Annotated in this window: 126 protein-coding genes, 1 rRNA gene, 1 pseudogene and 1 riboswitch (2 of these 129 running past the window's edge); of the genes and pseudogenes, 31 read left to right on the top strand and 97 right to left on the bottom strand. The window is 38.0% G+C overall.

The window, feature by feature from the left end; all coding sequences use genetic code 11:
- The 13 genes from IGJ04_RS09880 to pth form a co-directional block, all read right to left on the bottom strand.
- A 16S ribosomal RNA gene (locus tag IGJ04_RS09880) occupies positions 1-358 on the bottom strand (it extends 1,203 nt beyond the left edge of the window).
- A gap of 641 nt (positions 359-999) precedes the next feature.
- A complete protein-coding gene (gene lysS, locus IGJ04_RS09875) occupies positions 1,000-2,496 on the bottom strand; it encodes a lysine--tRNA ligase (protein WP_002359372.1) in 1,497 nt (498 codons plus the stop codon).
- 93 nt (positions 2,497-2,589) lie between these two features.
- A complete protein-coding gene (gene dusB / locus IGJ04_RS09870) occupies positions 2,590-3,588 on the bottom strand; it encodes a tRNA dihydrouridine synthase DusB (RefSeq protein WP_010707989.1) in 999 nt (332 codons plus the stop codon).
- Between the two features lie 11 nt (positions 3,589-3,599).
- Positions 3,600-4,496: an Hsp33 family molecular chaperone HslO gene (hslO, locus tag IGJ04_RS09865; protein WP_002359370.1), complete on the bottom strand. Its 897-nt coding sequence runs from the start codon at positions 4,494-4,496 to the stop codon at positions 3,600-3,602.
- Between the two features lie 161 nt (positions 4,497-4,657).
- On the bottom strand, positions 4,658-6,814 hold the full coding sequence (ftsH, locus tag IGJ04_RS09860) for an ATP-dependent zinc metalloprotease FtsH (protein ID WP_002363441.1): 2,157 nt from the start codon (positions 6,812-6,814) through the stop codon (positions 4,658-4,660).
- 93 nt (positions 6,815-6,907) lie between these two features.
- Complete coding sequence (gene hpt, locus IGJ04_RS09855; protein ID WP_002356260.1) at positions 6,908-7,453, bottom strand: hypoxanthine phosphoribosyltransferase; 546 nt, start codon at positions 7,451-7,453, stop codon at positions 6,908-6,910.
- Between the two features lie 18 nt (positions 7,454-7,471).
- A complete protein-coding gene (gene tilS, locus IGJ04_RS09850; protein ID WP_202334735.1) occupies positions 7,472-8,860 on the bottom strand; it encodes a tRNA lysidine(34) synthetase TilS in 1,389 nt (462 codons plus the stop codon).
- An 85-nt stretch (positions 8,861-8,945) separates the two neighbouring features.
- Positions 8,946-9,425 (bottom strand): S1 domain-containing RNA-binding protein, encoded by a 480-nt coding sequence (locus IGJ04_RS09845; RefSeq protein WP_002356258.1) that lies wholly within the window; start codon positions 9,423-9,425, stop codon positions 8,946-8,948.
- 44 nt (positions 9,426-9,469) lie between these two features.
- Entirely contained in the window at positions 9,470-9,949 is a 480-nt protein-coding gene (locus IGJ04_RS09840; RefSeq protein ID WP_002356257.1) for an FtsB family cell division protein, read from the bottom strand.
- A gap of 254 nt (positions 9,950-10,203) precedes the next feature.
- The gene (locus IGJ04_RS09835; RefSeq protein WP_002356255.1) at positions 10,204-10,467 is read right to left on the bottom strand and encodes an RNA-binding S4 domain-containing protein; all 264 of its coding nucleotides are present in this window, start codon (positions 10,465-10,467) and stop codon (positions 10,204-10,206) included.
- A gap of 14 nt (positions 10,468-10,481) precedes the next feature.
- On the bottom strand, positions 10,482-12,071 hold the full coding sequence (locus IGJ04_RS09830; RefSeq protein ID WP_438840171.1) for a putative polysaccharide biosynthesis protein: 1,590 nt from the start codon (positions 12,069-12,071) through the stop codon (positions 10,482-10,484).
- A 15-nt stretch (positions 12,072-12,086) separates the two neighbouring features.
- Positions 12,087-15,626, bottom strand: a complete 3,540-nt coding sequence (mfd, locus tag IGJ04_RS09825) for a transcription-repair coupling factor (RefSeq protein ID WP_002388750.1) — start codon at positions 15,624-15,626, stop codon at positions 12,087-12,089.
- Positions 15,627-15,645: 19 nt separating this feature from the next.
- Positions 15,646-16,212 carry an aminoacyl-tRNA hydrolase gene (gene pth / locus IGJ04_RS09820; protein WP_002361556.1) on the bottom strand — a complete coding sequence of 189 codons (567 nt, stop codon included), beginning with the start codon at positions 16,210-16,212 and terminating at the stop codon, positions 15,646-15,648.
- Between the two features lie 336 nt (positions 16,213-16,548).
- Between pth and IGJ04_RS09815 the strand changes: the two genes are divergently transcribed.
- On the top strand, positions 16,549-17,532 hold the full coding sequence (locus IGJ04_RS09815) for an L-lactate dehydrogenase (protein ID WP_002356251.1): 984 nt from the start codon (positions 16,549-16,551) through the stop codon (positions 17,530-17,532).
- Between the two features lie 226 nt (positions 17,533-17,758).
- On the opposite strand, the gene IGJ04_RS09810 is transcribed toward IGJ04_RS09815, so the two are convergent.
- The 5 genes from IGJ04_RS09810 to IGJ04_RS09790 form a co-directional block, all read right to left on the bottom strand.
- A complete protein-coding gene (locus IGJ04_RS09810; RefSeq protein ID WP_438840170.1) occupies positions 17,759-19,249 on the bottom strand; it encodes an aldehyde dehydrogenase family protein in 1,491 nt (496 codons plus the stop codon).
- 277 nt (positions 19,250-19,526) lie between these two features.
- Positions 19,527-21,038, bottom strand: coding sequence for a glucosaminidase domain-containing protein (locus tag IGJ04_RS09805; RefSeq protein WP_016617854.1), 1,512 nt, complete (start codon positions 21,036-21,038; stop codon positions 19,527-19,529).
- Between the two features lie 228 nt (positions 21,039-21,266).
- A complete protein-coding gene (locus tag IGJ04_RS09800) occupies positions 21,267-21,779 on the bottom strand; it encodes a transcription repressor NadR (protein ID WP_002356248.1) in 513 nt (170 codons plus the stop codon).
- A 10-nt stretch (positions 21,780-21,789) separates the two neighbouring features.
- The gene (locus IGJ04_RS09795) at positions 21,790-22,635 is read right to left on the bottom strand and encodes a chorismate mutase (protein ID WP_002363448.1); all 846 of its coding nucleotides are present in this window, start codon (positions 22,633-22,635) and stop codon (positions 21,790-21,792) included.
- Between the two features lie 4 nt (positions 22,636-22,639).
- A complete protein-coding gene (locus IGJ04_RS09790) occupies positions 22,640-23,353 on the bottom strand; it encodes an NAD-dependent protein deacylase (protein WP_002408256.1) in 714 nt (237 codons plus the stop codon).
- 172 nt (positions 23,354-23,525) lie between these two features.
- On the opposite strand from IGJ04_RS09790, the gene IGJ04_RS09785 reads away from it, so the two are divergent.
- The 3 genes from IGJ04_RS09785 (at position 23,526) to IGJ04_RS09775 (ending at position 26,716) form a co-directional block, all read left to right on the top strand.
- Positions 23,526-23,822, top strand: coding sequence for a hypothetical protein (locus tag IGJ04_RS09785; protein WP_002356244.1), 297 nt, complete (start codon positions 23,526-23,528; stop codon positions 23,820-23,822).
- 189 nt (positions 23,823-24,011) lie between these two features.
- Positions 24,012-24,186, top strand: a riboswitch (Lysine riboswitch).
- 194 nt (positions 24,187-24,380) lie between these two features.
- Positions 24,381-25,964, top strand: a complete 1,584-nt coding sequence (locus tag IGJ04_RS09780) for an ABC transporter substrate-binding protein/permease (protein ID WP_002381368.1) — start codon at positions 24,381-24,383, stop codon at positions 25,962-25,964.
- A gap of 11 nt (positions 25,965-25,975) precedes the next feature.
- Positions 25,976-26,716, top strand: a complete 741-nt coding sequence (locus IGJ04_RS09775) for an amino acid ABC transporter ATP-binding protein (protein ID WP_438840169.1) — start codon at positions 25,976-25,978, stop codon at positions 26,714-26,716.
- Between the two features lie 44 nt (positions 26,717-26,760).
- Here the strand turns inward: IGJ04_RS09775 and IGJ04_RS09770 are convergent, their stop codons facing one another.
- Positions 26,761-27,345, bottom strand: coding sequence for a TIGR00730 family Rossman fold protein (locus IGJ04_RS09770; RefSeq protein ID WP_065535902.1), 585 nt, complete (start codon positions 27,343-27,345; stop codon positions 26,761-26,763).
- Positions 27,346-27,517: 172 nt separating this feature from the next.
- Here IGJ04_RS09770 and IGJ04_RS09765 point away from each other — a divergent pair, with 172 nt between their 5' ends.
- The 3 genes from IGJ04_RS09765 to IGJ04_RS09755 all read left to right on the top strand — a co-directional run bounded on the left by IGJ04_RS09765 (position 27,518) and on the right by IGJ04_RS09755 (position 29,899).
- The gene (locus tag IGJ04_RS09765) at positions 27,518-28,009 is read left to right on the top strand and encodes a GNAT family N-acetyltransferase (RefSeq protein WP_438840168.1); all 492 of its coding nucleotides are present in this window, start codon (positions 27,518-27,520) and stop codon (positions 28,007-28,009) included.
- Between the two features lie 90 nt (positions 28,010-28,099).
- The gene (brnQ, locus tag IGJ04_RS09760; protein ID WP_002356239.1) at positions 28,100-29,455 is read left to right on the top strand and encodes a branched-chain amino acid transport system II carrier protein; all 1,356 of its coding nucleotides are present in this window, start codon (positions 28,100-28,102) and stop codon (positions 29,453-29,455) included.
- A gap of 132 nt (positions 29,456-29,587) precedes the next feature.
- Positions 29,588-29,899 carry a heavy metal-binding domain-containing protein gene (locus IGJ04_RS09755; RefSeq protein WP_002381365.1) on the top strand — a complete coding sequence of 104 codons (312 nt, stop codon included), beginning with the start codon at positions 29,588-29,590 and terminating at the stop codon, positions 29,897-29,899.
- Between the two features lie 50 nt (positions 29,900-29,949).
- On the opposite strand, the gene truA is transcribed toward IGJ04_RS09755, so the two are convergent.
- From truA to rpsL, 42 genes are all read right to left on the bottom strand, one after another.
- Positions 29,950-30,699 carry a tRNA pseudouridine(38-40) synthase TruA gene (gene truA / locus IGJ04_RS09750; RefSeq protein WP_002356237.1) on the bottom strand — a complete coding sequence of 250 codons (750 nt, stop codon included), beginning with the start codon at positions 30,697-30,699 and terminating at the stop codon, positions 29,950-29,952.
- Between the two features lie 18 nt (positions 30,700-30,717).
- Entirely contained in the window at positions 30,718-31,515 is a 798-nt protein-coding gene (locus IGJ04_RS09745) for an energy-coupling factor transporter transmembrane component T family protein (protein ID WP_002373841.1), read from the bottom strand.
- The gene (locus tag IGJ04_RS09740; RefSeq protein ID WP_002381364.1) at positions 31,512-32,381 is read right to left on the bottom strand and encodes an energy-coupling factor ABC transporter ATP-binding protein; all 870 of its coding nucleotides are present in this window, start codon (positions 32,379-32,381) and stop codon (positions 31,512-31,514) included. The genes IGJ04_RS09745 and IGJ04_RS09740 overlap by 4 nt, the downstream gene beginning before the upstream one ends.
- Entirely contained in the window at positions 32,357-33,196 is an 840-nt protein-coding gene (locus tag IGJ04_RS09735; protein WP_002359354.1) for an energy-coupling factor ABC transporter ATP-binding protein, read from the bottom strand. Before IGJ04_RS09735 ends, IGJ04_RS09740 begins: the two co-directional genes overlap by 25 nt.
- A 201-nt stretch (positions 33,197-33,397) precedes the next feature.
- Positions 33,398-34,573, bottom strand: a complete 1,176-nt coding sequence (locus tag IGJ04_RS09730; protein ID WP_010713618.1) for a M20 family metallopeptidase — start codon at positions 34,571-34,573, stop codon at positions 33,398-33,400.
- 15 nt (positions 34,574-34,588) lie between these two features.
- Positions 34,589-35,788 carry a DUF819 family protein gene (locus tag IGJ04_RS09725; RefSeq protein WP_085406508.1) on the bottom strand — a complete coding sequence of 400 codons (1,200 nt, stop codon included), beginning with the start codon at positions 35,786-35,788 and terminating at the stop codon, positions 34,589-34,591.
- A gap of 16 nt (positions 35,789-35,804) precedes the next feature.
- Positions 35,805-36,017, bottom strand: a complete 213-nt coding sequence (locus IGJ04_RS09720) for a hypothetical protein (RefSeq protein WP_002411018.1) — start codon at positions 36,015-36,017, stop codon at positions 35,805-35,807.
- 45 nt (positions 36,018-36,062) lie between these two features.
- The gene (gene rplQ / locus IGJ04_RS09715; protein WP_002356228.1) at positions 36,063-36,446 is read right to left on the bottom strand and encodes a 50S ribosomal protein L17; all 384 of its coding nucleotides are present in this window, start codon (positions 36,444-36,446) and stop codon (positions 36,063-36,065) included.
- Positions 36,447-36,519: 73 nt separating this feature from the next.
- Positions 36,520-37,458 (bottom strand): DNA-directed RNA polymerase subunit alpha, encoded by a 939-nt coding sequence (locus IGJ04_RS09710; RefSeq protein WP_002356227.1) that lies wholly within the window; start codon positions 37,456-37,458, stop codon positions 36,520-36,522.
- 80 nt (positions 37,459-37,538) lie between these two features.
- Positions 37,539-37,928 (bottom strand): 30S ribosomal protein S11, encoded by a 390-nt coding sequence (gene rpsK / locus IGJ04_RS09705; RefSeq protein ID WP_002356226.1) that lies wholly within the window; start codon positions 37,926-37,928, stop codon positions 37,539-37,541.
- Positions 37,929-37,955: 27 nt separating this feature from the next.
- Positions 37,956-38,321, bottom strand: coding sequence for a 30S ribosomal protein S13 (gene rpsM, locus IGJ04_RS09700; RefSeq protein WP_002356225.1), 366 nt, complete (start codon positions 38,319-38,321; stop codon positions 37,956-37,958).
- 19 nt (positions 38,322-38,340) lie between these two features.
- Positions 38,341-38,457, bottom strand: a complete 117-nt coding sequence (gene rpmJ, locus IGJ04_RS09695; protein WP_002288710.1) for a 50S ribosomal protein L36 — start codon at positions 38,455-38,457, stop codon at positions 38,341-38,343.
- Between the two features lie 32 nt (positions 38,458-38,489).
- Complete coding sequence (infA, locus tag IGJ04_RS09690) at positions 38,490-38,708, bottom strand: translation initiation factor IF-1 (protein WP_002356224.1); 219 nt, start codon at positions 38,706-38,708, stop codon at positions 38,490-38,492.
- A gap of 210 nt (positions 38,709-38,918) precedes the next feature.
- Positions 38,919-39,569 carry an adenylate kinase gene (locus tag IGJ04_RS09685; RefSeq protein ID WP_002356223.1) on the bottom strand — a complete coding sequence of 217 codons (651 nt, stop codon included), beginning with the start codon at positions 39,567-39,569 and terminating at the stop codon, positions 38,919-38,921.
- Between the two features lie 86 nt (positions 39,570-39,655).
- Positions 39,656-40,954 (bottom strand): preprotein translocase subunit SecY, encoded by a 1,299-nt coding sequence (gene secY, locus IGJ04_RS09680; RefSeq protein WP_002359350.1) that lies wholly within the window; start codon positions 40,952-40,954, stop codon positions 39,656-39,658.
- Entirely contained in the window at positions 40,955-41,395 is a 441-nt protein-coding gene (gene rplO / locus IGJ04_RS09675) for a 50S ribosomal protein L15 (protein WP_002356221.1), read from the bottom strand.
- Between the two features lie 47 nt (positions 41,396-41,442).
- Positions 41,443-41,622 (bottom strand): 50S ribosomal protein L30, encoded by a 180-nt coding sequence (gene rpmD, locus IGJ04_RS09670; protein WP_002356220.1) that lies wholly within the window; start codon positions 41,620-41,622, stop codon positions 41,443-41,445.
- 14 nt (positions 41,623-41,636) lie between these two features.
- Positions 41,637-42,137 carry a 30S ribosomal protein S5 gene (rpsE, locus tag IGJ04_RS09665; RefSeq protein WP_002356219.1) on the bottom strand — a complete coding sequence of 167 codons (501 nt, stop codon included), beginning with the start codon at positions 42,135-42,137 and terminating at the stop codon, positions 41,637-41,639.
- 20 nt (positions 42,138-42,157) lie between these two features.
- On the bottom strand, positions 42,158-42,514 hold the full coding sequence (gene rplR / locus IGJ04_RS09660; RefSeq protein ID WP_002356218.1) for a 50S ribosomal protein L18: 357 nt from the start codon (positions 42,512-42,514) through the stop codon (positions 42,158-42,160).
- A gap of 160 nt (positions 42,515-42,674) precedes the next feature.
- On the bottom strand, positions 42,675-43,211 hold the full coding sequence (gene rplF / locus IGJ04_RS09655) for a 50S ribosomal protein L6 (RefSeq protein ID WP_002356217.1): 537 nt from the start codon (positions 43,209-43,211) through the stop codon (positions 42,675-42,677).
- Positions 43,212-43,242: 31 nt separating this feature from the next.
- Positions 43,243-43,641: a 30S ribosomal protein S8 gene (gene rpsH / locus IGJ04_RS09650; RefSeq protein WP_002356215.1), complete on the bottom strand. Its 399-nt coding sequence runs from the start codon at positions 43,639-43,641 to the stop codon at positions 43,243-43,245.
- 35 nt (positions 43,642-43,676) lie between these two features.
- A complete protein-coding gene (locus IGJ04_RS09645; protein ID WP_002356214.1) occupies positions 43,677-43,862 on the bottom strand; it encodes a type Z 30S ribosomal protein S14 in 186 nt (61 codons plus the stop codon).
- Between the two features lie 18 nt (positions 43,863-43,880).
- Positions 43,881-44,420, bottom strand: coding sequence for a 50S ribosomal protein L5 (gene rplE, locus IGJ04_RS09640; protein WP_002356213.1), 540 nt, complete (start codon positions 44,418-44,420; stop codon positions 43,881-43,883).
- A 25-nt stretch (positions 44,421-44,445) separates the two neighbouring features.
- On the bottom strand, positions 44,446-44,757 hold the full coding sequence (gene rplX / locus IGJ04_RS09635) for a 50S ribosomal protein L24 (protein WP_002356212.1): 312 nt from the start codon (positions 44,755-44,757) through the stop codon (positions 44,446-44,448).
- Positions 44,758-44,792: 35 nt separating this feature from the next.
- The gene (gene rplN / locus IGJ04_RS09630; RefSeq protein ID WP_002356211.1) at positions 44,793-45,161 is read right to left on the bottom strand and encodes a 50S ribosomal protein L14; all 369 of its coding nucleotides are present in this window, start codon (positions 45,159-45,161) and stop codon (positions 44,793-44,795) included.
- 57 nt (positions 45,162-45,218) lie between these two features.
- Positions 45,219-45,485 (bottom strand): 30S ribosomal protein S17, encoded by a 267-nt coding sequence (rpsQ, locus tag IGJ04_RS09625; protein WP_002359348.1) that lies wholly within the window; start codon positions 45,483-45,485, stop codon positions 45,219-45,221.
- Positions 45,486-45,508: 23 nt separating this feature from the next.
- Entirely contained in the window at positions 45,509-45,697 is a 189-nt protein-coding gene (rpmC, locus tag IGJ04_RS09620) for a 50S ribosomal protein L29 (RefSeq protein ID WP_002383858.1), read from the bottom strand.
- Positions 45,687-46,121, bottom strand: a complete 435-nt coding sequence (rplP, locus tag IGJ04_RS09615; protein WP_002356208.1) for a 50S ribosomal protein L16 — start codon at positions 46,119-46,121, stop codon at positions 45,687-45,689. Before rplP ends, rpmC begins: the two co-directional genes overlap by 11 nt.
- A 2-nt stretch (positions 46,122-46,123) precedes the next feature.
- A complete protein-coding gene (gene rpsC, locus IGJ04_RS09610; RefSeq protein WP_002356207.1) occupies positions 46,124-46,780 on the bottom strand; it encodes a 30S ribosomal protein S3 in 657 nt (218 codons plus the stop codon).
- A 66-nt stretch (positions 46,781-46,846) separates the two neighbouring features.
- Complete coding sequence (gene rplV / locus IGJ04_RS09605; RefSeq protein ID WP_002356206.1) at positions 46,847-47,194, bottom strand: 50S ribosomal protein L22; 348 nt, start codon at positions 47,192-47,194, stop codon at positions 46,847-46,849.
- Between the two features lie 21 nt (positions 47,195-47,215).
- Positions 47,216-47,494, bottom strand: coding sequence for a 30S ribosomal protein S19 (gene rpsS / locus IGJ04_RS09600; protein WP_002356205.1), 279 nt, complete (start codon positions 47,492-47,494; stop codon positions 47,216-47,218).
- 42 nt (positions 47,495-47,536) lie between these two features.
- A complete protein-coding gene (gene rplB / locus IGJ04_RS09595; protein ID WP_002356204.1) occupies positions 47,537-48,367 on the bottom strand; it encodes a 50S ribosomal protein L2 in 831 nt (276 codons plus the stop codon).
- 39 nt (positions 48,368-48,406) lie between these two features.
- Entirely contained in the window at positions 48,407-48,697 is a 291-nt protein-coding gene (locus tag IGJ04_RS09590) for a 50S ribosomal protein L23 (protein ID WP_002356203.1), read from the bottom strand.
- Positions 48,697-49,320, bottom strand: coding sequence for a 50S ribosomal protein L4 (rplD, locus tag IGJ04_RS09585; protein ID WP_002356200.1), 624 nt, complete (start codon positions 49,318-49,320; stop codon positions 48,697-48,699). The genes IGJ04_RS09590 and rplD overlap by 1 nt, the downstream gene beginning before the upstream one ends.
- Before the next feature lie 25 nt (positions 49,321-49,345).
- Positions 49,346-49,975, bottom strand: coding sequence for a 50S ribosomal protein L3 (gene rplC / locus IGJ04_RS09580; protein WP_438840167.1), 630 nt, complete (start codon positions 49,973-49,975; stop codon positions 49,346-49,348).
- Positions 49,976-49,996: 21 nt separating this feature from the next.
- Positions 49,997-50,305: a 30S ribosomal protein S10 gene (rpsJ, locus tag IGJ04_RS09575; RefSeq protein ID WP_002389727.1), complete on the bottom strand. Its 309-nt coding sequence runs from the start codon at positions 50,303-50,305 to the stop codon at positions 49,997-49,999.
- Positions 50,306-50,653: 348 nt separating this feature from the next.
- A complete protein-coding gene (locus tag IGJ04_RS09570) occupies positions 50,654-51,820 on the bottom strand; it encodes an SAM-dependent methyltransferase (RefSeq protein WP_002389616.1) in 1,167 nt (388 codons plus the stop codon).
- Positions 51,821-52,091: 271 nt separating this feature from the next.
- Positions 52,092-52,916 carry a bifunctional hydroxymethylpyrimidine kinase/phosphomethylpyrimidine kinase gene (gene thiD / locus IGJ04_RS09565; RefSeq protein ID WP_002368563.1) on the bottom strand — a complete coding sequence of 275 codons (825 nt, stop codon included), beginning with the start codon at positions 52,914-52,916 and terminating at the stop codon, positions 52,092-52,094.
- A 181-nt stretch (positions 52,917-53,097) separates the two neighbouring features.
- Positions 53,098-54,285: an elongation factor Tu gene (gene tuf / locus IGJ04_RS09560; RefSeq protein ID WP_002356194.1), complete on the bottom strand. Its 1,188-nt coding sequence runs from the start codon at positions 54,283-54,285 to the stop codon at positions 53,098-53,100.
- Between the two features lie 150 nt (positions 54,286-54,435).
- A complete protein-coding gene (gene fusA / locus IGJ04_RS09555) occupies positions 54,436-56,517 on the bottom strand; it encodes an elongation factor G (protein ID WP_002356192.1) in 2,082 nt (693 codons plus the stop codon).
- 83 nt (positions 56,518-56,600) lie between these two features.
- Positions 56,601-57,071 (bottom strand): 30S ribosomal protein S7, encoded by a 471-nt coding sequence (gene rpsG, locus IGJ04_RS09550; RefSeq protein WP_002356191.1) that lies wholly within the window; start codon positions 57,069-57,071, stop codon positions 56,601-56,603.
- A 55-nt stretch (positions 57,072-57,126) separates the two neighbouring features.
- Positions 57,127-57,540, bottom strand: a complete 414-nt coding sequence (gene rpsL / locus IGJ04_RS09545; protein ID WP_002356190.1) for a 30S ribosomal protein S12 — start codon at positions 57,538-57,540, stop codon at positions 57,127-57,129.
- Between the two features lie 344 nt (positions 57,541-57,884).
- Here rpsL and rpiA point away from each other — a divergent pair, with 344 nt between their 5' ends.
- The 3 genes from rpiA to gpmA all read left to right on the top strand — a co-directional run bounded on the left by rpiA (position 57,885) and on the right by gpmA (position 60,043).
- Positions 57,885-58,565, top strand: coding sequence for a ribose-5-phosphate isomerase RpiA (rpiA, locus tag IGJ04_RS09540; RefSeq protein ID WP_202452758.1), 681 nt, complete (start codon positions 57,885-57,887; stop codon positions 58,563-58,565).
- Between the two features lie 41 nt (positions 58,566-58,606).
- On the top strand, positions 58,607-59,182 hold the full coding sequence (locus IGJ04_RS09535; RefSeq protein WP_002356188.1) for a recombinase family protein: 576 nt from the start codon (positions 58,607-58,609) through the stop codon (positions 59,180-59,182).
- Positions 59,183-59,356: 174 nt separating this feature from the next.
- The gene (gene gpmA, locus IGJ04_RS09530) at positions 59,357-60,043 is read left to right on the top strand and encodes a 2,3-diphosphoglycerate-dependent phosphoglycerate mutase (protein ID WP_002359343.1); all 687 of its coding nucleotides are present in this window, start codon (positions 59,357-59,359) and stop codon (positions 60,041-60,043) included.
- A gap of 56 nt (positions 60,044-60,099) precedes the next feature.
- Here the strand turns inward: gpmA and IGJ04_RS09525 are convergent, their stop codons facing one another.
- The 4 genes from IGJ04_RS09525 to IGJ04_RS09510 all read right to left on the bottom strand — a co-directional run bounded on the left by IGJ04_RS09525 (position 60,100) and on the right by IGJ04_RS09510 (position 64,230).
- Positions 60,100-61,287: an iron-containing alcohol dehydrogenase gene (locus IGJ04_RS09525; protein ID WP_002356186.1), complete on the bottom strand. Its 1,188-nt coding sequence runs from the start codon at positions 61,285-61,287 to the stop codon at positions 60,100-60,102.
- 128 nt (positions 61,288-61,415) lie between these two features.
- On the bottom strand, positions 61,416-62,420 hold the full coding sequence (locus tag IGJ04_RS09520; protein ID WP_002373824.1) for a FecCD family ABC transporter permease: 1,005 nt from the start codon (positions 62,418-62,420) through the stop codon (positions 61,416-61,418).
- Positions 62,417-63,427 (bottom strand): FecCD family ABC transporter permease, encoded by a 1,011-nt coding sequence (locus IGJ04_RS09515; protein ID WP_002373822.1) that lies wholly within the window; start codon positions 63,425-63,427, stop codon positions 62,417-62,419. Before IGJ04_RS09515 ends, IGJ04_RS09520 begins: the two co-directional genes overlap by 4 nt.
- Complete coding sequence (locus IGJ04_RS09510; protein ID WP_002373821.1) at positions 63,424-64,230, bottom strand: ABC transporter ATP-binding protein; 807 nt, start codon at positions 64,228-64,230, stop codon at positions 63,424-63,426. The genes IGJ04_RS09515 and IGJ04_RS09510 overlap by 4 nt, the downstream gene beginning before the upstream one ends.
- Before the next feature lie 229 nt (positions 64,231-64,459).
- Between IGJ04_RS09510 and IGJ04_RS09505 the strand changes: the two genes are divergently transcribed.
- On the top strand, positions 64,460-65,398 hold the full coding sequence (locus IGJ04_RS09505; protein WP_002373819.1) for an iron-hydroxamate ABC transporter substrate-binding protein: 939 nt from the start codon (positions 64,460-64,462) through the stop codon (positions 65,396-65,398).
- Positions 65,399-65,439: 41 nt separating this feature from the next.
- On the opposite strand, the gene deoD is transcribed toward IGJ04_RS09505, so the two are convergent.
- The 13 genes from deoD to IGJ04_RS09440 form a co-directional block, all read right to left on the bottom strand.
- Entirely contained in the window at positions 65,440-66,147 is a 708-nt protein-coding gene (deoD, locus tag IGJ04_RS09500; RefSeq protein ID WP_002359338.1) for a purine-nucleoside phosphorylase, read from the bottom strand.
- 17 nt (positions 66,148-66,164) lie between these two features.
- Positions 66,165-66,983 carry a purine-nucleoside phosphorylase gene (locus IGJ04_RS09495; RefSeq protein WP_002356180.1) on the bottom strand — a complete coding sequence of 273 codons (819 nt, stop codon included), beginning with the start codon at positions 66,981-66,983 and terminating at the stop codon, positions 66,165-66,167.
- A 16-nt stretch (positions 66,984-66,999) separates the two neighbouring features.
- A complete protein-coding gene (deoB, locus tag IGJ04_RS09490) occupies positions 67,000-68,166 on the bottom strand; it encodes a phosphopentomutase (RefSeq protein WP_002373817.1) in 1,167 nt (388 codons plus the stop codon).
- Between the two features lie 301 nt (positions 68,167-68,467).
- Entirely contained in the window at positions 68,468-69,061 is a 594-nt protein-coding gene (locus tag IGJ04_RS09485; RefSeq protein WP_002367631.1) for a TMEM175 family protein, read from the bottom strand.
- A 275-nt stretch (positions 69,062-69,336) separates the two neighbouring features.
- Positions 69,337-70,290: an ABC transporter permease gene (locus IGJ04_RS09480; RefSeq protein WP_002356172.1), complete on the bottom strand. Its 954-nt coding sequence runs from the start codon at positions 70,288-70,290 to the stop codon at positions 69,337-69,339.
- A complete protein-coding gene (locus IGJ04_RS09475) occupies positions 70,290-71,423 on the bottom strand; it encodes an ABC transporter permease (protein ID WP_002356171.1) in 1,134 nt (377 codons plus the stop codon). Before IGJ04_RS09475 ends, IGJ04_RS09480 begins: the two co-directional genes overlap by 1 nt.
- Positions 71,416-72,984 (bottom strand): ABC transporter ATP-binding protein, encoded by a 1,569-nt coding sequence (locus IGJ04_RS09470; RefSeq protein WP_002381361.1) that lies wholly within the window; start codon positions 72,982-72,984, stop codon positions 71,416-71,418. The genes IGJ04_RS09475 and IGJ04_RS09470 overlap by 8 nt, the downstream gene beginning before the upstream one ends.
- A 205-nt stretch (positions 72,985-73,189) precedes the next feature.
- Complete coding sequence (locus tag IGJ04_RS09465; protein ID WP_002356169.1) at positions 73,190-74,275, bottom strand: BMP family lipoprotein; 1,086 nt, start codon at positions 74,273-74,275, stop codon at positions 73,190-73,192.
- 53 nt (positions 74,276-74,328) lie between these two features.
- On the bottom strand, positions 74,329-75,402 hold the full coding sequence (locus tag IGJ04_RS09460) for a BMP family lipoprotein (protein ID WP_142963959.1): 1,074 nt from the start codon (positions 75,400-75,402) through the stop codon (positions 74,329-74,331).
- A 50-nt stretch (positions 75,403-75,452) separates the two neighbouring features.
- Entirely contained in the window at positions 75,453-75,962 is a 510-nt protein-coding gene (locus tag IGJ04_RS09455; protein ID WP_167591371.1) for a cytidine deaminase, read from the bottom strand.
- Positions 75,931-76,593 carry a deoxyribose-phosphate aldolase gene (deoC, locus tag IGJ04_RS09450; RefSeq protein ID WP_010707972.1) on the bottom strand — a complete coding sequence of 221 codons (663 nt, stop codon included), beginning with the start codon at positions 76,591-76,593 and terminating at the stop codon, positions 75,931-75,933. Before deoC ends, IGJ04_RS09455 begins: the two co-directional genes overlap by 32 nt.
- Before the next feature lie 27 nt (positions 76,594-76,620).
- Positions 76,621-77,922: a pyrimidine-nucleoside phosphorylase gene (locus IGJ04_RS09445; RefSeq protein WP_438840166.1), complete on the bottom strand. Its 1,302-nt coding sequence runs from the start codon at positions 77,920-77,922 to the stop codon at positions 76,621-76,623.
- A 140-nt stretch (positions 77,923-78,062) separates the two neighbouring features.
- Positions 78,063-79,070 carry a substrate-binding domain-containing protein gene (locus IGJ04_RS09440; RefSeq protein ID WP_002356164.1) on the bottom strand — a complete coding sequence of 336 codons (1,008 nt, stop codon included), beginning with the start codon at positions 79,068-79,070 and terminating at the stop codon, positions 78,063-78,065.
- A gap of 141 nt (positions 79,071-79,211) precedes the next feature.
- Here IGJ04_RS09440 and add point away from each other — a divergent pair, with 141 nt between their 5' ends.
- On the top strand, positions 79,212-80,243 hold the full coding sequence (gene add / locus IGJ04_RS09435) for an adenosine deaminase (RefSeq protein WP_002356163.1): 1,032 nt from the start codon (positions 79,212-79,214) through the stop codon (positions 80,241-80,243).
- Positions 80,244-80,275: 32 nt separating this feature from the next.
- On the opposite strand, the gene IGJ04_RS09430 is transcribed toward add, so the two are convergent.
- On the bottom strand, positions 80,276-80,884 hold the full coding sequence (locus IGJ04_RS09430; RefSeq protein WP_002356162.1) for a class I SAM-dependent methyltransferase: 609 nt from the start codon (positions 80,882-80,884) through the stop codon (positions 80,276-80,278).
- Positions 80,885-80,898: 14 nt separating this feature from the next.
- Entirely contained in the window at positions 80,899-81,486 is a 588-nt protein-coding gene (locus IGJ04_RS09425; protein WP_002356161.1) for an SGNH/GDSL hydrolase family protein, read from the bottom strand.
- 154 nt (positions 81,487-81,640) lie between these two features.
- Between IGJ04_RS09425 and coaA the strand changes: the two genes are divergently transcribed.
- From coaA to istB, 6 genes and pseudogenes are all read left to right on the top strand, one after another.
- Positions 81,641-82,564 (top strand): type I pantothenate kinase, encoded by a 924-nt coding sequence (gene coaA / locus IGJ04_RS09420; protein WP_002361524.1) that lies wholly within the window; start codon positions 81,641-81,643, stop codon positions 82,562-82,564.
- A gap of 311 nt (positions 82,565-82,875) precedes the next feature.
- Complete coding sequence (gene guaA, locus IGJ04_RS09415; protein ID WP_002356158.1) at positions 82,876-84,438, top strand: glutamine-hydrolyzing GMP synthase; 1,563 nt, start codon at positions 82,876-82,878, stop codon at positions 84,436-84,438.
- A 328-nt stretch (positions 84,439-84,766) separates the two neighbouring features.
- Positions 84,767-85,798 carry an IS21 family transposase gene (gene istA, locus IGJ04_RS09410; protein WP_438840165.1) on the top strand — a complete coding sequence of 344 codons (1,032 nt, stop codon included), beginning with the start codon at positions 84,767-84,769 and terminating at the stop codon, positions 85,796-85,798.
- Positions 85,756-85,845: pseudogene (locus IGJ04_RS09405) on the top strand (Mu transposase domain-containing protein); the annotation flags it as partial. The gene istA and the pseudogene IGJ04_RS09405, both read left to right, overlap by 43 nt.
- A gap of 15 nt (positions 85,846-85,860) precedes the next feature.
- Positions 85,861-86,220: a hypothetical protein gene (locus tag IGJ04_RS09400; protein ID WP_438840164.1), complete on the top strand. Its 360-nt coding sequence runs from the start codon at positions 85,861-85,863 to the stop codon at positions 86,218-86,220.
- A complete protein-coding gene (istB, locus tag IGJ04_RS09395; RefSeq protein WP_438840163.1) occupies positions 86,220-86,957 on the top strand; it encodes an IS21-like element helper ATPase IstB in 738 nt (245 codons plus the stop codon). The genes IGJ04_RS09400 and istB overlap by 1 nt, the downstream gene beginning before the upstream one ends.
- A 138-nt stretch (positions 86,958-87,095) precedes the next feature.
- Here the strand turns inward: istB and esaA are convergent, their stop codons facing one another.
- From esaA to IGJ04_RS09320, 15 genes are read right to left on the bottom strand one after another with little or no spacing between them, the layout of a single operon-like run.
- On the bottom strand, positions 87,096-89,909 hold the full coding sequence (gene esaA, locus IGJ04_RS09390) for a type VII secretion protein EsaA (RefSeq protein WP_438840162.1): 2,814 nt from the start codon (positions 89,907-89,909) through the stop codon (positions 87,096-87,098).
- A gap of 29 nt (positions 89,910-89,938) precedes the next feature.
- Positions 89,939-90,244 carry a DUF4176 domain-containing protein gene (locus tag IGJ04_RS09385; protein ID WP_438840161.1) on the bottom strand — a complete coding sequence of 102 codons (306 nt, stop codon included), beginning with the start codon at positions 90,242-90,244 and terminating at the stop codon, positions 89,939-89,941.
- A gap of 1 nt (position 90,245) precedes the next feature.
- On the bottom strand, positions 90,246-90,944 hold the full coding sequence (locus tag IGJ04_RS09380; RefSeq protein WP_438840160.1) for a hypothetical protein: 699 nt from the start codon (positions 90,942-90,944) through the stop codon (positions 90,246-90,248).
- A complete protein-coding gene (locus IGJ04_RS09375) occupies positions 90,926-91,528 on the bottom strand; it encodes a hypothetical protein (RefSeq protein WP_438840159.1) in 603 nt (200 codons plus the stop codon). Before IGJ04_RS09375 ends, IGJ04_RS09380 begins: the two co-directional genes overlap by 19 nt.
- 25 nt (positions 91,529-91,553) lie before the next feature.
- Positions 91,554-91,859 (bottom strand): DUF4176 domain-containing protein, encoded by a 306-nt coding sequence (locus IGJ04_RS09370; RefSeq protein WP_438840158.1) that lies wholly within the window; start codon positions 91,857-91,859, stop codon positions 91,554-91,556.
- 2 nt (positions 91,860-91,861) lie between these two features.
- Entirely contained in the window at positions 91,862-92,512 is a 651-nt protein-coding gene (locus IGJ04_RS09365) for a hypothetical protein (RefSeq protein ID WP_438840157.1), read from the bottom strand.
- Complete coding sequence (locus tag IGJ04_RS09360; RefSeq protein ID WP_438840156.1) at positions 92,506-93,801, bottom strand: T7SS effector LXG polymorphic toxin; 1,296 nt, start codon at positions 93,799-93,801, stop codon at positions 92,506-92,508. The genes IGJ04_RS09365 and IGJ04_RS09360 overlap by 7 nt, the downstream gene beginning before the upstream one ends.
- Complete coding sequence (locus tag IGJ04_RS09355) at positions 93,792-94,148, bottom strand: hypothetical protein (protein WP_438840155.1); 357 nt, start codon at positions 94,146-94,148, stop codon at positions 93,792-93,794. The genes IGJ04_RS09360 and IGJ04_RS09355 overlap by 10 nt, the downstream gene beginning before the upstream one ends.
- A complete protein-coding gene (locus IGJ04_RS09350; RefSeq protein WP_438840154.1) occupies positions 94,148-94,432 on the bottom strand; it encodes a hypothetical protein in 285 nt (94 codons plus the stop codon). Before IGJ04_RS09350 ends, IGJ04_RS09355 begins: the two co-directional genes overlap by 1 nt.
- A complete protein-coding gene (locus IGJ04_RS09345) occupies positions 94,422-94,898 on the bottom strand; it encodes a DUF4176 domain-containing protein (RefSeq protein WP_438840153.1) in 477 nt (158 codons plus the stop codon). The genes IGJ04_RS09350 and IGJ04_RS09345 overlap by 11 nt, the downstream gene beginning before the upstream one ends.
- A gap of 4 nt (positions 94,899-94,902) precedes the next feature.
- Complete coding sequence (essC, locus tag IGJ04_RS09340; protein WP_438840152.1) at positions 94,903-99,348, bottom strand: type VII secretion protein EssC; 4,446 nt, start codon at positions 99,346-99,348, stop codon at positions 94,903-94,905.
- Positions 99,349-99,352: 4 nt separating this feature from the next.
- A complete protein-coding gene (gene essB / locus IGJ04_RS09335) occupies positions 99,353-100,462 on the bottom strand; it encodes a type VII secretion protein EssB (RefSeq protein ID WP_438840151.1) in 1,110 nt (369 codons plus the stop codon).
- 4 nt (positions 100,463-100,466) lie between these two features.
- Positions 100,467-100,706, bottom strand: a complete 240-nt coding sequence (locus tag IGJ04_RS09330) for a type VII secretion protein, YukD family (RefSeq protein ID WP_425136624.1) — start codon at positions 100,704-100,706, stop codon at positions 100,467-100,469.
- Positions 100,703-101,212 carry a type VII secretion protein EssA gene (essA, locus tag IGJ04_RS09325; RefSeq protein WP_438840150.1) on the bottom strand — a complete coding sequence of 170 codons (510 nt, stop codon included), beginning with the start codon at positions 101,210-101,212 and terminating at the stop codon, positions 100,703-100,705. Before essA ends, IGJ04_RS09330 begins: the two co-directional genes overlap by 4 nt.
- Entirely contained in the window at positions 101,190-101,483 is a 294-nt protein-coding gene (locus IGJ04_RS09320; protein ID WP_242327080.1) for a WXG100 family type VII secretion target, read from the bottom strand. Before IGJ04_RS09320 ends, essA begins: the two co-directional genes overlap by 23 nt.
- A gap of 679 nt (positions 101,484-102,162) precedes the next feature.
- Between IGJ04_RS09320 and IGJ04_RS09315 the strand changes: the two genes are divergently transcribed.
- The 12 genes from IGJ04_RS09315 (at position 102,163) to IGJ04_RS09260 (ending at position 112,337) form a co-directional block, all read left to right on the top strand.
- Positions 102,163-103,548, top strand: a complete 1,386-nt coding sequence (locus IGJ04_RS09315) for a helix-turn-helix domain-containing protein (RefSeq protein WP_438840149.1) — start codon at positions 102,163-102,165, stop codon at positions 103,546-103,548.
- 260 nt (positions 103,549-103,808) lie between these two features.
- A complete protein-coding gene (locus IGJ04_RS09310; RefSeq protein ID WP_033596623.1) occupies positions 103,809-104,126 on the top strand; it encodes a hypothetical protein in 318 nt (105 codons plus the stop codon).
- On the top strand, positions 104,126-105,196 hold the full coding sequence (locus IGJ04_RS09305; protein ID WP_438840148.1) for a cell division protein FtsK: 1,071 nt from the start codon (positions 104,126-104,128) through the stop codon (positions 105,194-105,196). Before IGJ04_RS09310 ends, IGJ04_RS09305 begins: the two co-directional genes overlap by 1 nt.
- A 6-nt stretch (positions 105,197-105,202) precedes the next feature.
- Entirely contained in the window at positions 105,203-105,829 is a 627-nt protein-coding gene (locus IGJ04_RS09300) for a hypothetical protein (protein ID WP_438840147.1), read from the top strand.
- A 3-nt stretch (positions 105,830-105,832) separates the two neighbouring features.
- Complete coding sequence (locus IGJ04_RS09295; RefSeq protein ID WP_438840146.1) at positions 105,833-106,024, top strand: hypothetical protein; 192 nt, start codon at positions 105,833-105,835, stop codon at positions 106,022-106,024.
- A gap of 77 nt (positions 106,025-106,101) precedes the next feature.
- Entirely contained in the window at positions 106,102-107,307 is a 1,206-nt protein-coding gene (locus IGJ04_RS09290) for a Rep family protein (protein ID WP_438840145.1), read from the top strand.
- Positions 107,300-107,521: a DUF3173 domain-containing protein gene (locus tag IGJ04_RS09285; protein ID WP_289853838.1), complete on the top strand. Its 222-nt coding sequence runs from the start codon at positions 107,300-107,302 to the stop codon at positions 107,519-107,521. Before IGJ04_RS09290 ends, IGJ04_RS09285 begins: the two co-directional genes overlap by 8 nt.
- Positions 107,514-108,716: a tyrosine-type recombinase/integrase gene (locus IGJ04_RS09280; protein WP_438840144.1), complete on the top strand. Its 1,203-nt coding sequence runs from the start codon at positions 107,514-107,516 to the stop codon at positions 108,714-108,716. Before IGJ04_RS09285 ends, IGJ04_RS09280 begins: the two co-directional genes overlap by 8 nt.
- A 221-nt stretch (positions 108,717-108,937) precedes the next feature.
- The gene (locus IGJ04_RS09275; RefSeq protein ID WP_174084206.1) at positions 108,938-109,267 is read left to right on the top strand and encodes a hypothetical protein; all 330 of its coding nucleotides are present in this window, start codon (positions 108,938-108,940) and stop codon (positions 109,265-109,267) included.
- Positions 109,268-109,369: 102 nt separating this feature from the next.
- A complete protein-coding gene (locus IGJ04_RS09270) occupies positions 109,370-111,238 on the top strand; it encodes a C39 family peptidase (protein ID WP_438840143.1) in 1,869 nt (622 codons plus the stop codon).
- 9 nt (positions 111,239-111,247) lie between these two features.
- Complete coding sequence (locus IGJ04_RS09265; RefSeq protein ID WP_002367622.1) at positions 111,248-111,625, top strand: hypothetical protein; 378 nt, start codon at positions 111,248-111,250, stop codon at positions 111,623-111,625.
- Positions 111,626-111,791: 166 nt separating this feature from the next.
- Entirely contained in the window at positions 111,792-112,337 is a 546-nt protein-coding gene (locus tag IGJ04_RS09260) for an ATP:cob(I)alamin adenosyltransferase (protein WP_002385445.1), read from the top strand.
- A gap of 47 nt (positions 112,338-112,384) precedes the next feature.
- Here the strand turns inward: IGJ04_RS09260 and IGJ04_RS09255 are convergent, their stop codons facing one another.
- Together IGJ04_RS09255 and IGJ04_RS09250 are read right to left on the bottom strand one after the other, a co-directional pair.
- Positions 112,385-113,173: a PhzF family phenazine biosynthesis protein gene (locus IGJ04_RS09255; RefSeq protein WP_057086574.1), complete on the bottom strand. Its 789-nt coding sequence runs from the start codon at positions 113,171-113,173 to the stop codon at positions 112,385-112,387.
- A 1-nt stretch (position 113,174) separates the two neighbouring features.
- Positions 113,175-114,140 (bottom strand): ornithine cyclodeaminase family protein, encoded by a 966-nt coding sequence (locus tag IGJ04_RS09250; protein ID WP_142961137.1) that lies wholly within the window; start codon positions 114,138-114,140, stop codon positions 113,175-113,177.
- Between the two features lie 97 nt (positions 114,141-114,237).
- Here IGJ04_RS09250 and IGJ04_RS09245 point away from each other — a divergent pair, with 97 nt between their 5' ends.
- Positions 114,238-115,343, top strand: the 5' portion of a protein-coding gene (locus IGJ04_RS09245; RefSeq protein WP_438840142.1) for a PLP-dependent aminotransferase family protein. 307 nt of this gene lie beyond the right edge of the window; the window shows 1,106 of its 1,413 coding nt (coding positions 1-1,106); the start codon lies at positions 114,238-114,240; the stop codon falls past the right edge of the window.

Here is a 115,343-nt window from a genome sequence, read left to right as displayed (position 1 = left end):
AGTCTGGGCCGTGTCTCAGTCCCAGTGTGGCCGATCACCCTCTCAGGTCGGCTATGCATCGTGGCCTTGGTGAGCCGTTACCTCACCAACTAGCTAATGCACCGCGGGTCCATCCATCAGCGACACCCGAAAGCGCCTTTCACTCTTATGCCATGCGGCATAAACTGTTATGCGGTATTAGCACCTGTTTCCAAGTGTTATCCCCCTCTGATGGGTAGGTTACCCACGTGTTACTCACCCGTCCGCCACTCCTCTTTCCAATTGAGTGCAAGCACTCGGGAGGAAAGAAGCGTTCGACTTGCATGTATTAGGCACGCCGCCAGCGTTCGTCCTGAGCCAGGATCAAACTCTCATAATAAAAGTTAGAACAATCTTGCGATTGTTAAGCTCAATTTGTTTGCTAGCATATTGCTTGCTTGTTAAAAATGTTTGTTGTCTTGAATTGAATCAAGACGCCCTACACATTTGGTTCGTCTATTCTTTGTTCAGTTTTCAAAGGTCTACGTTACCTCGCAGCAACTTTTATATCATAACAAACTTCCGTTTGAATGTCAAGAACTTTTTTGAAAAAGTTTTTTAAGTTGTTTCGCTCGGTTGTTGTCGTCTGTTGTGACAACTTCTATATCTTATCATCTCGTTTGTTATTTGTCAACAACTTTTTTTGTTGTTTTTTCAAACTTTTTTCGAGAGATTTGAAATCAAGAATTGTTATTTAATTATTGATTTCTGAATCGCTCAGCTGTGTGACTCGCCTTGCGACATGTAATAATATACCAAGATTTCAAGCATTGGTCAATCATTATTTTCACTTTTTTTAAACTTTTTTTCAATACCGATTGTTCTTTCTTATTCGATTAGATAAAGTTCGTTTTTTTATCAGATTACCCATTCTTTTTATTACTCATCTTCGATTTTTTTAGAAAAAAAGAATTGGTTTCAATTGTTTTTTATTTAATTTTTTGCGAATACAAAAAAAAGATGCCCTTAAGGCATCTTTTTTTATCTCATTGTTGGGAATAATAATACATCACGAATTGATTGAGCATCGGTTAATAACATAACTAGTCGATCAATCCCAATACCTAATCCTCCGGTTGGTGGCAAGCCATATTCTAAGGCTTCGATGAAATCTTCATCTACTCCGTGTGCTTCATCATTTCCTTGTTCCCGTTCTTTTTCTTGTTCTTCAAAACGTTCACGTTGGTCAATTGGATCATTTAATTCTGTAAATGCATTAGCAAACTCTTTTCCGATAATAAATAGTTCAAAGCGGTCAGTGAAACGACCATCTTCTGGATTTTTCTTCGCTAATGGTGAAACAGCGACTGGGTGACCATAAATAAATGTTGGTTGTTGCAATGTATCTTCTACAAATGTTTCGAAAAATTCATTAATGATATGACCGACTGTCATGGCATCTGTAATTTCAACATTATGTTCTTTAGCCAACGCACGGGCTTCTTCTATCGTCATCTCTTGCCAAAAATCTACGCCCGTTTGTTCTTTGACCGCATCTACCATGTGTAGACGTTTGAAAGGACTGCCTAAATCAACCGCTTGACCATCGTACGTGATATCAGTAGTTCCTAAGACTTTTTCCGCAGCATTACGAATAATTCCCTCTGTTAAATCCATCACATCTTGATAATCAGTATAAGCAGTATAAGCTTCTAGCATTGTAAATTCTGGGTTATGAGTGGTATCGATCCCTTCATTACGGAAGACACGACCAATTTCATAGACTTTTTCCATGCCACCGACAATTAAACGTTTTAAATGTAACTCTAGGGCAATGCGTAAGTATAAGTCCATATCTAATGCATTATGGTGTGTGATAAACGGACGAGCAGCAGCTCCTCCTGCTTCGTTATGCAAGACAGGCGTTTCTACTTCGACATAGCCATTGCCATCTAGATAACGACGGATTTCGCTAATAATTTGACTGCGTTTCATGAAACGATCAAAGCTTTCTTTGTTACTGATTAAATCCAAATAGCGTTGACGATAACGTTGTTCCACATTCGTTAATCCATGGTATTTATCTGGCAATGGACGCAAAGCTTTAGTTAATAACGTAATTGTTTGAGCTTTAACAGTAACTTCCCCCGTATTGGTTTTCATTACTTGACCTGTCACACCAAAGAAGTCGCCTAAGTCAGCATGTTTAAATAGTTCATAGGCTTCGTCTCCAACTTGGTCCTTCCGAACATAAATTTGAATTTGGCCTTCACGGTCTTGCAAATGGGCGAAACCAGCTTTTCCTTTACCACGTTTTGTCATCATACGTCCAGCAACGCTGACTTCTGTATTCATTTCACTAAGTTCTTCTTTTGTATGATTATCATATTGTTCATGAAGTTCTGCTGAATTATGAGTGCGATCGAAACGTTTACCGAAAGGATCAATCCCTTCTTCACGTAAAGCTTCCATTTTTTCGCGGCGCACGAGCATTTGATCATTTAAATCCTCTAAATGCGCTTGTTGTTCTTCTGCCACTGTTGTTCCTCCATTCTTGATTTTAACCTATCCTAATAATGCCACAGTAATTCGAAAAAAAGCAAGCCGAATTTTACTTTCGGCTTGAATTTTTTATTCTTCTATAGTAGTTACAACAACTTTGGAAATCTTCTCTACAAAGGCATCAAGTAAATCGACAACTGCTTGTTGTGTTTCAACTTGGTTAATCGCAACTTTTACTTTGGCCGCTCGCGAGATTCCTTTTAGATAGTAAGAAGCATGTTGGCGAAACTCACGGACCGCAATTTTTTCACCTTTTAAATCCACTAATCGTTGTAAATGAACTTTTGCAATATTGATTTTTTCAGCTGGTGAAGGCTCAGGCATCAATTCGCCCGTTTCCAAGTATTCTTTCGTCCGTTGAATCATCCAAGGATTGCCCAAAGCAGCTCGACCAATCATCACACCATCCGCTCCAACATATTCTAACATGCGTTTAGCATCTTCAGGCGTTTTGACATCGCCATTTCCCATAAAAGGAATGGTTAAATGCTTTTTCACTTCCTTTAAAACGTCCCAGTTGGCTGTCCCTTCGTACATTTGGACACGTGTCCGACCATGCATAGCAATTGCCGAAGCGCCTGCTTGTTCGGCAGCCAAAGCGTTGTCTACAGCATATAGATGATCTTCATCCCAGCCTGTTCGCATTTTTACAGTGACAGGCAAAGAAACTGCCGAAGAGACTGCGTGAACCATCTCATGCACTTTATTCGGATCCAGCAACCATTTCGCACCAGCTTCAGCTTTAATTATTTTATTGACAGGGCAACCCATGTTAATATCAATAATCGCCGCTTGCGTATTTTCTTCAACAAACTTAGCAGCTTCCACTAATGTTTCTTTATCTCCACCAAAAATTTGTACACTTAAAGGATATTCTCGCTCATCAATATATAGCATTTCTAAGGTTTTTTTGTTCCTTAATTTAATTCCTTTGTCACTAATCATTTCACAAACGACTAATCCTGCGCCAAATTCTTTTACAGTCACACGAAAAGCGGCGTTACTAATACCCGCCATCGGAGCTACGACAACACGGTTGGGGATTTCAACGTCTCCAATTTTCCACATAGTCTTTCCTCCTACTTTTGTTTCGTATTGCGAATCGCTTCATCGCGAAGTTCAATTAATTCTTCTTCACTATAGTGATATTTATTGTTACAGAATTGACAAACTGCTTCTGCTCCATGATCTTCATCAATCATCGCATTTAATTCATCGATCCCAACAGCAATCAAAGCGGTCGCAAATTTTTCTTTAGAACAGTCACATTTAAATTGTACAGGCATTTTTTCTAAAATTTCTACTTCGTCTTCTCCCAATAAGCGATACAAGACTTGTTCAGGTGTTTCTCCATTTTCTAGTAATTGTGAAATTGGTGGCACTTCCGCTAGACGCTGTTCAATAAAATCAATGGTACTTTCATCGGCACCTGGCATTACTTGAATCATAAAACCACCGGCTGCTTTCACCGATTCATCCGTGTCCACCAATACACCTAAACCGATAGCTGAGGGAACTTGTTCAGAGACCGCCATAAAATATGTAAAGTCTTCACCGATTTCACCAGAAACAATAGGTGTTTGTCCAGAAAAGGTTTCTTTTAATCCTAAATCTTTAATGACTGTGAAAATTCCTTCGTTACCGACAGCGCCACGTACATCAATTTTACCTGTTGCATTCAACTTTAAGCTGACATGTGGATTTTTAATGTAGCCTTTTGTTTCTCCACGGCCATTACTATCGACAATAATAGCGCCAGCTGGGCCATTTCCTTGTACTTTTACAGTTAATTTATCGTCACCTTTTAAAGTCGCTCCTAGTAAAAGGGCTCCAATCAATGTGCGCCCTAACGCTGCGGTAGAAGAACTCCATGTATCATGTCTTCTTTGCGCTTCACTAACAGTTTCAGTGGCACTGATGGCATATGCTCGAATTGAACCTTTATAACAAAGGGCTTTTACTAAATAATCTTCCATTCTTTTTCCTCTTCTCTTGGTGCTTTTTTGTCCATTAGTCAGATAATACTAGGAATCAGGTGTTTTTTCAACCAAATAATCTTCCTTCTATAGAATATCTTAATATTATAGAAGGTGCAGTATTCGTCAACTCGACAAATACTGCACCTTCTACTAATTGGTTATTTATAACGATCTTCGTAGTTATTGCGATCATATTCAGAATTGGAATCTGAATCTTTTTTCTCTTCAGATTGGACTTCTTTTTCTGTTTGTTCGCTTTCTACTTTGACTTCTTCTGCTTCATCATGTAATTCTTTTTTCGCTTCTTCAAAGTCTTGTTTTTCTTCAACTTGTTTTTGCGCTTCTTTTTCTTCTAAAGCACGTTTTGCTTCTTCGAATGTTTGCGCTTCTTTTTCACTAGGGTAGTCGCTGTCAGCACCTTCAGGCATTTTACCTGTTTCAAATAATGATTTGATTGCTTTTGCATCTAATGTTTCATATTCTAATAGTTTTTCAGCGATTAGTTTATGTTGTTCACGGTGCGCTTCGATAATTTCATGCGCTTTTGTATGAGCATCCATTAAGATACGACGAACTTCCTGATCGATTTCAAACGCCACTTGTTCTGAGTAAGCTTTTGTTTGACCATAATCACGACCGACAAAGACTTGATGGTTTCCTTCATATTGAACAGGTCCTAACTTGTCGCTCATTCCATATTCCGTTACCATGCTACGGGCAATCCCTGTTGCTTGTTCAAAGTCATTTGAAGCCCCTGTTGATTGAACGCCAAAGATAATTTCTTCTGCTGTACGTCCACCAAGTAAGCCAACGATTTGTTCAAACATATCTTCTTTAGTCATTAAGAATTGATCTTCTTTTGGTAAAGCAATCATATAACCGCCTGCGCGACCACGAGGGATAATCGTTACTTTGTGGACAACACGAGCACGGCTTAAGACTAAACCAACAATTGTGTGTCCTGCTTCATGGTAAGCCACCATTTCGCGTTCTTTCTTATTAATCACGCGATCTTTTTTAGCTGGACCAGCAATTACGCGGTCTTCGGCTTCATCCACATCAGAAGCATCAATTTTTTTCTTGTTACGACGAGCGGCAACTAAGGCTGCTTCGTTTAAGACATTTTCTAAATCAGCACCAGCAAAACCTGGTGTTTGTTGTGCAACAACTTTCAAATCAACGTCATCAGCTAACGGTTTGTTTTTCGCATGAACACGTAAAATCGCTTCACGACCTTTGACATCTGGACGTCCTACCAAGATTTGGCGGTCAAAACGACCTGGACGTAACAACGCTGGGTCTAACACGTCTGAACGGTTCGTTGCAGCAATTACGATAACTCCTTCATTGCCATCAAAACCATCCATCTCAACTAATAATTGGTTAAGGGTTTGTTCACGTTCGTCGTGTCCGCCACCCATACCAGCACCACGTTGACGACCAACTGCATCGATTTCATCGATAAAGATAATCGCAGGCGCGTTTTTCTTCGCTGTTTCAAATAAATCCCGGACACGGCTAGCACCGACCCCGACAAACATTTCAACGAAATCTGAACCTGAGATTGAGTAAAATGGCACACCTGCTTCACCTGCTACGGCTTTAGCAAGTAACGTTTTACCAGTCCCTGGAGGTCCTTCTAATAGTACGCCCGCAGGAATCCGTGCGCCTAATTCAGCGAAACGACGTGGATCTTTTAAGAATTCCACTACTTCAACTAATTCTTGTTTTTCTTCTTCCGCACCAGCTACATCTGAGAAGCGGACACGGTTAGCTTTTTTATCGGCTTCTTTGGCTTTGGATTTACCGAAGTTCATCACACGGCCACCGCCGCCACCGCCACCGCCTTGTTGGCTCATCATCATGTAGAAGAAGAAGAAAATAATCACTAATGGTAAGAAACTAAACAACAGTGACAACCAAGCACCACTTGTTGATTGTTCTTTGACAACTAGCTTCACCTTGTTATTTTGTGCCGCATCTTGAATGCCAGCTAAGGTTGTATCACTAGGTAAAACGGTTGTTGTGAAGCCTTTTGACGACGCTTGCGTTGAGCCCCACAATGACAGACCACCTGTGTCTTTCACTTCTTGTTTTTCTTTATACTGACCTTCAATCCGGTAAACCCCATTGGTTGGTTGAATGGTCATGTCTTTGACTTTTCCGTCTTCCAATTGTTGTTGGAAGGTTGAGTAATCGATGTCTGGCGATTGTTGGTTGTTATTTCCAAAAATGAAATAGACAACCATGACCATGGCAAGTACTACTAAGACGTAGTATAAACCATTTTTCATGCCATTATTCTTTTTGTTCATGCCTGTCCTCCTTATGCTCATCATTACAATTCATGTTATTCTTTTATCAATCCTGACCTTTACATTGTAACACAATTAATTCCTTGATAGATATTAATTTGATTCGTAAACTTCAGGTTTTAAAACGCCAATATAAGGCAAGTTGCGGTACGTTTCTGCATAGTCTAATCCGTAACCGACCACAAACTCATTGGGCACATCAAACCCTACGTAGTCAGCTTTAATGTCTACTACACGGCCTTCTGGTTTATCTAATAAGGTAACAATTTTCACAGATGCAGCTTTACGGTATCTAAACAAATCTACTAAATACGCTAATGTACGACCACTATCGATGATATCTTCTACGATTAAAATATGTCTACCTTCGACATTTGTGTCCAAGTCTTTGACAATTTTTACTTCGCCTGAAGAAACTGTCGCGTTGCCGTAGCTAGATACATCCATAAAGTCCAATTCTAAATAAGTATTGATTTCACGAGTCAAATCAGCCATAAATGGTACTGCACCTTTTAAAATACCGACCACTAAAGGATTTTTCCCTTGATATTCTTCTGTCAGTTGCTTGCCAAGCTCTGCAGACTTCGCAAGAATTTCTTCTTTGGAGATTAGGACTTTCTCAATATCTTTTTCTATCATAGTGCGCTCCTTTCAGCATTACTCCTTTGTCTTAAAAAGGAGTCTGTAGTGTATTTTATCAGTTTCTAAAGGAATACTCAAATAGGAATTTGCAAATTTTGGTACCCAAATGATTTCCTCTTGCTCATCCGTAATGACCCAAGCACTCTCTCTCGCTTCATTTGGCACTTTTTGATCAATAAAAACTCTGCTTAATTTTTTCGTAAACCCTGGTTTTAATGTAATCCGATCACCACTTTGGCGATGACGAACGGTCAAAGGTGTGGCTGTTGTCAACGGGATTGCTAACAACTGACCCGTCCATTGATTAATCTCTTCAGGAAGAGGAAACGGTTTGTCTGTCGCAATTAATCCTAGCCACTCGGTTTCCGATAAATAAATCCCCGCACCAGGTACTAATAAATGTGTAACTTCTTCTCGCAGTGCAGCCTGTTTTTGTTCTAAGCATAGCCAATCATAACTTTTAGCTAGTTGCCATTGGTGTTCTAACATAACCGAGCCTTGCGGTTGCCGTTCATCATTCAAAACTTTTAAAATTTGTGTCATCTGGCGTTGGTTTAACGAAACCCCTAATGGCACTAATGTTTTTTGGAAAAACGCGGTTAAAAAGAAGTGCTGGTACGCAGGCGTTTCTTTTAATAATCTCTTCAAAGGAATGCGCCAGCCTTGTTTGGTTGGTTCTACGGCTTCAGATAATTGAGGCTCAATTTGTTCTTGAATAAATTCTTGGGCAAAACGTTGTTCATTACTAAAAGAAGCAATCTGATCTAAGAATTGCGGATTTTCCTGCTTTAATAGCGGCAAAACCTGATTACGGAGTCGATTTCTCAAATATTCATTGGTTTGGTTCGTTTCGTCCTCAAAATAAACGAATGCTTGGCGCTGTGCAAATTGATACAATTCTTCTTTTGGATAAATAAGTAACGGACGAATCAATTCCCCTGTCGCAAAAGGACGTCTCTCTTTAATGCCCGCGGAATGGGAAAAATTAGTTCCTCGAATCAGCTTCATTAAAATCGTTTCCGCTTGATCGTCTAGATGATGTGCCGTCATTAAGACCGCCGCACCTTCAATTTCCATGACTTCTTTAAAAAATTCATAACGAAATGTGCGCGCTTTTGCTTCTAAATTCCGTTGCTTTTCAGGGTCTTCCCAACGTGTTTCATAATACGTCAGCTCTCGCTGCTGACAATAGGTAGCGAGATATTGCGCTTCCTGTGCCGACGCTTCTCGCAATTGATGATTGACGTGTGCAACAACCAATTGTAATTGTTCTTTTTCTGCCACCTGTTCCATTAACGTCAAAAGGGCCATGGAGTCTACACCACCAGAAACGGCGACCACGATTGTTTGATGCGGTTGCCAAAATCCTTGTTCTTTTCCTCGTTTATAAAACTGCCAAAACATTGTTCGCCCTTCTTTCTTCCTTAGAATAAAAGAGGAACCGAGAAATAACCCATTCGTTATCCCCAGTCCCCCTATTTGTTTGTGCTTAGCCGCGACGTCCGCCACGTCCGCCACGTTTGCCTTCAGTATTACGTTTTAATGAAGATAAACGGTCATCACTATCTTTCAAGAAAGAGCTCATCAATGAGTCAAAATCTTGTTTATTGTTATTGTTATTTGCTTGTGGTTTATTGAAAGGCTTTTTGCCCCCTGCGCGTGGATTACGGTCACGATTCTCATAATTGTTTTCACGACGTTGAAATTCACGTTTTGGTTGTTGCCCTTCTGCTGGCTCTTGCGCTTTACGGATCGATAAGCCAATTTTGCCGTCGTCACCAACTGAGGTTACTTTCACTGTTACTTCGTCACCTACTGTTAATACATCATGAATATCTTTAACGAATCCATTAGACACTTCACTGATGTGTACTAACCCAGTTTTTCCTTCTCCTAAATCAATAAATGCACCAAAGTTAGTAATCCCTGACACTTTTCCTGGCAATTTAGCTCCTACTTCGATTGACATAAAAAAATTGTTCCTCCTATTTTTTCCCTAATTATAATTGCAGTTTATTCAGCTGAAGACTTAGTTGTTTCAGTTGAAGACTGTGATTGACTATTTTTTTCTGAACTGCTCTTGCTTTCTTCCGCTCCAGAAGTCTGTGTTTTTTTCATTTGTTCTGGTGTGGGATAAATCTGTTCGCCTTCTTTTGAGAGAAGGAAACGGCTACGTGCTAATTTTGCCACATAATCATCATCTTTTAACAAAGCAACGTCTTTTTTTAGATCCTTGACCTTCTTATCAACTGCTACGGATTCAGCAATTGCATCTGCTCGTTCTTGTTTGAAAGCACCTAAGCGATGATAATCTTTCATCAATTGGATGCCAGAAAAAGCAAAAATAATGAAGGCCACGAGAAAAATCGCTGCCAAGCGTCTGCGTCTAAAAATCAATTGTTTCTGTTGTTTTTGGAATTCGACATACTGTTCTTTCGTGTAGTCATTTTCCAATGCCGCAACTTTCTTCGAGTTTTTTTCATTCTTTCCCATCGTCTCGCTCCACTCGCTTTGGATTGTCCGTTTTATTATACCAACATCTAAGAACCTTGTCTAATGTTAATTTCAGAGAAGTTAAAGAAAATCAAGCTTTTTTCTAAAATATTCTTTGCTTTTGAAATAACAGCGGTTGATTTATTAATTTTTTTCAAAAGCGGCGCGTCTGTTTCATTAAAACGCTGAAAGGATGAAGCGCTTGGAATATTCATCTTTTCAATGAACTTGCCAAGCGCTCCATCCTCACCTGTTTATTCTTCAGAGACACGTGTTTCTGATTTTATTTCATACATTTTTGTGGCATCTTCTTTTTTCGTAGAGTCATTCAGTTGCAGGACTTCTACTTCTAAAATTCTGTTCCCAAATTGAATTTTGACAAGGTCACCAATCTTCACAGTACTAGAAGATTTGGCTAAGACTCCGTTGATTTGAATCCGGCCTTTATCAGCGACTTCTTTGGCAACTGTTCTTCTTTTAATAATGCGAGAAACTTTTAAAAATTTATCTAACCGCATCACATTCACCTCTTTTATTTTTTTTGTCTCATCCGTAAAATTTTTGCGCCATACGGTAAACTTAACCATTCACGTATCGTAAATAATTCTAACTTAATGATGGTGCTAATAAAAACTGTACCACCCACTGCAACACCTAAAACTGTAACGAAAAACGCTTGTCTTCGGTGATGCACACCTTGGAACAAGATGGAGATAATTCCTTGATAGACCAGTAATGACAGCATCATGATTGCTAAACTAAGCAACAGTTTTTTCAAAAAGTTTCGTTCTCGAACAAAACAATTAATCGCTGCATCCGATTGTCGGACTAAAACGAATAGCGTCGCTAGTAACCCAAGAATAGTAGACCAACTAGCACCTAATGTTCCCCAACGAATGGTGAAAAAGCCCGTTGTCAGTAACTTCACTAATAAGCCCACACCAGCTGCCACTAAAGGACCTTTAAAACGATTGCGACTTTGTTCAATACTTTGGTAGGCCTGAATAATGGCCATAAAAGCGATGGATAAAACATACACCCCTAAAACATCGTTGCCTTTATAATCTTTAAAAAGCGTAAAGTTCATGTACGGCAATAACATCATCAGACCAATCGAAGCCGCCGATGCCAAGGTTGTGGTAAGACGCAAAAAGATTTTTGCAACTTGTAAAAATTGTTGACGGTCTTTTTTCATAAAATATTTTGTCAAACCTGGTAAAAAGGTTGAGCTTAAAGCTAAAGCAATTACCAATCCTAATTGAACTAGTGGTTGTCCTCTATCATAGACCCCTTTGTCCACTTTCGCAGCTAAATCAGAGAGCCCGAAAAGCATGAGGGCATTTTTTACTTTAAAGGAATCAATTAATTGAAATAGAATCAGAAAAGCACTATATAAAGAGACCAAACCACCCTCAATCATTAAACGTTTAAATAGTCCTGTGGTTTGAGGCATAATCTTCCATTGATGCAAGTATTCCGTACTTCCACTAAGAATTTTTCGATTGTAGTACCATAAGACAAGTACCGCTAAGATACCGCCAGCCAACGCACCACTCATGGCCACCGTCCCCGTTTGGTAAATGGAGCCACCAAAGTAATGATAGGACAACGCAGCTACTAGAATAACCCCGACACGCACAAACTGTTCCATCACCTGTGAAATACCACTAGGCACCATCAACAAATGACCTTGAAAATTCCCACGATAGAAAGAAAGAATTGGAACGAGTAAAAAGGTAAAGGAAACAACTTCCATTAATGGTTGGAGTGCAGCATCCCCCATACTAATAGCAATTTCTTGACTACCAAAGAAAAAGAAGGCCCAACAAGCAATCGCTAACCATAACACATAGGGATATAGTTGGCGCAACACTTGTTTTTGACTCCGAATATCTGGTTGTTCAGCAACAATTTTGGAAATAAATTGCGGTAAACCTGACAATGCTAATGTCATCGCAATCCCATAGATTGGATAAACTTGCTGATACACGTAAAATCCTTCATCCCCTACAAAGTTCTGAAAAGGAACGCGATAAAACGCACTCAACACTTTTGCAATGAAGGAAGCAATGGTTAACACAACGGCACCTTGCATCATTCGCTGCATTTCTTTTTGTGCCATCTTCTAGGCCTCCTTTTAAAGGGAATCCGTTTCTTGCGAATGTTTGTATTTTTCTTGTCGCAATGCGGTTGTAAAAGTAGCAATTTCTTGAATCCAAACAGCTTCTTTACAATCTTTCGGCAACTTCAAGGAAATAGTCATTTGTTCTTTCTCAACTGCTAGATCCGCTTTTAAGCTGGTTGCCGATAACGCTTCAAACAACTGCTCCACAGAGTATGTTTTTGTGCCAATTTTACTTAACACAAACTTGACTTTTTGGTCGCGTTTACGAATACTTTCTAACAAGGCACGGTCGCCATCCATTTTGATACGGCCAGTGGTTAATAAATGCGCCACTTCGTCAGGATACTCTCCAAAGCGGTCTAACAAGTCCGCTTCTAATTCTTCGTACATATCCATATTTTCTAATTGACGAATCCGTTTATAAATTTCAATTTTTTGTCGTTCGTCTGTAATGTACGTTCCTGGAATATAAGCATCAATGCCCAAATCAATTTCAACAGACGTTTTTTGGTCTTGGATATTTTTTCCTTGTTTACGAGCAACTGCCTCAGATAACATCTGTGAGTACATATCAAACCCAACCGAATCAATGAAGCCATGTTGTTGGGCACCAAGAAGGTTTCCGGCCCCTCGAATGGAAAGGTCACGCATCGCAATTTTGAACCCAGAACCTAATTCCGTAAAGTCTTTAATTGCTTCTAAACGTTTCTCACTAACTTCGTTTAGGATTTTTTGCTGTTCGTACATAAAATAAGCATAGGCCACTCGATTGCTACGCCCCACACGACCACGTAATTGATACAACGTAGATAAGCCCATATAGTCCGCATTTTCTACAAACAAGGTATTAGCATTAGGAATATCTACTCCTGTTTCAATAATTGTTGTAGTGACTAATATATCATATTGTCCTTCAATAAAATCAAACAAAGTATTCTCCAGTTGTACTTCTGTCATTTGACCATGTGCATACGCAATTCTTGCATCTGGAACTAGCGCTTGTAACTCTTCAACTTTTCGTTCAATCGTATCTACTCGATTGTATAAATAAAAGACTTGACCATCTCGAGCCATTTCTCGCTCAATCGCTTCCCGAATCGCCCCAGGATTATTTTCCATGACATACGTTTGGATCGGATAACGATTCTCTGGTGGGGTTTCGATGACAGATAAATCACGGACACCTAACATCGACATATGAAGGGTCCTTGGGATTGGCGTTGCTGTTAACGTCAAGACATCCACTTGTGAACGCAATTGTTTTAGTCGTTCTTTATGTTTCACTCCAAACCGTTGTTCCTCATCAATAATCAACAAGCCTAAATCACTAAAATTAATATCTTGCGACAATAAACGATGGGTACCAATCACAATATCTACTTGGCCATGTTTAATTTTTTCAATTGTTTCATTTTGCTGTTTTTTCGTGCGGAAACGACTTAATAAACCAATTTCTACAGGAAAGCCCTCAAACCGCTCTTGAATCGTTTCGTAATGTTGTTGCGCTAAAATAGTTGTTGGCACTAAAAAGGCAACCTGTTTATTGTTGCTAACAGCTTTGAAAGCCGCTCGTAAAGCCACTTCTGTTTTACCAAACCCTACATCGCCAACTAACAAACGATCCATTGGTCGAGATTTTTCCATGTCGTGTTTAATTTCGGCAGCACTACGTAATTGATCATCTGTTTCAGAATACGGAAAAGCCTCTTCAAATTCTTTTTGATACGCATCATCTGGCGGAAAAGCATAGCCTTTTTCCGATTCTCTTGTCGCATAAAGTAAGATTAAATCATCCGCGATATCTTCAATTTTTGAAGCAACTTTTCGTTTAGTTTTCGTCCATTCACTGCCGCCTAGCTTGTTAATTTTCGGCGTTTTAGACTCGGAAGCAACGAACTTTTGAATCAAGTTCAATTGTGTTACTGGAATAAATAACTTGTCATCATTTTGGTACAAGATAGTCATGTAATCTTGATGGACCCCATCAACTTCTAAGGTTTCCATACCAATATATTTACCAATCCCGTGATTCGCATGAACGACATAATCGCCCGTTTTTAAGTCGCTATAACTTTTCAAACGTTCCGCATTAGAAATTGTTTGACGACGTGCCCGTTTTTTGGTCGTTGTATGAAAAATTTCTTTTTCCGTAATCGCCACGAGCTTGTTTTTAGGTAATTCAAACCCTGTTTGTAATGCCCCTTGGACAATTTGGACATGCCCATCTAACAACTGATCCCAATTGCTTACTACGCTAGGTATGTCAAAGTCCTGAAATAGCTCTTCGACTTTTTGAATCCGTTCTTTCGTAGGAACAAAAACAACGACCGTTTGGTTTTGCTTTTGCCAACGGTCCACTTCCGCTTTTAGCAACGGCATTTGACCGAAGAATTGTTGCATTGAACGATATTGGAAATTATGGACTTCTTGGAAACGAAGATTCCCCATCCCTTTTTGAAAAAGTGAAAAGAAGGTCGTATTTCGTGCAGTTTTTCGCAATTGATCATGAAAGTCTACACCAAAAGTTTGTTCAGAAAACACGCGCATTTCTTCAATTTTCAGGGTTTGCCATTCCGCTTCCTCTCTAGCGATTTCTCGCTCCGTTTCCATCATACGAGAATAATCATCCACAAAAAGCAAACTATTTTCTGGTAAATAATCTAACAGCGTAGTTTTTTGTTGGTACAGAAAATCTGTATAATAGTGAGCATTTTCTGTAGGAATCCCTTGTTCCCAAGAAGACAGCAACTGACCAAAATATTCTTCTAAAAAATCGGTCTCCGTTTGATCTTTAGCTGTCGCTAAACGTTTTTCTAGAGCATCTTGTAACCTCGTCATGCCATGATTCATATCTGCCTTTGAGAATACTAAATCAGTCATTGGTGAAATCGTTACTTCTTCAAGATTTTCTAATGAACGTTGGGTATCTGCTTCAAAATAACGGATTGAGTCAATTTCAACATCAAACAGTTCCACCCGAACAGGGTATTCGGCATTTAGCGGATAGACATCAACAATGCTTCCGCGAATACTAAATTCGCCGGGCTTTCCGACCATCGATTGGCGTTCATAGCCCATTAACACTAAGCGTTGCGCGAGGATTTCAGGTTCTACTTCTGTCCCGATTTCCCAATGAAGTTGCGCATTTTGCCACGTTTCTTTCGTTGGCAAATATTTTCGTAGTCCAGCTACTGGCACGACCACGATTCCTGCATTCGCTGTCATCAGGAAATTTAACGCACTCACTCGATCTGCGCGCGCTTCTGGTGAAGAAAAGGCCATTTCGGCGGATAACACTTCATCTACTGGAAATAGATGAACTTGTTCTGAAGGTAAAATATTTAAAAAATCATCTACTAATTGATTGGCATAGTATAGGTTTGGGACCGCAATAACAATTTTTTGATGCGTCTTTTGTAAAGCGCCTGCCATCAGTAATGTTTTAGCAGAGCCTGATAACCCAGTAATTAGTTGGCGCGTTCCTGTTGTCATTAGTTGACTGCGCCATGATTTAGCAATTTCTGTTTGGCTAATTCGTTCGATAATATTCAAACAAGGGCCCTCCTTTCTGCTATTTTCCATTAAATTGATTCATTGTTTCAACAAACGTATGTCCTTCGCATGCATATAAAGCGGCATCGGCTGCTTTTTTTACAGCAAGTAACATCTCTTCGTGTGTTTCTTTGGGAAAAGTACTTAGTACATGGTGGATAACTGTATCATTTTTTGAGGGCCGACCAATGCCAATTTTAATTCTAGGAAAGACATTTGTGCCTAAATGGGCAATCAGACTTTTTATCCCATTGTGGCCGCCAGCACTACCTTTTTGCCGTAAACGAATTTTACCGACCTCTAAGTCTAAGTCATCATAAATAACAATCAAGTCTTCCTCATCTACCCCAAAGTAGGTCAACAACGGACCAACAGAGCGACCTGATTCATTCATAAATGTTAATGGTTTCACTAACAATACTTTCTCAGTCCCTATAAAAAACTCTGCAATATCTGCTTCAAAATTACTATTATTAAACGAAACATTTTGCCGATACGCAATTTCATCTAGCGTAATAAAGCCAATGTTGTGTTTTGTTTCTTTGTATTTACTACCGGGATTTCCCAGTCCTACGATTACTTTCATCTTTCATTCTCCTTGGATTATAAGCTTGCCAACACAAAATGGCTGGGAAGCGTATGCGCTACCCAGTTTTATTCATTATACCATAGAAATAAAAAAACTCGCAGTCTTTGAAGATTAAGAAAGATGTAAAAAAAATTTTTTAGAAATTTAAATATGCATAAGATAGTGAAATTACGCACATGTAAGAGCTACCATTTTGAAACAGGTCTGAAAACTGTATCATTTTTACAATCAAAGTTCGTGACATTTTTTACAAACCATGTTACTATCACTTTAGCAACAGGAAATAAAAACTCGTTGCTCACGAAAAAGAATGTAGAGGAAGGAATGGTACACATGACTGCAGCCGCAGGGAATAAAGATCACCAAAAAGTAATTTTAGTCGGGGACGGTGCCGTAGGTTCTAGCTATGCCTTTGCTTTAGTAACTCAGAATATTGCTCAAGAAGTTGGGATTATTGATATTAATGTACCAAAAACTGAAGGAGACGCGTTGGACTTATCTCACGCATTAGCATTTACTTCTCCTAAAAAAATCTATGCTGCTACTTATGACGATTGCCATGATGCAGACTTAGTTGTCTTAACAGCTGGTGCGCCTCAAAAACCAGGCGAAACTCGTTTAGACTTAGTTCATAAAAACTTGAAAATTAATAAAGAAATCGTTACAACAATTGTTGATTCTGGTTTCAACGGTATCTTCTTAGTTGCCGCAAACCCAGTTGATATTTTGACTTATTCAACTTGGAAATTCTCTGGCTTCCCGAAAGAACGAGTAATCGGTTCAGGAACTTCACTAGATTCTGCTCGTTTCCGTCAAGCAATTGCCGAATTAGTTGACGTTGATGCACGAAATGTCCATGCCTACATCTTAGGTGAACACGGAGATACAGAATTCCCAGTTTGGTCACATGCAAATGTCGCTGGCTTACAAATTTACGAATGGGTGAAAAATAATCCTGACGTCGATGAAGAAGCAATGGTTAATTTATTCTTCAACGTACGCGACGCTGCTTACACAATCATCGAGAAAAAAGGAGCTACTTTCTATGGAATCGCGGTGGCACTAGCGCGTATCACTAAAGCTATCCTAAACGATGAAAACTCTGTGTTACCATTATCTGTTTATTTAGAAGGTGAATATGGTCAAAACGATATTTATATCGGTGCACCAGCGATCATCAACCGCCAAGGAGTTAAACAAGTCATTGAAATTCCATTAACAGATGCTGAACAAGAAAAAATGGAAGCTTCTGCTTCTGCATTAAAAGAAGTTATTGAAACAGCTTTTGCTAAATTTGAAGCAGAAGAAGCAAAATAACTCCTTCTATAATAGTCGAAAATTGAAAATAACCAAGAGTGACCACTATTGTTACTCCGCTTTAAAGCCTGGTACAAAAATCCAAAGTGATTTTTGCACCAGGCTTTACTTTTAATCTGTTTTACTTTACTCATCACTCAACTTTTTAAAAAAATTATTGTTTTGTTTAGCTCGAAAAATAACAATAACCAAAAATAAGTTTGTTATCTAAAATTCACTACACTACTTAATACAGCCCATCTGCTTCTTCTTTTGTCACAATGTAAATATTTTTCATTTGCGTATAAGCATCTAGCATTGATTTATGCGTTTCTCGACCAATTCCTGATTTTTTATAACCGCCAAATGGCGCGCCCGCAGGCAATTGATTGTATGTGTTGACCCACATCCGACCTGTCCGTACACCACGAGCAACCCGTAATGCCACATTGATATCTTTAGAAAAGACGGCACCACCTAGACCATATTCAGAATCATTAGCTAAACGAATGACTTCTTCTTCCGTTTCAAATTTAATCACTGTTGCAACAGGACCAAAGATTTCTTCTTGGGCCACGCACATTGTATTCGTGCCATTCGCTAATAACGTAGGTGCTAAAAATGCCCCCTTGTCTAGCCCATTTTCTGTTAAACGTTGCCCACCAGTAATCAGTGTAGCTCCTTCCTTCACACCAATTTCGACATATTTTAAAATTTCTTCCAATTGATGCTCATTGATCTGAGCGCCCATTTCAACATCTTTTTCCCACGGGAAACCAACGTTCACTTGTTCAAATTTTTCCTTTAAAGCTTCTACAAATTGATCATAAATACCTGACTGAACGAACACACGAGACCCAGCACAACAAACTTGCCCTTGGTTGAATAAAATTCCTAACTGCACACCTTCTAATGCTCGTTCCCAATTGGCATCTTCAAAAATAATGTTGGCTGATTTTCCACCAAGTTCTAAAGTGGCTGGAATTAGGCGGTCGGCCGCGGCTTTAGCGACAGTGTACCCCACCTCTGTTGAGCCTGTAAAAGCTAGCTTATCAAAACCTGGATGTGCCAACATATAATTTCCTGAATCAGAACCACGACCGGTGATTAAATTCACTACTCCTTTCGGCAAGACTTGATCAAAAATCTTAAACAATTCCAACAGACTTAATGATGTGCTCGAGGATGGATGAATCACAACCGTATTACCTGCTGCCAACGCTGGCGCTAATTTCCAAGCGCCCATTAATAAGGGGAAATTCCACGGAATAATTTGACCCACAACACCAATGGGTTCTTTCACAACAATGGATAACGTATCCTTATCAAATTCTTTGACAGACCCTTCTTCTCCACGAATCACACTAGCAAAATACCGAAAATGGTCTGCACTGGCAGGGACATCAATTGATTGCGTTTCCCGAAGCGGTTTTCCATTATCTAAAGTCTCCACCATAGCCAAATGTTCTTGATTTTCTTCAATCAAATCAGCAATTTTCAATAAAAGATTGCTTCTTGTTACAACATCAACATCTTTCCATGTCTGAAACGCTTCTTGGGCTGCTTCTACAGCTCGATCCACATCTGCATTTGTGGCATCTACAAATTCTGCTAATTTTTCACCATTACTAGGATTGTAACTAGCAATCATTTTGTTACCACTACCTGTTGTCCACTCTCCATTAATATACAATTGATAGCTACTGGCAACTACTTGATTTATTTCTTTTTTACTCATTTACCCACCTCTTTTTTTATTTTTGTATCCGCTTACAATTATAAGACATCTTCCACCTAAAAGTAAATGATTCTACCTAAAAAAAATATAGCTCTCAGCGACTGTTGCTAACTCATCCCGACCTGAAGCCTCCTGGCAATAACTGAATGTATTAAACTTTATTGGAGAGAACTTTTGCCACAAAAAAAAGCTAGCACTGAAGAATTAAAATTGCTTCTTCAGTGCTAGCTTTGATTTTTCCAACTCATTCGTTCTTATTGACAAAGAGCTGATTTTTTTATTTATCTTTTGGAACGATATAGTTCATTAAATGTGTTTCATCGGCTGAGATTGTACGTGTCGAAACAACGTTTAATCCCTTCACGTTCATTTCAGAAATTAAGATGCTACCATCTTTAAAGACTTTTTCCACAAATGCGACATGACCATAAGTATTGTCTGCGCCTAAAACGCCAGCTGGGAAGGAAACCGCTGCGCCTGCTTTTGGTGTACGACTTACTTTGTACCCGCGTGCACGACCTGTTTCGCCCCAATCTTGACCATTCCCCATTGTTAAGTCCACACGTTTACCTAATTGCGTAATACGGTTGTAGACATATTGTGTACAGTTGCCCCAAGCATAACTATTAAAGGTGTCATAGTTTTTGCCATTATAGGCTGGGAAATTTGATTCCATTGGTTCAACGGTTGCTTTTTCTTTATCATAATAAGTTAAATCGTATGTTTTAATTAACGCATTTAATTTCTTATGGTAATCTTTGTCCGTTGCGTATTTTCCTGTTAGGAAACGTGTCGCTTCTTTGTATGATTTGGCTTCCGTTTTCCAGACACCATGATAGAAATCTTTATTGGAATCTAAACCATTTTTCAATAATTTCGCATAATCTTCCATTGATTCTTTATACGTTGGATATTGACGGAATTTTGCTTCTACTGTGTATAGGTTACCGAAACCATTGTCTTCATAGGTAATAAAAGAAACAGATTGACCTTTGTAATCGCCTTTAATACCAAACAAATTGTAGTTTGGTTTCTGGCTTAATTTACTATTGCCGCTGCCACTTTCTAAAATTGCTTGAGCAATCATCACACTAGCATATAAGTTTTTGTCCTTGGCCACTTTCCGAGCAGATTCACCGATTTCTTGAATAAACTCTTCTGTCTTCTTCGTTTTGCTGACCGTAAACGTCTCATCGTCTTCCACTAACCCAACCGTTTCATTTGTAACCGGTGGGACTATTTCGGGCTGCGGTGTTGACGCTGCTGGTTGTTCTACTGGCTTTTCAGCTGGCGCTGTTGGTGTCACTGGTTTCGCCGGCTGTTTTGATTCAGAAGTACTCGTGCCAGGTTTTGGCTGTTCTTTAGAAGAACTTGGTGTAGTCGTCGGCGTGGTACTTGATTCAGTTGTACTTGTTGACGTAGAATCTGTGGTTGACTCTGTTGCACTCGTTGAGGTGGAGTCAGTAGTCGATTCTGTCGTACTTGTGGATGTTGAATCCGTTGTGGAATCTGTCGTTTCGGTTCCTGACGTTTCCGTGGACTCCGTGGTTGCAGATTCACTTGATTCGGTTGAACTTTCTGTTTCAGTTGTTGATTCTTCTGTCGCTTCTGTTGTTTCACTAGTCGCTGTCGTTTCAGTGGCTTCAGCAGTTGTTGCTTCTGCGGTTGTTTCTGCAACAGAACTATTTTCAGCTACCAAGTTATTACCTTCTGCAAATGCACCTACTGGCATTGATGAACCTAAAAGTAATAAGGTAGAGAACAGGGCAAATTGTTTTTTCATACTCATTCTCCTTTTTTATTTTTCTCCATTTATTTTTATGTACCAACATATATAATTGACATAGTTATTGTTTAAATGGCTCCTTTTTTAATAGTATACTGTTTCATAAAAAATTTCTAGCAAAAAGTTAAAAAAATAGAAGAAAATTCACAAATTCTTCTATCTTTTTTTGGTAATTTTCTAAGAAAAAAAAGAAAGGGCTTGAACAAACATCAATGTCCTCTCTTTTTCTCGTTATCCTTCAAACAAAATACTTTTTTTTCGAAGTGCCTCTTTGATTTCTTGGAAAGTTTCTTCGTCTGCACAGCGAATAGTATGCAGATGGACGCCTCCTGTTAAAACTGATAGTAATGTAGCATGCTCTTTTTGATACTTGTCCATAAATTTATCAATATCTTTCTCTGATTGAATGCGCAAACTGCCAATTAATTCCCCATAAAGCGGATGTGCAATACTCACATCTACCACTTCTCCACCTTTGGCAACAATGACTGACAATTCTTCTCTCGTTTGTTCAGGTGTATGTTGACAAGCAATTTTCCGTTCAATTCCTTCTAAAGGTTGTTCCAACATATACCCTCGAGCTGTTGCGACAATTTCGACCCCTGTCGCCCGTAATAGAGCGACATCTCCTACAATAATTTGTCTGCTGACATCAAAAGCTTTTGCAAAACGAGTGGCACTAATTGGCTTTTCGGTCTCTCTTAATCTTTTAACAATCTCTCTTCTTCTGATTTCTCCATCCACGACCTTCGCCTCACTCTCCTAAATGTTTTTCTTGGAAACGTTTAGAGGCGTCCATAATTCCCTGGAAAGTCTCAGATAATGTTTCTTCATACTCGGCATTTTCAACATGATTCAGAATAGTTTCTAATACTTGTTGTTCTCTTTCAGAATCAAAAACCGCATGACCTGCTTTCTTTTTCACTGCAGCAATCTCTGCGACGACGTCCATCCGCTGTTCTAATAAACGGACCAGTTCCTTATCGATTTGGTTAATCTTTGCTCGTTGTTGTTCTAAAGAAGTTGTTGGAGCGTCATCTTCAGTCAATTCTTTAATTATCCGTGCTGGATTACCTGCGATCACACAGTTTTCTGGGAACGATTTGGTCACAACAGCACCTGCTGCCACCACTACATTATCGCCTAATGTTACGCCAGGAAGGACAATCGCTCCACCGCCAATCCAAACATTGTTGCCAATGATAATTCGTTTCCCTGATTCCATTCCGCTATTACGCTTGGCTGCTTGTAATGGATGCTCGGCTGTATAAAGTTGCACATTGGGTCCAAACATACAATTATCGCCAATTTCGATTGGACAAACATCTAAAAAAACGTTATTAAAATTGGCATAGAAATTTTTTCCCACAGAAATGTTGTAGCCATAATCAAATTGAATCATCGGTTCGATGTACGTCCCGACACCCACTTTTCCAAACGTTTCTTCTATTAATTGACGACGAATATATGTGTCTGGTTGTTGGTTAATTAACGCCATTTGTTCACGGGCTTTTTTGCGATCAGCCACTAATTCAGGATCTGAGGCAAAATATAGTGCACCTGCGATCATTTTTTCTTTTTCTGATTTAAATTCTTCCATTCCGTTACTCCTTTATCGTTAATTCTGCAAATATCGTTTCGGCTTTCGCTTCTAAAAAATAATAAGGTTGTTGTAAAAATAGCGGCGTTTGATTAATGGCTAAAATAGCTGCCGTTGGTTGTTTATAATGAATCAAATCGCAAAATGGATGCACTTGAAAACTCGTGCCGACAATCACGATTAAGTCGGCAGAAGCAACGGCCTGAATGGCTTTTTCGATTGCCTCTTCGGATAATCCTTCTTCATACAAAGTAATAGCTGGACGGATTTGTCCATGACAGTCTGCGTGCCGATCACTAAGTAAATAGTCTTGCCAAGGAACCGTTGTACCACAAGTTTGGCAATAACATTCATATAAATTACCGTGAAAGTCCACCACTTCTTGGCTACCTGCTTTTCGATGAAGCCCATCAATATTTTGTGAAACAATTTTTCCCCGTTTCATTTGCTCTAATTGTGCCATTTTCTGGTGAATGATATTAGGTTGTGCGTCTGGATGATAGAGCGTTTTAACGAATTGATAAAACTTTTCTGGCTCTGTTTTTAAGCAAGTCCGGCTCAATAAGTATTCCGGTTGCTGGATTCCTTGATAGACACCTTTTAAGGAACGATAATCTGGCACACCTGAGGCTGTCGAGATACCCGCACCTGTTAAAAATGTGATTTTTTGTTGGGTTGCCAACCAATGAATTGCCTCGGCTTGCGTGATATCTTGCATATCGATTCAGCTCCTAATCTTCTATATTATAACGTATTTTAACATTAGCACCAAAAGTTTTTCCACTTTTTGAAAACTTCTTACCTATATATTGATTTATCTTGAAAGAGTTTGTGACAAATTTCTCAACTCGTGGTAAAATATGCATGAGTAAAAGTGAGGTGAAACAACAATGGTCGCATTTATTATTTATTGGGCTGCAATTATTGCCTGCATCGCTTGGGGCGTTTTAAGCATTTGGTTCTCTGTTTTTTATCTTTCTCGTAAAGAAAACGGAAATCTTTGGGCTTTTGCGTTCTTCAACGTTATCGCTATTATCGCCTTAGCAATTGTTTTATTAGTTTACAAAACTTGGGATTTCGGTATCTTAACTTACTCAAGTCTAATTTATACAATTTTAGCTTCTTTAGGTGTATTGACTGTTCTTCAAGCTATTTTAGGTCGTGAACCAAAAGCTGTCAAAGCTTAAGTAAAAAGCAACTGTTCCTTTAGGAATGGTTGCTTTTTTCGTATTAGTTTCTATTTCGTAGGGAAAATGTTACGCTAATTTCATGGTGTTTGTGTCCTCTTGATAAATTCCTTTGCTGGAACATATTGACTTTCTTCTGGATTTATCCTAAAATTAATAACTGAATTTAATAACTGAATAGTGCCTCAAAAAAGAGGTAGAGGTCGCGATTTTTATTACGCTTGTGGAGTGAGAGGACACTGGGAAGCAAGTTTAGGATCAATCGCCGAAATGCATAACGGAGCCTCTTCTGTTGTGTGTTGGGACGTAAGTTAAGAGCTTGCGGACTGTCTTAGTAGTGATGCTAAGTTGTGCTATGTTTCGTTGAGGAATTTTTTTCGACATTACCTAGCAACCTTACATCTGTTTGGTTGTTTTTTTGTATTCAAAAATAGGTTGTGACAGAAGTATTCTCCTTTAAAAAGACAGAATCGCTTTTGCTCAGCTGATTATCAAAGCTTGTTGATTGAAAAAAGACAAAACGATCAATCAGACAAGAAATTTAAAGGAGAGAAAAAGATGAACAAAAAAGTTTTTTCATTCAGTCTACTACTTGTCACGCTATTTTCGTTACTTGGCATGACAACCAACGCTTCGGCGGAGGAAAATGGTGAATTTCGTGTCGGCATGGAAGCTGGCTACGCCCCTTTTAACTGGTCACAGAAAAATGACGCACATGGCGCAGTGCCTATTCAAGGCAACTCTTATGCAGGCGGCTATGATGTTCAAATTTCTAAAAAAATTGCCGATGGTTTAGGTCGTAAATTAGTAATCGTCCAAACCAAATGGGATGGCTTGGCACCCGCCTTACAATCTGGAAAAATTGATGCCATTATCGCCGGAATGAGCCCAACCGCTGAACGAAAAAAAGAAATTGCTTTTACAAACCCTTATTATGAATCACAATTTGTCGTAATTGTAAAAAAAGATGGCAAATACGCTAATGCAAAAAGCTTGAAAGATTTAGCTGATGCTAAAATTACAGCTCAACTAAATACATTCCACTACGGATTAATTGATCAAATTCCAAATGTCAATAAACAGCAAGCAATGGATAACTTTTCAGCTATGCGAACAGCACTTGCTTCTGGCATGATTGATGGGTATGTTAGTGAACGCCCTGAAGGCATAACAGCAACTAGTGTCAATAAAGAATTAAAAATGTTAGAATTTCCAAAAGAAAATGGCTTTGATGCTAGCGCTGAAGACTCACAAGTAGCAGTCGGCATGCGTAAAGGCGATCCTGACATTGAAAAAGTAAACAAAATTTTAGCAGGTATTTCTCAAGATGAACGGACAAAAATTATGGACCAAGCAATCAAGGATCAACCTGCAGCAACAGATAGTGATGAACAAAAAACAGGACTTATTAACGATTTCAAAAATATTTGGAATCAATATGGCGACATGTTTTTACGTGGTGCTGGTTTAACGCTATTTATCGCGTTAATTGGGACAGTTGTCGGAACAACCCTTGGTTTACTAATTGGTGTCTTCCGTACAATTCCAGATTCTGAAAACCCAGTCGCTCGTTTCTTCCAAAAATTAGGAAATTTAATTCTTTCTATTTATATTGAAGTTTTCCGTGGTACACCAATGATGGTTCAAGCAATGGTTATTTTCTATGGTTTAGCTCTAGCTTTTGGCATCTCTTTAGACCGAACAGTGGCCGCATTATTTATCGTTTCTGTGAATACTGGTGCCTATATGTCTGAAATTGTTCGCGGAGGTATTTTCGCAGTAGATAAAGGACAATTCGAGGCAGCACAAGCGATCGGGATGACCCATGGACAAACAATGCGTAAAGTCGTTATTCCCCAAGTATTACGTAATATTTTACCTGCAACAGGGAATGAATTTGTCATTAATATCAAAGATACGGCCGTGTTAAGTGTTATCGGTGTTGCAGATTTATTCTTCCAAGGGAATGCTGCTTCTGGCGCAAACTTCCAGTTCTTCCAAACCTTTACAATTGTCGGCATCATGTACTTGGTAATGACTTTTGTGATCACACGAATCTTACGTGTTGTGGAACGTAAAATGGATGGCCCTTCTGCTTACGTTAAAGTAGAAGAATTAACTGAAGAAGGAAAAGAAAGCTAGGAGGCAAACAGATGAGTGCAATTATTGAAATTGAACATTTACGAAAAAGCTTTGGCGAAAACGAAGTATTAAAAGATATCAATATGAACGTCAACAAAGGAAAAGTTGTCACCATTATCGGTTCTTCTGGTTCTGGTAAATCAACGTTACTACGTTGTATTAATTTGTTAGAAAAACCAACAGATGGCAAAATCATCTATAATGGTAAAAATGTTTTAGAACGTGGTTATAGTTTGCCCAAATATCGGACCCATTTAGGCATGGTTTTCCAATCATTCAATTTATTTAATAACATGAATGTCTTAGAAAACTGTACTTCTGGTCAGATGACTGTCCTAAAAAGAAACAAAGAAGAAGCCAAAAAAATTGCCTTAGAAAATTTAGAAAAAGTTGGCATGGCTCGTTTTATTGATGCCAAACCTGCTCAATTATCTGGTGGACAAAAGCAACGGGTAGCCATTGCTCGAGCATTATCAATGGATCCAGATGTTTTACTTTTCGATGAACCAACTTCTGCATTGGATCCTGAAATGGTTGGCGAAGTGCTAAAAACGATGAAAAATCTTGCCCATACAGGGCTAACAATGGTGATTGTAACACATGAAATGGAATTTGCGCGGGACGTATCCGATCGTGTTATTTTCATGGATAAAGGTGTCATTGCCGAAGAAGGGACCGCTGAAGATATTTTTGTCCATCCAAAAGAAGCTCGGACAAAAGAGTTCTTACATCGGATTTTAACGAAAAACTAGTAAAAAAGAGGCAGTCATTCTGGTTAGAGTGACTGCCTCTTTTGTTATTTTTTGTATTGACGAATCATTGGCGGTTCATAGGAATCAATAAATGCACCAATTTCTTCTAAGGAATCTGAAATGAAAATTTTAGCTCGATCCGCTTCTGTTAAGAAACTAGTTTCTACCATTTTATCAAAAAAGGCAGCTAATAAGTCATAGTAACCATTCACATTGTATAAAATACACGGATTCATATGTTCACCGACTCGGCCCCAAGAGATCACCTCGCTAATTTCTTCGAGTGTGCCGGGACCACCGGGTAAAGCTAAATACACATCTGCCAATTCAATCATTTTTTTCTTACGCGCATGCATATCACTGACTGTATGCATCTTTGTAATGCCATTATGTGCAATCTCCCGCTCCATAAAAAAAGTGGGCATGACACCAATTACCTCTCCACCTTCTGCTAAAAGCGTGTCAGCCACCGTACCCATTAGACCAACATTGCCACCGCCATAAACTAGATCATAGTGATTTTCTTTCATCCAAGCGGCTAACGCTACTGCAGCTTGCTGATAGATTGGCTCATTTCCCAGACTGGCGCCACAATATACTGCCATTTTTTTCACAAACATACCCTCCATTTAGATAGATTCTTTTTTACCATCTATCCTCTGGTAGCTATGGTAGCATATTTTGATTTTCTCGAAAAGGTGCAGCCACTTTTTTTTCGTTTTAAAAGTATTTGAATTTTCAGACAATAAATGCTATAGTCTTTTTATATTTTAAAATTTCAGAAAAAGGAGCCCTATTATCTTGTCTACCTCACTCACTATTCGCTTAGTTGCCGAAGTAGATTGGCCCGCATTACATGCCTTGGACCAAATCATTTGGACAAAAAAGAATACCCCTGCCGAGATACAACCACTCTCGCTTGCGGCATATCAAGAAAAAATGAAAGATGAAACGATTTTTGTTGCCATCAGCGAACAACAACTCGCTGGATTTATTGAAGTCCATCCGCCCACTTCGTTAGCAGCTCATCAAAAGCAATGGCTACTAAGTATTGGCGTTTCGCCAGATTTCCAAGGCCAAGGGATTGGTGGTACTTTGTTGTCGTATGTCAAAGATATGGCTCAGATAAGCGGGATTCATAAGCTGAGTTTGCGAGTAATGGCTACCAATCAAGAAGCCATTCGATTCTATGAAAAACATGATTTTGTGCAGGAAGCACATTTTAAAGAAGAATTTTATATAAATGGACACTATTGTGATGATTATCAGTATGCTTATTTCATAGAAAAATAAGAAAACCAATGTTTTCTATAAAAACTGGTTGCTCTCTGTTTCTTCTTCTGTTATTTTAAATAATAAGACAATATTAAGGAGTGTGAATCTATGCAAAAAAAGTTAGTTTGGCGTGATTATCTATACGTTGGTTCAATGTTATTCGGTTTGTTTTTCGGTGCTGGAAATTTAATTTTCCCTGTACATATGGGACAAGAAGCGGGGGCTTCCGTCTTTTTAGCAAACTTGGGCTTCTTAGCCACTGGAATTGGCTTACCTTTTCTTGGTGTCATTGCTATGGGTGTTTCTAAAAGTTCAGGTGTTTTTGACTTAGCTTCTCGGATTAATCGTCGTTATGCTCTTATTTTTACCTTACTATTATATTTAACGATTGGTCCTTTCTTTGCTTTACCAAGGTTAGCAACTACTTCTTTTGAGATTGGTCTTGCACCATTTGTTCCTAAAGACTTGCAATGGCTGGTTCTTGCTGGCTTTTCCGCATTATTTTTCTTAGCTGTTTGGCTCTTCTCTAGAAAGCCAAGTAAAATCTTAGATTATGTGGGTAAATTTTTAAATCCGTTATTTTTAGCATTGCTAGGAATTTTGATTGTTTTAGCCTTTGTAAAACCATTAGGTCATGTGGCCAGTGCCGCTGTTGGTGAAAATTATATTTCAAGTCCTTTCTTTAAAGGATTTACAGAAGGTTATAATACGTTGGATGCTTTAGCTTCATTAGCTTTTGGGATTGTTGTCGTTTCCACTTTACGAAATATGGGCGTCGAAAAACCAGGAGATATCGCTAAAGGAATGATTAAATCAGGTGCTTTCAGTGTTGTATTGATGGGGATTATCTATACCTTACTTGCTTATATGGGAACAATGAGTATCGGGGCTTTTCCAATCAGTGAAAACGGCGGGATTGCCTTAGCCCAAATTGCCAATTACTATTTAGGCCTACCAGGGAGTATTTTACTGGCTTTTATCGTAGTTCTTGCTTGTTTAAAAACCGGTATCGGCTTAAGTACAGCCTTTTCTGAGACTTTTGAAGAAATGTTTCCGAAAGTTTCCTATCAAAAATTCTTGGCAATTGTTGTTATTTTACCAGCTATTTTTGCAAATGTCGGCTTAACCAACATCATTCAATTTGCCGTTCCAGTCTTGATGTTCCTTTATCCATTGGCGATTACTTTAATGCTTTTGGTAATCATCAGTCCTATTTTCAAACATCGACGGGAAGTCTATCAAGCAACGACCTATATCACATTGATTGCTGCTGTTTTAGATGCATTAAATAGTTCCCCCGCCTTTATCAAAGATACGGCGTTTGTAACAACGCTTTTAGAAAAAGCCGGCCAATACTTACCATTGTTCACTATTGGCATGGGCTGGGTCGTTCCAGCAACGGTTGCTTTTCTAATTAGTTGGGTTTGGGTCATGATTTCTAAAAAAGATCCTATTCTTGATTAATTCTTACCAAAACGACACTAGAAAAAATGCGGAAGCGCATCTTTTCTAGTGTCGTTTTTATGTATATTCGTTGTACCAAACTCTTGACTATGGTAAATTGAAGTTACCAACAAGTACTGGAGGAAATTGCCCATGTTAGTTACAACAACCGAGAGAATTAGCGGTCAAGAATATGAAATTATTGGAGAAGTTTTCGGGTTAACCACACGTTCTAAAAATATGTTTAAAGATTTAGGTGCTGGACTAAAAAGCGTAGTTGGCGGTGAAATCAAAGGTTACACTGATATGCAACGAGAAGCACGCGACCAAGCAATCGAACGTTTAAAAGCAGAAGCCTCTAAATTAGGTGCAGATGCCGTTGTGATGATGCGTTTTGATTCTGGCACAATTGGCACAGACATGCAATCTGTCGTGGCTTACGGAACAGCTGTTAAATACATCTAAATTTTGCAACTAAAAAGACGTAGACCTTTTCTTGTAAGGTCTACGTCTTTTTAGTTTTCATATTTCACTTCTGCTAAATACAATCCTTCTGGATGAGCAGTCGGACCTGCTAAATTTCGATCTTTGGCTGCGATAATTGCTGGAATCGCGGTTGGTTCCAGCCGCCCATTGCCGATTTTCAATAGCGTACCAACTAAAATCCGAATCATTTTGTACAAGAAACCATCGCCCCGAAAAGTGAATGTTAATTCATCCCCCGTTTCATTGACATGAACACTGGCTTCATGAATAGTTCGGACTTTATCTTCTACTGAACTTCCTGAGGCACAGAAAGAGGTAAAATCATGGGTACCTAATAAATCAGGTAAAGCTTGTTGGATTTTTTCGAGATCAATGGGATACGGAAAATAACTGGCATAAAAACGTCGAAATGGACTTCGCGGTTTGCCAATATCCACTTTAAATTGATAGGTTTTTTCGATCACGTGATAACGTGCATGAAAGTCTTCTGAAACACGTTCCACGCTTCGCACAGCAATGTCTTCTGGTGTTTGTGTATCTAACGCAAAGCGCATTTTTTCCAACGGACGTTCCTGCGGATAATCAAAGTGAATCACTTGGCCCATTGCATGAACACCTGCATCTGTTCGTCCTGAACCAAAAACCGTCACGGAGTGTCCGTTATTCATGCGTGCTAACGTTTTTTCTATTTCTTCTTGAACGGTACGCTCATTAGGCTGCTTTTGAAAGCCATGAAAATGAGTGCCATCATAGGCAATGATTGCTTTATAGCGGGGCATAATTTTTCTTCACCTTTTCTAAGTTCTTAATACAAATAAGCCAATGGTTAACAAGACAAAGCCAAACATTACTATTGTATCTCGTAGGTGCCAATGAAGAATGCGGTATTTTGTCCGTCCTTCACCGCCTTGATAACCTCTTGCTTCCATGGCAGTCGCTAAGTCTTCCGCACGATTAAAACTACTTACGAAAAGCGGAATCAAAAGTGGAACAATAGCTTTCATTTTTTGAAGTAAGTTTCCTTCACCAAAATCAACACCACGGGCACGTTGGGCATTCATAATCTTTTCCGTTTCATCCATTAATGTTGGGACAAAACGTAAGGCAATTGATAACATCAATGAAACTTCATGAACTGGAAATTTCACCACACGAAGTGGGCGTAACAAATATTCAATCGCATCTGATAACTCTAATGGTGCCGTCGTTAAAGTTAATAACGTTGACATGAAAATAATTAAAACAAAACGACAGAAAATAAATAGCCCATTCGTCACACCAAACTGGGTAATGGAAATAATTCCCCACTGAAAGTACACCTCTCCCCCTTGTGTAAACAAGGTTTGAAGAGCCACAGTAAACAGAATTAGCCATAATAATGGCCGAACACCGCGGATAAAGAAGCGGGCGCTGATTTTTGATAATGAAATAGCAAAAGCAGTAAAGGCTGCTATTAAAACATAACTCTGCCAATTATTTGCTAAAAAGATAATTCCAATAAAATAAAAACTAGCTAATAATTTTGCACGCGGATCTAAACGATGGATAAAAGAATCGCCTGGAATATAACGCCCAAAAATCAATTTATTCATCATTTTGCCTCACCTGCTTCCTGCATTTTTTTCAGAAGCTGATCGGCTAATTGATCGGCCGTTAATGGTAATTGCTCAAAAGAAAAGCCTTTTGCCACTAATTTTTCAGCAAATTCGGCTGCAGTTGGCACGCCTAATTGTTTTTCTTTCAACCATTGTGTCTCTTGAAACACTTCTTGTGGTGCTCCCGCTCGGACGATTTGTCCTTTTTCTAAAACAATCACATGATCTGCGTAATTAGCCACATCATCCATCAAATGTGTCACTAAAACGATGGTCATATTATGTTCCTTATGCAGACGACTAAACATCTCCATCATTTCTTTACGACCCTTAGGATCCAAACCAGCAGTCGGTTCGTCTAATACTAAAACTTCTGGTTCCATCGCTAGCACACCAGCAATTGCAACACGGCGCATTTGACCACCTGATAACTCAAACGGAGAATGTTGTAAGTATTTTTCATCTAAGCCGACTAAATCAAGCATTTTCTTAGCTAATTTTTTCGCTTCTTCGTCTGAAACACCAAAGTTTTTCGGTCCGAAAGCGATGTCTCGCTCCACTGTTTCTTCAAACAATTGTGCTTCTGGAAATTGAAAAACGATCCCAACTTTTTTACGAATTGGTTTTAAATTCTTATTATCAGTTTCTGGCGTAATTACACGCTCTCCAATTGTCACTTGGCCTTTAGTTGGTTTCACCAAAGCATTTAAATGTTGTAATAGCGTTGATTTGCCACTGCCAGTATGTCCGACAATCGCTGTATAAGAGCCGTCTTGAATCGTTAAATTAATATCGAATAATGCCCGTTGCTCAAAAGGAGTATTGGGTTGGTAAGTAAAATCTACTTGTTTAAAACGGATGTCCATAACCAATCCACCATCCCTTCTTCTGTTAAATAATTCGTTGGCACAACAACGCCACGCTCTTTCAAAGCTACTTTTAATTTTTCAGGAAACGGTAAATCCAAGCCCATTTCAACAAGCGCTTCTCCTGCAGAAAAAATCTTTTCTGGTGTTCCTTCGTTTGTCAATTGTCCTTGGCGCATCACTAAAATACGATTCGCATTAGCCGCTTCATCAATATCGTGGGTAATAGAAATAACTGTTAAATTGCTTTCTTCTTTAATCTTTTGAATGGTAGCAATTACTTCTGCACGACCTTCTGGATCTAACATACTTGTCGCTTCGTCTAAAATAATAATATCTGGTCGCAAAGCAACCACACCAGCGATAGCTACTCGTTGTTTTTGGCCGCCAGATAGCCGAGCAGGTTCTCGCTTGGCAAAATCTAACATACGAACCCGTTCTAATGCATCGTGAACACGTTCGACCATTTCATCACGCGGAATACCTTGATTTTCTAAACCAAAAGCCACATCGTCTTCGACTGTTGAACCGACAAATTGGTTATCTGGATTTTGAAAAACCATTCCTACCATACGCCGGATATCCCAGACGTTTGCTTCATTTAATTCTTTGCCGCCAACTTTGATAGTCCCAGCAGCTGGCAGTAACAGCCCATTGATCGTTTTGGCTAACGTTGATTTACCAGAACCATTATGGCCAATAATAGCGACCCATTCGCCTTGTTGAATGGAAAAAGACACATCTTTTAAAGCGGGAGAAGCATCTTCTGGTTGATAATTAAATTGGATATTATTTAGTTCAATGATTGGTTGCATCGCGTACTCCCTCAATCTATTTATTCTTTCTAACACTACCAAAAAAGTAGCGTTTTTTCAATCATCTGTTCTGATTCTTCACACTATTTTTTATTATACCAAAAGAACGGTCATTATGGGAGCTCTTATCTGTCTTGACAGGTCTATTTTTCATAAAAATAACTTCTTGTTCTCATAAAACAAGAAGTTACTGATTTTCTTTTAAAAATGTGTCTTCAAATATTCAAACGCATATTGGGCATATAACTCAGCACCCATTGCCATCGCATCTTCATCAATATTGAAACGACCATGGTGATGTGCCCATTCCGTATCTTTCTCCGGATTACCACTTCCCACTAAGGCAAAACAACCAGAAGCATGTTCAGTATAATAACTGAAGTCTTCGCCACCGGTTGTCGGCTCTTCTTGTCTTAAGGCCGCTTCACCAAAATTTTCCTTAATTAGTGTTTGAGCAAACAAGGCATCTTGCTCATCATTAATCACTGGCAACGTTCCATATTGATAATCTAACGAAGCCGTCCCACCGTAAATAGCGGCTGTTTGTTCCGCATAGCGTTGTAGCGCCTGTTCTACTCGCTTACGCGTTGCTACACTAAAGCAACGAACCGTTCCTTCTAAACGTGCATTCTCAGCAATCACATTAAAACGGGTCCCCACATCCATCCGTCCAATCGTGACAACTACTGGATCTAAAGGATCTGTCTCCCGAGAAACAATCGTTTGCAGATTCATCACGAAAGAAGAAGCTATGACTGCCGCATCAATACAAGCGTTTGGCATGGCACCATGGCCACCACGGCCTTTAAAATCAACAGAAAAAATATCTGCGGATGCGAAACTTGAGCCCACTCGACACGAAGCGGTTCCTACAGGCATTTGTGACCAGATATGTAAGCCAAATACATCATCAACACCGGTCATTGCGCCTTGCGCAACCATTGCTTTAGCACCTTGCGCATTTTCTTCAGATGGTTGAAAAATTAACCTTACTGTTCCCTGAAGTTCTTCTTGGATTTCTTTTAATACTTTAGCTGCTGTTACTAACATCGCGGTATGGGAATCATGCCCACATGCATGCATCTTGCCAGCTTCTAAAGATTTATAAGCTAAATCTTCATTTAATTCCTGTACAGGTAAGGCATCCATATCCGCCCGCAGCGCAACCACTCGGCCTGGTTTGCCGCCCACAATTTCAGCAATTAAACCCGTCGGTTCTGTTTTGCGATAAGTAATTCCTAATTGATCAAGAACTGCCGCGACTTTTTCTGTCGTTCGAAATTCTTCAAATTGTAATTCTGGATGTTGGTGTAAATCCCGTCGAAAAGCAATCATTTCTTGTGCATGCTGCATGATTAGTGCTTTGATTTTTTTCATACTTACGCCCCGTTTCTACAAACTTAATAAAATACTTGAAAAAACACCCGCTAAAATAACCGAAACAATGGTGACTGTTACGAAACCTGCCACTAACATCGGTGGCATTAAATGGCTCGTTAAAGCCGCCTGTTCTTGTTCATCTTCTGTCAATGATTGAATCACTTCATTAGTAATAATATAATCGGCTGGAAAGCCATATAAAGCTGTCAACGAAACAGCGAATGCCATCTCTTTACTCACACCTAATACACGACCAACAATTGCTGAAAAGATGTACATCCCGATAACACCAATCACAATAATCCCAATCATTGGTAAAAATAAATCCATCAACATTTCAGGTGTGGCTTGCTTTAAGCCATCAAAGACAAAAAGCATTAACCCTAAAATCGCAAAACCAAAGCTATTTGCTTTCTGTAATGGTTGCTTTTCTAAAAAGCCTAAAGACGTTGCAATCACGCCAAAACATAAACACAGCACAAAAGGACTAATCGTCACAAACGGTGCCGTCCACACAGAAACATAATAAGCAAGTGTGGCAACTAAGGCTAAACGTAAAATTCGTGAATAATCTGTATGATATCGTTTGGGTACTTTTTCAAATAGTTTAGGCACATCTGGTTCTGCTCCTGTTTCTTGCCCCTCTTGTTCATGAACCGGCTGCCATGTCCCTGCTCGATATTCTTGAAGCTTCCGCTTTCCTTCTTTTTTTAGAACAATTGAAGTTAAGGGATAACCTGCAAACCCTTGAATGACATAAATTAAAATTGCCAAAACCGAAAGTGAGGCTAAACCAGCTGATTGAGCCGCTTCTGACATTACTAATGAAGAAACTAAACCTCCTACTAACGGCGGGATTGCAACTAAAACTGTTTTTAAGTCAAAAACAAAAGTCCCTACAGCTAACAACAAGGCAATAATGCCCAGAATACCTGACAAAGCAATCACAATCGTTTTCCATTGATTAACCAATTCTTTAACAGAGAGCAGAGTACCCATATTAGTAATCAACAGATACATTAATAAAGTGGCAACCACTGTAGGAATCCCTGCCACTTCCACAATATTTTGTGGAAAAATAGTCCAATAACCAAGAATAAATAAAACACCACAAACAAAAACGGATGGAATCCAAGCTTTTGTTTTGATAGAAACTACATCACCAATGTATAAAATAACCATCAGCAACGAAAAAGCAAACATTTGCGACATATAATTCCCCCTTCTACTAACTCAGATGTTTAATTATCTGAAAATTCCAATTAATAACCAGTATAACAAACCGGAAAAGCTTCTGCAATGCTTTTAAGAAACAAAAAAGCTTTGAGAAAACAGCGTTTTCCCAAAGCAAAAAAAAATCACCTTTATATGATGAGTGCTCCCCTGCTAAAGCCATCTTTAACAGGGAAAGCAGAGCTAGACTCGGAGTCGCCTCCAACATCATAACACTCTAAAAGAAACATCTATAAAGTGATCGGTTTATTAATTATTTAACAAATTCGATAACTACCATTGGTGCTGCATCGCCGCGTCTTGGTTCTGTCTTCAAGATACGAGTGTAACCACCTTGGCGTTCCGCGAAACGAGGTCCTAAATCGTTAAATAGCTTTTGTAAAGCTGATTCAACAACGATAGACTCATCTTCTTCACGAACACTAGCAACTTCATTACGAACGAAAGTAGCTGCTTGACGACGTGCATGAAGATCTCCACGTTTACCTAAAGTAATCATTTTTTCTACAGTTGAACGTACTTCTTTCGCACGAGCTTCAGTAGTTACGATGCGTTCGTTGATGATTAAATCAGTTGTAATATCACGTAGCATAGCTTTACGTTGGCTTGATGTGCGTCCTAATTTACGGTAACTCACGTTGGGTTCCCTCCTTCGTTTCTGTTCTCACGAGCCACTGCTGTTAAGCAGGACTGGAAACTTCGTAAAAGTCTTAATCGTCCTTACGTAATCCTAATCCTAGATCATGCAATTTAAGTTTTACTTCTTCAAGAGATTTACGACCTAAATTACGTACTTTGATCATTTCTGGTTCAGATTTGTTTGTAAGTTCTTGTACAGTATTAATGCCTGCACGTTTTAAACAGTTATATGAACGAACTGATAAATCAAGTTCTTCAATCGTCATTTCTAGCATTTTCTCTTTTTGAGTTTCTTCTTTTTCCACCATGATTTCAGCGTTTTTCGCTTCGTCAGTAAGGTTTACAAAGATATCTAAATGCTCAGTCATGATTTTCGCAGCTAAACTTAGTGCTTCTTGAGGAATGATTGAACCATCTGTCCATATTTCCATTGTTAATTTGTCGAAATCATCACGACGACCAACACGTGTATTTTCTACTTGGTAGTTAACACGACGAACGGGTGTGTAGATGGAATCAACTGGAAGTACACCGATTGGCATATCTTCTTTTTTGTTTTCGTCTGCTTGAACATAGCCACGACCAGGTTTCACTGTTAAGCGAGCATGGAAAGTAGCTCCTTCAGCAACACTACAGATAACTAAATCTTTATTTAGGATCTCAACATCACTGTCCACGATAATATCGCCGGCAGTCACGGTAGCGGGTCCTGTAATATCGATCTCAAGGGTTTTCTCTTCTTCAGCATATAATTTCAATGCTAAGCCTTTAATATTCAAAATAATTTGTGTTACGTCTTCTCGTACACCTGGAATGGTTGAGAATTCGTGTAAAACACCATCGATTTGAATATTCGTAATTGCAGCTCCTGGTAAAGAAGACAATAAAATACGACGTAGAGAGTTACCTAAAGTAGTTCCGTAACCGCGTTCTAATGGTTCAACGACGAACTTACCATAATCTCTATTTTCATCAATTTTTTCGATTCTTGGTTTTTCAAATTCAATCATTCTTATCTATACCCCTTTCAAAACGAAAAGTGTCTTGTTCAATGACGTTCCTAATTCAAACTCAGAATGAGTGGCGCTCATTAAACACGACGGCGTTTTGGAGGGCGGCATCCATTATGAGGAACTGGAGTCACGTCACGAATTGCAGTCACTTCTAAACCTGTTGCTTGTAATGAACGAATTGCTGCTTCACGTCCAGAACCAGGTCCTTTAACTGTTACGTCTACAGTTTTAAGTCCATGTTCCATTGCCACTTTAGTTGCGGCTTCTGCAGCCATTTGAGCGGCAAAAGGAGTTGATTTTTTGCTTCCTTTAAAGCCTAATGATCCTGCTGATGACCATGCTAATGCATTACCATGTGTATCAGTAATCATTACGATTGTATTGTTGAATGTAGAATGGATATGTGCTACACCTGATTCTATATTCTTTTTGACACGGCGTTTACGACTAACTTTTTTTGCTGCCATGAAGTTCTAACCTCCTTCACTTAGGAATTATTTTTTCTTGCCTGCTACTGTTTTAGTAGGGCCTTTACGAGTACGTGCATTATTTTTCGTGTTTTGTCCACGAGTTGGTAATCCACGACGGTGACGGATTCCACGGTATGAACCGATTTCCATCAAGCGTTTGATGTTTAAGTTCACTTCACGACGAAGATCCCCTTCAACTTTTAACTTATCAATTTCCGCACGAATCGCATCTGTTTGTTCGTTTGTTAAATCACGTACACGAACATCTTCAGATACGCCAACGTTTGCTAAAACTTTTTTAGCTGTAGTGTTACCAATACCATAAATGTAAGTAAGAGAAACTACTACACGTTTGTCACGAGGGATGTCTACTCCTGCAATACGAGCCATTATTCGTTACACCTCCTAATTATCCTTGACGTTGTTTATGTTTTGGATTTGCTGGGCAAATAACCATAACACGTCCTTTACGGCGAATTACTTTACAATGTTCACACATTGGTTTTACTGATGGTCTTACTTTCATGATAATACCTCCTGTGGTTTTACGGAGTACAATTATTTAAAGCGATAAGTAATACGGCCACGCGTTAAATCATACGGTGATAATTCAACTGTTACTTTGTCACCAGGTAAGATACGGATGTAGTGCATACGGATTTTACCTGAAACAGTAGCAAGAACTTGGTGTCCATTTTCTAGTTCGACTTTAAACATTGCATTCGGCAAAGTTTCGACGACTGTACCTTCGACTTCAATCATATCTTCTTTTGCCACGCACAGTACCTCCTTGTACTTGTTTCGCGTTTTCACACGATAAAACGGCGGAAACTCCAGCTCCCACCTAGAAATTCTCAACTAACTTCGTTATTCATTTTGATGTCACAAAACTGTAGAAGTCGGACTGATATATTCTACCATATTTAGTTATGTTTTGGCAAGAGAAACTGAATACAACAACAGGGTTAAACTGCGGGCAATTGGAAATTAGTTTTCGTCAATGATTTTTTTCACATCAGAAAAAACAGTATCGATTTCGCGATTGCCATCGATTGTATGCATCAAGCCTTGTTCTTTATAGAAAGCTAAGATTGGTGCGCTACTTTCAATGTTGACTGCCAAACGATTTTTAACCGTTTCGGGCTTATCATCTTCTCTTTGGTAGAATTCATGTCCGCCACAGCGATCACAAGTGCCTTCAACTTTTGGCGGGTTGAATAATTTATGATACGTTGCGCCACATGTGCGACAGATGAATCGTCCAGCTAAACGCTCGATTAATACATCTTCTTCTACATGGATGTCAATGACAGCATCAATTTTTTTGTTTAATTCTTTAAGCATTGTATCTAATGCTTTTGCTTGATCCAGTGTACGTGGGAAACCATCTAATAGGAATCCTTTGTCTGTGTCTGGTTCAGCAAGGCGTTCTTTAACAATTCCGTTTGTTACTTCGTCAGGAACCAGTTCACCTTTATCGATATAAGATTTCGCTTCTAGGCCCAAGGCAGTTTCATTTTTCATTGCTGCACGGAACATATCTCCAGTAGAAATATGTGGAATGCCATACGTATCAATGATTTTTTCTGCTTGGGTGCCTTTACCTGCTCCAGGTAATCCCATTAAAATGAGGTTCATATATTCTCCTCCTAATTTTAAAGACCGGCTTATGAAGCTAGCCATATGTGAGAATGGTGCTGAGGTAAAACCTCAACACTCGATTCTTACTTATTGATAAAGCCGACATATTGACGTTTCATCATTAATCCTTCTAATTGTTTCGTTGTTTCTAATGCAACCCCGATAACGATTAGTAAACTTGTTCCACCTAAACCGATTGATTGAGGTAAGTTCCAAACCATTTGCGCAATGATTGGAAGTAAAGCAACAAGTCCTAGGAAAATTGAGCCGACAACACTTAATCTCATTAACACGCCAGATACATATTCTTCTGTACCTTTACCTGGTCGCACGCTTGGAATGTAGCTTCCTTGTTTTTGTAAGTTTTCCGCTAATTTCTCAGGGTTTACTTGAACAAATGCATAGAAGAACGTAAACGCAACGATTAGGACAGTATAGATGATTGCCCCTGGAACTGTGTTATAACTGAAGATTTTTGTCATAATGTCATACCAATTTTCACCAGCGAATTTTGATGAGAAAGCTTGTAAAATGGCATTTGGTGTTGCAATTAACGAGCTGGCAAAGATAACTGGAATAACCCCAGCAGCATTTACTTTTAACGGTAAATAACTACTTGTTGGTGCACCAGAAACACGTTTTGTATATTGGATTGGAATCTTACGTTCTGCTTGTTGGAAGAACGTTACGACTGTAACAATCACCAAAATAGCAATAACTAAGATTGCAATGAAAATAACAGATTGCCAAATACGAGAAGACTCGATATTGACGAAGTAATCTTCATAGATTTCTTTGACTGCTCCTGGCAAACGAGAAATAATCCCGGCAAAGATAATCATTGAAACACCATTTCCGATTCCTTTTTCTGTAATTTGTTCACCCATCCAAGTCACAAACATCGTCCCAGCAGTTAAAATAACTGCAATCATCACAAAGGTACCTAAGGTTGGATTGTTGACAATCCCAGTTTGACTTAAGCTATTAAAACCAGCAGTGATCCCCATTGACTGAGCCACACCCAAGACAATCGTTAGATATCTTGTAGCTTGATTTAATTTCTTACGCCCAACTTCCCCTTGTTTTGACCATTCTACAAATCTAGGTACAATATCCATTTGCAATAGTTGAATAATAATAGAGGCTGTAATGTATGGCGAAACCCCCATCGAGAAGATAGAGAAGTTTTGCATGGCACTACCACTCACCATATTCAACATATTCAAAAAGGGTAAGCTACTTAAATCAGACAATCCCTTTGCATTCACCCCGGGCACAGTAATGTGCGCACCTAGGCGAAATACAAACAAGATTAAAACTGTAAATAAGATTTTTGATCTAATGTCTTTGACTTTAAAGGCGTTCTTTAATAGCTTGAACAATTAGATCACCTCGATTGAACCACCAGCAGCTTCGATAGCTTCTTGTGCTGATTTCGAGAATTTAGCTGCTTTCACAGTTAATTTTTTCGTTAACTCACCATCTGCAAGAACTTTGATTCCCGCTTTTTCGTTTTTAACGATTCCTGCTTCTTTTAGGACAACAGGAGTTACTTCTGTTCCATCTTCAAAACGGTTTAAAGTATCTAAGTTCACAACAGCGTAATCTTTACGATTGATGTTTGTAAACCCACGTTTTGGTAAACGACGGAATAATGGAGTTTGACCCCCTTCAAATCCTAAACGAACACCACCGCCTGAACGGGCTTTTTGCCCTTTTTGTCCACGGCCAGCTGTTTTACCATTACCAGATGAAGTACCACGTCCAACACGGTTACGTACTTGGCGTGAGCCCTCAGCAGGTTTTAATTCATGAAGTTTCATAGGTTTGGCACCTCCTTAAGCAATCTTCTATTACAAATCTATAAATCTTAAACTTCTTCTACGTCCACTAAATGTGAAATAGTGTTAACCATACCTTTGATTGCTTCATTGGCAGGTTTTGTAACAGTACTATTCACTTTACCTAAACCTAACGCTTTAACTGTAGCACGTTGGTTTTGAGGACGTCCGATAACACTGCGTTTTAAAGTAATTTTTAATTCAGCCATTATTTTTGTCCTCCTTAACCGATAATTTCTTCTACAGATTTACCGCGAAGTGCTGCCACTTCTTCGGCACGTTTTAATTGTTTTAGACCTTCAACAGTTGCGCGAACAACGTTAATAGGTGTGTTTGAACCTAGTGATTTAGATGTAATATCTGCTACACCAGCTAATTCCAATACGGCACGAACTGGTCCACCAGCAGCTACCCCAGAACCTTCTACTGCAGGTTTCATAAGGATACGGCCGCCACCGAATACGCCAATTACTTCGTGCGGGATAGTAGAACCAACCATAGGCACTTCAACTAAGTTTTTCTTCGCGTCTTCGATTGCTTTACGGATAGCTTCAGGTACTTCTTGTGCTTTACCAGTACCGAAACCAACGTGTCCGTTTTTGTCACCGACAACAACTAAAGCTGCGAAACGTAAACGACGTCCACCTTTAACAACTTTTGTTACACGGTTGATCGCTACAACGCGGTCTTCTAATTCCAAATGTTTTGGATCAATATAAACCATGAATGGTGTTCCTCCTTCTCCTAAAATTCTAGTCCATTTTCACGAGCAGCTTCAGCTAAAGCTTGCACGCGGCCATGGTAAAGGTATCCACCACGGTCGAAGACTACTTTTTTGATGCCTTTTTCAGCGGCACGTTCAGCAACTAGTTTACCAACAGCTGCAGCTGTTTCTGTTTTTGTTCCACCTGAAATTTCTTTATCCAAGGCAGAGGCACTTGCTAGCGTCACACCCGCTACGTCATCAATGACTTGCGCGTAGATGTTTTTGTTAGAACGGAAAATGTTCAAGCGTGGGCACTCAGCAGTACCAGAGATTTTGTTACGTACACGACGATGTCTCTTTTGACGTGTTTTGTTTTTATCTGGTTTTGTAATCACAATTTTCACCTCTTTGATTTAATGTTTACTACTAATATTTCAAGCAGTCAGCAGATTACGGAAAAGAGAAGCTGGCAGACAAGACAAAAGCATTTTATTGGAAAAATCCCATAAAATGACAGTTGCTTGTTGTTGACTTCTGTTTTCTACACAGCTGTTATTATTTACCAGTTTTACCTTCTTTACGGCGTACAAATTCACCAACATAGCGAATCCCTTTGCCTTTATAAGGTTCTGGAGGACGAACGCCACGGATGTTAGCAGCTAATTCACCAACAACTTCTTTGTTGATGCCTTTAACGATAACTTGTGTGTTCGCAGGTACTTCAAATGTTACGCCTTCTGGTGCTGTCATTTCGACAGGATGAGAATAACCAACGTTTAAAGTTAATTTGTTGCCTTGTACTTGGGCACGGTATCCGACCCCGATAAGTTCAAGTGCTTTTTGGAAACCTTCAGAAACACCAACAACCATGTTGTTGAAGTTTGCACGAGTTGTTCCGTGGATTGTTTTCATTTCTTTTGAATCGTTTGGACGAGTGAATGTCACTTCGTTTCCTTCGATGTTCATTTTGATATCAGAAGAAAATTCGCGTGTTAATTCACCTTTAGGTCCTTTAACTGTAATGTTGTTTCCGTCTTGCTTGATTTCAACACCAGCAGGAAGAACAACAACTTTATTACCAATACGGCTCACTTAGAGACACCTCCTTGTGTATTTTTTAGAATTACCATACGTAGGCGATTACTTCGCCGCCGATATTTTTCGCTCTAGCTTCTTTGTCAGTAATTACACCCTCTGATGTAGAGATGATTGCAATTCCTAGACCGTTTAATACTTTTGGTACTTCGTCAGCTTTTACGTATGCACGTAAACCTGGTTTAGAAATACGTTTTAAGTTTGTGATAACACGTTCTTCGTTTTTACCATATTTTAGGAAAACACGGATTACGCCTTGTTTGTCATCTTCGATGTATTCTACGTCGCGGATAAATCCTTCACGTTTCAGGATTTCTGCGATATCACGTTTGATTTTTGAAGCAGGTACTTCTAAAGTTTCATGTTTAACCATGTTCGCATTACGAATGCGAGTTAGAAAATCTGCAATTGGATCTGTCATGACCATTGAACTATTTACCTCCTTTATGCGAGTTTACTTGTTTACCAGCTAGCTTTCTTCACGCCGGGAATTTGACCTTTATAGGCAAGTTCGCGGAAGCAAATACGGCAAAGATGAAATTTACGATAAACTGAATGTGGACGTCCACAACGTTCACAACGAGTATAAGCTTGTGTTGAATGTTTAGCAGGACGTTTGTTTTTAGCAATCATTGATTTTTTAGCCACGTAGTTCGCCTCCTTATATTATTTTTGGAATGGCATACCTAATTGTGCCAACAATTCGCGAGACTCTTCGTCAGTGTTCGCTGTTGTAACAATTACGATGTCCATACCGCGTACTTTATCTACTAAATCATAATCAACTTCTGGGAAGATTAATTGTTCTTTAATACCTAAAGTATAGTTACCACGACCATCGAAAGCTTTTTTGCTGACACCGTGGAAGTCACGTACACGAGGTAAAGAAACTGTTACTAATTTATCTAAAAATTCGTACATTCTTTCGCCGCGTAGCGTTACTTTCGCACCGATTGGCATTCCTTCACGTAAACGGAATCCAGCGATAGATTTTTTAGCTTTTGTGATAAGTGGTTTTTGACCAGTGATTAATGCTAATTCTTCAACAGCTTTGTCTAAGTTTTTAGCATTTGATACTGCATCACCCACACCCATGTTGATAACGATTTTATCAACTTTAGGTGTTTGCATAACTGAGCTGTAATTAAATTTTTCCACCAATGATGGTGTTACTTCTTTAATATATTTTTCTTTCAGGCGGTTCATTCAGTAAGCCCTCCTTCCGCAATTTTTATTTATCTAAAACTTCACCTGTTTTTTTAGAAACGCGGACTTTTTTGCCGTCGACTTCTTTAAACGCAACTTTAGTAGCTTCTCCGTTTGAAGGATCAATCACCATTACATTAGAAACATGAATTGGCGCTTCCACTTCAAGGATTCCACCTTGTGGGGCTGCTTGGTTTGGTTTTTGGTGTTTTTTAACGACGTTGACACCTTCAACGATAACTTTATCTTGTTTAGGAAACGCTGCTAAGACAACGCCTTCTTTGTTTTTATCTTTACCAGTGATAACTTTTACTTTATCGCCTTTTTTAACAAACATTACTGTTTCGCACCTCCTTTAACGTGGGCTCGAGATTATAATACTTCTGGTGCTAGAGAAACGATCTTCATGAAGTTGTTTTCACGTAATTCACGTGCAACTGGTCCGAAGATACGTGTTCCGCGTGGGCTTTTATCGTCACGGATAATTACCGCAGCATTTTCATCAAATTTGATGTAAGAACCGTCAGCACGACGAGCGCCAGATTTTGTACGAACGATAACGGCTTTAACTACTTCACCTTTTTTAACAACCCCACCTGGCGTTGCTTGTTTGACAGTAGCAACAATAACGTCACCGATGTTAGCAGTTTTACGACCAGATCCGCCTAGGACTTTGATCGTTAAAATTTCACGTGCGCCAGAATTGTCAGCGACTCTTAAACGACTTTCTTGTTGGATCACGATGTGTATCCCCCTTTCAGATTTTGTGCTTCAATCTATTAGGAAATTCTCGTTTTATTAGATAATAACTGCTTCTTCGACTACCTCTAGTAAACGGAAACGTTTTGTAGCTGATAATGGACGAGTTTCCATGATTTTTACGATGTCTCCAACTTTCGCTGTGTTGTTTTCATCATGCGCTTTATATTTTTTAGAATATTTCATACGTTTGCCATAGATAGGGTGGTTTTTCTTTGTTTCAACGACAACTGTGATTGTTTTATCCATTTTGTCTGATACCACACGACCTTGGTAAACTTTACGTTGATTTCTTTCTTCAGTCATACGCGTTTGGCCTCCTTCCACTATTAGTTAGCTTGTTCACGCAATACTGTTTTGATGCGTGCAATCGATTGACGTACTTCTTTAATACGTGCAGTGTTTTCTAATTGACCTGTTGCTAATTGGAATCTTAAGTTGAACAATTCTTCTTTTAATTGTTTTTCTTTATCTAGCATTTCGGCAGTGGTTAATTCTCTGATTTCTTTAACCTTCATTCGATTCACCACCCATTTCCTCACGTTTTACGATCTTAGTTTTTACCGGCAATTTGTGAGATGCAAGACGAAGAGCTTCACGAGCTACTTCTTCAGGAACGCCTGCGATTTCAAACATGATTTTACCACGTTTAACTGGTGATACCCAGCCTTCTGGTGCCCCTTTACCTTTACCCATACGTACGCCGATAGCTTTACTTGTGTAAGACTTGTGAGGGAAAATTTTAATCCATACTTTCCCGCCACGTTTCATGTAACGAGTCATTGCAATACGGGCTGCTTCGATTTGACGGTTAGTAATCCAGTGAGATTCAGTTGCTTGTAAACCCCATTCACCAAATGCTACTTCTTTTCCGCCTTTAGCTTCACCGCGCATTTTTCCGCGGAATTCACGACGGTGTTTTACACGTTTAGGTACTAACATGATTATTTCCCTCCTTTCTCAGTGTTTTTTTTCGTTGGAAGAATTTCTCCACGATAGATCCACACTTTAACTCCTAGTTTTCCGTAAGTAGTGTCCGCTTCTTCCCATGCGTAATCAATGTCCGCACGTAATGTGTGAAGTGGTACAGTTCCTTCAGAGTATCCTTCTGAACGAGCGATATCCGCACCGTTTAGACGACCTGATACTTGAGTTTTGATTCCTTTAGCACCAGCACGCATTGCGCGTTGGATAGCTTGTTTTTGAGCACGACGGAAAGCAACACGGTTTTCTAATTGACGTGCAATTCCTTCGCCTACTAATTTTGCATCTAAATCTGGTTTTTTGATTTCAACGATGTTGATGTGAACTCGTTTGCCAGTTAATTTATTTAATTCTTTTCTTAGGTTTTCGACTTCAGATCCGCCTTTACCGATAACCATACCTGGTTTAGCTGTGTGAATTGAAATGTTAACACGGTTTGCAGCGCGTTCGATTTCAATTGTAGATACAGCAGCATCAGCAAGTTTTGTTGCGATAAATTTACGGATTCTTAAATCTTCGTGTAAGAATTCAGCATACTCTTTTTCAGCATACCATTTCGCATCCCAGTCGCGGATGATGCCTACACGCATTCCAATTGGATGTACTTTTTGACCCACTGATTGTCCCTCCTCTTAAATGTTTAAGCTCTGTTTTCATAAAGAAAACAGCCTATTTCATGAGACTTATTTCTCTGTTACAACTACTGTGATGTGACTAGTACGTTTGTTGATTGGTGAAGCTGAACCTTTTGCACGAGGACGGAAACGTTTCATTGTTGGTCCTTCGTTAACAAATGCTTCAGATACGACTAAGCTTTCAACGTCTAAGTCAAAGTTGTTTTCTGCGTTAGCAACTGCTGACATTAAAACTTTTTCAATGATTCCAGCAGACTTGTTCGGTGTGAATTTCAAGATTGAAATTGCATCCGCAACGCTTTTCCCTCTGATAAGATCGATTACTAAACGTGCTTTACGAGGTGAAGTGCGAACTGTTTTTGCAGTTGCTTTAGCTGATGTAATTTGTTCTGACATTTGCATATCCTCCCCTCAAAATTAGCGTTTAGTTTTTTTATCGTCAGCAACGTGGCCACGATAAGTTCTAGTTGGTGCAAATTCACCTAATTTATGTCCTACCATGTCTTCTTGAATGTAAACAGGGACATGTTTCCGTCCATCATATACAGCGATTGTGAAACCTACGAATGATGGAAAAATTGTAGAGCGGCGAGACCAAGTTTTAATTACTTTTTTCTTTTCGGCACCTTGTTGTGCTTCGACCTTTTTCATCAAATGATCATCGACGAAAGGTCCTTTTTTTAAACTACGACCCATGGTGAACCTCCTCTCAAAATGTACGACACATGGTCAAAAAAATTATTTAGTACGACGACGAACGATAAGTTTGTCTGATTTAGCTTTTTTATTACGTGTTTTGTATCCAATTGCTGGTTGACCCCATGGAGATACTGGCGCTTTACGTCCAATTGGTGTTTTACCTTCACCACCACCGTGTGGGTGATCGTTAGGGTTCATTACGCTACCACGAACAGTTGGGCGTTTACGCATCCAACGAGAGCGGCCAGCTTTACCAATGTTGATTAATTCGTGTTGTTCGTTACCAACTGAACCGATTGTTGCACGGCAAGTTGCTAAGATCATACGAACTTCGCCAGAGTTTAAGCGGATTAATACGTATTTGCCTTCTTTACCAAGTACTTGCGCGCTTGTTCCAGCTGAACGGATTAATTGTCCACCTTTACCAGGTTTCATTTCAATGTTGTGGATAACTGTACCAACTGGAATGTTTTCCAATGGTAATGCGTTACCTACTTTAATATCTGCTTCTGGACCAGATACTAGGCGCATGCCTACTTCTAATCCTTTTGGTGCTAAGATGTATGCCTTAACCCCGTCTTCGTAATGAACTAACGCGATGTTAGCAGAACGGTTTGGATCGTACTCGATCGTTTTAACAACCGCTGCGACGTTATCTTTATTACGTTTGAAGTCAATCACACGGTATTGACGTTTGTGACCGCCACCTTGGTGACGAACCGTAATGCGACCGTTGTTGTTACGACCGGCATTGTTTTTTAATGGCTGTAACAATGATTTTTCTGGTGTTGAAGTTGTGATTTCAGCGAAATCAGAACTTGTCATGTTACGACGGCCATTTGTGGTAGGTTTGTACTTTTTAATCGCCACGTCTTATTTCCCTCCTACGTTGATATTGTTCAGGACTGCTTATTCAGCAGCTTCGAATAATTGAATTTCTTTTGAATCTTCAGTTAATGTAACGATCGCTTTGCGACGTTTTTTTGTATAACCTGCATATTTACCCATGCGTTTGAATTTTGGACGCACGTTTAAGATGTTTACGTTTGCTACTTTAACATCGAATGCTGATTCAACAGCTTGTTTTACTAAAGTTTTGTTTGCGCGAGTGTCCACTTCGAAAGTATATTTCTTTTCGTCCATAGCTAACATGGATTTTTCAGTGATCACTGGGCGTTTGATTACGTCTAGTAATTCCATTATGCAAGCACCTCCTCAATTTGAGTAAGAGCTGTTTGTGTTGCCAAGACTTTGTTAGCTGACACAACATCTAACACACTAACGTTATCAGAAGTTACTACAGAAACGTTTGGTAAGTTACGAGCTGATAAAGCTGCAAAGTCGTTACCATTTTCTAAAACAACTAATACTTTAGTATCGATAGACAAGTTAGCAAGAACTTGTTTGAATTCTTTTGTTTTTGGTGCATCGAAGCTTAAACCTTCTACTGCTACCAAGTTATTTTCAGCAACTTTGTCTGATAATACAGACTTCATTGCTAAGCGACGAACTTTTTTAGGAAGTTTGTAGCTGTATGAACGCGGTGTTGGTCCAAAGACTACGCCACCTCCACGCCATTGTGGTGAACGGATTGAACCTTGACGAGCACGACCAGTTCCTTTTTGACGCCATGGTTTGCGGCCACCGCCACGAACAGCGCTACGGTTTTTAACTGCGTGTGTTCCTTGTCTTAATGAAGCACGTTGCATGATGATTGCATCATAGACAACACTTTCATTAGGTTCGATTCCGAAGATTTCTTCATTTAAAGTGATTTCACCGTTTTGAGTTCCATCTTGTTTGAATAATGCTACATTCGGCATTCCTTAGTTCCTCCTTTCCCTACACTTATTTAGCTTTCACAGCTGATTTGATTGTGATTAAAGATTTTTTCGCTCCAGGAATGTTTCCTTTGATTAAGATAACATTTCTTTCTACGTCCACTTTAACAACTTCAAGGTTTTGAATTGTTACGCGGTCGCCACCCATACGGCCGGCTAGTCGTTTATTTTTAAATACACGGTTAGGCGCTACTGGACCCATTGACCCAGGACGACGGTGATAACGAGAACCATGAGACATAGGTCCGCGGCTTTGGCCGTGACGTTTGATTGCCCCTTGGAATCCTTTACCTTTCGTAGTACCTGTAACATCAACAACGTCTCCTGCTTGGAAAACATCTACTTTGATTTCTTTACCTACTTCATATTCTCCTAGCTCAACATTCTTGAATTCTTTAATGAAGCGCTTAGGAGCCGTGTTTGCTTTTGCAACATGACCTTTCGCAGGTTTGTTTGATAAAACTTCACGTTTGTCTTGGTAACCAACTTGGATAGCTTCGTATCCGTCAGTTTCAACAGTTTTTACTTGTAAAACTACGTTTGGCGTAGCTTCAACTACTGTTACTGAAATTAATTCACCAGACTCAGTAAAGATTTGTGTCATTCCCACTTTTTTCCCTAAGATTCCTTTGGTCATGAGTACACCTCCATCTTAATTTTATAGTTTGATTTCAATATTAACACCAGACGGTAAGTCAAGCTTCATTAGAGCGTCAACTGTTTTTGGTGTTGGGTTCACAATGTCAATTAGACGTTTGTGAGTACGCATTTCGAATTGTTCGCGAGAATCTTTGTATTTATGAGTCGCACGAATAACTGTGTAAAGTGAGCGTTCTGTTGGTAATGGAATCGGACCTGATACGTCAGCTCCAGTTCTTTTTGCTGTTTCCACAATTTTATCCGCTGATTGATCTAAAATACGGTGTTCATACGCTTTTAAACGGATACGAATTTTTTGTTTTGCCATCTTGTTCCCTCCTTCGCCTATTTTAAAAGTAGACATAGCTCCACGAAAATTTATCCGGCATGCTCGTTCATGGCAAAGCGTCCGAGCGTGTCGCAACCTCTCGCTTCACAGCCGGCAAATCAAATCGTTGATCTACCAATGCTTTTTACACTCCTGTAAACAGCACCTTTTTGATTATACTATGAAAGGATAGTGTTAGCAAGGATTTTCTGCGTTTTTTTGAAAGAATTTTTTCTTGTTTTGAAAAGCATTTGTTTTGTTTTTCAATTCTTTTCATTCTATTTTTATAAAAAAAGAATTTGAGATTCCTTTTTTACCAGAATCTCAAATTCTCTCTTTTTTATTCTATTAACCAATCCGGCGCATTGGAATATCATTGTTATCTGGATGAACCAATAAATATTGAATAACATCAATATTGCTTGCTTGGAATGAGGCTGCACATGCTTGCAAATATAAGTCCCACATTCGATAGAAGCGCTCACCTTTTTCGTCAACAATTTCTGTTTCTATATTATGGAAGTTTTTTGTCCAATGTTCCAACGTCAATTGATAATCTCTGCGCAAACTTTCCAAGTCAATCACTTGCAAGTCGTTTTCTGTCATATGGCCGACTAGCTCAGTGACACCAGGAATATAGCCACCTGGGAAAATATAACGATTAATCCAAGCATTTTTAGCCCCACCTTGTTGGCGACTGATCCCATGAATCAACGCCGTACCTTTAGGCGCTAAGTTTCGTTGAACGACGTCAAAATATTCATGTAGATTTTCCGCACCGACATGTTCAAACATCCCAACACTCGTAATATGGTCAAAAGACTCTCCTTTTAAATCACGATAATCCATCAATTTGACAGTCATTCGATCTTGTAGACCTTCTTTTTCTATAATATGGCGAATATGATGAAATTGCTCTTCACTTAATGTAATCCCAGTTGCTTTGGCTCCATATTCTTTCACCGCAGTTAAAATTAACGTGCCCCAGCCGCAGCCAATATCCAGTAAAGTGTCGCCCTCTTTGATAAACAATTTATCTAAAATATGATGCACTTTATTCACTTGCGCTTGTTCTAATGTATCTTCAGGCGTTTTAAAATAAGCACATGAATACGTCATTGTTTGGTCAAGCCATTTTTTGTAAAAATCATTTCCTAGATCGTAATGGCTGTGAATATCCTCTTGCGAGCGTTTTTTTGAATGACTTTCTTTAGGAAGCCATTTAATAAATTTAGCATTGTGTAAAAAGCTATCCTTTTGGTTATACACATCATAAATCAGTGCTTGGATATCGCCTTCGATTTCAATTTTGCGATCCATGTAGGCTTCCCCTAAAGTTAACGAAGCGTTATTCAGTAAATCCTTCACAGGAATTTTTTCATTGAATACAATTTTAAAAACCGGATCCCCCGACCCTTGCCCATACTCTTTGACGGTACCATCCCAGTATGTGACTTGTGTCTTTTTTGAAAAAGACCATTTAAACAGTTGACTGTACGTTTCTTTTTCTAACATTGCATTCCCTCCATTAAATACCATTTGAAGCCAAAACAAAAAGAAGTCGCTTTCCGGTAGTTCGTCAAAACAAACACCACAGTCCGTTCTAAACTGAAGCACAGAAAAGTTAACACCCCTTCTATGTTCCGCTTCTTTTTTTGCAATTACAGTTCTATTCTACTCCTCTTTTAAAAATTTGAACATTCTTTTAACGTAATACCTACTATTGTTATTCTTTATCACAAAAAAACTAGAGCCAGTCCTTGACAGACTCCTCTAGTTCTAAATATTATTCTTTCTTACGCATCCGTTGTTCCGCATGAGTGTATGCGCCATGCCACACGTGCCCCACATAAGGATTAACTTGAATACCGTGTTTAATCGCCGCCGCTACAAATTTTTTTGCTAAAGTTACTGCTTCTAACACCGAATAACCTTTCGCCAAGCCAGCTGTGATTGCCGCTGAAAAAGTACAACCTGCACCATGATTATAATCAGTAGGATATAATTCATTTTCCAAAAGATGCGCGGTGTGACCATCGTAAAACAAGTCCAGTGCTTTTTCACCAGCTAAGCGATGTCCCCCTTTAACCACGACATGTTTGGCTCCCATTTGTACAATTCGTTTTGCCGCTTCTTCCATCTCCGCCACGGAAGAAATTTCGCCTAAACCAGATAAGATGCCCGCTTCAATTAAATTAGGCGTGGCAACTAATGCTAATGGCAGTAAATCGTTTTTTAGGCCTTCCACACTTTTGGGTTGCAGAATTTGTGCCGTTCCCTTACAAGCAATGACTGGGTCAATCACGACTTTTTGAATTTTTTCTTGTTTAATGTACTTACTAGCCATTTTAATATTTTGTTCATTACCCATCATCCCTGTTTTCAAAGCCGCGACTGGACCGCCTGCAAAAACCGAAATCAATTGTTTTTCTAAGAGCGTTTCTGGCAATTCAGTTACTTCATGCGACCAGCCTGTCGTAGGATCCATCGTCACAATCGAGGTTAAACTTGAAAACCCAAAAACTCCATACTCTTCAAATGTTTTTAAATCTGCTTGAATCCCTGCCCCTCCAGTTGAATCGGAGCCTGCAATCGTCAATACTTTTTCCATTAAATCACCTAACCTTTTTCTCCAAGTATACGGAAGAAACAAGACTGCTAAAACAGCCAATTGGCTTATTTTTTAGCCAGCCAATTTCTAAACAAAAAAAAGACCAGAGAATAAATTCTCTGGTCTTACGTCCGAATACCCCAGTTTTTTACGCTGGTTAAAGCTATAGTTAAAAAGTTAATTATTTAACGATTTCAGTAACAACGCCTGAACCTACAGTACGTCCGCCTTCACGAATAGAGAAACGAGTTCCGTCTTCGATAGCGATTGGGTGAATTAATTCAACGTCCATAGCAACGTTATCACCAGGCATTACCATTTCAGTACCTTCTGGCAATTCTACAACACCAGTAACGTCTGTTGTACGGAAGTAGAATTGAGGACGGTAGTTAGTGAAGAATGGAGTGTGACGTCCGCCTTCTTCTTTTGATAATACGTATACTTCAGCTTTGAATTTTGTGTGTGGAGTGATTGTAGCTGGTTTAGCTAATACTTGTCCACGTTCGATATCTTCACGTGCTACACCACGTAATAAAGCACCGATGTTGTCGCCTGCTTCAGCGTAGTCTAATAATTTACGGAACATTTCAACACCTGTAACAGTTGTTTTAGATGTTTCGTCTTTAATACCAACGATTTCAACTTCGTCACCAACGCGAACTTCACCACGTTCAACACGGCCTGTAGCAACAGTACCACGTCCAGTGATTGAGAATACGTCTTCGACTGGCATCATGAATGGTTTGTCAGTATCACGTTCTGGAGTTGGGATATATTCGTCAACTGCAGCCATTAATTCTAAGATTTTTTCTTCATAAGACTCGTCGCCTTCTAAAGCTTTCAAAGCAGAACCTGCGATAACTGGAACATCATCGCCTGGGAAATCGTATTCTGATAATAAGTCACGAACTTCCATTTCTACTAATTCTAATAATTCTTCGTCATCAACCATATCCATTTTGTTTAAGAATACAACGATGTATGGCACACCAACGTTACGTGATAATAAGATATGTTCACGTGTTTGAGGCATAGGACCATCAGCAGCAGAAACTACTAAGATAGCTCCGTCCATTTGAGCAGCACCAGTGATCATGTTTTTAACGTAGTCCGCGTGTCCTGGGCAGTCAACGTGTGCATAGTGACGAGTTTCAGTTTCATATTCAATATGAGAAGTGTTGATTGTGATTCCACGTTCTTTTTCTTCTGGAGCGTTATCGATAGAATCGTAGCTTTGTGCTTCCCCGCCACCGTGTTTTGATAATACAGTAGCAATTGCAGCTGTTAATGTAGTTTTACCATGGTCAACGTGTCCGATAGTACCAATGTTAACATGGGATTTAGAACGGTCAAATTTTTCTTTTGCCATTTTGAATGTTCCTCCTAAAAATATAAATTTTATTGTTTGTTTTATATGTGATAGACGTTACTAAAAATCGTCTGATCATCATAAGCTATTTTACACGAAATCTTGAAAAAAGGATAGTTCTAAAAACAAACCTTTTATTCTCAAGGAAAATTATGCGTTGCCGCCGTTTTTCTTGATGATTTCTTCTTGAACAGACTTAGGTACGTCTTCATAGTGGTCAAATACCATCATAAATGTACCGCGTCCTTGTGTTGCTGAACGTAATGTTGTAGCATAACCAAACATTTCAGCTAAAGGTACCATCGCATTAACGATTTGAGAGTTACCGTGTGCTTCCATACCTTCAACACGTCCACGACGACTTGTTACGTGTCCCATGATATCACCTAAGTAATCTTCAGGAACAGTAATTGTAACTTTCATCATTGGTTCTAAAATAACTGGGTTTGCATTTTTAGCCGCAGCTTTCAATGCCATAGAAGCAGCTACACGGAAGGCCGTTTCATTTGAATCGACATCGTGGTATGAACCATCGTAAAGTTTTGCTTTGATATCAACTAATGGATAACCAGCAAGAACACCGTTGTTCATAGAGTCTTCTAACCCTTTTTCAACTGCTGGGATGTATTCACGAGGAACCACACCACCGACAATTGCGTTTTCAAACTCGAAGCCTTTACCTTCTTCATTTGGTGTAAATTCAACCCATACGTGACCGTATTGTCCTTTACCACCAGACTGACGAACGAATTTACCTTCTGCTTTAGTCGCAGCACGGAATGTTTCGCGGTAAGATACTTGAGGAGCACCTACGTTAGCTTCAACTTTGAATTCACGTTTCATACGGTCTACTAAAACGTCTAAGTGCAATTCACCCATACCAGAGATAACTGTTTCACCAGTTTCAACGTTTGTTTCAACGCGGAATGATGGATCTTCTTCAGCAAGTTTTTGTAGAGCCACGCCCATTTTATCTTGGTCAGCTTTTGATTTAGGTTCAACAGCGACTTGGATAACTGGATCAGGGAATTCAATAGATTCAAGAATAACTGGTGCATCTAATGCACATAATGTATCACCAGTTGTTGTGTCTTTCAGACCAACAGCAGCAGCGATATCACCAGAGTACACTTTGTCAATTTCTTGACGAGTGTTGGCGTGCATTTGTAGGATACGACCGATACGTTCTTTTTTGCCTTTTGAAGCGTTCAATACGTATGAACCACTTTCAAGGACACCAGAATAAACACGGAAGAAAGTTAAACGACCTACGAATGGGTCAGTCATAACTTTAAATGCTAATGAAGCGAAAGGTGCTTCGTCATCAGCTGGACGAGTTGTTTCTTCGTCTGTTTTAGTATCGATCCCTTTGATAGCATCGATATCTAATGGAGATGGTAAGTAATCAAGAACAGCGTCCAACATTAATTGAACCCCTTTATTCTTGAATGCTGAACCAGCTAATACAGGGAAGAACTCAACGTTGATTGTTGCTTGACGGATACCAGCGACTAATTCTTCTTCAGTGATTTCTTCACCTTCAAGATATTTCATCATTAAGTCTTCGTCAGTTTCAGCAACAGCTTCAACTAATTTTTCGCGCCATTCTTGCGCTTTTTCTAAATAATCTTCAGGAATATCAGTTTCTTGAATATCTGTTCCCAAATCATTTGTGTAGATTTCAGCTTTCATTTTAATCAAGTCAATGATTCCAGTGAAGTCTTCTTCAGCTCCGATTGGAATTTGAATTGGATGAGCGTTTGCTTGTAAACGATCATGTAATGATTCTACTGAATAGAAGAAGTCCGCACCGATTTTATCCATTTTGTTACAGAATACAATACGAGGAACTTTATATTCAGTCGCTTGACGCCAAACAGTTTCTGTTTGAGGTTCTACACCTGATTGAGAGTCAAGAACTGTTACCGCACCATCTAATACGCGTAGAGAACGTTGTACTTCAATTGTGAAGTCCACGTGTCCTGGAGTATCGATGATATTTACACGGTAGCCTTTCCACTGTGCAGTTGTCGCAGCGGATGTAATCGTGATACCACGTTCTTGTTCTTGTTCCATCCAGTCCATTTGTGAAGCACCTTCATGGGTTTCACCGATTTTATGGATTTTACCAGTGTAGTACAAGATACGCTCAGTTGTTGTTGTTTTACCAGCATCAACGTGGGCCATGATACCAATGTTACGAGTTTTTTCAAGTGAAAATTCTCTTGCCATTTTGTATGTTTACTCCTCTCTTTATTTAAATCGATTGTAAATTGACTTTCTGCTGCCACTTTACGCGACAGACAGAGAGGATCTTACCAACGATAATGAGCAAATGCGCGGTTTGCGTCTGCCATTTTGTGTGTGTCTTCGCGTTTTTTAACAGAAGCGCCAGTGTTGTTAGCAGCATCCATGATTTCTTTCGCTAGACGTTCTTCCATTGTGTGTTCACCACGTAGACGTGCGTAGTTAACTACCCAACGTAAACCTAAAGTTGTACGACGTTCTGGACGAACTTCAACTGGTACTTGGTAGTTAGAACCCCCAACACGACGTGCTTTAACTTCAAGAACAGGCATAACGTTTTTCATTGCTTGTTCAAAAACTTCCAATGGATCGTTACCTGTAGATTCTTTGATGATATCAAATGAATTATAGATAATGTTAGCAGCAATCCCGCGTTTACCGTCAACCATTACACGGTTGATTAAGCGAGTTACTAATTTTGAGTTATAAATTGGATCTGGTAAAACATCACGTTTTGCAACAGGACCTTTACGAGGCATCCGTAACTCCTCCTTCCGAAATATGATTTTTCAAGTTGTTATTGTCTTATTATAATTAAGCTTTAGGACGTTTTGTACCGTATTTAGAGCGGCTTTGTTTACGGTCGTTAACACCGGCAGTATCAAGCGCACCACGAACGATATGGTAACGTACCCCTGGTAAGTCTTTTACACGTCCACCACGTAATAATACCACGCTGTGTTCTTGTAAGTTGTGACCGATACCTGGGATATAAGCTGTAACTTCGATTAAGTTTGACAAACGAACACGGGCATATTTACGTAAAGCTGAGTTCGGTTTTTTAGGTGTCATCGTACCCACACGTGTACAAACTCCACGTTTTTGCGGAGAGTTAACGTTTGTTTGAGTTTTCTTAAAACTGTTATATCCTTTGTTTAAGGCTGGTGAATCAGATTTTTCTACTTTAGATTTACGAGGTTTACGTACTAATTGGTTAATTGTAGGCATTCCTTGTTCTCCTCCTTCCTTACTTCGCTTCTAGTTCCACACATCCAGGTGGTTCTTTTTTCGCGATAAAAAATAATGCAATCTCTGCACTCTTTATCAAATATGCTTTGATAGACAGTCAGCACGTCCCTATAAGGAACCTGTAGATAAAGCACCTTTGTTAGGATACCACGATAAGTATCAGCTGTCAACCCTCTTCTTTCGCCTTTCGAAAAAAAGCTTTTCCTTCTATTTAAACGCACTTTTCCTTTAAAAATTTTTATGACTTTTTCAAAAACTTTCTATCTTTTTTAGTTAATTAACGGTACAATATCTTTGACTATTGAAGGGGGCGGAAAACAGCGATGAATCTGAAACAAATGGTAGGAATCGAAGCTGCAAAATATGTAGAAGACGGCATGATTGTCGGTTTGGGTACTGGCTCAACAGCAAAATTTATGGTAGACGAAATTGGTCGTCGCGTAAAAGAAGAAGGATTGTCAATCGTAGGGGTTACTACTTCAAAAGAAACAGAGAAACAAGCCTTGGCCTTGGGCATTCCTTTAAAAAGTATTGATGAGGTTCCGTATGTAGATCTTACGATTGATGGCGCCGATGAAATCAGCGCTGATTTTCAAGGAATCAAAGGCGGTGGCGCTGCCTTACTTTTTGAAAAAATTGTGGCCACTTATTCAAAGAAATGTATTTGGATTGTGGATAAATCAAAAATGGTGGACGATTTAGGGGCTTTCCCACTTCCAGTTGAGGTTGTTCCTTATGGCAGCCGCCAACTAGTGCATTTATTTGAAGAAAAAGGCTATCACCCAACACTTCGTTTAAACGCTACTGGCGAAACATTAATAACAGATGGAGGCCACCATATCATCGATTTGCATTTAGAAAAAATTACAGATCCAGAAGCTTTGGGTTCTTATTTAGACAACTTGGTTGGCGTCGTTGAACACGGCTTATTTTTAAATATGGTTTCTATGGTAATCGTCGGTTATGAAGATGGACCGAAAACCTTACATGTTCCCGCACGTTAAGAATGTGTGAAAAAAGATTATTTATATAGGAAGGATAATATATGAAACGAATTGGTTATGCACGCACAACTATTATTGAAGACGATTTAAAAAATCAACTAACCACTCTCCAATCGTTTGGTTGTGATGATATTTTCCAAGAGACATTTGATCCTCAAGCGGAGATCAGTGTCTTAGACGAAGTCGAAAAACTTCTTTCTGCTGGGGATACACTTATTGTTTGTAAATTGCACCATTTAGGTAAAACAACCCGCCAATTAACAGACTTTATGAAAATGTTAAAGGAAAAACAAGTTGATTTTGTCAGCATTTCAGAAGGAATTGATACTCACCTTCCAACAGGTGAAGCCTATTTCCAATTAATGGAGAGCTTATCTGCGATGGAATGTGCACTAATTAAAGAACGAACACTCGTCGGGCTCCACAAAGCTCGTGAAAACGGAAAAGTAGGTGGACGTCCAAAAATTGATGGACGCACCGTCCGCAAAATCCGTGCATTATATTATGAAAACAAAGAAACAATCCAATTTATTTCTAATAAATGCGGCGTTTCGGTGGGCACTTGTTATAAATACATCAATTTACCTGAGACAGATGTCGAGCGGCTGTATTCCTAAGAATAAAAAAGAAGTCCTTCAGATGGGGCTTCTTTTTTGATTCGATTTCACTCTAATTTTTCAGCAACTTTCACGTTTTTTTACTATTTTCCATTGGAAATCTTGCGCAAAACGGTGTACAATAAACGTGGAAATCTTATTTTCAGAAAACTAAACTCAAAGGAGAGCTTATACATGCCAAAATTAGTTTTTTCTCGTCATGGACTTAGCGAATGGAATGCCTTAAACCAATTTACTGGATGGGCTGACGTAGATTTAGCACCTGAAGGTGTTGAAGAAGCAAAAGAAGGCGGCCGTAAAATTAAAGAAGCAGGCATCGAATTCGACGTTGCTTATACTTCTGTTTTAACTCGTGCCATCAAAACTTGTAACTATTTACTAGAATACTCAGATCAATTATGGGTACCTCAAATCAAATCTTGGCGCTTAAACGAACGTCACTATGGTAAATTACAAGGACTAAACAAAAAAGAAACTGCTGAAAAATACGGAGACGAACAAGTCCACATCTGGCGTCGTTCTTACGATACTCTTCCTCCATTAATGGAAGCAACAGATGAAGGTTCTGCAGCAAACGACCGTCGTTATGCAATGTTAGACCAACGCGATATTCCTGGTGGCGAAAACTTGAAAGTTACTTTGGAACGTGCATTACCATTCTGGCAAGATGAAATTGCGCCAGCTTTAAAAGACAACAAAACTGTCTTAGTAGCGGCTCATGGTAATTCATTACGTGCTTTAGCTAAACACATCGAAGGCATTTCTGATGAAGATATTATGGATCTTGAAATCCCAACAGGTAAACCATTAGTTTATGAATTAAACGATGATTTAACTGTGAAAGAAAAATACTACTTATAAGAACCTGTTTCTTATTAACAAAAGCGGTTTGCCAAGGCAAACCGCTTTTTTATGGATTAAATAAATTGACTTTCGGTTAAACAATCTTTATAAATCGCTACTATATCCGCTGCATCCAATGGCACATAAGCCTTTTCGGCAATTGCACTATGGTCCACAGCTTGTTGTGCCATTTCTTCAAATTTATCTGCTTCGATGCCAACTTCTGGTAATGTCATTGGAATGCCACAAGCCACAAAGTAATCATATAATGCTTGAATACCTTTTTTCGCTGCTACTTCCTCTTCTTGTTCGACTATTCCCCAAACATTTCGAGCAAATTGCGCAAACTTGCCTACGGTTTGTTCAGACAAAACGTAATTCATCCAACGAGGCGTTAAAATTGCTAAGCCAATCCCATGCGTAATGTCATAAAACGCACTTAATTCATGTTCCATTGGGTGACAAGACCAAACACCTTGTTTGCCGCGCCCTGTTAAACCATTTAAGGCTAAACTGCTTGCCCACATTAAATTAGCACGTGCATCATAATCTTCTGGATTTTCTAAAGCAATAGGACAATTTTTGATAACCGTTCGCATTAAGCCTTCTGACACAAAATCTTGGACGTCCGTGCCTGTCGAAATACTAAAATAGTTTTCAATCAAATGACTGAAAATATCCGCTGAGCCAGCTGCTGTTTGATTTTGAGGAACCGTAAAAGTATTCGTTGGATCCAAGAACGAAACTTTTGGAATCATATTCGGACCACCAAAGCCTAATTTTTGATTGGTTTCTAAGTTAGAAATGACAGCACCTGCGTTCATTTCACTACCTGTCGCTGCTAAAGTCAAGATGGTCACGATTGGTAAAGCAGGACCTGTATACCCTTTTCTGGCTGCAATGACTGTCCAGATATCTTCTTCCGAATAAAAGCCCGCAGCTATTGCTTTGGAACAGTCAATGGTTGAACCACCGCCAACTGCTAAAATAACATCGACTTGGTTTTCTTTACACAACTCAATTCCTTTTCTAACGGTTTCAATGCGCGGGTTTGGTTCGACACCGCTCAACTCAATCAATGTATGCCCGTTTTTTTGGGCCAAATCAGTAATTTGTTGGTACAAGCCATTACGTTTGATACTACCGCCACCATAAACAAGTAAGACATTTTTGCCAAATTGATCTAACACAGCAGGTAATTCGTCTAAACGATCTTTCCCAAAACGGATGTCTGTTGGTACATAAAAATTAAAGTTTTCCATTCTTTCATCCTCCATTCAATGCTCTTACGCATTTATCATACTATTTTTTCAAAAATCCGCCAATCAAAAAGCCGAGCAAATGACAGTTGCTTTCACAACGACCAATTGACCCAGCTTTTGATTCTTTTTTATAACGAATCGCTTGTTTTGATTAACAAATAAAGAAAATAAGGCGCACCGATGATCGCAACAATAATCCCTGCAGGCATTTCTCCATTGCCAGGCAATAGCCGACCAATCGTATCACTAACCAATAAAAGTAAACTCCCAAACAACGCCGCCAATGGCAATACCTGTTTTTGTTGCGTAAAACCACATTTGCGAGCAATATGTGGCGCAAGTAAACCTAAAAAATTAATTCCCCCTGTAACGGAAATCGCTGATGCCGCCAACATCACCGCTAACAGCAACGAAACGATTCGTTCTTTTTTCACAGCAATACCTACAGAAATAGCTGTTTCGTCCCCCAATTGTAAAATATCCAACAGACGATGACGCTTCATCGCAAAAAAGAACCCGATGACTAGCCAAGGCAACAAAGCGCCCACAAAGAACCAATTACTGCCCCAGATACTGCCTGCTTGCCACATTGTAACAAAACGGTACTTTTCAGTGTCAATTTTTGATGTAATTAATAAGGTGAGTGCTGAAATACCCGTACTCAAAATGACACCCGCTAAGACCATTCGAACTGGCGTCAATCCTAAACGATGATGATACGCGATTACTAAAATCCCAACAGCCGCTAGCAAGCCGCCAACTAAGGCCACGAGCGGAAGTGCAAACGTCGTGATACTTGTCGTTTCAATAAAACTAATAAACAAAATCACTGCCAAACCCGCACCCGCATTAATGCCTAAAATCCCAGTATCTGCTAACGGATTCCGAGTAATCCCTTGAAGAATAGCGCCGCTTAAGCCTAAAGCTGCGCCCGAAAGGACCGCTAGCACAATCCGTGGTAACCGAAAATCCCAAACTAACAGTTGTTTGGCCTGACTTCCCTGTCCCAAAAGAAGGGCTTTTAAATCCATGACGGAAACAGATAATTCCCCTTGCGTTAAACTGATACAAGCAGTTAGGATAATCCCAACTATTAAGACAGCCACCCAACGGGACACTTTTTTCTGTGTCATCCTAGTTGCCCTCCTTTACGAAATAAATAAAGAAAGAATGGGATGCCAATTAAGGCCGTGATAATCCCAAATGGTGTTTCAAAAGGCGGATTCACCATTCGAGCGATTAAATCTGCCACCAAAACGAGGAGCGCACCGCCTAACGCCGAGAACGGAATCAAGCGACGGTAATTTTCTCCAGAAACTGTTCGCATCACATGAGGCACCACCAAACCAACAAAACTGACCGAGCCAACCAGCGCCACAGACAATCCTGATAAAAGCAAAATCGTTATACTGGCAAACAACCGAATACGCTGCGGATTTCGCCCCAAACCAATTGTTGCATCATCGCCAAACCGTAAAATAGTCACCGACGGACTAATCAGAACTGCTAATGCAAATGCGCCCAGAAAGATCGGGACGACTATTTTTAATTGTGCCCAAGAAATAACGCTGACGCCGCCAAGAAACCAAAACGTTAACTCTTGACTCAAATTGAACTGAATGGCTAAGAATTGACTAAATGATAAAAAAAGGGCACTAATACCAGCCCCCACCAAGGTCAGACGCATGGGGCTTGCTCCTCGAATTGAATGATTAGAAAGATAATAAATCAGTGCCACACTCACGCCGGCACCAAGAAAAGAAACAACTAAAAGCCACCAATAACTTGCCTGAGGGAGGAAAGCAAAAACAAGCGCTAAGCCCAAGCCAGCCCCAGCATTGATACCCAGCAAGCCAGAATCTGCCAATGGGTTTTGCGTAATCCCTTGCGCTAACGCCCCACTCACCGCTAAACTTGCCCCCACAAAAGCGGCCCCTAAAATCCGCGGCAACCGAACCGTTTGGATGACTTGATGCGCTTGATTGGTCGCATCGAAGTGCGTAAATGATTCAATAATCGTTTGAATCGAAACCGACGTCGCACCAAACATCAGCGACAGAAGCATTGTCCCCAGTAGCAAAAAAAGACAGACAAGTAACACTTGCCATTGGTGTCTATAAAATCCGCTTATGCCTTTCATCCATCCAGCTCCATTTCCATCAACTCATAAGAAAGCACTAGTGGCCGCTGTGTCTGACTATGGTAACTAATTTCTGCTTGAATAGCGAAAACATCTGCTAAGCCAGTAACAGTAATCACTTCTTGCGGTGTTCCTTCATTGATAATCTTTCCCTCTTTCATCGCAATCACGCGATCAGAAAAACGAGAAGCTAAATTAATATCATGAATCGTCATCACGATAGTTTTTTGATGTTCTTGATTAATTCGTTTTAACACATTTAAAATTTCTAGCTGATGCGCTGGATCCAAATAGGTGGTCGGCTCATCTAAAATTAAAATATCTGTATCCTGCACTAGCGCCATAGCAATCCAAACCCGTTGACGTTGTCCACCTGATAAAATTGCCACAGACTCTCTAGCTAACTCAGTTAAGCCTGTTAATTCTAATGCCCATTGTATGTACTCTTGATCTTCTTTGGTGACACTTTTCCAGCCCGATTGATAAGGATATCGCCCGAAAGAGACGAGGTCAAAAACAGATAAATCGATTGTATTTTCTGGCGTTTGTGATAAGATCGCTAGTTCTTGCGCCACTTCTTTTGAAGAAAAATGTTGAAGTTCTTGGTTCTTAATGAACACCTTGCCTTTCTCAGCTGGCAAAATACGCGCAAGTGTTTTTAACAAGGTCGATTTGCCACAACCATTTGGTCCAATAATACTTGTAATAGTTCCCGCTTCAAATGAACAGTTCAGCGCTTCACTAATCACTTGACGACCATATCCTGTAGTTAAGTCCTCTGCCTCTAAATAATTCATAACCATTCCTCTTTAATTTTTCTGTCGTTATTTTACATTTATTGAGAATCGTTCTCACTCATTGTTCCTTGATTATAAAAGACCCTTCCTTAAAAAGCAATGTTTCTTCCAATCAAAAAAACGAATTATCTAAAAATGCAACTTATTTGCTCAAAAAAACAAGCGATGATTGACAAACGGTCGTTTTTAATTGATAATGAGAATCGTTATCAACTAAAAATAAAGGAGTTACACAATGAAACTTTTAAAAAAGACGGTCCTAATTGGTACCACCCTTCTTCTTGGTTCATTCTTACTCGGAGCTTGTGGTAATACGAATAAAGAAGCCAATAACGCTGACAAAACACATGAAGTAACAGATACCTTAGGCAATAAAGTAACCGTCCCCGCGAAACCCAAACGGATTATTGCGAGCTATTTAGAAGATTATCTAGTTGCACTAGGAGAAAAACCAGTGGCACAATGGACAGTTGGACAAGGCAGCATTCAAGATTATTTAGCGAAAGAATTGAAAGATATCCCCACTATTTCCTATGACTTGCCATATGAAGCGGTTCTAAAATTTGAACCTGACTTATTATTAATCAGTTCATCTGCTCTAGTTGAAGGCGGTAAATACAAAGAATACAGTAAAATTGCGCCAACTTATGTAGTCAAAAACGGCGAAAATGTCACCTGGCGTGATCAATTGGAAGATATTGCCACTGTTTTAGATAAAAAAGAACAAGCGAAAAAAGTGTTAGAAGATTATGATACCTTAACCAAAGGCGTCCAAGAAGACCTTGGCAAAAAAGATGCTGGCAAATCTGCGGCAGTCTTATGGGTAACCAACAACCAAGTCTTTATGGTTAGCGATAATCGCTCAAGCGGAACCGTGCTCTATCAGGACTTAGGCCTCCAAGTTCCAAAATTAGTGGAAGAAATTTCTAAAAATGCTACTGCGGATTGGAATCAAGTTTCTTTAGAAAAATTAGCTGAGCTTGACGCAGACCACATTTTCCTTGTAAACAGCGATGAATCAGCACCTCTTTTCCAAGAAGCAATTTGGAAGAACTTACCTGCTGTGAAAAATAACCAAGTTCATACCTATGATAAAAAAAGTAGTTGGTTATACAACGGACCTATTGCGAATACTCAAATTGTTGAAGATGTAAAAAAAGCGCTCTTAAATTAAAAAAAAAATGCTTGGATGAAAATAATCATCCAAGCATTTTTTTAATTAGCAATTGCCGTTTCTAAACCAACTTCAATCATTTCATTAAACGTCGTTTGGCGTTCTTCTGCCGTTGTTTCTTCGCCTGTCACCAAGCTATCACTCACCGTCATAATCGCCAATGCTTCTACATCAAATTTTGCTGCTAAATAATATAACATTGCCGCTTCCATTTCAATCGCTAATACCCCGTATCGACCTAAACGAAAGACATCATCTAAGCTATCTTTGTAAAAAACATCATCTGACAATACGTTACCAACATGGGTAGTAAAGCCTTTTGCTTTAGCAATTTCGTAAGATTTGAGTAAAAGATCAAAGCTCGCAATTTGTGGAAAATCATATTTAGGAAAATCATTGCGAATCGCGGAAGAAGGCGTCGCTGCTGCTTGTGCGATAACTAATTCACGAACGTTGACTTTTTCTGAAATAGAACCACACGTACCAACACGAATTAACTTCTTCACATCGTAAGAGTTAATTAACTCATGGGCATAAATACCTGCTGAAGGCATCCCCATCCCTGTCCCTTGAACCGAAACACGCTGTCCCTTATACGTTCCTGTGTAACCTAACATCCCACGAACTTGATTATAGCAGACAGGATTCTCTAAAAAAGTTTCCGCAATATATTTTGCTCGGAGGGGATCCCCTGGTAGTAAAATTTTATCGGCAATTTCACCTGGTTTTGCTTCGATATGCACACTCATTCTGGTTTACTCCTTTTTTATAAAGCTGCTAGTGTTGCTTTCACTAACTCTTTGAATTGTCCTTTAACGCGTTCAGTTGTTTCAACTACTTCTGCATGATTTAAACTACTTTGCATACCAGCTGCTAAATTCGTAATACAAGAGATGCCTAGTACTTTCATGCCACTATGCACAGCTACAATGACCTCCGAAACAGTTGACATGCCAACTGCATCTGCACCCATCGTCCGTGACATCCGAATTTCTGCAGGCGTTTCATATGTCGGGCCAGAAAAGCCCATATACACGCCTTCTTTTAAATCAATATTTTGTTCCGCAGCCACTTTTTTTGCCACTTCCCGATATTCTTGCGTGTAAGCATGACTCATATCTGGAAAACGCGGCCCGATTTCTTCATCATTTTCACCAATTAACGGATTATCGCCTGTAAAATTAATGTGGTCATTGATTAACATCAAATTCCCCGGTGTATATGTTTCATTTACGCCACCAGCTGCGTTGGTTACAATCATTGAATGAATGCCTAAAGCAGCCATCACACGAACGGGATAAGTGACCGTTTGCATCGAATGTCCTTCATAATAATGAAAACGTCCTTGCATCGCCAAAACTTTTTTTCCAGAAAGCGTTCCGTAAACTAATTGTCCAGCATGTCCAACGACTGTTGAAACAGAAAAATGGGGAATTTCAGAGAAAGGAATAGCAATCGCATCGGTTATTTCATTAGCTAATTCACCTAACCCAGAACCTAAGATTAGACCGAAGTCTGCTTGTTGCACCCCTTTTTCTTTCAAAAACTCAGTTGTTTCGTTTAAATGGTTCGTTAACGTTGTCATGTGTTGCCTCCTCGAATTATTGTAATTGATTTAAAAAGCTTTGACCGTTTTCCGTTGCAGGAACTTCAAAGTTTTCAGCAATCGTTGCTGAAATATCTGAATAAAATCCTTGTGGCAAGCTGCCTTGTTTTGTCATTTTTTTACTATAAGCCAATAAAGGTACATATTCACGTGTGTGGTCTGTTCCTGGGAAAGTTGGGTCATTCCCGTGATCTGCTGTAATTAAAAGCAAATCATCTTCGGCCATAGCTGCCATAATCTCTGGCAAACGACCATCAAAATCTTCGATGGCTTTTGCATAGCCCTTCACATCACGACGGTGGCCATACAGCGCATCGAAATCCACTAAGTTAGTAAAACTTAAACCTGTGAAATCTTTCTTCATGACCGTTAATAATTGATCCACCCCATCCATATTGCTCTTCGTGCGGATAGCTTCAGTAATTCCTTGTCCATTAAAGATGTCGTTAATTTTCCCAACAGCGATCACATCATTGCCGTTTTCTTTCAACGAATCTAAAACAGTATGGCCAAAAGGATCTAAAGCATAGTCATGACGGTTACTGGTTCGAGTGAAATTACCTGGTTCACCAACATACGGGCGAGCGATAATCCGACCAATCATATAAGGTTCGTCTTTCGTAATGTCACGAACATATTGACAAATTTTATACAATTCTTCTAATGGAATAATGTCTTCATGCGCCGCAATTTGTAAAACAGGGTCCGCTGAAGTATAAACGATTAAATCCCCTGTTTTCATTTGATGTTCGCCGTAATCATCAATGACTGCTGTCCCGCTATATGGTTTGTTACAAACAACTTTTCGCCCAGAAAAATCTTCAATTTGTTTCAGTAATTCTTCAGGAAAGCCGTTTGGGAATACTCGAAAAGGTTTTTTGATGTTCAAGCCCATAATTTCCCAGTGACCGGTCATAGTATCTTTTCCAACAGAAATTTCTTCTAATTTGGTGGCATAGCCATCGTGGTCTGCCACTGCTTTGACACCTGTTAAAGGAGCAATAGTTCCCAATCCAAGTTTTTCTAAATGAGGAATGGTTAGTCCCGCTTCTTTGGCAATATGACCTAGTGTATCACTGCCGACATCTCCAAATTTTTCAGCATCTGGTGCTTCACCAATACCGACTGAATCTAGTACGATTAAATGAACACGTTTAAACACACTTGCTTCCTCCTCTAAGGTCGTAAATACGTCAAGAATGACAATTATTTTACGCTAGCCTTTTAAATAGTCTCGAGAATCAAACAGAATAATCTATTTATTCTCAGCTCTTCAATTATACCATGAATCCGCTATTATTGCCTGAAAGAGCATTAAAATTTTCAATGATTCCTTCGATTTTAGCAGGGCTTAAAAACGGAAAGAAAAAAAGTCTCCCACCGTAATTAGGAAACTTTTTTATTGTTTTTTTCGAATAGCCTGCTCTTTAAAAAGAACACGACTCTTTATACAATCGAAACTTTTAACACTCCAAGCGGTCTCCCTCTTTTGGCACATTTAAATACCAGATAACCGCTTCTGATAAAATCACACCAATGCCAATGGGCGGATAAAAATAAATGCCGATATATCCGATTGCGAAAAGACAAAGATGAATGATTTTTGTTGCCTTACTATAAGATTTCGATTTTCTTAACTTAGCTGCACCTTGTGGATCTTTCACTACATTGTCTTCATAAATGATCCTTGTTAGCAAGAAGTAGGCAAAATCCCAAACCGTATACACAACAAGATAAAAATAAACAGGTGCCCGCATCCACCAAAATTCACTCACCCAAGCAGTTGCTACCGGAATGAAGGCCATGGAGAATAACCAAAAATTATTTGCCCAAAACGCTTTTTTAGAAAACCAATGAGTTACGGACATTATGTAATGATGATTGTACCATGCGATACAGATAAAAATAAAACTGACAATAAACGATAAAAAATATGGGATATTTTCTATCAAACCTGCCAAAACACCCACTTGAGGAGTTTTAATTTCTAAAATCATGATGGTCATGATGATGGCAATGACTGCATCACTAAATGCTTCTACACGTGTTTTATTCATTGAACGTCCTCCACTTTTCCTATGCTTACTACAAACAAAAGTATAGCAGAAAAACCAACGATTTTTGAAAAAAATCTGCTAGACCTGTTTGGTTTTTTTCAAAATTTCGACACTTCCTTCGAATTGTAAAGAACAGCTAAAAGAAAAAAGAAAAGTTACCTTTATCAACTCGCTTTTTTACAGTGAGGCAGTGCCTAATGCCGCTTGTGTTCAACTGATTATCCTAAGAAAAGAAATGGCCCCCCGTCGCTTTGACGGAGGGCCTATTTCTTTTCTTATTTCGTTTTGACGTAATTTTTCCCGTTCGCTTTTGGTCCCGATGATTTTCCGAAGAACACAACTAGGACTAAAATGGTTAATACGTATGGTGCTGCTTGTAGATAAACTTTTGGAATTTCTGAAATAATTGGTAGGTTTTCCCCAGCAATACTTAAGTTTTGCGCAAAGCCAAAGAATAAGGCTGCGCCCATTGCCCCAAGTGGATTCCATTTACCAAAGATCATTGCGGCCATTGAAATAAACCCTTGTCCTGCAATTGTGGTAATCCCAAAACGACCCGCAATACTTTGAGCAAAGACAGCTCCGCCCATACCGCCTAAGAAGCCGGATAGTAAGACACCAGAATAACGCATTAAGTAGACATTAATTCCCAATGTATCTGCCGCTTGTGGATGTTCCCCCACAGAACGTAACCGTAAGCCAAAACGTGTTTTATAAATGACAAACCAAGCTAAAATCGCAATCAAAATTGCTACGAAAGCTGGCAAAGAGGTTTTTGCAAAGAATAGTTCACCAATCACTGGAATTTTTGACAATCCTGGGAAAGAAAAATAACCAAATGATTGTGTAATCATATCTGTTTGTCCTTTTTGATAAATAACTTTTACTAGGAAAACCCCTAGCGCCGGTGCCATCAAGTTAATGACAGTACCACTGATAATATGATCTGCTCGTAAGTTAATAGTTGCAACGGCATGTAAGAGAGAAAAGACAATCCCGACAACGCCTCCTACTAAACAAGCAATCCATGGTGTCGCCGCGCCAAATGTATCAGCAAACGTCAAGTTAAAAACGACCGAACTGAAAGCGCCCATTACCATAATACCTTCCAAACCAACGTTAACCACACCACTTCGTTCTGAGAACGTTCCGCCTAATGCTGTCAAGATGAGCGGAGTTGCATACACTAATGTTTGCGTGATGATTGAGGAAATTGTTGCTAAATCCATTAGATGTCTCCCCCCTCTTGATTGTTTTTGTCTGGCGCCGCTTCAATTGTTTCTACAATCGCTACTTCTTTTTTACTACCAGACGCTTTCGCTAACAAGAAACGAATTAAATAACTAATTCCCACAAAGAAAATAATTGCTGCAATAACAACATCAACTAATTCGGTTGGTACACCAGCTATCAACGGCATTCCTTGTCCACCAAGTTTTAACATTCCAAACAGTAATGCGGAAAGTAAAATCCCGATTGAGCTACCTGCTCCTAATAGAGACACGGCCATACCATCGAACCCAATGCTCAACGATGTGTTTTGAATAAAGAAGTTTTGGAAAGTCCCCAATCCTTGGACCGCACCACCTAAACCAGCCAGCGTTCCTGAAATCATCATGGATAAAATAATCGTTCGCTTGCTGCTCATTCCAGCATATTCAGAAGCAAATGGGTTTAACCCCACCGACCGAATTTCAAAACCAAGCGTTGTTTTTTTCATCAAGAACCACACAAGAATAAGGAAAATGAAGGCCAAGAAAATGCCGATGTTCAAACGAGAGCCATCACTGATACTTGTTAAAAACGGTGAGCGTAATGATGCATTCGCACCAATCATTTTGGTAATCCCTTTATTCGCCATAATACTTGGTTTCATGACATTATTAGCAATATGATTTCCTGTGTACAATAAAATATAATTCAACATAATCGTAACAATAACTTCACTCGTCCCAAAATAGGCACGCAAGAAACCTGGAATGGCTGCTGCTAAAGCTCCTGCAACCGCGCCAACAATAATCGCCACCGGCAACGCAATCATCCGGGGTGCATCAGGCATGGATAAAGCGACCCAAATACTAGCCACCCAACCACATAAGGCTTGTCCTGAAAGCCCGATATTAAAGAATCCAGCCGAATTAGCCACCGAGAATCCTAAAGCGGTAAAAATCAACGGTGCTGCGGTGACAAAAATCTCACCAATACTTTTCTTTCCTTGGAAAGCTGTTTCAAACATCGCTTGATACCCAGCCACTGGGTCATAGCCAAAGATAACCATAATAATTGCCCCTAAGAGGAAACCCATAATAACAGATAACACAGGGACTAAAATATTTCTTATTTTTTCAGAACGATTATTCAACAGTTTCACCTGCCTCTACTTTTGATAACTCAGCACGGGCTTCTTCCAATGAGTAGCCAGCCATTAACAAGCCCAATTCATTTTCTGTCGTTTCTTTCGGATCAACAATTCCGACAATTTCCCCCGCATGAATAACAGCGATACGATCAGAAACGTTTAAAATTTCATCTAATTCAAAACTTACTAATAAAACAGCTTTATTTTTATCTCTTTGTTCAATTAGTCGACGATGAATGTATTCAATAGCTCCGACATCTAAACCGCGTGTTGGTTGAGAAACAATCAACAAATCTGGATCGCGGTCAACTTCTCGGGCAATAATTGCTTTTTGCTGATTCCCACCTGAAAGCGCCCGAGCTGGTACTAGTTCATTAGGAGTCCGTACATCATATTCTTCAATTAATTCACGGGCGTGTTTGTTAATCATTCGATAGTTTAAAATACCTGTTGAACTGTATGGTTTTTGGTAATACGTTTGTAGGCCAATATTTTCAGCCAATGTCATCTCTAATACCAAACCATATTTATGTCGGTCTTCAGGAACGTGGGCGACACCCATTTCCGTAATTTCCCGAGGTTTGCGATTAGTAATCTCTTTTTCATTCAAATGAATGGACCCGTTTTCGACTTTGGTTAATCCTGCTAAGGCTTGGATTAATTCTGTTTGTCCATTGCCGTCAATCCCCGCAATCCCAACAACTTCCCCTGCTCGGACATCTAAGCTAAGATTTTTCACTGCATCTAAGCCGCGGCTTTCTTTCACTACTAAATCTTTAATTGATAAAATTGTTTCTTTCGGTTGCGCTGGTTTTTTCTCTGTTTTGAAAGAAACAGAACGACCCACCATCATATCGGCTAACTGTTGCGAAGAAACATCTTTCACATTGACGGTGCCAATACTTTGCCCCCGGCGAATGACCGTACAACGGTCTGCTACTTTTTTAATTTCATCTAACTTATGTGTAATTAAAATGATCGATTTGCCTTCATCGGTTAGTTCTTTCAAAATAATCATTAATTCATCAATTTCTTGTGGCGTTAATACTGCGGTTGGTTCGTCAAAAATTAAAACGTTCGCACCACGATATAAGGTCTTTAAAATTTCAACCCGTTGTTGCATACCTACAGAAATATCGCGAATATAGGCATTGGGATTTACATCCAACCCGTATTGCTTAGACACTTCTTCAATCTCTTTTTTCGCTTTTTTCCGGTCTAAAATACCGCCATGGGTAGGTTCACTACCTAAGATAATATTTTCAGTCACAGTAAAGGCTTCAACTAACATAAAATGCTGATGGACCATTCCGATTCCTAAACGATTGGCTGCAGTAGGACTTGTAATGTTGACTTTTTCGCCATTCATATAAATCTCACCTGAGGTCGGTTCCAATAGCCCTGATAAGATATTCATCAAGGTCGACTTGCCTGCACCATTTTCACCTAGCAGTGCGTGGATTTCACCAGGTTTTACTTGTAAATCAATTTGGTCGTTGGCTTTGAACGTCCCAAATTCTTTGGTGATTTTACGCATCTCAATTACGTTTTCTTCTTGAGACAAGGTCTATTCACTTCCTAACAAAATTATATTGGCAATACTTTAGAGGGTAATTTTGACCCTTAACTAAGTAGTTGAAGAACCTCAACTATTTAGTTAAAAATCCAAACATCATAAAGGGTTTCCTTGGCAGCCGTCGCTGCCAAGGACCACTTTATTTTTAGAAGGAACAATAATGAGCCCTTCTTTTTTCATTTAGGAGCTTAAATTATTCTGGTTTTTCTGGGACTTTTACGTCACCTGAGATTACTTTATCTTTTGCTGTTTTAACAGCTTCTTTTGTTTTGTCGTTTAAATAGCCGTCTGTTAAGTCAACGCCACCATCTTTTAATCCATAAACTAAATGTTCGCCACCAGGGAATTTGTCTTCTAACGCACGGTTGGCAATATCTTGAACCGCTGTGCCGACACCTTTAAGCGTTGAAGTTAACGTGAAGTTGTCTTCTTTGCCGTCTTTTGTTTTGTACTTGCCATCAGCATCTTGATCGCGGTCAACACCGATTACCCAAACTTTGTCGCCAGAACCTGATTCATTCAAGTCTTTTGCTTCTTGGAAGACCCCTTGTCCAGTCGCACCAGAAGCATGGAAGATGATATCAACGCCGTTTTGGTACATTGCAGCAGCTAAAGCTTTCCCTTTGGCAGGATCAGCAAATGAAGCCGCATATTTTGTATCAACAGTAATTTCTTTACCTAATTCTTTCGCAGCATCAGCCACACCTTTTTCAAAACCAGCTTGGAAACGGTCAATTACGACCCCTTCTTCACCACCAACAAAACCGACTTTGTTCGTTTTTGTTTCGTTTGCAGCAGCAACACCGGCTAAGTAAGCTGCTTCATTATCTCTAAATGTTGCAGAAACGACATTCTTTTTGCCATCGATTTGATCATCGATTAAAACAAAGTTTGTATCAGGGTTGGCATCTGCTGCAGAAGAAATTGCATCTTTTAGCAAGTAGCCAATACCAAAGATTGTGTTGAATTTACTTGATACCGCTTGGTCAATATTTGTTGTATAGTCAGCTGCATCATTCGATTGAATATATGCATACCCTTTTGAACCTTCTGGTAAATCATGTTCTTTACCCCAAGCTTGCAATCCTTCCCAAGAAGATTGGTTGAACGACTTGTCATCCACGCCGCCTGTATCTGTAATGATTACAGCACTATGCGCTGCATCCCCTTTGCCGCCGCCGCTTTCAGCGGTTTTGCCTTTGCCACCACCACATGCTGCAAGTGAAACTGATAAACCTAATGCAATCAAACTAAAACCGAATAATTTTGCTTTTTTCATTTCTGTAAAGCCTCCTAAAAATAGTTTAATGTATTTAAACAACTAAGTTGTTTCTAAGGTTGGTCTGGGACTTTTACGTCACCAGAGATGATTTGTTCTTTGGCTTCTTTAACTGCCGTTTTGGCTTGATCGCTTAGGGCTTCTGTTGTTAAATCAACACCGCCATCTTTCAATCCATAAGTTAAATGTTCGCCGCCAGGGAATTTATCTTCTAATGCAAGATCAGAGATTTTTTTCACAGCAATATTTACCCCTTTAATGGTTGAAGCTAAGGTTAAGTTATCATCCTTGCCATCTTTGGTTGTATATTTACCGTCTTCGTTTTGGTCACGGTCAACACCAATCACCCAAACTTTATCTTTTGAACCTGTTTCATTTAGCGCTTTGGCTTCTTGGAAGATTCCTTGTCCTGTAGTCGCCGCTGCGTGATAAATAATGTCGGCACCTGCTTGATACATAGAAGAAGCTAAGGCCCGTCCTTTTGAAGCGTCTGCAAATGTCCCTGCATAAGTAGACGTAATTTGAATATCTTTTCCTAATTTTTTGCCAGCATCTGCTACACCTTTTTCAAAACCAGCTTGGAAACGGCCAATAACAGGTCCTTCAACCCCGCCGATAAATCCTACTTTGTTGGTTTTCGTAGTGTTAGCTGCTGCCACACCTGCTAAATACGCAGATTCATTATCTCTAAATGTTGCAGAAGCGATGTTGTTTTTCCCATTAACTGTATCGTCGATTAGAACGAAATTCGTTTCTGGGTTGGCGTCCGCTGCATCTACTACTGCATTTTTTAGTAAATACCCAATGCCAAAAATCGTTTTAAATTGACTTGAAATGGCTTGGTCAATGTTTGATGTATAATCAGATGCTTCATTTGATTGAATATACGCATACCCTTGAGGTCCTTCTGGAAGTTTGTGCTCTTTGCCCCACTCTTGCATTCCTTCCCACGCAGATTGGTTAAAAGATTTGTCATCAATGCCGGCTGTATCTGTGACCATTACGACACTATGTTGTGGATCACCTTTTGTGTTGGCGTTCTTTTTGCTATTGCCACCACATGCAGCTAACCCAATGGTTAAGGCAACTGCTGCCAATCCTAGACCTAAAAATTTTGCTTGTTTCACTTTCCGAAAAGCCCCCTACTATTTTATCTATTATTTCATTCGCATTTATGCTATTGAAATCTACTTTGAGCCCAACGAAACCTTATGTCCTTTTTTTTAAAATCTTTATCTGTAAATGAATAGGGCAATAATGCCTCAACTGTCATTGTTTTAGTCGCGCCATCTTTACCAACTAGCGTGACTGGCATTTGTGGATCAAAGAATTCAGCCATTACTTGACGACAAGCGCCACATGGAGAAATGGGTGCCTCTGTATTACCTGCTACAACTAAATGTTGGAAGGTCCGTTCATCTTCTGAAATGGCTTTAAAAATCGCCGTTCTTTCTGCACAATTTGTTAAACCAAAGGAGGCATTTTCAATGTTGACTCCTTGATACATTTTCCCGTCTGCAGTCACTAAGCAAGCGCCCACAGGAAAGTTAGAATACGGTACATAGGCGTGTGCCAATGCTTCTACGGCACAATCAAGCCATTCTTGTTTTACTGTCATCTTTTTCGCCACACCTTCGTTTAATTTGAAATACGAATTAATACCCTTCGCCAGTTGCGCCAGAAACAATTGCTACACCCGTACTTGCACCGATACGTGTTGCCCCCGCTTCAATCATTGCTAGCGCTTCTTCTGCATTATGCACGCCACCAGAAGCCTTAACGCCCATGTCAGGACCAACTGTCTCACGCATTAAACGAATGTCTGCTACTTTAGCGCCGCCTGTTGAGAAGCCAGTAGATGTTTTAACGAAATCGGCACCTGCTTCTTTGGCTAATTCACAAGCTTTAACTTTTTCTTCGTCTGTTAATAATGCTGTTTCAATAATCACTTTGACTAACGCTTTTCCTTTGGCTGCATCTACTACGCCTTGAATGTCTTGACGTACGTAATCGTATTGTTGTGATTTTAATGCACCAATATTAATCACCATATCCACTTCATTCGCACCATTTTTAATCGCATCAGCTGCTTCGTATGCTTTAACTTCTGGTGTATTCGCCCCCAAAGGAAAGCCAATAACGGTACACACAGCGACGTCGGTATTTGCCAATTGCTCGCTAGCAAAAGCGACCCAACAAGGATTGATACATACAGAGAAAAAGTTGTACTCCTTAGCTTCGTCAATAATTTTTTGGACAGCGGCTTCTGTCGCTTCTGGTTTCAAAATAGTGTGGTCAATCATGCGGTTTAATTCCATGATGAGAATTCCTCTTTTCTTATTGTTTTATTCCGTAATAATATCGTGAATCAAAATAGGCTCTTCGCCGGTTGGTCCAATTTCAATGTTTTTATAAAGCAATTGTTCGACTTCTGTCACGTCTTCACGATTGGCATAAATAGTTAGTAATGATTCGCCTTTTTCAACTGGGCTCCCTACTTTTTTGTGAAGTTTCAAGCCAACTGCAAAATCAATCGTATCTTCTTTCGTAGCACGACCAGCGCCCAGCAACATTGCGGCAACACCAATTTCATTGGCAACGATTTTTTGTACCACGCCTGTTTCTTTGGCAGGTAAATCAAATTGATAAGTTGCGGTTAATAATTTTTCTGGCTGGTCAACAACGGAACTGTCGCCGCCTTGATTTTCAATCATTTCTTTAAATTTTGCGAGTGCTCGACCGCTTGTTAATGCTTCTTCTAATAAAGCCCGTGCTTCGTCTAACGTCTCGGCTTTTTTAGCTAAAACGACCATCTGACTTCCTAAGACATAGCACATCTCCACTAAATCTTCTGGCCCATTTCCTTGCAAGGTCTCGATTGCTTCAACGATTTCTAAACTGTTTCCGATGGCCTCCCCTAAAGGTTGTGACATGTCTGAAATCACTGCCATCGTTTGGCGATTTGCCAGTTTCCCAATGCGAACCATTGTTTCCGCTAATCGACGAGCACTTGCTAGGTCTTTCATAAAGGCCCCTTCACCAGTAGTCACGTCTAAGACAATCGCATCTGCCCCTGCGGCAATTTTTTTACTGATAATGGAACTTGCAATTAATGGAATTGAGTCAACAGTGGCGGTCACATCACGTAACGCATAAAGTTTTTTGTCTGCTGGTGCTAGATCACCTGACTGACCAATTACTGCCACTTTTGTATCGTTCACCAATTGAATAAAACGTTCTTCTGTCAATTCAACTTTAAAACCAGGAATCGCTTCTAATTTATCCAACGTACCGCCCGTGTAGCCTAAGCCACGACCAGACATTTTTGCTACATTGACCCCGACACTAGCAACTAATGGCGCTAAAATAAGCGTCGTAGTGTCGCCTACGCCACCTGTAGAATGCTTGTCGACTTTGATTCCTTCTATAGAAGAAAGATCCACAATTTCGCCTGAATGGACCATTGCTAACGTCATTTGTGTAATTTCTTCGTCTGTCATATCTTGGTAAAAAACAGCCATTAAAAAGGCACTTACCTGATAATCTGGAATTGAACCATCTGTGTATCCGTTGATAATAAATTGAATTTCTTCGCTTGTTAGTTGATGCCCGTCACGTTTCTTTTCAATAATGTCTACCATTCTCATGAATTCGTTCCCTCCGATTTCCCGATAATGTATTATACAACAAAATCGTTCAGCTTTAAACCATTTAGTAAACCAGTTTACTATTATTTTTTTCTTGTGAAAACGCAAACAACACGAACATTCTATTTCTAAGCTGTTTTTTAAATCGGTTTTGTGCTTTTTCTAGCAATAAACGTTGCATCAAAAACTTTATTTGGAACTTTCCCTGTTGGATCTGCAATAGCTTCCACCAAAAATTTTGCTGCATAATAGCCAATATCAAAACTCGGCTGATAGACGGTTGTTAAACTCGGCACCAAATATTCGGAAATTTCCAAGCCATCAAAACCAACCACCGAAATATCGTCAGGAATTTTCTTGCCCGCTTCTTCAATGGCTTGATAAGCTCCCATCGCCATTTCATCATTGCCACAAAAAATTGCTGTGATTTCTTCATTTTTCAAAACTTCTTTTGCCGCAGCATAGCCGCCATGCAAGTTCAATTCCCCAGCACAAACATAATGCGGACGAAAAGGTAAATTGTTGTCCTGTAACGCATGCTGATACGCCGTCACTCGTTCCGTTAAACGATAATAGCCGGCACTTTCACGCAACATGCCAATATGCTGATGCCCTTGTTGAATCAAATGATGGACCGCTTGATAAGCACCTTCGTACTCTTTAACGATTAATCGTCCACTATCTCGTGGATTAATCCCACGATCGACAAGAATGACAGGAATCGGATGTTCTCGTCGGTCTTTTAAAATATGATTTTCTGGCAAAACATTCGGCGTGGCAAAAATAATGCCATCTACCGACCGATGAATCAGCTCGCTAACATATTGCATCGCTTGTTCGGAATCATGCTTTGAATTGCATAACAAAATCATGTAGCCTAACGAATTTAAATATGTTTCCACACCTTCAATCACTTTTGAGAAAAAGAAATCCGTCACATCTGGCACAATCATACCAATGGTTTTGGAATGACGGTTGATTACATTCGAAGCAAAGTAATCTGGCTTGTAATGATTTTCAGCGACTACCGCCAACACCTTGTTACGGGTTTTTTCACTGAAACGACTCCCTTTATTATTCAGAATTTGTGAGACGGTTGTGACAGAAACACCAGCCATATCAGCAATTTCTTTAATCGTTAGTTTCATCGCGCCCCTCCCAACGTCTCCTTTTGCATTGACAGACATTTGTAGACATGTTACAGTCTTCAAAATACTTATCGAATCTTTTACATTTTAACAAAAAAAAGACAAAAGAAATAGACTAAAAAGATTAAAAAACAAAAGAAAATGGAGGCTATTTTTTTCATGGAAGAATCCCGTGTCCGTCAATTACCAAAAATCGAGCTGCACTGTCACTTAGATGGGTCGATTCGACCAACCACTTTACGCACCATTGCTGAAAAACAAAACATTCCATTACCCCAAGACGAACAAGCCTTGAAAGAGTTAGTGGTTGCCCCTGAAAAATGCACCGATTTGAATGATTATTTAACTCGGTTTGACTTCGTGCTCACCTGTCTACAAACAGCTGAAGCTTTGCAAGCAGCGGCGTATGACGTGATTAGCCAAGCTGCCGAAGATGGCGTGGCATACATAGAGGTGCGTTTTGCGCCTTCCCAACATACAGAAAAAGGCTTACGGTTACCTGAAATCGTGACTGCTGTTTTAACTGGCTTAAAACAAGGCGAAGAAGATTTTGGTGTAAAAAGCAATGCACTGTTATGCGGCATGCGGCATGATCAACAACAAGCCATAGAAAAAATCGTTCACTTAGCGCATGATTTCAGAGAGACAGGCGTTGTCGGCTTTGATTTAGCTGGCAATGAAGTCGATTTCCCTCCATACACATTTGAAGACGTATTAGCTTTAGCCAACCAATTGTCAATTCCATTAACACTCCACGCTGGGGAATGCGGCTGTGGCAAAAATGTCGCTGATGCTGTCACTTTAGGTGCTACTCGGATTGGCCACGGTATTGCTTTGAAAGATACACCCGAATACTTGGCGCTCTTAAAAGAAAAAAAGGTTCTTTTAGAAATGTGTCCAACTAGCAACTTCCAAACAGGCACCGTCAAAACATTGGCTGAATACCCTTTTCAACAATTTATAGAGGCTGGCTTAGCCGTCTGCATCAATACCGATAATCGCACTGTTTCAGATACTACGTTAACGAAAGAATTCATGAAATTGGCCACTTGGTATCAATTAAGTTATGACGAAATGAAGCAACTCACTAAAAATGCGCTTGCAGGTGCTTTTTTATCGCCAGACGAAAAAAAACTGTTGAACCAAAAAATTGATCAAGCGTATCTATTCTAAAAAAGAACCGCCACTAAAGTGGCGGTTCTTTTTTACTCTGCTTCTTTAACACTTCGTAAAATATAATAGCCTTTGTCTTTTGTCACAATTTCAACATTGCCAAATACTTCAGCCATTTTCTTTTCTGCACTAGGTGCACCTTGTTTCTTTTGAATAACCACCGTTAGTGTGCCACCAACTTTCAACAACGGAAAAGCCCCTGTTAAAATGCCATGGACAACTTTTTTGCCTGCACGAATGGGCGGATTGCTAACAATCGCCGCGTAGGTCGTTTCGTTTAAGGTTTCATACACATTGGAAGAATGGATATCCACAGTAGTAATTTGGTTGCGTTGGGCGTTCATTTGAGCTAGCCCAACTGCCCGTTGGTTGACATCCACCATTTCCACCAGTCGACCAGTCGCCGCTGCTAAGGACAACCCAATTGGTCCATAGCCACAACCAACATCTAACAAACGGCCTGCTGGTAAATTTTCCCATTCAAAGGCATCAATCAACACACGAGAACCATAATCCACTGTTCCTCTTGAGAAGACCCCGCTATCGGTCGTAAACTGAAAGGTCCGACCACGTAATGGAAAAGACCAGCTTTCTAAATCATGTGCTAATTCTGGATTTTCTGTATAATAATGATTCGCCATTTTGTTCTTCCTATCTATGCTTGTTTTGGTTTTAGTCTACCCTTTATTTCTCGAACAATCAAGGCACCTAATAATTCATAGCCTACTTGTGAAAAATGCAAACCATCTGCTTGTAAAAATTCATCCGTTCCAGGATAAACAGTCATCGCTTTATACAAATCAATAACTGGCAAGTTATGTGCCGCTCCGACTTCTTGTGCAACCTTGACCAATTCCTTGATACGCGTTTGTGGACGTTCTGGACGTCTGCCACTATCCGCATATGGTGGTGTAATTAAAATCACCTTTTCTGAACCAATTTCGTGAATCATTGTTTCAAGGTTTTCTCTAAACGTGGCTACTGTTATATTTCGATCCAGTGACGCATCATTGGCGCCAAAGAAAATCACCACTTCATCAGGTTTCTCAATTAGTACTTCTTTATTTAATCGTTTTAAACCATCCTCTGTTGTATCGCCAGGCATTCCAGCATTAATAACAGCCACTTCTTCTAGACCCATCGCAGCAATATCCCGTTTCACTAAGTCAACAAGAACAGGTGAGACGGCTTCGTCTAAATAACCAGCAGTAATGCTATCACCAAATAATACAATTTTTCTCATGGCTTTTCCCCTCTTTTCTAACAGTTTTCTCTTTTCATGATACCATTTTCATCATAAATTGGCGAAGAAGGGAATTCTTTTGTAAAATCCTGTGTTTCCCTTGTGAAATTATGGTAAAATGTACAAAGATTGAACAGGGTTTGGTGGAGGAACAATGGACGATAAAATGAATTACTACCCAATTTCCAGAGAAGAATGGCATGGGTTTTATCATGACGGCAAAGCACCGTTAACCGAAGCAGAATTGGATAACATTAAAAGTGTGAACGACCAAATTTCACTAAAAGATGTACAAGAAATTTATGTACCCTTAACGCATCTTATTCATTTGTACATGAAAGAATTTGAATCGCTAACACTTAGCAAAGGATTATTCCTACATGAATATGTCTCTGTACCACCATTCATCATTGGAATTGCCGGCAGTGTCGCCGTTGGTAAAAGCACCACCGCTCGTCTTTTGCAAAGAATTCTGGCCCGAACGTTTAAACGAAGAAACGTTCAACTCATTACAACGGATGGATTTTTGTATCCCAATAAAGTGTTAGAAGAACAGGGAATGATGGACCGAAAAGGGTTTCCTGAAAGTTATGACATGGAAAAGCTAATTAATTTCTTAAACGAAGTCAAAAGCGGCAAAGACGAAATTAAAGCACCCGTCTATTCTCACAGTGTCTACGATGTTATCGAAGGCGAATATGAGTTGATTCAACAACCAGATATTTTGATTGTTGAAGGCATTAACACATTACAGTTGCCCGCCAATCAACAAATTTATGTGAGTGATTTTTTTGATTTTTCTATTTTTGTGGATGCCGATCCAGCCTTAATTGAAAAATGGTACCTAGAACGTTTTGGGGCCTTATTAGATACGGCTTTCTTAGATCCTAATAATTATTATTACCAATATGCAATTGGCAAACGAGAAGATGCTTTCGCCATGGCACGGAATGTTTGGAAAACCGTGAACTTGCCGAACTTGGAGGAATATATCTTGCCAACGCGCGGACGTGCGGACATTATTTTGCATAAAACGGAAAATCATTTGATTGACCAAATCTATCTACGTAAATATTAAGGGTTGACGAGCTAAGAAATATCCTGTATCTTTTGTAGAAATATCCTTGAAAATTTTCAGCAGAATGCATGACTTTCAAGGAGTAAAATGTTTTAATAAGTATAGCTAGACAAAGAAGAGTACGGAACAAAAGTGAACCACTTTTTAACCGCCTGATTTTCGGCTGTTTAAAAGTAGCCCCTGCGGAATTAAGCCAAAATTTTCTAAAAATCGTAAAACAATTTTTGAAAATCCTCTCTTAATTCTTGGTGCTGACCACTTTTTAACCGCCTTTTCTTTAGATAAATTTAAATGGATAAGGGGTAATAGACGTGACTAACGTTGCCGATTTGACATCTGTCGAAAAAATTATTGTTTTAGACTTTGGTAGTCAGTTTAACCAATTGATTACTCGTCGTATTCGTGAATTTGGCGTATTCTCTGAGTTATTAAGCCACCGAACTACGGCAGAAGAAATTCGCAAAATCGCGCCTAAAGGAATCATCTTCTCAGGTGGACCAAACAGCGTGTATGACAAAGATGCTTTTAGCATTGATCCAGAAATTTATGAGTTAGGAATTCCCATTCTTGGCATCTGCTACGGTATGCAATTAATGACTCATAACTTAGGCGGAAAAGTAGAACCTGCCGCAAACCGTGAATACGGAAAAGCAGAATTAGAAATCCTTGGTGATGCGACATTATTCCAAGGAACACCTGCGAAACAAACCGTTTGGATGAGCCACGGTGATTTAGTAACAGAAATCGCTCCTGGATTCGAAAAAGTTGGGACAAGCAATGATTGTCCAATCGCTTCTATCGAAGATGCCAACCGCAAATTCTACGGCGTACAATTTCACCCAGAAGTTCGTCATTCAGAATATGGTAACGACTTATTACGTCACTTTGCTTTTGATGTGTGTGGCTGTACTGGTGACTGGAGCATGGAAAACTTCATCGATATGGAAGTCGCTAAAATCCGTGAACAAGTAGGCGATAAAAAAGTCTTACTTGGTTTATCAGGTGGCGTTGACTCAAGTGTTGTCGGCGTGCTTTTACAAAAAGCCATTGGCGACCAATTAACTTGTATCTTCGTTGACCATGGATTATTACGTAAAGGTGAAGCAGAGCAAGTAATGGAAAGTTTAGGCGGTAAATTTGGCTTAAACATTATTAAAGTAGATGCGAAAGAACGCTTCTTAAGCAAATTAGCAGGCGTTTCTGACCCTGAACAAAAACGTAAAATCATCGGTAACGAATTTGTGTATGTTTTTGATGACGAAGCAACTAAACTTGCTGGGGAAGAAGGCGTTTCATTCCTAGCACAAGGAACTCTTTACACAGACGTCATCGAATCTGGTACAGAAACTGCGCAAACAATTAAATCACATCACAACGTTGGTGGTCTTCCTGAAGACATGCAATTTGAATTAATTGAACCTTTAAATACATTATTCAAAGACGAAGTTCGTGCCTTAGGAACTGAACTTGGCATGCCTGATGCAATCGTTTGGCGCCAACCATTCCCAGGACCAGGATTAGGTATTCGTGTGCTTGGTGAAATTACAGAAGATAAATTACAAATCGTTCGTGATTCAGATGCTATCCTACGTGAAGAAATCGCAGCAGCTGGCTTAGATCGTGACATTTGGCAGTACTTTACTGTCTTACCTGGCATCCGCTCAGTAGGCGTTATGGGCGATGGCCGTACCTACGATTACACAGTCGGTATCCGTGCTGTGACTTCTATCGACGGCATGACCGCTGACTTTGCCCGTATCCCTTGGGATGTTTTACAAAAAATCTCTGTGCGCATCGTGAACGAAGTCGCACATGTAAACCGTATCGTGTACGATATTACTTCAAAACCACCTGCAACTGTGGAGTGGGAATAAAGAGCTAACTAAATTTGAGTTGAGAAAGCCTATTTTACCGCATTTCTTGAAATTAAAAATGGATAAAAACTACTAAAAACAACATAGTTCCCTGCCAAACTCCCTGCCAAGAATTTTTCTTTGTAGGGAGTTTTTCATTTAGATTTAGATTAAAATAAAAATTGAAATAGCATTTGGCATTAATTCCCAATAGTTTACTCAAAATGTTTATGCTAATTTAAAAAGGGACCACTTTTTACAGTTTTGATGGTTGAAAAAGGGACCACTATTAACTCACAATAAGTAATTATCTATATTACTTATTGGAGGTTTTGGAGTGATAACTTTTATGGATAAAATGACAATTATTCGTTTACTGCAAAATGGGCGCTCACAACGTTCGGTTGCTAAAGAATTAGGCATTAATAGAAAAACTGTTTCTAGATATTGGCATCAATATTTAGAAAACCAACAAGCACTAGAAAAAGATCCTACTAATCCTTTAAAACAAGAAGCTTTACTGTCTTTGCCAACTTACAATTCTAAAAATAGAATGCCTAGAAAATATACTGCTGAAATTGACAAACGAATTGATGAAATACTTGAATTTGACAAAATTAAACAAAAAAACTTGGGACAAAATAAACAGCGATTAACTATTGTAGCTATTTATGAGATTTTAAAATCCGAAGGATTTGATATCGCTGAAAGTACTTTAAGACCCTATGTTCGAGAAAAATTAAAAATAAAAAAAGAAGCTTATATAAAGCAAATTTATCCTTTAGGTTATCGAACAGAATTTGATTTTGGAGAATTTAAATGTTTGATCAAAGGTGTAAAAAGAACTTTAACACTCGCTGTTTTTTCTTGTCCTGCTTCTGGGTATCGTTGGGGGAGAATCTATGAATCTGCGAATCAGCAAGTATTTTTAGACGCTCATATTCGTTTTTTTGAACACCTAAACGGTGTTTATTCAACTGTAGTTTATGACAATATGAAAAATGTTGTAAAACGCTTTGTTGGAAAACACAAAAAAGAATTAAACGATGAATTAATAAAACTATCTTTGTTTTATGGATTTAAACCAGTAGTAACAAATCCTTTTAGTGGACATGAAAAAGGCCATGTAGAAAAAAGTGTGCAGATTTTACGACGAAAAGCATTTACTAAACAATATGAATTTGCGTCTATTGAACATGCACAACAACATTTAGATAACATTGTAAAAGAACTTAATGTAGCAACTGAAATTTCAACAGAGCAATTGCAATTAAAAAAATACGTGGATTCTATGACTATGGCATTACTACAAGACAAACCGTTGATAAGTATAGTTTCATTCACGTTAATGGTAATTTTTATTCTGTTCCAGATTATTTAGTAGGTAGTCAAGTTACTGTAAAAAAATACCTCAATGAGCTAAAGATTATTGGTAGTCGCCAAGTGATTGCGACACACACAATTCAACAAGGACACAAAAACTATTCGATTGATATTCGTCATTATTTAACCACTTTTCAAAGAAAACCTAAATCTTTAGAACATTCACTTGCTTTAAAAAAGATTCCTAAATTACATTTATGTTTTCTTCAGTATTATCAAAACACACCAAGAAGATTTATAAAAATAATGGAAGAAAATCAAACTATTTCTATGGAACAACTTATTCATCGTTTAGAACAGGAAGCCCTTAAAGACCATAAGGTCTTTAAAACTCCTCCAAGTAAGGCAGTTAATGAAGCAAGAAATCAATTACATGAATATAACAATATTCATCAAATTCGAAAGGTGAGAAATAACTAATGTCCTCCATTGAATCTTATGCCAAACAACTAAAATTAGCTTATTTAAAAAAGAATTATTCAGTACTTGTTCAGCAGGCAATTGATTTAGAACAAGGATACGAGGAATTTTTACACAATATTTTAGCGTTAGAAGTAGAACATCGACAAAATAATCGAATTCAAACACTTATTCGAAAAGCAAAATTACCGAATAAAATCACTTTTGATGATTATATGGACAATCATTTAGAAGTAAAGATAAGAAAACAAATCAAAGAATTAAAATCACTTAAGTTTATTGATAATAAGGAAAACTTGATATTAATGGGAAATCCTGGTGTTGGTAAAACATATTTAGCTACTGTATTAGGTATGGAAGCTTGTCTTAGTGGCAAAAGTGTTCTATTTACAAATATTCCTAATTTGGTTATTGAGTTAAAAGAATCCTTGAGTGCTAATCAATTAAATTTTTATAAACGAAGATTTAACAAGTATGACTTAGTCATACTTGATGAATTAGGGTATGTTTCATTTGATCAAGTCGGAAGTGAAATACTATTTAATCTTCTTTCTAATCGAACCACAGCAGGCTCTATAATTATTACCACAAATCTTTCATTTGATCGTTGGGAAGAAACTTTTAAAGACCCAATGCTTACAGCAGCTATGGTGGACCGTTTGGCCCATCGGGCTCACGTGCTGGATCTTAGTGGTCCATCGTTTCGTGTCGAAGATACTAAAAAATGGCTAAAATAATTTTTGGCCCCTTTTTAAATCATCGAATGGCCCCTTTTTCAGTTGCGTTTAACACAAAAAAGTGCCTTATTACACAGGCACTTTTTTTGAATCTAAAACATTGATTGGATTATTAGTTTGATTAAACTTAAAGTATATTTATCTCTTACTACTTCTTCTTAATAGTTTTCTAAATGGAAGTGCACGAAATAGAAAAGTCATCAATATCCCTAATAATACACCTATACTCAGTACAATCAACCAACGCCAATCAAATTCTTGAGACATCGAAGTATTCTTTTGAGTTATATTCTCAATATTTAAAGGTTGAGCAAAAAAATTAAACAATTGACTCTTATCTGCTTTTTGATCTCGTGTATTGGCAAGAACTTTATTGAAATTAGTATTATATTCTTGATTTTGCTTAAAAGATTCTTCTCCCGTATTTAATAAATCATTTGTATTTTTTAATAGCTTTTCTGCTGAATTTTTTGTTTCTTCTGTAGTTTCTACCATTTGTTTAAATTCAGTCGCATTATCTTTAATCATTTGAGCACTTCTAGCTGTATCTTCCGCAGTTTTAGCTGTTGAAGTTGATAATTCTGAAATAGTTTTATACAACTCCTCACTCGATTGTTTATCTTCATAAAGTGCCTTTTCATTTGAACTATACGCTTGCCAAGACTTTAAAGCTAGAGTTTGCTTATCATTCTTTTTCCATGAATCATATTGTTGAGTAATTGAAGCTAAAGTAGATTGATACCAATTCTCTAAGGCAATGATATTTTGGTTCAAAATATCATTAGGCATATTTTGGTTCAAAATCTCTTTATTCTTAGATAATTTATCTAAAGTAGAGTTTAATGCCTTAATACTTTGAACTATTTTTTCAATATTTTCATGACCAGATTGCTTAAATTTTTCTACATCTTCTTCACTAAGTCGTAGCTTCAATTGTTCCAAGTCCATATTTCCATAGCGATTATAAATAGATAATTTTGATAGCTTTTCAAAATCTTCTATAGTAGGATTTTCAGAAAGTTGAGTTATCATATCATCTACTTTATAGTCAGGCGCTCCATATGACCATGTAATAAGAGTAGAGGCTGTATCTATATTATTTAAGAGTTGTGTAATTTCTCCAAAATTTTCTCCTCCTAAATATTCTGAAACTGTATCTGCTGGATATAAAGTAAAATGAGTAGAAGTTTTAGTCTCAATATTATTATCTTCCCCCCAACCAAAAGAAATCGTTGTCTGTGTCCTTTCACCTAGTGCTACATCATAAACTACAGTATAAATTGCATCTTTTGTATTTTCTTCACTACTTATCGTACCATCACTATTCGTCACTTTATGGTCTTTATTATGCAGTTCCACCACATTACCATTAATAATACTGCTTGCTTCATCATTGCTCTCTGATGAACTCACAAAAACAACTTGATCATTGCCATCTATCGGTCGTAGAATATAGTTTTTACCTGCAGGTACAACAATTTCTAATGTTTTCTTGAAAGTTTGATTTGTTTCACTTGGAACATCCGAAAATTTTACGACTGCTGAACTTGCTCCTGAAACACGACCATAACGTGAAATTAAATCCAATTCATTTTTATATCGAGAAACATCAATCCCTTTTTTCTCCATTGCATCAAAAAGTACTTTATAATTTTCTACATTTTCCCAATCAAGTTGCTTCAAAATATTATTAATATTTTCAATATATCCTTTTGAAGAAAAATTATCCGTTTCCCCAAACGATGAAGTTAATTTTTGAGCAAGAGCTTGCCGTGCATTCGTTTCAGTTTGACAATTTTCAAATTGATTGAAATTCTTTTCAGTCAATTCTAAACTGTTTTGTGAGAAAAATTGTTGGTATAAATCCTTTTCTAAAGAAAGAAGTTTTTCTCGATTTTCTGTAAGAGTGTTTATCTGTTCTTCTAAACCATCATGTACCCCTGTAATAACAACATTATAGTTCTGAACCTGGTCTTTTAATTCTTTTAATACGCCAGATTCGTTATCATTTTCCTTTTTAGAAAAATTTAGTAGTTGGTTAAGCGTGTTGTTATAGGCTATATCAAATTGTTTAAAATAAACTTCTTGATCATTCTCTGCTTGGTCTTCAATTCCTTGATTTCCATTTTTCACATTTATATCTGCGATTCTTTTCTGTGTGTCAAAATATTTTTGAAGAATGGGCAATTGGCTCTCAAAACTTTTGCTTGTATTATCAAGCATAGACTGTGTAGACTTTGTAAAGCTATTTTGAGAATCAATCCATGCCTTATTCATAGATTGAAGACCATTAGCACTTGAAATTACTGAAGAATAACCTTGATTAGTGGATTGAAAAGGACCATAAACATTCTTCGAGAGATTTGTTAAGACATTTTCTTGATTTTTAATAACATCATTCATATTATTTTGAGCTTCTGAAATATTACCTGCAACAGAAGCATAATACATTTTAACAATTTTTTGATTGAAATCGTATAAAATATCTGTAATCTTATCGTTCAATAATTTTTGAGACAAAGTGGATTGATTATCTTGTAATTTATAGTTTACCTTTGCTTGCATAGGATCAATATCTTGCAAAGTCAAAATATCATGTGAAAATGATTGTGGGATATATATAACTGCATCCACTGAACTGTCTGAATAAGCTCGATCTGCGACAGGACGAGAAACTACTTGCCAATTATATTTTGTATCTCCTGATACAAGATTAACAAAATCTCTACCAAAATTATAATCTTTCTCATTAAAAGTTGATGTTTTATCTTCATTAACAAGAGCGATTGTCGCCTTCTTTGCTTGAACTTTACCTTGAGACTTTTTTTGATTCAATAAAAAAAGCAAGCCTACCAAAAATACTAACATCACAATAAGAATCGAAAAAGTGATAATTATTCTTTTCTTCTGTTTTAGTTTATGTCTATCAGCTAATGCTTGCTTATTTTTCATAGATACTTGCTCCTTTTCCTTAATAATAATCAAATACTAAATTTATCATATCCTGATTTTTTTACTAATTCATCATAATTCTCTGCAAAAATTTGTTCGTCAGAATTCACATAGCCAAAGAAAATAATAGATTCAATATCTTCTCTATTAAAAAATGCAAATTCTTCTCCATTTGTAATACCAGTAGGGTACGGAACTGCAGAATAATCAAAATATCCTATTTCCCCATCTTTTTCAAATAACGCTGCTCTACTAACAATCATCAAGGGAATATTCCCCTCTTTTGTAATAATCACTGTTCCAATTGGTAAGATTTGTTCGTCATTGTTATTCATTTTACTTCTCCATTTCTTTTTTTAGATTGTTCAATATTTTTTTTATTAATATCGCCTTAATAACCATGTTCCAAAAAATATTAGGTATCAAAGATAACAGTCCCCCAAAAACAAATAGTTTAATCAAAAAAGTTCCTGTTGTATCTGATTGATTATATATCCAAAACATTAAAGGTATAACCACTATGAAGGTAAAGAGACTAACTAGTATATTTACTAAATATGGGGATTTATACTGCCCTACTGCATTATTATGCTTAATTGAAAAATCATAGATGGATTCAAAATATTTTATTTGAATGGATATCTTAGGGGGGGCACATTTCTTAGGTCTCTCCATGTAAAGCAACATTATATACTCAAACCCCAGAAACAATAATATTCCCAAAATTATAGGTATCACATAGGCGAATCCAGATAAACGCTCAATAGGTGTAGCAATTTTATTTGTATATCCTCCGAGTAATGCAATCATAGGTAAAACGATAAAAGGAGAACTTAACGGCAAAGTAGATAATACTTTTTTCATAATACTACTTTGCCTATTAAGCTCTGTCTTCCCCCAAACTCTCCACTCAATACTTTTTGAAAAAAAATTATATTCAGCAGATAATCCTGTTCCGTCTAATTGTTCACTAAATCCATTATCAACATGAAAGACTATTTTTGTTAAAGGAATACTTACCATGGCCAGCTCCATCCTTTCTTTTTAGGTTTAATTCCTTTATCCAATTCTTTGTTCGCCAAACTTCCCAGCCAACTACCTAAAGTAGCTCCCGCTAGTCCTCCGACCACTGCCCCAATTGCACCTCCTACACCAGGTATAGGTATTAATGCTTGTCCTAAAGCAACACCAGCAACTCTTCCTGCTGTTTGTCCCGTTACTGTTGCCATAACATCTACTGCTGTACCTATCCATCCTGCAAATGTAAATGCTTTTCCAACTTTCGACATAGTTTTAAAAGCAGTCACATTCTCTTTCATCATTATTAAATCACGATTGATTGTACTATGTTGATATGATGGTAGTTTGCTAACAATTTTACCTAACTTACTTTCGTTTTTTGCTATTGACTTTCCAAAAATCTTTAAGTCCTCAATTCGAGCTCCTCCTTTAGAAGGTATTGTTCCTCTTATAAAGCTATTAGGATTGTTCTTCCATTTCCGTAAAATAGCTCGTCCATATTGAACACTAGAATAGATATCTTTTGAATCAATACACCATTCTCCACCTATAAATTTCCCTTGAACTGAATTAAGCCACTTACCTACATTGTTAAACACAGTTCCCCTATAGCACTTACAGATGCTACAATAGTTTTGACTTGCTATCTGTCTTGCCTTTAGAAATTGATAAATTATTCTTTCTCCACTTATCATATAACTGAACAAATCTTTTTTCATCATCATCTTTAAATCCTTCAAAAATTACTTCGTCAACATCTTCATCATTAAAATAATACACTTGTTCAGGATCTAAACCTGTAGGATAAATCGCTCCAGTATAATCAAATACGACTTTATTTCCATCTTGCTCAACTAAAGCACCTCTATTTAGAATCATCATCTTTTGATTTCCCTCTGACAAATAAACAATACTTCCAATTGGTAACATAGTTAATTCTCCTTTTTTTCTATTATTTGATATTTAACATTGATATTAGGAACATAATTATGGTTCCACATCGTTCCTATAAAAATAACACCCAAACCAAAAAAGCTTAAAACTGCGTACATTGTTGAAAAACCTAAAACAATCAGACTAAACAAACTTATAATCAATATTAGCAAAAACACTATAATAACAATTATAGGTTTAATTTTCCTTTCCCATAAACTTATTTTTTCAAGCTTTGCAACCTTCAATATATACTGTGGCTTTTGTTTAACACTAATTCTATTAATTTTATTTAAACCCATAATTGTAAATAAAAACATAACGGTTAAAATTAACAATGAAATAACTAAATTAACAGTCGATATCAACCCTATAAAAAATAGTGATGACTCTAACCAAAAAGTAAATGGCCGTTGCACCATAAAACCAATTTGGATTTTTGAACTATAATTTAATTCTTCTCCAGTTATCTCATAAATCTTCCATGTATTTTTTTTAGGATAAAAGACTTCAAACGGATAATAATTACGAAAATCTCTTAAGTCATAAAAATCCCAAATAAAAGATTTTCCATGTATTTTAATCAAATAATATCGACTATTAATACGTCTTAGATCTTCAATAAGATATTTATCATACTTTTCTACCATCCAAAAGCTCCTTTAAGAGACTTTAGGGGACTACTAATAGTTTTTCCAATGTTATTAATTTTATCTCCCATCCCATCAACAATATTTTTAAATGGCTTACAATGTTTATAAAGTTTTTTGGTACCTACAGCTACTGCTGCTCCTACTGATACTGCTCCAACAATTGGTAATGCTATTGCCGCTGAACTTGCTAAAGCGGTTCCTGCAAATGCAGATGCAACAAATCCTCCGACAGCAGAACCTACCACACCTGCTCCCCAACTTGCTGCTGTAACTGTACCACTATATACGAAGGCTCTTCCTTTATTGTGATACTCAAGATTATACTCATTAAAATTTTGAACAGCACCAAGAGCAACTAGACTTCTCCCTCCCCATGTTGCCACGTTTCCAATTATCTTATTTGCAGGATTAGAGATACTTTTTAATTTTCCACTCAACCATCTTCTTGGTCCAAATTCATCTTTTACAAAAGTACCTAAAGAACTTCTTGGTTGTAATTTTGCTCCTAAAGATTTTCCTATATTTTTTCCTTGGTTAACAATGATATCTTCAATCTCACCAAGAGCCGCTCCTGTTGATTCATCTAACCAACTATTAGCATTGGTAATTTCAATTCTAAACTCTTTCAAGTACTCTTTAATTTCTTTACTATTTGTTATGTCAAGACTTACTTTTCCTGCACTATCAAATTGAGCTTCAGATAAAATCAAAATTATCCTTGTAATTCTTTCAAAATCCTCCAAGCAATTTGAGAAAAGTGGATTTACATTAGTGTTAAACTCATGTAATTTTTTTAGTTTATCCTGTACTTTTTGAATATCCTCCGCAGTCGTGCTCAGATAATTTGAAAGCTGACTTTGAAAATTACTATACATCATATTTAATTCTGCATTTTCAGGACAAGAAATCGACATCATACGATAGTAATTGATTTGTGATGTCAAAGAAGCTTGTTGAGCTCGAAGCAACTCTAACTGTTGATTAAGTTTATCTTCATCCAAAAATTCTCCACCCGCAGCTCCTGCATAACTTTCATATTGATTAAGTTTTGATTTAAGTTGCTGTAATGATTCTGATGCTTTAGAAATAGTTGGAAGTACCATTTCTGAAAACAAGCCTTTACCAGCTGTATACGCAGCTCCTGATAAAGTATGTCCATTAAGAGCATCAATAAGTCGTTTACTTGCCTGATTTAATTGCTCAATCATAGTTTCTGCAGTAGCTAGATTGCTTCTCAAAGCATTTACTAATCCTTGCGATTCAGATGGACTAAAAACTAATCCCATGGCACCTGATTCCTTTCTTTTTGTAAATTTTCGCGCTCATCTTCCAATATATTTTTCGCTTTACGATAATTTATTTTTATTTCTTCTTGTTGCTGAGATAGAAGATTTAATACATATTTTCGTTTCTGCTCAACTTCGCTATACGAACTATTCATTTGACTTAATATGTTTAACTCGTCTTCAATTTCCTGCAGCTGACAAAAATTCTGTTCCATTTCAAATCGAAAACTTTCTATTGTATTTTCTACTTGACATTGCTGAACGTACATTTCCTCTATCTCTCGCTCTTTATCTAAAATTTGTAAATCATAAACATATCGCTTTTCTGAGTTTTTATCTCGTACCATTATTCAAACCCCCAGCTTAATTGAGAAAAATCAGCACTATCTTGTTGGTCTCGCTGTTCAATCACACTTGCTAATTGGGGAAATTTATTTGCTTGTTCTTTGACAGCTATTTCTAACTTAGTTAAATCTGTAATAATACGATTAGAAATTTCCATTGCTTGTTTCATTCCAGCAATATTACTTTGACCTAAAGAAAATTGTCGTCCTTTACTGTTTCCAATTTGAGAAAATTCAGATACAGCAGATAGTGCTACATCGTAATTCGAACTAACTTTAACCATCATTCAATCCTCTCTTTCTAAATTTATAAAATGGATCACGTCTTAATAAGTCTTGTTCTTTTTTCAAACGATCATCTTCTAATTTCTTTGCTTCTTGAGCTTGTAATTCTAATTTTCTTTGTTCTTCTAAATTATCCACTTCCGTTTTAACATTTATTGCTGGAGAATTAATTGCTTGATTCATTTTACTAAGAAGTTCGTTTAATAAAGTTTCATCCTTTTCATCAATATACCCTTGAGTAAGAATTTCTTTTACTTGACTTTCTGAAATGGTTAAAATATTTTCCTTTTGACTTGGAATACTTCCAAAAGGATGAGGCGCGACTTGATAACGAAGAATAGTTTCTCCTTTAGTGTTTTTCCCAACAGCACGAGCAATAATCACATATTTAGTATCTAACAATGCATCCATATCATCAATCTTGACCATAGAACCAAGACCTAAAAATTTCAACTTCTTCAAAGTCATTTATCTACTCCTCTCGTTCGGTTGGTACAACAACATTTAAGAAATCCTCATCTCTCACACAATGCAAAACATTTAATTCTGTTTTTTCATTTTTTTGCTGAGGAGATAAATTTTCAATAAAATGTTGTGTTCCAAGTTGTCCACCAAACAATATGGTTGAAACATTTTCTTTGACCGTAATAGTCGGCATAGCAAAATTGTTACCAATATTTGTAACATAATCCATAAAAATAAACTGTACATGTGGTATATTTTGCTCTATCAAATGAATAAATTGAGATTGCTGATATCCTAATTTATTCAATATATCTGCTGTTCCATTGAAAATGATTATAGTATCCTTCTCAATTTCTTCCGAAGAAATTAATGTAGCCAAGGCTGACTTAAATAAGTCAAATTGATTATTTAAGTCTTCTTTTGAAATATAAATAGAAACAAATTTTTTAAATTTTTCTAAACTCTTCAATCCATCTACAAGAATTACTTCTATATTCGGGCGAATTATCTCACTAAATAAAAACGGAGCCAATATATTTAGTTGTTTCTTATTTACTGGAAAAAGACCTATGCTCTCACCTGCAAACAGTTTAAAACTTTCTACATTTGTGTTTTCCTTATTCAACCCAAAATACAAAATATTGTCTTTCCTCTCAGAAATAAATGTTTCAAATTTCTCAACTGTTAACCTTTCTGGAACCATTGGAATAGGGTTTGGTCGAATACCTTTCAAATTCTTATTGAGATTTGAAGCTTCTGCTTCTAATTTTTCCAACAGATCAGAACTATTATTCGCAGTTACAGGTAAGTAAAACTGTATAGCTCGTGGTACTTCCAACATGACTTGTCCTCGCCCGACTTTTGCTTCTTGTAATACTCTATCCCGCCCCATAATCGAGATTAGTTCACTTTCCTCATTTAGATAAAGAACCATTTTGGTCGCAATCGCACTCATCATATTCATACGGATTGCACCTGTTCGTGAAGCGGTTGAAATCAAATAAATTCCTAAACTAGCCCCATCACGAAGAACTTGTAATAAAAGATTATCAATTGTCTCCTTACGTTTATCATTTGGCGAAAGACCATCATAGTTATCTAATAAATTGATAAGAATTGGCAGCTGTTGTTTAGTTTTTGCTTCATACTGTGACAAACTTGCTACGCCAACTTCTTTAAATTGTTTCTTCCGTTCCGCCAAAGTAGATGCAATGCGATTTAACATTTTTTCAAGTTTTTCTTCTTCTTCAAGAGTGACAATGTCTGCCACATGCGGAAGATTTTTAAGAGGTAATAGTCCGTTATTTCCAAAATCTAAAAGATTAAACTGTACTTGTTCTGGTGTATTCACTCTTGCCAAATTCAATGCTAATGTTTGTAAAACTGTTGATTTGCCATAACCTGAACTTGCAAAAATTGTAGTATTATTTTGTTTTTCTAAATCAAAATAATATTCTTCTTGTGCCTGTTCACTCGGAATATCAAGTAATCCAAGTGGAACTTTTAGTGTTCGTACGCCAGTTTGTGTAGCCTTAGGGGTCGAAATATTTTCAGGTAAATTTGGTAACCAAGGCCTATCAGGTAATGGATACTTAGTATTTTCAAAAATTGCTTCAATTTCTGCAATAACTGCTTCAAGTTGTGTTGGAAAATCACTTGTGTCTTTTCCTTGTTTCACTTCTACCTTTGGATCATAAAGAAGTTCTTGTTGCCCTAAACTATTTATTTTGTAAAGTCTTTCATCCACAACTTCTTCACTATTCTTTTCTGGATCATATGGGACACCTGCATATCCACTTTGAAAGAGTTCATACACCTCATTCTCTCCTACTTTAAGATAACCACGACCAGGGTTTGTAATATGAGCTGCATCAGGTGTTTTTAAAAGTTCATTAGAATCTTGTACATTTGCCATCTTTAATGCAATTTTTGAAGTAGAATTTGCTTCAATCTGATCATTAACTACACCACTTGGTTTTTGAGTTGCCAAAATCAAATGAACACCTAAACTTCGCCCAATACGTGCAACGGATGTCAATTCATCTAAAAATTCAGGGACATTCGCTTTGAGTTCCGCAAACTCATCACTAACTAAAATCAGATGTGGGAGTGGCGTAGTTGGGTAATTGATTTCTGGTTTTGGTGTAAGTCGTTCTTTATATAAAGCCATATAGCCATTTATATTATTCACGCCATATTTTGCAAATTCACGCTGACGTTTATCTAGTTCTGCCTTGATACTTGCTAAAGCTCTTGCTGTTCCTGCACCATCTAAATTAGTAATTGCACCCATGAAATGTGGAAGTTTCTCCAACGTATTCGCAATTCCTCCACCTTTCCAGTCAATAATAAGCATTCCTATATCTTCTGGAGAAAAGTTAATCGCAAGCCCAATTAAATAAGTTGTCAAAAATTCAGACTTACCCGAACCTGTCGTTCCTCCTACCAAAGCATGTGGTCCATGCGCTCTTTCATGTAAATCCCAATACGCATAATCTGATTTTCCCCGCCAACCGATAAGAGCCCGAATGGACTTATTCGGTTGTGCTTCTTTCCAACGTTCTGTGATATTCAAATCTTCAACTTTTTCAACTTCATATTGTTCAAGGAGACTTAGACTTTCCGGAACTGAATTTTTCTCTACTTCTAAATGGTTTAAATTCCCTAACTTACGCAAACTAACTTCTAAATTTGTTGGCAACTTATAAGGTTGAAATGGCTTATCTATATACGTACCATGATCAGTTACGAAACGGCCACTCGTCGAATTACGTACTTCTATCAGAGCAGTTATTGTCTCAGGTAAAAGTTTTTCATTTTCTTTACACCAAATTACTGTAACACCTAAATTGCTCATGTCCTCTGCAAGAAGTTCATTGATTCCATGCCCCGCCAAATAACTATCATCTGAAATAGAAAAGATATAATGAGGAGTAAATCGTGGGACTTCTTTCCCTGATTCCTTTAAAACTTGTTTCCTTTTATTAAGCAACTGATAAAAACTATTTAACACAATATCTCTTAACTTATTGCTATAGATAATTCCACGCATATTGAACTCATTTGAATGAAAATGAGGTAAAAAACGCATAGATTTCCATGTCTTCTCATATTCTTTTTCCGATACCAAACTAATAAAATTTACATCTTGATAGGAATGAAAAAAGGCAATTTGAAAGAGTATTGACTCAAGTACCGTAGATACCTCTTCTTCTGTTCCTACAAATCCTACTGTTTGCTCTTTGAGTTCTAGTATTGTAGGGACATTACGTTGTGTTTGATAGTAATCTTGAATACCTCGAAGATGATTCGCCTCTTCACTTAAATCTTTGGCATCCACATTAGTTTGGATTTTTAAATGAGTCGGTTCATCTGACAAACCTAATGATACATTCAAAAAATCTTTATTTTGACAAGTACGCTCATAAATTCGTGCATCATATTTTTTTATTTTGTTTGCCAATTCTATCGGGCTGGGTTGTTGAAATTCTAAAACAGCCTTTTCTTTTTGATAAGCGACATCAATCTCTCCAACTGTTTTAACCAAATATTTTGCATAAGTTTCCGCAGAAGTTTTAGCCCCTTTGACACGGTCGTTCTTTTCTGTAAAATATTGAGAAACAGTGAAGCCTGCTGTCATTAAACTCATTCCCCCCATGCCTAACATCATGATAGGATTACGTCCACTAATTACCGTAGTAAAAGCAGTCATTGCAAACATACCTAGAGGTGGCAGAATCATTTTCATTAGACTCTCTTTTTTGCCACTTTGAGATTTTTCTTGTACATCTATCCGAAACTTATCTGTTGGAACTTCCAAGTTTAAACGTGGACTTCTTCGATAATCAGGAAAGTTAATAGGATACAGTCTCTTTTGCTTTTGAACTAAAACTTGATTATAGTCAAATACAAAATCAGTGGTAAAACTAGAAATTCCCCATTGACCATTCAATTGTTCTATCTGAAAGTCATCTGTCACAATCTTAATTCCATCATGAATAGGAATTGCACAGTTCTTTGTAATTCTCTCCTTATCACAATAAATGAGCGCTCCATTCGGAATAATAATAAGGTGTTTCTCATGTAAAACAAGTTTAACTTTACTATTTGTCTGGATTGCACAATGTGCTTGATTTCCAATCGTTAAATCTTCACTTTTATTATGCGTAAAAAAAGTTGTCTTCACATTATATTTAGAGAGTACCAAAAATTGATGTCCATCTTTCTCTACCTTTCCTAAAGGAACACTTTCTCCGTTGATAAATAATTCATCGTCAATGATACCAAAATTAAACTTTTGAAATTTTATAAACGGAGTAGTTTTTGTCAATACAACTTTTTTTAACTGTTCATCTAAAAGGTAGATGACAAATAAAATATTATAGGAATCTTTTCTGTTATCCAATACAATTTGATTTTCTTTTTTTATTTCATTTTTTTCAAATATCTCCATATGCTTATTTTCCTAACTTTTTAGTCAATTCCTCAATTTGTTTAGTATATTCTTCCAACAATTCCTGTTTCTTTGCTCCAGCCATCTTAGTATTAAGTTTTGTTGCTTGATACAAATCTGTATAAGCTAAAAGAGTCAATTGATCATCTCCTAAATTCTGTGCTAAGTCTAAAGCCTTGTCAAAGTTTCCTCGACCAATATTTCCCCAGTAATTCAAAGTATTATCATCAGATTTAATTGAAAGAGTATTTAAAATGGCTTGTTTTTGATTTCCTGTTAAGTCACTTAAATTCACACTCGAAACAGCCAAGATGTATTTTGCAGATTGAGGCAAACTGCTTAGATCATATTTTTCTAAATCTTTTTGCGTTTTCGCATAATTGTTGGTCAAAAAACTTGTTTGTGCTGTAATAATTGCATTTTGTTTTTCATTTTCACTTTTGTATTGATAGAAGAAAAATCCCATGACAAGCGCTAGAATAAGGGATATAACTCCGATAAAACGATAAAATGCATATTGATTTCTTCCAACTACTCGTTTAGTTTCTTGTATTTTTACTTTTTCTTTTACAATTCTTTCTTCAAGGAATATAAAAATTTCCTCCGCTGTTTTAGCTTGAAGTACTACTTGCGAAAACTTATCTTTTAAACTAAGTGAACCATTGAGCAATTTCTCATAGCTCAATTTAGGGTGAAAAATAGAAAGTACTAATGCTTTTAAATTACTTAAAAACAATGCTTCATCATATTTTTTAGGTACAACCATTTCTTCTAAGCCAAAATGTACTACAAATAACTCTTCTCCTACGAGATAAAGATTATCAGGATGTAAAAATGGTACTTTAAATTTATTTCTTAAAGGAAGCAATTGTCTTAATTTTTCAGCTAATTGTAGTTTCTCGAGATTTGTACTTGACGATTGTATCGCTTCATTAAAAAAAATAGCATCTTTTGAAATAGTATAACGAATAATTGCTCCATCTTCTGTCTCTTCCAAAGGAAAAATATTTTGAACAATTGCAATACTGTCTTTGTTCATTTGTGTTTTCAGTAAAGAAACTTCAAAAGTTTCTGAATTTTTCTTTGCTATGATGTTTTCTTGCCCATTAAACATATATTCAGTTTTCTCCTGTCACAATTTTTAATCTATCTCCATTTGCAACTCCAAAATCCGAAAGAAGATCACTTTCTTCCATATCAAGTGCCTTATCTATGAACACAAGATCAAATTTATCCAAAAAAATTCCATTTTCTTCAAATAATTCTTTAATTAATACTTTCAATCGTCCAAAAGTAACTTGTATCGGAATACTCATATCTATTTCCTTTAAATCTTTAATCAAAGTAATATTAATCATTTTCGTCTCCTTGCCCAATGTCGTCCTACAAAACTGCCCATGATAAGTAAAATAACACCAACAAAAATATAAAATAAAATTATAGGTTGATTATTACTAGATGTACTATCTTCTTTTGAAGGAATCACTTGAGGTTGATAATTTTGAAATAAGTTTTTAGGAACAACAATCTTTTCTTGATAGTTAATATTTCTATTTTCAAAATCAATCTTTTCCGCTTGCTTTATCAAATTTTCTTGCATTTTCTTATTATTTTTCAAGGTTTGATTTAACTCATCAGAGAAAAGTTGCCCACGAATCAGAAAATCACCACTGCTTCCCACCTGTGCATCTTCATTCATAATAACATTAGGGTTTAAAGTTAGACTCCCGTTACCATCTGCATACACATTGTTGGTAATGACAAAACAAAAAAATAAACTTAGTAAAAAACAAGCCAATTTTTTTTCGTAAAAAAAGCGCCTACATAATAGGCGCTCACACTTAGAATCCAAAACTTTGCGCATCTTGTGCATCACGCTCAGCAACAGTATCTGCGTATTTATTCAATTGTTGATTAATACTTTCAAGTAACTCTTCAAACTTTTGAACATTTTGATAAAGTTGATTGTATTGTTCCAAATAAGCTTGAAAGGCTTGTCCTTTCCATTCTTCTGCAATTGTAGAATTCATTGAATTCACACGTTGAATCGCTTGTTCAATTTGTTCCTTTGATTGAATATAAACTTGTGCTTGTTGCTTAAGTTCTTCAGGGGTTACACTAATTACACCCATGATATCCTCTCCTTTTTAATTAATGATAAATAAATTTTATAATACATTTTTTTATTTTTCAAGCAGATACTGTTTTTTTTGACACTATCTATACTAGCTACACTATTGGTATTCTAGATTTTTTTGGTAAAATACACGTGAAGCTACTAAAACGAGAAATGTGAGGGAATTTTATGAAATTAAGAGCATTTGGCTGGATACAAACCCCATCCAATTTACGTACTTAAAAAAAAATTGTACAAGTTTTTGACCCAAAGTCCTTACATTATAAAAAGTTACGTGATCATGTTATTGCGAACCAAATTATTTACTTTCCAGAAATTCGTGATTATCTATTGGAAAAGCTTCAAGATGGTATCGCAGAATTTAGTTATTCAGAACTAGTGGGTAACAGTAGAGATAAATACGGTAATCCTACTAAATATTAGAAAAAAACAGCAAGCAAATTCACTTCTTCAAATAACTATTTTGCCACAATCAGTTAATACAACCGGTAAACACTTCACCGATAACTGGAGTTCAGATGGATTTTTAAGATGGGCTGTCAGTTGGAATTTTATCTCACATAAATGAAACACTAATTATCTACAAATCCGCCAACTTTACACGAACACCTGTTCTGTGTTATGATAAATATGTCAAGATAATTCTTGACGAATAAAATATAGAAAGTTGGTAATAAATGATAAATTTAGAAGAAAAGTTAATCCCAAGCATTTCAGAACGTTGTAAAGGATTACGTGAAAGTTATGGATTAAAAATGGAACAAATTTCCGATAAAGCAGTAATTAGTCGAATCGAGAAAGGTACCTGTCCAAAAAGCGGGAATTTTATTACACAAACCGTTCTCACTGATTATGTAAGTGCATTTGACCTAAGTCCCGAAGAACTTATTTTTGGATATTCGGAAGAATTAGAGGAAACTTTACATTGGCTTTTTGATCGGCTATTCTTTTCAATCCTTCAAAAAGATTTAACGACAGACGCTAACTTATATAAAAATATAAATAGAGTGTCAATTACCTCTCAAAAAGCAGTCATATCTATGGCTGAGATGTTCGCAGAATATAATTTGCAACGTTATAATTTTATCAGATCTGATGAAGTATTTATGGATTCAGTAAACAAAGAAATGGATACATATTTAAGTATGGGTGATAAAATTTTTAATTTAGAGAGAGATTTTAGAAGTACACCTATAAATGAAGATACGGTTATTGATAGTCGGGATATGAGCAAAAAACTATGGTTGATGTGTAAAGAGAAAATGATCCGCTCCTTTAAAGCAAACGTGATAACCCCTCTTTTTGAGAATTTTACTTACTCAACCATTAACTCAACCATTGATTTGTGGATTATCAAAAATTTTTGTAATGATATTGTCCCAAGCGTTGTTGAAAAGATGAAAAGCAATAGCATTTTTAAACTAGGGCTGTTATCAAAACAATTACTGCAAGATTTTATTAAGGAAGATTTATCTGAATCCTATCAACAAACTGTCCCAATTAAGACAACAAGAGATGCTGGCATAGAGATTATTATTGGACGTCGTGCAAGACAAAATAACAAGAAATTATCTGTCGATGAACTAAAAGAGCAAGAAAGGTTGTATGAAATAGCCATGGACATGGTAAAAAAGAACAAGCGACCCGATACTGAGCTGTTAGCTGAATTTGAAAAATATGATATCCTTTTTGAGGAAAGACCAAAAGAGGAATATATTAGGGAAGAAAACATTGATAATGTTATCGGACGAGTGATTTCTTCAAAGTATAACGGACGAACAAAAAATCACCAACCCATATTTGAAGAAGGCTACCCAATTTTTAAAGTACCAGAGAATATCTCAGATAAAATAGTAGATGATCTTTTTACACGATGGTATGAAGATACCCACTTCAAAAACCAAAGTATTCCAGGATATTTTACTAATAATAGCCAAATTGGAAATAGATTGCAAGAATATTTAAATAACGATATTCTAAATATGATAGAATCAATCATTCATATACAAAATAATTTATTGCTATTTTTGACAGAAGAAGATTTATTGACCTTCGCAAAATAAGAAAGATTAAAAAAGAGCTGAAAAGCTCTTTTTTTTATGCCTAATATTTAGTTGTTCATTTAGTTGTCAAACTGACGAAAAATTAACAACTAGGCTGTCAACCATTTTTAACTCTCTTCCGTTAATATGAATGTATCAAAGAACAGCGCATAAATCTTTGATGAATCACTGGATAATCTGCAAGTTATCCACCACGAAAAGCAGAATTTGCAGGTTAGGCTTTTTACAAAAAATACTAAAAAATCAGGAGGTTTTCACTTATGAAAACAACTTTTACACAAACAAACGGTTATTCAGAAGCAACTGCACAAAAATTTATCAAATCAGATGTACCAACACAATGCACCACTTCATTTATTGAAACACAATATGAATATGTAGACAGACAGCGTACAGATAATATCACAGGTTATAAACTATGGTTTGTGCAGGAAGGCTTAAATCCCTTTACCGTTAAATTCGAGAAAGAGCCAACGTTACCGCCGTTCTTATCTATTGTAGAATTTGACAACTTACAGGGAATCGAAATCAGAAACAACGTCTTTTTCAAAGCCGACGGGTTCAAGGTTGTGAAATAATGGACGACAAAGACCTTGAACGCTATTTAAACCAAAGCTTAAACATGGCGTTATCTATGAATGGGGAATCAACCTATACAAACTCTTTTTTCGTAGAAGTTCGGGCGGACGGATTTTTATTCGTTCCCCGCACTCCTGCGGGTTATCTGATAGACAATGACCTGTACCATAAAATTTTTGTTATTGCTAATGCGAGCCTATATCCTCGTTATACGTTATTGAAACAAAACTCGGCGTATTTTCTACCTCTTGATACAGAGGATATCCACATACAACGAGCATTGTTCTTTCCATGGTTTAAAGGAATTAGTGAACGCTTGATTATTCCGAATCTTTCCGATTATATCAAGCAATTGACAAAAAATCAGATACCACTCATGAAAAATCTAGTCATTGATTATCGAAAAATAACTAGTCTTTTGATTGCAGGCAATTCAGGCAGTGGAAAATCTTATTTCCTCACTTATCTTCTTGACTGTCTGCGCCCATTATCAGAGTTAATCATCATTGACCCGAAATTTGACAGTCCGTCACGCTGGGCGAGAATACATGATATTTCTGTGATACATCCTGAAAGTAATCGGGCAAAAAGTGACTTTGTTAGTCAAGTGAATGACGCATTAAGCAACGTATTAAAAACGATTTATGAACGACAGGAAGTGTTATATCAAGATCCCTCATACCAATTTGAGCATGTCACAGTTGTGATTGATGAAGTATTGGCACTTTCTGAAGGCGTGAACAAACAAATCAAAGAAGCCTTTATGTCCTTGCTTAGTTCAATTGCCTTATTAGGTCGAGCAACCCGTTGTCACCTTGTCTTAGTGTCACAGCGATTTGATTTTAACGCCGTGCCTGTAAGTGTCAGGGAACAAGCAAATGTGTTGATTCAGATTGGCAATATCAGCACAAAAACAACCCAATTTTTATTTCCCGACTTGAATCCTGAGGGAATTGTCATTCCGATTGGAAAAGGAACAGGCTTGATACAAGTGATTGACAGTGAACACCCGTATCAAGTTCTCCCCTTGCTTACCCCAACATTTTATACAGAAAGAGGCATTTTATAAATGAACATGAAAAAATCGTATTTTATGAAAATCTATAACCCTATGTTATTTCTAGACATATTATTTTTACTTGCGTGTATCTTTACACTATTGCTTCTGTTTGTACAGGAACGTTTTATCAACAGTACAAACAACAGCGTCCTAACGAATGGCATAAATGAGCTTTTCTGGCAATGTATAACCATTTCTACGTATATTATACGCATGATTCCGTTTATTGTCATAGGCTTATTACTTCCTGAATGTGTTCGACGACTAAAAAGCGATTCACTGATAAATTTAGTCATTTCCTTTGTTGGAACCTTACGATTTAGGCGGTTTTTAAAGCAATCTGAATCTACTCCGATCGAAAATGTTCCCCTTGTGCAACTGATAACGGAACGCCCAAAAACAGCAGAAAATAAGACCATTTCACGCTTCAACCGAGCCATTGATAAATCTGTGCTTGAACTCACCAATGAAGAGCTACGTTTATTTATCAAAGTACCTAAAGAAGTCCAAGCTCAAAAAATCCTAAAAGAGCATGAGGAACAAATTAAAGAACATGTGGCAAGTCTGTACCCATCTTATCTTATCTCTAACTTTGAGCGAAAAAAATTCGGGTTATGGTTGATTGGCACCAGACGAAACTAATGATTGACAATCCGTGGCGCTTTTGTTCTGAAAGAAAACAAAAAAGCGCCACAACAACTATTTCTCCAAATTTATTGCCATTTTTTTACCTTCCCCCCCATTTTGCGCGGTGGTAGGGCTTGTTATACCACCGCAACCAATATTGCCATTTTCTCTAAAAAAATGAGTGATACCAAGCAAAATAACCATTTTTAGTGAAAATAAATTTTTGCCGAAATTTAATAAAAATGACGACACATCAAATAAAATTACACGTGAAAGGAGATTGCCAAATGAGTACGACAAAAGCTGTAAATGTAATGTATGAACAACAACTTCGACATTTACCACCAACAATCAAGAGAAAAACATTAAACAGTATTATTAAATTATTAATAGAATGTTTGAAACCCAAAAAAATTGCAGGCATCATTCATGATAAAGATGTCAATGACAAGGGTGAGGTTATAGAAAAACATGTTCATGTGGTTTTGCAATTTCAACATGCACGAAGTTTAAAGAATCTTGCACGGTTACTGAAAGAACCGCAAGTTTCAGCATTCCAAAAATGGCATGGAAATGTAAATAATGCATATTCTTACCTTGTCCACCGTACAGCTGATGCCCAAGAAAAATATCCATACTCTTTAGAGGAAGTGAAAGCAAATTTTGATTATCCTCAATTGATGAAAAATATTTCTAAGAAAATAACTGACTCAAATAGACAGCGAGATAACGAAATTATCAAACAGCTACTTGATCGCTTAGGCGCAGGAGAATTAACACGTGAGGAGGTTATATCCAATCTCACAGGCTCACAATTTGCCAAAGCAAAAAAGAACATTCAAGATGTTCATGAACAAGTACAGGCAGATAAGGCAAAGGTTTGGCTTGAAAAACGGAAAGAAAAAGGGGAGTCCACTACAGTAATTTGGATATATGGACAATCTGGAGCAGGAAAAACACTTCTCGCCAAAAAATACGCTACTAAAAAAGAACAAGACTATTTTATTACTGGTTCATCAAAAGATAGTTTTCAGCATTATCAAGGAGAACATATTGTTATTCTTGACGAATTACGCCCAAAAACATTTCCATATGATGATTTATTGAAAATGCTTGACCCATTCGGTGAGACACCAAAAGCACCGAGTCGATTCTTTGATAAATCACTAATGGTTGATGTATTTATTATTACATCACCTTATAGCCCAAAACAGTTTTATGATGAAATTTTCAGACGAAAAAAGACAATTGATTCATTTAAACAACTTCAACGGAGAATTAACTATGTTCAATTTATGAGTTCTGATTATTTTGAAATGCAAGAGTACGATGTTTATTCAGGGAGCTATATTTCTGTTCCGCACAGTAGAAAGAAAAATACTTTAATTACTACTACGAACTCCCCTACTCCTTTGGACAATAAAAAAATCCATCAAGAATTTAGTGCCTTTTTTCCTGATGATGAGAAAGGAAGTGAAATAAATCATGAATGAATTACTTACACAAAAAAATACTATTTGTAAATCTGATCTACTTCAATTAGGTTATTTACCGCATACTGCATCAACAATTATTAGACAAGCGAAGCAAATTATGGTACAAAGAGGATATCCATTTTATAACAATAAACGTTTGGGGCACGTACCAAGAAATGTTGTAGAAGAAATTCTAGGCTTATCTCTTGAAGGAGAAAAACCACATGCCTAAAACACGATACACTGGCGTTTATGTAGATAATAACGGAAAATTTTTCTATCAAGTAGAACTAGGAATTGACAAAATAACCGGAAAAAGAATTCAGAAAAAAGGAAGAAAAGATCAAAACGGACATCCTTTTTCCTCTGCTCGTGAAGCTTATAAGGAATTAACACGATTAAAAAATGAGTATCTTCTATTAGATGGCTATTCCAATTATGATTTAACTTATTACCAATTTATGGAAAACATGTATATCCCTCACTACAAATCAAATGTAGAAAGAAGCACATGGACTTCCAGAAAATCAGGACTGATAAGTTTGAGAAATCAATTTGGGGAGAAGAAACTTCGTGACATTACAATTGAAGATTGTGAACAATATCGAATTTGGTTATTAAATGAAAGTGGCTATTCACAAGCCTATTCCTCTTTGTTGTATGGTATGTTCAGAAAAACATTAGATTACGCTGTAAGCATGCAATACCTTGATAAAAATATTTCCAAGCGAACAAAAGCAATTCCTAAAGGAAAAGCTGTCGTTAGTTATTGGACAAAAGAAGACTTTCAAACCGTTCTTTCTTTCATCTATAAAGAAGATTTTTATGAACATATGTGCTTTATTGTAATTTGGCTGTACTATATGACAGGTCTTCGAGTCAGCGAAGGATTAGCACTAACTTGGAATGATGTGGACTTCAAACGCAAGAAAATGCGTATCCATCATACTTTAGACATGATTAATCAAAAATCATTTGTTCGTAAACCTTATACCAAAACAGAGAACGGTATGCGTATTATTTCTTTAGATGATGATACAATAGAAATTTTACAAGAATGGAAAAAAAGACAGAAGCAACAGGGTATTGAAAGTTTTATTCTTAGCTATACAGACTTACCACTTTATCGTTCTACTGTTCAGCGAATTATTGAACGATATGCCAAACTTGCAAAAGTACCAATCATACAAGGAAAAGGGTTACGTCATTCACATGTCAGTTATTTAATTAATGAGTTTAATGCCGATATTCTAGTTATTTCAAGACGATTGGGACATTCTAGCCCTGAAATCACTTTGAAGCACTATGCACACCTTTGGAGTCGTAACGATGAAACAATAGCAGAACAAATGTCAGGCAATGTTCAATTTACATCTGCCAAAAAATCAAACATAGCATTTAATGGGAATCAAGTAGTTACAAAATAACCCCTGCCAAAATCCTGCCAACATGTAATAAATTCTTGATATATAAGCATTTATAAGCTATTTATTACGTGGAGTGGGAATAACAATCAACCCGCTAGAAACACCTATAAAATAGGTTTTCTAGCGGGTTTTCTTTTGTGTTATCACACTTTCCTCCCACCATTCTCCATTTTTCCTTTGCTCCACCGCCCTCAAAGTCCTATAATTTAATCATAAGAATAGTGGCTATTAATAAAATTCATCAATTAAAAGGAAGCGATTTCAACATGTCAAAAGCAACTTTTCTTAAGTATGGTTTTGTTGTCCTCTTCATAGGAATTTTTTTACTTCGTGCCCAAAAATTTATTTCTGAGCCCCTTTCGTACCTTTTTTCGGGTATTCTTTTGCTTATTGTTGCGTATTTAATACTCGTGAAAAAAATGAACTTTTTCTCAAGTTTGCTCACTGTTACCGATCAACCTTCTTCTACCCAACAACGATTAGGTCAACTTTCTGGTCTTGTCAGTTTATTGATTGGTTTACTTCTAGTAATTTTTTCAGTCATTTTATAGACACTTTTTCACTATTGTTCTTATAAAAACAAGACGTTCTTGTTTGGCCTTTGACGTTGTCGTATACTATAAATAATAAATAAGCTATGAAGGAGTAAATTAATGAAAAAAAGTGTTATAACTAGTTCTATGTTAGCGGTTTTATTGTCTGGATTTCTCGTTACCCCTATTTCTGCTTACGCTTTGGAACGCTCTAAGGGAACTACTGAAGAAACGGTGGCTTCAGAAACATCTCTAACGGAGCAACAAATGAGTAGCGGTGTCACTGAAGAAATGAATCCAAGCATCATAAATTCTCAAGAGGAAACAGAAACAACTTCCACTTCCTCAACCTCCGATTCTACCACTGAAGTTTCTACATCAGAAGTAACAACTGTTAATGATACAGAAAATAGTAGCGACGATACTGAAACTACTTTGGAAACATCACAAAGTAATGAGGACACACCTGTAGCACCGGCAAAAGCAGAAGAAAAAGTTCCTGATATTAATTATCAGACACATATCCAAGACATCGGATGGCAAGGGGTTGTCAAAAACGGGGAAATATCTGGGACTAGCAGACACTCTTTACGTCTTGAAGGAATTAAAATGAATATTTCAAATTCAGATTTGGCTGGATCTGTAGAATATAGAACACATGTCCAAGAAATTGGGTGGCAAGGATATGTGAAAGATAATCAATTGTCTGGTACAAGCGGAAAGTCTTTGCGGCTCGAAGCGATTCAAATTCGCTTAACTGGAGAAATAGCTAACGCATATGATGTTTATTATCGTGTGCATATAGAAGATAAAGGTTGGTTGAATTGGGCAAAAAACAGTGAGTCCGCAGGTAGTCAAAGCGCCGCTAAAAGATTAGAAGCCATTCAAATTAAATTAGTGAAGAAGGGCGAAGCGGCACCTGAAGGATCTGGAAAAGCCTTTTTAATTGGAAATGAAGCAAAACGTCCAGATGAAATCAAACCAAATGTCAATTATCAAACACACGTGCAAGAAATCGGATGGCAAGGGTTTGTTAGAAATGGTGAAAGCGCTGGTACTAGTGGAAAAAAACTACGATTAGAAGCGATTAAAATCAATCTTAGTGATGCTGCTTTAGCCGGAAATATAGAATATTCGACACATGTTCAAAGTATTGGTTGGCAAGAAAAGAAAAAAAATGGTGAGTTATCTGGTACTAGTGGGAAAAAATTACGTTTGGAAGCGATTAAAATAAACCTATCTGGAGATGTTTCCAGATATTATGATGTCTATTACCGTGTTCATATCCAAGATAAAGGTTGGTTGAATTGGGCAGCTAATGGTGCACCATCTGGGAGTCAATCTGCATCTAAACGATTGGAAGCTATTCAAATCAAAATAGTTAGAAAGGGTGAAGCGGCTCCTAAAGGATCTGGAAAAGCTTTTTTAGTTGGCGATGAAGCTCGCACACCAGCAGAGATAGCAAACAGATTACGTGCAGAAAGATTAAAGAAAAAACCTTATTATTATTCTCAACGTGACCCACAATGGATTAATACTTATATCGGAAACTATACCATTGGCTCAGCAGGATGTGTTCCAACAAGTTTATCTATGATTTTAAGAGGCTCTTACGGTTATAATGTAAATCCTGTCAGTGTTGCAACAAGAATGGCTTCTTATGGCGGGTTAAATCAAAGATACTTTGGCGCTTCTGCAACTGATTTAGTGATAACAGCTCAATCATATGGCCGTTCGATCAAAGTTATTAATGATGTAGCTACATTAAACGCCTATCTTTCTGAAGGATATCCCGTTATTTTATATCAAAATGTTGGGATTGGACATGCTATTGTCGTTCATGAGTACAAAAATGGTTACACTTTAACCTATGATCCGTATGGTCGCCAGTTTTACTCAGGTTGGGTGTCAACACAAGCACTTTGGAATACCCCGTCAAATGATCCAATTGATTGGACAGAAGGCCGACCATGTTTCGTTATTTTATAGGAGGATATAATGAAAAAAAAACTTATTGTACTATTGTTAGCCTTATTTTTAACGGCATGTAGTAATAATACTGTGGAAAAAAATAGAGATTCTTCATCTACTGAAGTATCAACTAAACAGCAAACTACCCAGTCTTCTAAAAAAGATAGTAGTAATCCGGACACAACACCAACTTCTACATCATCTATAACAATTGAAACAACCGAGAATTTAAAGAATAGAGAATTGAATCCAACAGATGATGTTTCAAAAACTAGACGACAATTGTATGAACAAGGAATTAACAGTTCAACAATTACGGATAAAGAACTAAAGGAATATATATCAGAGGCTAAAGAACAAAAGAAAGATGTCATTGATTATATTAAACAAAAAATAAATCAATAGAGTTATCTCATATTGATTCCCCCTTGACTCTCCCTTCACTCTTGGCTATGATTACCTTAGCAAGTACAATGGTGTACTGTGAACAGTCGAGCAATGGCGCTCAAAAAGATTGGCTTTCGTGCATTCTTTTTGAGCGCTTTTTATTTTTAGAAAGTAGGGAAATTGAATGGAAAAAATGTACCGCAGTCCGTATGAAGCGTACCCGTATCTATCTTCTAAACCAGAAGATTTACGATGTGATTTTGAATTAATGACTGATGAATTGGCCTCGATGACAGGTCTTCTACGAGGATATGTGCAACAATTAGACGTCCCTGAACAGCCTGCACTAACAGAAGAACTAGCTAAAATTTGCGAGTTAATCTACCATGTCAATCCAACGACCCGAACAAAATTAACAGTCACAGAGGAAGAAATAGCCTGGCTTTTGGAACGTGTCAATGCTATGAATGAACTGACATACGAAGAAAATCGTCCTTTTGTTTTACCGATGGGCACAATCTGTTCCTCTTATGCACACATTTTAAGAGCCAAAGCCAAAGATATTGTTCGTTTACTTTATCGCATGGACTATGGTGGTAAAAAAATTGATCCGCAGCTGTATGATGTAGTCAACTTACTCTCAGGTTACTTTTTCATGTTAGCCTTGTACCTAAATCAGCTCGAAAATGGTGAAGAAGTTCCCTTTGTTTCTCGCAACTATTCTATTTAAAAAGTACACCGACCGCTAACGACGAATTGCTAGCGGTCGGTGTACTTTTATACAGGTAAGTAAGCTTCTCCTTTTGCAAATAGTTTAGCAGTACCACCAATAATGACTCGATTTTCTTTCACTTCACAAGTTAAAAAGCCGCCTCTTGGGGACACTTGATAGGCCGAAAGGGTCGTTTGATTGAGCCGTTTTCCCCAATAAGGAATTAAATTGGCATGCGCAGAACCACAAACTGGATCTTCGTTAATTCTTAGTTTCGGGAAAAAAGTCCGTGAAACAAAATCCACCGAGTCTCCTGATGCCGTTACAATGACTCCTACTCCTAAATCCAATGCTTTTAATGCAGAAAAATCTGGTGTGATTTTTGCCACTGTCTCTTCGTCTTTTAAGACAAAAAATAAATCGCGACCCAAATAAGCTTCATAAATTTTCGTGCCTAAAGCGGCTTCATACTCTGGCAAAATTGGAATCCTTTCCGGTAGGATATAAGGAAAATCTAGATAATAGTATTCCTCTTTTTTGGTCACTGCGAGCGGTCCACTTTGACTAGTAAAATGGAGTGTTTCTTCCGCAACGGAATAATAGTTAAATAACACAAAAGCCGTCGCTAATGTAGCATGTCCACAGAGATCGATTTCTCGTTCCGGCGTAAACCAGCGCAGGGCGTAACTTTTTCCCTCTTTGACTGTAAAAGCAGTCTCTGACAAATTATTTTCAATCGCAATGTTTTGCATCACCGCTTCTGGCAACCATTTTTCCAAAACATAAACAGCGGCGGGATTGCCTTTAAAAACTTCCTCCGCGAAAGCATCGACAATATAATAGGGATAACTCATTTTAATTCTCTCCTTGTATTTTTTGATAAATGTATTCCGCGCAACACAAATCCTCAACTGCTAAGCCAACTGCATCAAAAATCGTGCGGCCTTTCTGCTCCGCCTTTAGTTTAACTTTGCCAGTCACTAATTCGCCGAGAGAACCTACAATTTTTTCAGCTGAAAAGGCACCTTCTGAAATCGGAATTAAAAGATCCCCGCTTTCTTTTAATGCAGCCGCGTACTCATCTACAAACACTTGACTGTTTTTAACAAGGTCGCTTGTTAATTCTCTGGAAGTCGGCGTGAATGTACCAATTGCATTAATATGGGCATTCGGCAAAACGTCTTTTTCTTCTAAAAATGCGTCCTGACTGGAAGTTAGTGTACAGATAATTTCTGCTTTCTGGACGGCTTCTTGGACAGAAGAACAACCAATAAAGGTAGATGCGGGATAATTGTGCTGTTGCTTAGCGATTAATTTTCGTGCGCGTTCTGCTGTTCGGTCATATATAAAAACCTTTTCAATCGCCCGAACGCTTTGTAGCGCTGCGAGATGAGATGAAGCTTGTTGACCTGCACCAATCAAAGCGATACTTTTTGCCTCTGGAGCTGCTAAATAATCGGTTGCCAAAGCAGAAACAGCTGCTGTGCGAAGCCACGTAATCGCATTGGCATCTATCATCGCAACTGGTCTTCCAGTAGAACTATCAAACAATAAAATTTGACCAAGATGCGAGGCCAAATTTTTTTGTGGATTTTCTGGAAAAGCTGTAATGATTTTTGCCCCAAAAAAGCGATTTTTTCCTAAGTAAGCAGGCATTAATGCAAAAAGATTCTGATTTTCCCCATCTGGTAAAACCTCTACATGGCGCTCACTTTGCGAAATTTTTCCTTTTTGCAACTCTGCAAAGCAACGTTTCATCACTTGAATTGCTTCGGAAAACGACAATTGTTGAATGACCCTCTCATAAGAAATAATGTCCATCTGAATTCCTCCCTTTGCGCTATCATAAACCAGACAAACAATACACTCAATGCTATAATTGTATGGAATACAATTTTATAGAAAGGAAGTTCCCCTCATGCCGATTAATTCCTATGAGAACTATGCGTTGTCATGGCGCCCTGTTAAAGAACGTTTAACAAGACCTTATTACCAATCATTGGTTCAACAATTAGAAGCGGATATCTTATCTGGTGCACTTCAAAAAAATGTGAAATTGCCTTCACAAAGAGAATTAGCTGATTACTTGGATCTGAATTTCACGACAATTGGTCAAGCTTATAAACACGCTATGGAAAAAGGCTTACTTTATACCAACATCGGTAGCGGCACTTTCGTTTCTCCCAACGCGTTTCACTCAATTACAATCTCTACCAACCAAGTAGCGGACCATCTAATTGATTTAGGGCTGGTTAGTTCCTTTGATATGTGTAATCAGCGGATTTTACCTTTTATTGAATCCGTTAGTAAAAATGCGGCCCTTAACAGTTTGCTAAATTATCGCGATCCTTTAGGTACGCACTTTCAACGAGCAACCGCTGCCGAATGGCTTCAGACACAAGGCGTTCGGACCAATGCCGAAGAAGTTGCCATTGTATCTGGTGTCCAGAATGGGCTGGCCGTGACGTTAGCCGCCGCTTTTTCTCCAGGTCAGCGGATTGCCGTAGATCGATACACGTATTCAAATTTTATTGAACTCGCCCAGCTTTATCATTTAGAAATCGTCCCGATTGGCTATGATTCCGAGGGGATGGACCCAGAGCATTTACTGCAAGAATGCAAAAAGAAAAAAATACACGGTATTTTCTTAATGCCCGCATGTAATAATCCAATTGGTTTCCAAATGTCTAGCGCCCGCCGAATGACTTTAGCTGAAATCATTCAGCAAGAACACTTATGGGTAATTGAAGATGACATTCATTCTTTTTTAACAACTTATGCACAGCAAGCAGTTTTACCAACGTTTCAAGAACTCTTACCTCAACAAACGATTTACTTAGCGGGGATGACAAAATTTGTCTGTACAGGCTTACGCGTTGCATACCTTGTTTTCCCTCCGCTTCTTCGCCAAGAAATAGAGCGTGCGATTTTTAATATTAACGTTAAAACTTCTGGCTTTGATGCTGAAATTGTCACCCAAGTCTTACGCTCACCAGTTGCAGAAGAATTAGTGATAGAAAAATT

This window comes from Enterococcus sp. AZ050, from assembly GCF_051715085.1.
In the GTDB taxonomy this organism is placed as follows: domain Bacteria; phylum Bacillota; class Bacilli; order Lactobacillales; family Enterococcaceae; genus Enterococcus; species Enterococcus faecalis.
This window is presented reverse-complemented; position numbering and strand designations above follow the sequence as displayed.

Bases quoted from the DNA above. Each gene is read 5' to 3' on its own strand.
- dusB (WP_010707989.1), bottom strand. From the start codon at position 3,588: ATGTGGAAAATTGGAGACGTTGAAATCCCCAACCGTGTTGTCGTAGCT.
- hslO (WP_002359370.1), bottom strand. From the start codon at position 4,496: ATGGAAGATTATTTAGTAAAAGCCCTTTGTTATAAAGGTTCAATTCGA.
- ftsH (WP_002363441.1), bottom strand. From the start codon at position 6,814: ATGAACAAAAAGAATAATGGCATGAAAAATGGTTTATACTACGTCTTA.
- hpt (WP_002356260.1), bottom strand. From the start codon at position 7,453: ATGATAGAAAAAGATATTGAGAAAGTCCTAATCTCCAAAGAAGAAATT.
- tilS (WP_202334735.1), bottom strand. From the start codon at position 8,860: ATGTTTTGGCAGTTTTATAAACGAGGAAAAGAACAAGGATTTTGGCAA.
- IGJ04_RS09845 (WP_002356258.1), bottom strand. From the start codon at position 9,425: ATGTCAATCGAAGTAGGAGCTAAATTGCCAGGAAAAGTGTCAGGGATT.
- IGJ04_RS09840 (WP_002356257.1), bottom strand. From the start codon at position 9,949: ATGGGAAAGAATGAAAAAAACTCGAAGAAAGTTGCGGCATTGGAAAAT.
- IGJ04_RS09835 (WP_002356255.1), bottom strand. From the start codon at position 10,467: ATGCGGTTAGATAAATTTTTAAAAGTTTCTCGCATTATTAAAAGAAGA.
- IGJ04_RS09830 (WP_438840171.1), bottom strand. From the start codon at position 12,071: ATGGCACAAAAAGAAATGCAGCGAATGATGCAAGGTGCCGTTGTGTTA.
- pth (WP_002361556.1), bottom strand. From the start codon at position 16,212: ATGAAAGTAATCGTAGGACTGGGAAATCCCGGTAGTAAATACAAAGAA.
- IGJ04_RS09815 (WP_002356251.1), top strand. From the start codon at position 16,549: ATGACTGCAGCCGCAGGGAATAAAGATCACCAAAAAGTAATTTTAGTC.
- IGJ04_RS09810 (WP_438840170.1), bottom strand. From the start codon at position 19,249: ATGAGTAAAAAAGAAATAAATCAAGTAGTTGCCAGTAGCTATCAATTG.
- IGJ04_RS09805 (WP_016617854.1), bottom strand. From the start codon at position 21,038: ATGAGTATGAAAAAACAATTTGCCCTGTTCTCTACCTTATTACTTTTA.
- IGJ04_RS09795 (WP_002363448.1), bottom strand. From the start codon at position 22,635: ATGGAAGAATTTAAATCAGAAAAAGAAAAAATGATCGCAGGTGCACTA.
- IGJ04_RS09790 (WP_002408256.1), bottom strand. From the start codon at position 23,353: ATGCAAGATATCACGCAAGCCGAGGCAATTCATTGGTTGGCAACCCAA.
- IGJ04_RS09785 (WP_002356244.1), top strand. From the start codon at position 23,526: ATGGTCGCATTTATTATTTATTGGGCTGCAATTATTGCCTGCATCGCT.
- IGJ04_RS09780 (WP_002381368.1), top strand. From the start codon at position 24,381: ATGAACAAAAAAGTTTTTTCATTCAGTCTACTACTTGTCACGCTATTT.
- IGJ04_RS09775 (WP_438840169.1), top strand. From the start codon at position 25,976: ATGAGTGCAATTATTGAAATTGAACATTTACGAAAAAGCTTTGGCGAA.
- IGJ04_RS09770 (WP_065535902.1), bottom strand. From the start codon at position 27,345: ATGGAGGGTATGTTTGTGAAAAAAATGGCAGTATATTGTGGCGCCAGT.
- brnQ (WP_002356239.1), top strand. From the start codon at position 28,100: ATGCAAAAAAAGTTAGTTTGGCGTGATTATCTATACGTTGGTTCAATG.
- IGJ04_RS09755 (WP_002381365.1), top strand. From the start codon at position 29,588: ATGTTAGTTACAACAACCGAGAGAATTAGCGGTCAAGAATATGAAATT.
- truA (WP_002356237.1), bottom strand. From the start codon at position 30,699: ATGCCCCGCTATAAAGCAATCATTGCCTATGATGGCACTCATTTTCAT.
- IGJ04_RS09745 (WP_002373841.1), bottom strand. From the start codon at position 31,515: ATGATGAATAAATTGATTTTTGGGCGTTATATTCCAGGCGATTCTTTT.
- IGJ04_RS09740 (WP_002381364.1), bottom strand. From the start codon at position 32,381: ATGGACATCCGTTTTAAACAAGTAGATTTTACTTACCAACCCAATACT.
- IGJ04_RS09735 (WP_002359354.1), bottom strand. From the start codon at position 33,196: ATGCAACCAATCATTGAACTAAATAATATCCAATTTAATTATCAACCA.
- IGJ04_RS09730 (WP_010713618.1), bottom strand. From the start codon at position 34,573: ATGAAAAAAATCAAAGCACTAATCATGCAGCATGCACAAGAAATGATT.
- IGJ04_RS09725 (WP_085406508.1), bottom strand. From the start codon at position 35,788: ATGTCGCAAATGTTTGCTTTTTCGTTGCTGATGGTTATTTTATACATT.
- IGJ04_RS09720 (WP_002411018.1), bottom strand. From the start codon at position 36,017: ATGTTGGAGGCGACTCCGAGTCTAGCTCTGCTTTCCCTGTTAAAGATG.
- IGJ04_RS09710 (WP_002356227.1), bottom strand. From the start codon at position 37,458: ATGATTGAATTTGAAAAACCAAGAATCGAAAAAATTGATGAAAATAGA.
- rpsK (WP_002356226.1), bottom strand. From the start codon at position 37,928: ATGGCAGCAAAAAAAGTTAGTCGTAAACGCCGTGTCAAAAAGAATATA.
- rpsM (WP_002356225.1), bottom strand. From the start codon at position 38,321: ATGGCTCGTATTGCAGGAGTAGACATCCCTCGTGACAAACGTGTAGTA.
- rpmJ (WP_002288710.1), bottom strand. From the start codon at position 38,457: ATGAAAGTAAGACCATCAGTAAAACCAATGTGTGAACATTGTAAAGTA.
- IGJ04_RS09685 (WP_002356223.1), bottom strand. From the start codon at position 39,569: ATGAACCTCATTTTAATGGGATTACCTGGAGCAGGTAAAGGCACCCAA.
- rplO (WP_002356221.1), bottom strand. From the start codon at position 41,395: ATGAAACTTCATGAATTAAAACCTGCTGAGGGCTCACGCCAAGTACGT.
- rpmD (WP_002356220.1), bottom strand. From the start codon at position 41,622: ATGGCTGAATTAAAAATTACTTTAAAACGCAGTGTTATCGGACGTCCT.
- rpsE (WP_002356219.1), bottom strand. From the start codon at position 42,137: ATGGTTTATATTGATCCAAAACATTTGGAATTAGAAGACCGCGTTGTA.
- rpsH (WP_002356215.1), bottom strand. From the start codon at position 43,641: ATGGTCATGACAGATCCAATTGCAGATTTTCTAACTCGCATTCGTAAT.
- rplE (WP_002356213.1), bottom strand. From the start codon at position 44,420: ATGAACCGCCTGAAAGAAAAATATATTAAAGAAGTAACACCATCATTG.
- rplX (WP_002356212.1), bottom strand. From the start codon at position 44,757: ATGTTTGTTAAAAAAGGCGATAAAGTAAAAGTTATCACTGGTAAAGAT.
- rpsQ (WP_002359348.1), bottom strand. From the start codon at position 45,485: ATGACTGAAGAAAGAAATCAACGTAAAGTTTACCAAGGTCGTGTGGTA.
- rpmC (WP_002383858.1), bottom strand. From the start codon at position 45,697: ATGAAGGTTAAAGAAATCAGAGAATTAACCACTGCCGAAATGCTAGAT.
- rplP (WP_002356208.1), bottom strand. From the start codon at position 46,121: ATGTTAGTACCTAAACGTGTAAAACACCGTCGTGAATTCCGCGGAAAA.
- rplV (WP_002356206.1), bottom strand. From the start codon at position 47,194: ATGTCAGAACAAATTACATCAGCTAAAGCAACTGCAAAAACAGTTCGC.
- rpsS (WP_002356205.1), bottom strand. From the start codon at position 47,494: ATGGGTCGTAGTTTAAAAAAAGGACCTTTCGTCGATGATCATTTGATG.
- IGJ04_RS09590 (WP_002356203.1), bottom strand. From the start codon at position 48,697: ATGGAATTACTAGACGTAATCAAACGCCCAGTGATCACTGAAAAATCC.
- rplD (WP_002356200.1), bottom strand. From the start codon at position 49,320: ATGCCGAATGTAGCATTATTCAAACAAGATGGAACTCAAAACGGTGAA.
- rplC (WP_438840167.1), bottom strand. From the start codon at position 49,975: ATGACCAAAGGAATCTTAGGGAAAAAAGTGGGAATGACACAAATCTTT.
- rpsJ (WP_002389727.1), bottom strand. From the start codon at position 50,305: ATGGCAAAACAAAAAATTCGTATCCGTTTAAAAGCGTATGAACACCGT.
- IGJ04_RS09570 (WP_002389616.1), bottom strand. From the start codon at position 51,820: ATGTTAGAAAAAGAAACGTACAGTCAACTGTTTAAATGGTCTTTTTCA.
- thiD (WP_002368563.1), bottom strand. From the start codon at position 52,916: ATGGAAAAAGTATTGACGATTGCAGGCTCCGATTCAACTGGAGGGGCA.
- tuf (WP_002356194.1), bottom strand. From the start codon at position 54,285: ATGGCAAAAGAAAAATTTGACCGTTCTAAATCCCATGTTAACATTGGT.
- fusA (WP_002356192.1), bottom strand. From the start codon at position 56,517: ATGGCAAGAGAATTTTCACTTGAAAAAACTCGTAACATTGGTATCATG.
- rpsG (WP_002356191.1), bottom strand. From the start codon at position 57,071: ATGCCTCGTAAAGGTCCTGTTGCAAAACGTGATGTTTTACCAGATCCA.
- rpsL (WP_002356190.1), bottom strand. From the start codon at position 57,540: ATGCCTACAATTAACCAATTAGTACGTAAACCTCGTAAATCTAAAGTA.
- rpiA (WP_202452758.1), top strand. From the start codon at position 57,885: ATGAATCTGAAACAAATGGTAGGAATCGAAGCTGCAAAATATGTAGAA.
- IGJ04_RS09535 (WP_002356188.1), top strand. From the start codon at position 58,607: ATGAAACGAATTGGTTATGCACGCACAACTATTATTGAAGACGATTTA.
- gpmA (WP_002359343.1), top strand. From the start codon at position 59,357: ATGCCAAAATTAGTTTTTTCTCGTCATGGACTTAGCGAATGGAATGCC.
- IGJ04_RS09525 (WP_002356186.1), bottom strand. From the start codon at position 61,287: ATGGAAAACTTTAATTTTTATGTACCAACAGACATCCGTTTTGGGAAA.
- IGJ04_RS09520 (WP_002373824.1), bottom strand. From the start codon at position 62,420: ATGACACAGAAAAAAGTGTCCCGTTGGGTGGCTGTCTTAATAGTTGGG.
- IGJ04_RS09515 (WP_002373822.1), bottom strand. From the start codon at position 63,427: ATGAAAGGCATAAGCGGATTTTATAGACACCAATGGCAAGTGTTACTT.
- IGJ04_RS09510 (WP_002373821.1), bottom strand. From the start codon at position 64,230: ATGGTTATGAATTATTTAGAGGCAGAGGACTTAACTACAGGATATGGT.
- IGJ04_RS09505 (WP_002373819.1), top strand. From the start codon at position 64,460: ATGAAACTTTTAAAAAAGACGGTCCTAATTGGTACCACCCTTCTTCTT.
- deoD (WP_002359338.1), bottom strand. From the start codon at position 66,147: ATGAGTGTGCATATCGAAGCAAAACCAGGTGAAATTGCCGATAAAATT.
- IGJ04_RS09495 (WP_002356180.1), bottom strand. From the start codon at position 66,983: ATGACAACGTTAACGAACCATTTAAACGAAACAACTGAGTTTTTGAAA.
- IGJ04_RS09485 (WP_002367631.1), bottom strand. From the start codon at position 69,061: ATGAATAAAACACGTGTAGAAGCATTTAGTGATGCAGTCATTGCCATC.
- IGJ04_RS09480 (WP_002356172.1), bottom strand. From the start codon at position 70,290: ATGGATTTAGCAACAATTTCCTCAATCATCACGCAAACATTAGTGTAT.
- IGJ04_RS09465 (WP_002356169.1), bottom strand. From the start codon at position 74,275: ATGAAAAAAGCAAAATTATTCGGTTTTAGTTTGATTGCATTAGGTTTA.
- deoC (WP_010707972.1), bottom strand. From the start codon at position 76,593: ATGGAATTAAACCGCATGATTGACCACACTATTTTGAAACCAGAAGCG.
- IGJ04_RS09445 (WP_438840166.1), bottom strand. From the start codon at position 77,922: ATGAGAATGGTAGACATTATTGAAAAGAAACGTGACGGGCATCAACTA.
- IGJ04_RS09440 (WP_002356164.1), bottom strand. From the start codon at position 79,070: ATGAAACTAACGATTAAAGAAATTGCTGATATGGCTGGTGTTTCTGTC.
- add (WP_002356163.1), top strand. From the start codon at position 79,212: ATGGAGGCTATTTTTTTCATGGAAGAATCCCGTGTCCGTCAATTACCA.
- IGJ04_RS09430 (WP_002356162.1), bottom strand. From the start codon at position 80,884: ATGGCGAATCATTATTATACAGAAAATCCAGAATTAGCACATGATTTA.
- IGJ04_RS09425 (WP_002356161.1), bottom strand. From the start codon at position 81,486: ATGAGAAAAATTGTATTATTTGGTGATAGCATTACTGCTGGTTATTTA.
- coaA (WP_002361524.1), top strand. From the start codon at position 81,641: ATGGACGATAAAATGAATTACTACCCAATTTCCAGAGAAGAATGGCAT.
- istA (WP_438840165.1), top strand. From the start codon at position 84,767: ATGGATAAAATGACAATTATTCGTTTACTGCAAAATGGGCGCTCACAA.
- istB (WP_438840163.1), top strand. From the start codon at position 86,220: ATGTCCTCCATTGAATCTTATGCCAAACAACTAAAATTAGCTTATTTA.
- esaA (WP_438840162.1), bottom strand. From the start codon at position 89,909: ATGAAAAATAAGCAAGCATTAGCTGATAGACATAAACTAAAACAGAAG.
- IGJ04_RS09385 (WP_438840161.1), bottom strand. From the start codon at position 90,244: ATGAATAACAATGACGAACAAATCTTACCAATTGGAACAGTGATTATT.
- IGJ04_RS09380 (WP_438840160.1), bottom strand. From the start codon at position 90,944: ATGGAGCTGGCCATGGTAAGTATTCCTTTAACAAAAATAGTCTTTCAT.
- IGJ04_RS09370 (WP_438840158.1), bottom strand. From the start codon at position 91,859: ATGTTACCAATTGGAAGTATTGTTTATTTGTCAGAGGGAAATCAAAAG.
- IGJ04_RS09365 (WP_438840157.1), bottom strand. From the start codon at position 92,512: ATGGTAGAAAAGTATGATAAATATCTTATTGAAGATCTAAGACGTATT.
- IGJ04_RS09360 (WP_438840156.1), bottom strand. From the start codon at position 93,801: ATGGGATTAGTTTTTAGTCCATCTGAATCGCAAGGATTAGTAAATGCT.
- IGJ04_RS09355 (WP_438840155.1), bottom strand. From the start codon at position 94,148: ATGGTACGAGATAAAAACTCAGAAAAGCGATATGTTTATGATTTACAA.
- IGJ04_RS09350 (WP_438840154.1), bottom strand. From the start codon at position 94,432: ATGATGGTTAAAGTTAGTTCGAATTACGATGTAGCACTATCTGCTGTA.
- IGJ04_RS09345 (WP_438840153.1), bottom strand. From the start codon at position 94,898: ATGACTTTGAAGAAGTTGAAATTTTTAGGTCTTGGTTCTATGGTCAAG.
- essC (WP_438840152.1), bottom strand. From the start codon at position 99,348: ATGGAGATATTTGAAAAAAATGAAATAAAAAAAGAAAATCAAATTGTA.
- essB (WP_438840151.1), bottom strand. From the start codon at position 100,462: ATGTTTAATGGGCAAGAAAACATCATAGCAAAGAAAAATTCAGAAACT.
- IGJ04_RS09330 (WP_425136624.1), bottom strand. From the start codon at position 100,706: ATGATTAATATTACTTTGATTAAAGATTTAAAGGAAATAGATATGAGT.
- essA (WP_438840150.1), bottom strand. From the start codon at position 101,212: ATGCGCAAAGTTTTGGATTCTAAGTGTGAGCGCCTATTATGTAGGCGC.
- IGJ04_RS09315 (WP_438840149.1), top strand. From the start codon at position 102,163: ATGATAAATTTAGAAGAAAAGTTAATCCCAAGCATTTCAGAACGTTGT.
- IGJ04_RS09310 (WP_033596623.1), top strand. From the start codon at position 103,809: ATGAAAACAACTTTTACACAAACAAACGGTTATTCAGAAGCAACTGCA.
- IGJ04_RS09305 (WP_438840148.1), top strand. From the start codon at position 104,126: ATGGACGACAAAGACCTTGAACGCTATTTAAACCAAAGCTTAAACATG.
- IGJ04_RS09300 (WP_438840147.1), top strand. From the start codon at position 105,203: ATGAAAAAATCGTATTTTATGAAAATCTATAACCCTATGTTATTTCTA.
- IGJ04_RS09290 (WP_438840145.1), top strand. From the start codon at position 106,102: ATGAGTACGACAAAAGCTGTAAATGTAATGTATGAACAACAACTTCGA.
- IGJ04_RS09285 (WP_289853838.1), top strand. From the start codon at position 107,300: ATGAATGAATTACTTACACAAAAAAATACTATTTGTAAATCTGATCTA.
- IGJ04_RS09280 (WP_438840144.1), top strand. From the start codon at position 107,514: ATGCCTAAAACACGATACACTGGCGTTTATGTAGATAATAACGGAAAA.
- IGJ04_RS09270 (WP_438840143.1), top strand. From the start codon at position 109,370: ATGAAAAAAAGTGTTATAACTAGTTCTATGTTAGCGGTTTTATTGTCT.
- IGJ04_RS09265 (WP_002367622.1), top strand. From the start codon at position 111,248: ATGAAAAAAAAACTTATTGTACTATTGTTAGCCTTATTTTTAACGGCA.
- IGJ04_RS09260 (WP_002385445.1), top strand. From the start codon at position 111,792: ATGGAAAAAATGTACCGCAGTCCGTATGAAGCGTACCCGTATCTATCT.
- IGJ04_RS09255 (WP_057086574.1), bottom strand. From the start codon at position 113,173: ATGAGTTATCCCTATTATATTGTCGATGCTTTCGCGGAGGAAGTTTTT.
- IGJ04_RS09250 (WP_142961137.1), bottom strand. From the start codon at position 114,140: ATGGACATTATTTCTTATGAGAGGGTCATTCAACAATTGTCGTTTTCC.